The 82,321-nt window shown below is 55.4% G+C and carries 70 protein-coding genes; 36 read left to right on the top strand and 34 right to left on the bottom strand.

Annotation, left to right across the window (positions count from 1 at the left end):
• Nucleotides 1-199: 199 nt before the first annotated feature.
• The 7 genes from ACN0VM_RS09875 to ACN0VM_RS09845 all read left to right on the top strand — a co-directional run bounded on the left by ACN0VM_RS09875 (nt 200) and on the right by ACN0VM_RS09845 (nt 8,178).
• Nucleotides 200-1,879, top strand: coding sequence for an acyl-CoA dehydrogenase family protein (locus ACN0VM_RS09875; protein WP_417450712.1), 1,680 nt, complete (start codon nt 200-202; stop codon nt 1,877-1,879).
• Nucleotides 1,880-1,897: 18 nt separating this feature from the next.
• Nucleotides 1,898-2,377, top strand: coding sequence for a GNAT family N-acetyltransferase (locus ACN0VM_RS09870; protein WP_417450711.1), 480 nt, complete (start codon nt 1,898-1,900; stop codon nt 2,375-2,377).
• Between the two features lie 21 nt (nt 2,378-2,398).
• Complete coding sequence (locus ACN0VM_RS09865) at nt 2,399-3,142, top strand: 16S rRNA (uracil(1498)-N(3))-methyltransferase (RefSeq protein WP_417450710.1); 744 nt, start codon at nt 2,399-2,401, stop codon at nt 3,140-3,142.
• 208 nt (nt 3,143-3,350) lie between these two features.
• Entirely contained in the window at nt 3,351-3,890 is a 540-nt protein-coding gene (locus ACN0VM_RS09860; RefSeq protein ID WP_417450709.1) for a hypothetical protein, read from the top strand.
• A 121-nt stretch (nt 3,891-4,011) separates the two neighbouring features.
• Entirely contained in the window at nt 4,012-5,391 is a 1,380-nt protein-coding gene (locus tag ACN0VM_RS09855; RefSeq protein ID WP_417450708.1) for a glutamate--cysteine ligase, read from the top strand.
• A 115-nt stretch (nt 5,392-5,506) separates the two neighbouring features.
• On the top strand, nt 5,507-5,974 hold the full coding sequence (locus tag ACN0VM_RS09850) for a (2Fe-2S)-binding protein (protein WP_417450707.1): 468 nt from the start codon (nt 5,507-5,509) through the stop codon (nt 5,972-5,974).
• Between the two features lie 11 nt (nt 5,975-5,985).
• Nucleotides 5,986-8,178 (top strand): molybdopterin cofactor-binding domain-containing protein, encoded by a 2,193-nt coding sequence (locus ACN0VM_RS09845; protein WP_417450706.1) that lies wholly within the window; start codon nt 5,986-5,988, stop codon nt 8,176-8,178.
• Here the strand turns inward: ACN0VM_RS09845 and ACN0VM_RS09840 are convergent.
• From ACN0VM_RS09840 to ACN0VM_RS09830, 3 genes are read right to left on the bottom strand one after another with little or no spacing between them, the layout of a single operon-like run.
• A complete protein-coding gene (locus ACN0VM_RS09840; RefSeq protein ID WP_417450705.1) occupies nt 8,173-8,700 on the bottom strand; it encodes a hypothetical protein in 528 nt (175 codons plus the stop codon). The two genes, ACN0VM_RS09845 and ACN0VM_RS09840, sit on opposite strands and share 6 nt — an antisense overlap.
• Complete coding sequence (locus tag ACN0VM_RS09835; RefSeq protein ID WP_417450704.1) at nt 8,701-9,243, bottom strand: pyridoxamine 5'-phosphate oxidase family protein; 543 nt, start codon at nt 9,241-9,243, stop codon at nt 8,701-8,703.
• Nucleotides 9,243-9,671 (bottom strand): MAPEG family protein, encoded by a 429-nt coding sequence (locus ACN0VM_RS09830; RefSeq protein WP_417450703.1) that lies wholly within the window; start codon nt 9,669-9,671, stop codon nt 9,243-9,245. The genes ACN0VM_RS09835 and ACN0VM_RS09830 overlap by 1 nt, the downstream gene beginning before the upstream one ends.
• A gap of 140 nt (nt 9,672-9,811) precedes the next feature.
• Between ACN0VM_RS09830 and ACN0VM_RS09825 the strand changes: the two genes are divergently transcribed.
• The 3 genes from ACN0VM_RS09825 to ACN0VM_RS09815 all read left to right on the top strand — a co-directional run bounded on the left by ACN0VM_RS09825 (nt 9,812) and on the right by ACN0VM_RS09815 (nt 11,619).
• On the top strand, nt 9,812-10,108 hold the full coding sequence (locus ACN0VM_RS09825) for a hypothetical protein (RefSeq protein ID WP_417450702.1): 297 nt from the start codon (nt 9,812-9,814) through the stop codon (nt 10,106-10,108).
• Between the two features lie 86 nt (nt 10,109-10,194).
• Complete coding sequence (locus tag ACN0VM_RS09820; RefSeq protein WP_417450701.1) at nt 10,195-10,689, top strand: GNAT family N-acetyltransferase; 495 nt, start codon at nt 10,195-10,197, stop codon at nt 10,687-10,689.
• 138 nt (nt 10,690-10,827) lie between these two features.
• Nucleotides 10,828-11,619, top strand: a complete 792-nt coding sequence (locus ACN0VM_RS09815; RefSeq protein ID WP_417450700.1) for a hypothetical protein — start codon at nt 10,828-10,830, stop codon at nt 11,617-11,619.
• Here the strand turns inward: ACN0VM_RS09815 and ACN0VM_RS09810 are convergent.
• The 3 genes from ACN0VM_RS09810 to uvrB form a co-directional block, all read right to left on the bottom strand.
• Nucleotides 11,616-11,930, bottom strand: coding sequence for a cupin (locus ACN0VM_RS09810; RefSeq protein ID WP_417450699.1), 315 nt, complete (start codon nt 11,928-11,930; stop codon nt 11,616-11,618). The genes ACN0VM_RS09815 and ACN0VM_RS09810 overlap by 4 nt on opposite strands.
• A gap of 81 nt (nt 11,931-12,011) precedes the next feature.
• Nucleotides 12,012-12,395 (bottom strand): MmcQ/YjbR family DNA-binding protein, encoded by a 384-nt coding sequence (locus ACN0VM_RS09805; RefSeq protein WP_417450698.1) that lies wholly within the window; start codon nt 12,393-12,395, stop codon nt 12,012-12,014.
• An 8-nt stretch (nt 12,396-12,403) separates the two neighbouring features.
• A complete protein-coding gene (gene uvrB, locus ACN0VM_RS09800; RefSeq protein ID WP_417450697.1) occupies nt 12,404-14,548 on the bottom strand; it encodes an excinuclease ABC subunit UvrB in 2,145 nt (714 codons plus the stop codon).
• 304 nt (nt 14,549-14,852) lie between these two features.
• Between uvrB and ACN0VM_RS09795 the strand changes: the two genes are divergently transcribed.
• From ACN0VM_RS09795 to ACN0VM_RS09770, 6 genes are all read left to right on the top strand, one after another.
• Complete coding sequence (locus ACN0VM_RS09795; RefSeq protein WP_417450696.1) at nt 14,853-15,572, top strand: TorF family putative porin; 720 nt, start codon at nt 14,853-14,855, stop codon at nt 15,570-15,572.
• Between the two features lie 468 nt (nt 15,573-16,040).
• Nucleotides 16,041-17,243 (top strand): pyridoxal phosphate-dependent aminotransferase, encoded by a 1,203-nt coding sequence (locus ACN0VM_RS09790; RefSeq protein WP_417450695.1) that lies wholly within the window; start codon nt 16,041-16,043, stop codon nt 17,241-17,243.
• Nucleotides 17,244-17,273: 30 nt separating this feature from the next.
• A complete protein-coding gene (locus ACN0VM_RS09785; RefSeq protein WP_417450694.1) occupies nt 17,274-18,110 on the top strand; it encodes an EamA family transporter in 837 nt (278 codons plus the stop codon).
• Between the two features lie 72 nt (nt 18,111-18,182).
• Nucleotides 18,183-18,476 (top strand): autorepressor SdpR family transcription factor, encoded by a 294-nt coding sequence (locus ACN0VM_RS09780; protein WP_417450693.1) that lies wholly within the window; start codon nt 18,183-18,185, stop codon nt 18,474-18,476.
• Nucleotides 18,460-19,119, top strand: a complete 660-nt coding sequence (locus ACN0VM_RS09775; RefSeq protein ID WP_417450692.1) for an SdpI family protein — start codon at nt 18,460-18,462, stop codon at nt 19,117-19,119. Before ACN0VM_RS09780 ends, ACN0VM_RS09775 begins: the two co-directional genes overlap by 17 nt.
• A gap of 100 nt (nt 19,120-19,219) precedes the next feature.
• The gene (locus ACN0VM_RS09770) at nt 19,220-19,681 is read left to right on the top strand and encodes a Dps family protein (RefSeq protein ID WP_417450691.1); all 462 of its coding nucleotides are present in this window, start codon (nt 19,220-19,222) and stop codon (nt 19,679-19,681) included.
• Nucleotides 19,682-19,692: 11 nt separating this feature from the next.
• Here the strand turns inward: ACN0VM_RS09770 and ACN0VM_RS09765 are convergent, their stop codons facing one another.
• The gene (locus ACN0VM_RS09765) at nt 19,693-20,967 is read right to left on the bottom strand and encodes an NAD(P)/FAD-dependent oxidoreductase (RefSeq protein ID WP_417450690.1); all 1,275 of its coding nucleotides are present in this window, start codon (nt 20,965-20,967) and stop codon (nt 19,693-19,695) included.
• 179 nt (nt 20,968-21,146) lie between these two features.
• On the opposite strand from ACN0VM_RS09765, the gene ACN0VM_RS09760 reads away from it, so the two are divergent.
• From ACN0VM_RS09760 to ACN0VM_RS09735, 6 genes are all read left to right on the top strand, one after another.
• Entirely contained in the window at nt 21,147-21,419 is a 273-nt protein-coding gene (locus ACN0VM_RS09760) for a FeoA family protein (RefSeq protein WP_417450689.1), read from the top strand.
• Nucleotides 21,416-23,257: a ferrous iron transporter B gene (gene feoB / locus ACN0VM_RS09755; protein ID WP_417450688.1), complete on the top strand. Its 1,842-nt coding sequence runs from the start codon at nt 21,416-21,418 to the stop codon at nt 23,255-23,257. Before ACN0VM_RS09760 ends, feoB begins: the two co-directional genes overlap by 4 nt.
• Before the next feature lie 87 nt (nt 23,258-23,344).
• Nucleotides 23,345-24,565, top strand: a complete 1,221-nt coding sequence (locus ACN0VM_RS09750; protein ID WP_417450713.1) for a dipeptidase — start codon at nt 23,345-23,347, stop codon at nt 24,563-24,565.
• A gap of 121 nt (nt 24,566-24,686) precedes the next feature.
• Nucleotides 24,687-27,971 (top strand): S41 family peptidase, encoded by a 3,285-nt coding sequence (locus ACN0VM_RS09745; RefSeq protein ID WP_417450687.1) that lies wholly within the window; start codon nt 24,687-24,689, stop codon nt 27,969-27,971.
• 198 nt (nt 27,972-28,169) lie between these two features.
• Nucleotides 28,170-29,465, top strand: coding sequence for a spinster family MFS transporter (locus tag ACN0VM_RS09740; protein WP_417450686.1), 1,296 nt, complete (start codon nt 28,170-28,172; stop codon nt 29,463-29,465).
• Between the two features lie 78 nt (nt 29,466-29,543).
• Nucleotides 29,544-31,190, top strand: coding sequence for a sulfatase-like hydrolase/transferase (locus ACN0VM_RS09735; protein WP_417450685.1), 1,647 nt, complete (start codon nt 29,544-29,546; stop codon nt 31,188-31,190).
• On the opposite strand, the gene ACN0VM_RS09730 is transcribed toward ACN0VM_RS09735, so the two are convergent.
• The 10 genes from ACN0VM_RS09730 to ACN0VM_RS09685 form a co-directional block, all read right to left on the bottom strand.
• Entirely contained in the window at nt 31,187-31,843 is a 657-nt protein-coding gene (locus ACN0VM_RS09730; RefSeq protein WP_417450684.1) for a TetR/AcrR family transcriptional regulator, read from the bottom strand. The genes ACN0VM_RS09735 and ACN0VM_RS09730 overlap by 4 nt on opposite strands.
• Before the next feature lie 120 nt (nt 31,844-31,963).
• Nucleotides 31,964-35,128, bottom strand: a complete 3,165-nt coding sequence (locus ACN0VM_RS09725; protein ID WP_417450683.1) for a TonB-dependent receptor — start codon at nt 35,126-35,128, stop codon at nt 31,964-31,966.
• A gap of 415 nt (nt 35,129-35,543) precedes the next feature.
• Complete coding sequence (locus ACN0VM_RS09720; protein ID WP_417450682.1) at nt 35,544-36,332, bottom strand: S1/P1 nuclease; 789 nt, start codon at nt 36,330-36,332, stop codon at nt 35,544-35,546.
• Between the two features lie 22 nt (nt 36,333-36,354).
• Nucleotides 36,355-37,575 (bottom strand): phosphopentomutase, encoded by a 1,221-nt coding sequence (locus tag ACN0VM_RS09715; RefSeq protein ID WP_417450681.1) that lies wholly within the window; start codon nt 37,573-37,575, stop codon nt 36,355-36,357.
• 2 nt (nt 37,576-37,577) lie between these two features.
• Nucleotides 37,578-38,924 (bottom strand): thymidine phosphorylase, encoded by a 1,347-nt coding sequence (deoA, locus tag ACN0VM_RS09710; RefSeq protein ID WP_417450680.1) that lies wholly within the window; start codon nt 38,922-38,924, stop codon nt 37,578-37,580.
• 44 nt (nt 38,925-38,968) lie between these two features.
• Nucleotides 38,969-39,376 (bottom strand): cytidine deaminase, encoded by a 408-nt coding sequence (cdd, locus tag ACN0VM_RS09705; RefSeq protein WP_417450679.1) that lies wholly within the window; start codon nt 39,374-39,376, stop codon nt 38,969-38,971.
• Nucleotides 39,377-40,348 (bottom strand): ABC transporter permease, encoded by a 972-nt coding sequence (locus ACN0VM_RS09700; protein ID WP_417450678.1) that lies wholly within the window; start codon nt 40,346-40,348, stop codon nt 39,377-39,379.
• Nucleotides 40,348-41,457 (bottom strand): ABC transporter permease, encoded by a 1,110-nt coding sequence (locus tag ACN0VM_RS09695; RefSeq protein ID WP_417450677.1) that lies wholly within the window; start codon nt 41,455-41,457, stop codon nt 40,348-40,350. Before ACN0VM_RS09695 ends, ACN0VM_RS09700 begins: the two co-directional genes overlap by 1 nt.
• Complete coding sequence (locus tag ACN0VM_RS09690; protein WP_417450676.1) at nt 41,457-42,992, bottom strand: ABC transporter ATP-binding protein; 1,536 nt, start codon at nt 42,990-42,992, stop codon at nt 41,457-41,459. Before ACN0VM_RS09690 ends, ACN0VM_RS09695 begins: the two co-directional genes overlap by 1 nt.
• A 36-nt stretch (nt 42,993-43,028) precedes the next feature.
• Complete coding sequence (locus ACN0VM_RS09685) at nt 43,029-44,021, bottom strand: BMP family lipoprotein (RefSeq protein WP_417450675.1); 993 nt, start codon at nt 44,019-44,021, stop codon at nt 43,029-43,031.
• 224 nt (nt 44,022-44,245) lie between these two features.
• Here ACN0VM_RS09685 and upp point away from each other — a divergent pair, with 224 nt between their 5' ends.
• From upp to ACN0VM_RS09670, 3 genes are read left to right on the top strand one after another with little or no spacing between them, the layout of a single operon-like run.
• Nucleotides 44,246-44,884, top strand: a complete 639-nt coding sequence (upp, locus tag ACN0VM_RS09680) for a uracil phosphoribosyltransferase (protein ID WP_417450674.1) — start codon at nt 44,246-44,248, stop codon at nt 44,882-44,884.
• Between the two features lie 8 nt (nt 44,885-44,892).
• Entirely contained in the window at nt 44,893-45,447 is a 555-nt protein-coding gene (locus tag ACN0VM_RS09675) for a phosphoribosyltransferase (RefSeq protein WP_417450673.1), read from the top strand.
• A 14-nt stretch (nt 45,448-45,461) separates the two neighbouring features.
• Nucleotides 45,462-46,280, top strand: a complete 819-nt coding sequence (locus tag ACN0VM_RS09670) for a purine-nucleoside phosphorylase (protein ID WP_417450672.1) — start codon at nt 45,462-45,464, stop codon at nt 46,278-46,280.
• Nucleotides 46,281-46,415: 135 nt separating this feature from the next.
• On the opposite strand, the gene ACN0VM_RS09665 is transcribed toward ACN0VM_RS09670, so the two are convergent.
• On the bottom strand, nt 46,416-46,565 hold the full coding sequence (locus tag ACN0VM_RS09665; RefSeq protein ID WP_417450671.1) for a hypothetical protein: 150 nt from the start codon (nt 46,563-46,565) through the stop codon (nt 46,416-46,418).
• A 61-nt stretch (nt 46,566-46,626) separates the two neighbouring features.
• On the opposite strand from ACN0VM_RS09665, the gene ACN0VM_RS09660 reads away from it, so the two are divergent.
• Nucleotides 46,627-48,744: a TonB-dependent siderophore receptor gene (locus tag ACN0VM_RS09660; RefSeq protein ID WP_417450670.1), complete on the top strand. Its 2,118-nt coding sequence runs from the start codon at nt 46,627-46,629 to the stop codon at nt 48,742-48,744.
• Between the two features lie 34 nt (nt 48,745-48,778).
• Here the strand turns inward: ACN0VM_RS09660 and ACN0VM_RS09655 are convergent, their stop codons facing one another.
• The 4 genes from ACN0VM_RS09655 to ACN0VM_RS09640 form a co-directional block, all read right to left on the bottom strand.
• Nucleotides 48,779-51,187: an aldehyde dehydrogenase family protein gene (locus tag ACN0VM_RS09655; RefSeq protein WP_417450669.1), complete on the bottom strand. Its 2,409-nt coding sequence runs from the start codon at nt 51,185-51,187 to the stop codon at nt 48,779-48,781.
• An 11-nt stretch (nt 51,188-51,198) separates the two neighbouring features.
• Nucleotides 51,199-52,170, bottom strand: a complete 972-nt coding sequence (gene deoC / locus ACN0VM_RS09650) for a deoxyribose-phosphate aldolase (protein WP_417450668.1) — start codon at nt 52,168-52,170, stop codon at nt 51,199-51,201.
• A gap of 55 nt (nt 52,171-52,225) precedes the next feature.
• A complete protein-coding gene (locus tag ACN0VM_RS09645) occupies nt 52,226-53,845 on the bottom strand; it encodes a hypothetical protein (RefSeq protein ID WP_417450667.1) in 1,620 nt (539 codons plus the stop codon).
• 81 nt (nt 53,846-53,926) lie between these two features.
• Complete coding sequence (locus ACN0VM_RS09640) at nt 53,927-55,489, bottom strand: adenosine deaminase (RefSeq protein ID WP_417450666.1); 1,563 nt, start codon at nt 55,487-55,489, stop codon at nt 53,927-53,929.
• Nucleotides 55,490-55,588: 99 nt separating this feature from the next.
• On the opposite strand from ACN0VM_RS09640, the gene ACN0VM_RS09635 reads away from it, so the two are divergent.
• Nucleotides 55,589-56,197 carry a thymidine kinase gene (locus ACN0VM_RS09635; protein WP_417450665.1) on the top strand — a complete coding sequence of 203 codons (609 nt, stop codon included), beginning with the start codon at nt 55,589-55,591 and terminating at the stop codon, nt 56,195-56,197.
• Nucleotides 56,198-56,477: 280 nt separating this feature from the next.
• Here the strand turns inward: ACN0VM_RS09635 and ACN0VM_RS09630 are convergent, their stop codons facing one another.
• From ACN0VM_RS09630 to ACN0VM_RS09615, 4 genes are all read right to left on the bottom strand, one after another.
• Nucleotides 56,478-57,917 carry an aldehyde dehydrogenase family protein gene (locus ACN0VM_RS09630; protein WP_417450664.1) on the bottom strand — a complete coding sequence of 480 codons (1,440 nt, stop codon included), beginning with the start codon at nt 57,915-57,917 and terminating at the stop codon, nt 56,478-56,480.
• Nucleotides 57,918-58,093: 176 nt separating this feature from the next.
• Nucleotides 58,094-60,196, bottom strand: coding sequence for a catalase (locus tag ACN0VM_RS09625; protein ID WP_417450663.1), 2,103 nt, complete (start codon nt 60,194-60,196; stop codon nt 58,094-58,096).
• 126 nt (nt 60,197-60,322) lie between these two features.
• Complete coding sequence (locus ACN0VM_RS09620) at nt 60,323-61,153, bottom strand: SDR family NAD(P)-dependent oxidoreductase (protein WP_417450662.1); 831 nt, start codon at nt 61,151-61,153, stop codon at nt 60,323-60,325.
• 33 nt (nt 61,154-61,186) lie between these two features.
• On the bottom strand, nt 61,187-62,104 hold the full coding sequence (locus tag ACN0VM_RS09615) for an alpha/beta hydrolase (RefSeq protein ID WP_417450661.1): 918 nt from the start codon (nt 62,102-62,104) through the stop codon (nt 61,187-61,189).
• 383 nt (nt 62,105-62,487) lie between these two features.
• On the opposite strand from ACN0VM_RS09615, the gene ACN0VM_RS09610 reads away from it, so the two are divergent.
• Nucleotides 62,488-63,135 (top strand): TetR/AcrR family transcriptional regulator, encoded by a 648-nt coding sequence (locus tag ACN0VM_RS09610; protein WP_417450660.1) that lies wholly within the window; start codon nt 62,488-62,490, stop codon nt 63,133-63,135.
• A gap of 4 nt (nt 63,136-63,139) precedes the next feature.
• Here the strand turns inward: ACN0VM_RS09610 and ACN0VM_RS09605 are convergent, their stop codons facing one another.
• On the bottom strand, nt 63,140-64,717 hold the full coding sequence (locus ACN0VM_RS09605; RefSeq protein WP_417450659.1) for an EAL domain-containing protein: 1,578 nt from the start codon (nt 64,715-64,717) through the stop codon (nt 63,140-63,142).
• Nucleotides 64,718-65,152: 435 nt separating this feature from the next.
• On the opposite strand from ACN0VM_RS09605, the gene ACN0VM_RS09600 reads away from it, so the two are divergent.
• From ACN0VM_RS09600 to ACN0VM_RS09580, 5 genes are all read left to right on the top strand, one after another.
• Nucleotides 65,153-66,997: an alkaline phosphatase D family protein gene (locus ACN0VM_RS09600; RefSeq protein WP_417450658.1), complete on the top strand. Its 1,845-nt coding sequence runs from the start codon at nt 65,153-65,155 to the stop codon at nt 66,995-66,997.
• Nucleotides 66,998-67,299: 302 nt separating this feature from the next.
• The gene (locus ACN0VM_RS09595; protein WP_417450657.1) at nt 67,300-68,346 is read left to right on the top strand and encodes an efflux RND transporter periplasmic adaptor subunit; all 1,047 of its coding nucleotides are present in this window, start codon (nt 67,300-67,302) and stop codon (nt 68,344-68,346) included.
• A 50-nt stretch (nt 68,347-68,396) separates the two neighbouring features.
• Nucleotides 68,397-69,092, top strand: a complete 696-nt coding sequence (locus ACN0VM_RS09590; protein ID WP_417450656.1) for an ABC transporter ATP-binding protein — start codon at nt 68,397-68,399, stop codon at nt 69,090-69,092.
• Nucleotides 69,089-70,246, top strand: a complete 1,158-nt coding sequence (locus ACN0VM_RS09585) for an ABC transporter permease (RefSeq protein WP_417450655.1) — start codon at nt 69,089-69,091, stop codon at nt 70,244-70,246. The genes ACN0VM_RS09590 and ACN0VM_RS09585 overlap by 4 nt, the downstream gene beginning before the upstream one ends.
• A gap of 2 nt (nt 70,247-70,248) precedes the next feature.
• On the top strand, nt 70,249-71,436 hold the full coding sequence (locus ACN0VM_RS09580) for an ABC transporter permease (protein WP_417450654.1): 1,188 nt from the start codon (nt 70,249-70,251) through the stop codon (nt 71,434-71,436).
• 47 nt (nt 71,437-71,483) lie between these two features.
• Here ACN0VM_RS09580 and ACN0VM_RS09575 read toward each other — a convergent pair whose 3' ends face one another.
• The 3 genes from ACN0VM_RS09575 to ACN0VM_RS09565 form a co-directional block, all read right to left on the bottom strand.
• Nucleotides 71,484-72,263 (bottom strand): MauE/DoxX family redox-associated membrane protein, encoded by a 780-nt coding sequence (locus ACN0VM_RS09575; RefSeq protein WP_417450653.1) that lies wholly within the window; start codon nt 72,261-72,263, stop codon nt 71,484-71,486.
• A 72-nt stretch (nt 72,264-72,335) separates the two neighbouring features.
• Nucleotides 72,336-74,111 (bottom strand): sodium:solute symporter family protein, encoded by a 1,776-nt coding sequence (locus tag ACN0VM_RS09570; protein WP_417450652.1) that lies wholly within the window; start codon nt 74,109-74,111, stop codon nt 72,336-72,338.
• Between the two features lie 10 nt (nt 74,112-74,121).
• Nucleotides 74,122-74,409 carry a DUF4212 domain-containing protein gene (locus ACN0VM_RS09565; protein WP_417450651.1) on the bottom strand — a complete coding sequence of 96 codons (288 nt, stop codon included), beginning with the start codon at nt 74,407-74,409 and terminating at the stop codon, nt 74,122-74,124.
• A 114-nt stretch (nt 74,410-74,523) separates the two neighbouring features.
• Here ACN0VM_RS09565 and ACN0VM_RS09560 point away from each other — a divergent pair, with 114 nt between their 5' ends.
• The 3 genes from ACN0VM_RS09560 to ACN0VM_RS09550 all read left to right on the top strand — a co-directional run bounded on the left by ACN0VM_RS09560 (nt 74,524) and on the right by ACN0VM_RS09550 (nt 76,111).
• The gene (locus tag ACN0VM_RS09560) at nt 74,524-74,970 is read left to right on the top strand and encodes a YiiD C-terminal domain-containing protein (RefSeq protein WP_417450650.1); all 447 of its coding nucleotides are present in this window, start codon (nt 74,524-74,526) and stop codon (nt 74,968-74,970) included.
• A 62-nt stretch (nt 74,971-75,032) separates the two neighbouring features.
• A complete protein-coding gene (locus ACN0VM_RS09555) occupies nt 75,033-75,425 on the top strand; it encodes a nuclear transport factor 2 family protein (RefSeq protein ID WP_417450649.1) in 393 nt (130 codons plus the stop codon).
• Nucleotides 75,426-75,616: 191 nt separating this feature from the next.
• Nucleotides 75,617-76,111, top strand: coding sequence for a nuclear transport factor 2 family protein (locus ACN0VM_RS09550; RefSeq protein WP_417450648.1), 495 nt, complete (start codon nt 75,617-75,619; stop codon nt 76,109-76,111).
• Between the two features lie 471 nt (nt 76,112-76,582).
• Here ACN0VM_RS09550 and ACN0VM_RS09545 read toward each other — a convergent pair whose 3' ends face one another.
• The 4 genes from ACN0VM_RS09545 to ACN0VM_RS09530 all read right to left on the bottom strand — a co-directional run.
• A complete protein-coding gene (locus ACN0VM_RS09545) occupies nt 76,583-79,402 on the bottom strand; it encodes a TonB-dependent receptor plug domain-containing protein (RefSeq protein WP_417450647.1) in 2,820 nt (939 codons plus the stop codon).
• Between the two features lie 98 nt (nt 79,403-79,500).
• The gene (locus ACN0VM_RS09540; RefSeq protein WP_417450646.1) at nt 79,501-80,589 is read right to left on the bottom strand and encodes a FecR family protein; all 1,089 of its coding nucleotides are present in this window, start codon (nt 80,587-80,589) and stop codon (nt 79,501-79,503) included.
• 16 nt (nt 80,590-80,605) lie between these two features.
• On the bottom strand, nt 80,606-81,205 hold the full coding sequence (locus ACN0VM_RS09535; protein ID WP_417450645.1) for an RNA polymerase sigma factor: 600 nt from the start codon (nt 81,203-81,205) through the stop codon (nt 80,606-80,608).
• Between the two features lie 196 nt (nt 81,206-81,401).
• Nucleotides 81,402-82,321: hypothetical protein (locus tag ACN0VM_RS09530; protein WP_417450644.1), on the bottom strand; the 920-nt coding region annotated here is incomplete at its 5' end.

Genomic DNA, 82,321 nt, shown 5'->3' with positions numbered 1-82,321 from the left:
CCCTGGAAGCCAGCCTCAGCCTGGGCGCCGAGGTCGCCCGCGCGCTGGAGGCCAATGAAGACGATATCCACACTGTCATAAAGGCCCTGCGATCCGACGACTACCGCGCACTTGTGCCGGAAAAGTCAGAGCACTAATACTGGCAATTCAAGCCATGCGCCCTAGCTCAAGGGCTATATAATTTTCTCCGGGGGACGACATGAGTACCGCCTTTGAAACCCATCAGGTGTTTAACCAGCCGCCCGTCTATGACGGTATAGACCTATATACAAGCGACCTGCCGCTTGTAGCGGCCCTTCGTGCGGAAGGCGCTGACTGGGCAACGTCAGAGCTATCGGCATTCGGGAAAGCCCTGGGGACCGAGCAACAGTTCCATCAGGGCCATCTCGCGAACAAATTCTTGCCGGAACTGAACACATTCGACCAACAGGGCTTCCGCCGTGACGTGGTGGAGTTTCACCCCAGCTACCACCAGTTTATGGCGCTTTCGAAAGAAGCTGGCATCCACTGCGGCGCGTTTGATCGCCTCGCCACTGATGACCGCCGCAAGCATGACGGTGTTGGCCCCGTGCGGGCCGCCAAACATTATATGATGAGCCAGGTGGAAGCTGGCCACATCTGCCCCATCACCATGACCCACGCCGCCATCCCCGCGCTGATGAACCAGCCGAATCTGTTTGAAAGCCTCAAGGATAAACTACTATCGCGAACCTATGATCCACGCTTTATTCCCATCGCGGGGAAAACCGGCATCACCATCGGCATGGGCATGACCGAAAAACAGGGCGGCACCGACGTACGCGCCAACACCACCACGGCCAAACCGCAAAGCACAGGCGGCGCAGGCGAGCGCTACCTGATCACCGGGCACAAATGGTTCATGTCTGCGCCTATGTGTGACGCCTTCCTCTTGCTGGCGCAAACAGATGAGCGTTTGTCGGTATTTTTTGTGCCACGCTTCCGTGAGGATGGCAGCGTAAACGGGCTGAAATTCCAGCGGCTCAAGAATAAACTGGGCAACAAGTCGAACGCGTCGTCCGAGGTGGAATTCCATGAGGCCGAAGGCATCATGATTGGAGATGAAGGGCGAGGCATCGCGAATATTATGACCATGGCCAACTATACAAGGCTTGACTGCGCGCTAGGCAGCGCCGGGCTCATGCGGCAAGCTTTGAGCCGGGCGGTACACCATGCCCGCCACCGTACCGTGTTCCAGCGTAAGCTGATCGACCAGCCGATGATGACGGCGCTTCTGGCGGACATGAGCCTCGAGGTGACCGCTGCCACGCACCTGTCGCTGCGTCTTGCAGGCTCCTACGAACACGCGGACAAAAACGAGGCAGACAGTGCTTACGCCCGCCTGATGACCCCGGTCACAAAATACTGGGTTACCAAACGCGGGCCTACACTTGCCTATGAGGCAATGGAGATCCACGGCGGTAACGGCTATGTGGAAGATGGCGTATTGGCACGCATCTACCGCGAGCTACCTGTAAACAGTATCTGGGAAGGCTCAGGCAGCGTGATGTGCCTTGACCTGATGCGCGTTGCTGCGCGGGAGCGCGATGCGTTTGAGGCTGGCATCCGCTGGCTCGGCGGCGGTATGGGCCATGCACCCACCTTCGACACTGCCTACAAGGAGCTGGCAGGTCTTCTGTCTGGCGGCAGCTTCCCCGAAGCGCGAGGCCGCTGGCTGACAGAACGCATCGCCACCCTAGCCGCCGCACGCTTGCTGATGGAACGTGCACCTGAGCCTGTCGCGCGCGCGTACATCGCCACCCGGCTTGACGGCAACGGCCGCCACGGTGCCTATGGCTGCCTGCCCGACTTTGTTGACAGCCGCGAGATTATTGAGGAAACCGTGAACCTCGGGAACTGAGAACAGCAAGGGCATTGCATGACGGGACATATACAGCACATGACAGATATGGACCTGTCCGGCATTCTTGCGCTCAACAACGCGCATCAGAAGGAAACGTCTTTCCTTGAAATGGCAGACCTGAACTGGTTGGTCACCAATGCTTATTATGCGCGCGGTGTAGCACCGGCCAATGCTTTTCTCATCGGCTTTGACCAGGACGGCGACTATAAAAGCCCCAACTTCCTTTGGTTCAGGGAACGATATAAGCGGTTTGCCTATATTGACCGCGTTATCACGGCTAACGAAGCACGCGGTCAGGGCCTGGCCCGCGCGCTTTATGAAAATTTGTTCACCACCGCCAAGGCAGATGGTTACAGCATCGTCGGATGCGAGGTAAATCAGGACCCGCCCAACCCCGGGTCTGACGCCTTCCATGCCAAGCTGGGGTTTGAGCATGTCGGCACTGCAACACTTGCGAACGGCAAGACCGTGCGTTACCTGACAAAACTACTCTAGTCTTTACTGAAGGACCCGGTCATGGCCAAAAAAATCCAACACCGCCTGTTTATTGAGGACAGCCTGCCCGGCGGCGGCATCATTACCCTTGGCAATGAGCAAAGCCATTATCTGGCCAACGTGATGCGCGCCAATGTGGGCACTGCTGTCGCTCTTTTTAACGGGCAAGACGGGGAATGGGCCGCCGAGATCATTGACGTCAAAAAACGGGAAGTCACCCTCAAGATTGCTGAGAGGACCCGAGAGCAAACCGGCGAACCTAACCTTTGGCTGGCCTTTGCACCCATTAAAAAGGCGCGACTGGATTTTATGGCGCAAAAAGCGACCGAGCTGGGCGTCAATCATATGATCCCGGTCTATACCCGCCGCACCATAGTTGACCGGGTTAAGACCGACCGCTTGCGCGCCAACGCTACTGAGGCCGCCGAGCAGTGCGAGCGGCTCAATGTACCGACATCCGACGAGCCGATCAAACTGGAGAAACTGCTGGCAACCTGGCCGGATGACCGCATGATCATGTTCTGTGATGAGGATTTGTCAGGTGACAGCGCGTATACAGCACTCTCCAGGGCCGACAACAAGGAAAGCCCGAAACCATGGGCGATCATCATCGGACCCGAAGGCGGTTTTGACGATGACGAACGCCGGATGATCCGGGCGCATAAAAACACTGTAGTGGTGTCGCTTGGTCCCCGCGTTCTGCGCGCTGACACCGCCGCCATGGCCGCCATCAGCCTGTGGCAAGCCGCCATCGGTGACTGGTGAAGCAAAATTCCATGAAACAGCGAATTAACGCCACAGACAGTTCGCAATATAATTTCAGATAAGATTTTTGTACTATTTTTACTCATGTTATTGGAATCAAAATTCCAAAAACCCAACATTGAAAAGAAACTTCGCAAACAATTATCAGCAGTAAATTGGTATAGTGTTGCTCAAGTCGAACCAAACTTGGGGCAAGGAACCTACACCAATGGCAATGGATGGAACGCAGTTCTTCAACGGACCACAAAGCCTGTCACGCCTGATATGCGAGACAGACGTGATGACACGCAGCGTGGAAGCAGGCCTTTGTCGCACAGCTACCGAAAGCCTAATGCGGCTGGCCCTGCCCTATATCGACATTGAAACGCTGGTCGATGTCCCCGCCAATGAGCGTGGCTATGCGCGCAAGTTGTTGTACACCCACCCACAAGGACTGTTCAGCGTTCTGGGCTTGCGGTGGATGCCCGGCGCCTGCACACCCGTGCACGGCCACAATGCGTGGGGATGTGTCGGTGTAGTGGACGGCGAGATCGGGTGCGAGACTTTCAAGACTGATAGCTCGGGAGTGCATGTGGAGAGCACCGGGATTATCCGCGCTGGCAAGGGGGCGGTTGCGTCTGTGGACCCGAATCCAAGCGGCATCCATAGATTATTTAACCCGACAGAAAGAATTTCTCACACACTGCACATCTACGGCATGGATCTGGCTGAAAACCCTTGTGCCATCAACGTTCCGTACACCCACTAAGCCCGGCAACGCACACGGGAAATGTCTCACCATCGCGTGAAGGCGCTTTACTTATCTTGATTGCCCCTTATGTACGCCTTACTTGTTGTTCAGAAGGTTAAGGTTCAGGGACCCATCATATATGTCCAGCCCCAGCGCAGTATCGGACGTGTCGCTTGTTGAGAGCAAGGCACAACTCGTCGAATATCTAGAGTCAGGCAATAAGCCGGATCGCAGCACTTGGCGCATCGGGTCTGAGCATGAGAAATTCATCTTCCACCGCAATGGCTACGGCCCGCTATCCTACGAAGGCTGCTCAGGCAAAGCTGGTATTCGTGACGTTATTCAAGGTTTTGTCGATATTGGCTGGACCCCGGTAGAGGAAGACGGCCACCTGATTGCAGCAACCCGCAACGGCGCCTCAATCACACTAGAGCCCGGCGGACAGTTTGAGCTATCCGGCGCCATGCTGGAAAATATCCACCAGACCTGCGACGAAACATCCACACACCTGCGCGAAGCCCGCGACATCGGCGAAAAGCTGGATATTGGCTTTCTCGGCCTCGGTTTTCACCCCACCCTCAAACGGGAAGATGTGCCTGTCATGCCGAAGGCGCGCTATGACATCATGCGGTCCTATATGCCGAAACGCGGCAGCATGGGCCTTGATATGATGCTGCGCACCTGCACTGTGCAGGTCAATCTCGACTTCGCCAGCGAAGCCGACATGATCGAGAAATTTCGCGTTTCACTGGCTTTGCAGCCGCTCGCCACAGCGCTTTTTGCCAACTCCCCCCTGCGCGAAGGTCGTCCGAACGGCTTCAAGAGCCTTAGGAGCCATGTGTGGACCGATACAGACCCCGACCGCTGCGGCACCCTACCTTTTGTATTTGACAGCAGCATGGGTTTTGAGCGCTGGGTTGATCACGTCCTTGACGTACCCATGTATTTTGTTCGTCGCGACGGGCGTTACATCGACGCTTCCGGCCAAAGCTTCCGCGACTTCATGCATGGCCGTTTGCCTGCCCTGCCCGGCGAATTGCCAACGATGGAGGACTGGAAGGACCATATGACCACCCTGTTCCCTGAAGTGCGGCTAAAAACCTTCCTTGAGATGCGCGGCGCAGACGGCGGCCCGTGGTCACGCCTGTGCGCTCTACCGGCCCTTTGGGTAGGTCTTCTTTATGACGCCGAGGCGCAGGACGCGGCACGTGAGTTGACCAAAGGCTGGTCCCCTGAAGACGTTGCTCAAATGCGTGACGATGTGCCAAAGATGGGCCTGATGACCGAAATTCAGGGTCGCGACTTCTCCAGTCTTGCCAAAGAGGTGCTTGAAATTGCCGACAAGGGCCTGAAGAACCGCGCACGCTTATCTTCCAGCGGAGAGACCGAGCAAGGCTTCCTCAACTCCCTTTGGGAAAGCGCGGAAAGCGGCATGACGCCAGCGGATCAGATATTGCACAAACTGAATGGTGTATGGGGCGGGGATGCCACCCGCGTTTTCGACGCCCTAAGCTATTGATATAAAAAATGCGATAAGCTGACAACACACTGCGACGGGGTGCAGCGACAAGCGTTATATTATCACCTACACTTCCCTCCTATCAGCAGTGAACCTTATAGGCGGGGAGGAACCTGTGGCATCCATTTCATTTACCATTAACGGCCGCACGCATAGCTTTGAAGGCGATGCGGACATGCCCCTGTTGTGGCACCTGCGTGACGAAGCCGGCCTGAAGGGCACCAAATTTGGCTGCGGCATCGGCCAGTGCGGCGCGTGCACTGTGCACATAGACGGCATGGCAGTACGCAGTTGCTCGCTTCCCATGTCAGCCCTTGACGGGGTAAATGTCACTACTATCGAGGGCCTTTCAAATGACGGCGAAATGCATCCGGTCCAGGAAGCATGGCTTGAAGAGGATGTGCCGCAATGCGGTTATTGTCAGGCCGGGCAAATCATGGCTACAGTCGCCTTCCTCAAAGATTTCCCAGACCCAAGCGACGACGATATCAATAAGAGCGTAACCAATCTTTGCCGCTGCGGCACCTACTTCCGCATCCGCAAAGCCATCAAACGCGCAGCAGCCAAAATGCAAAATGCTTGAGGAGAAGTAGCATGACCACACATGTGTCCCGCAGGCGTTTCCTGCAAACTGCAGCTGGCGTTGTGGCCTTTTCACTGACCGTTTCCACCTCCCCGCGCCTACTCGCGGCTGACACACCGGTAACCGCAGCTATGCCCGCCATATTACGCTTTACGGCAGATGGCCGAGCGGTGCTGTGTGTTCCCATCCCCGACATGGGTCAAGGCATGGCCACAACCGCCGCACAGATGATCGCAGACGAACTTGATATGGCCCTTGAGCATGTCTCCATCGAATTGATGCCCTTTGCTGGCATTATTGACGAGGACGGGAAAGCCGACTGGGGCCACCTGCCACAAGGGGCCGGCGGCAGCCAGTCAACGATGAAGGCTTGGGTGCCGTTAAGGCAGACGGCAGCTTATGCCCGCACTCTTCTTGTTGAAGCCGCCGCCCGAGAAATGGGGGCGTCGCAATCAGACCTGACCACCAAAGGTGCCCGCGTTATCAACCGAAAGACCGGCACACAAATTACCTATGCAAGGCTGGCAGGAAAGGTCCGCGCTGACGCGGCGCCGGATTATGAAAGCATCCCGCTGAAAGCCAAGGCTGAACACAAGGTCATCGGCACCGACCAATACAACGTTGCGGGGTCTGAGATTGTCACTGGCAAGGCGATCTTTGGGATCGATCAGGAGGTGCCTGGCATGGTGCATGCTGCCATCCGGCGCTGCCCACACGTGCGCGGCGGTCTGGTTCGCCACAATGGAACGCAGGTTTCCGCAATGCCTGGTGTACTTGGCATAGTGGAAATGCCGCGCCTGCCCCAAGATCCCAGCGAGCGCCGCCTGACGGCTGCAGGCATCGCTGTTATCGCAAACAGTTACTGGGCTGCACGCAAAGCTGCCGATGCGCTTGAGATCGACTGGGACGGCAGTTACGGCAAGATGACGGACAGTGCCCATTTCATGAACATTGGCATGGAGGCGCTGGATAAAGCAGAGATGACAGAGACCGTGCGGGAAGGCGACGTGCGCACGGCCTTGAGGAATGCCGCTGACACGGTTGAGGCCACCTATAGCCACCCCAACTGGGCCCACACCTGCATGGAACCTCATAATTGCATTGCAAATGTGAAGAGCGACAGCGCCGAGATATGGGTTGGGCACCAGTTCATGGATGTGGCCGTCAACGCGGCTGCTGAAGCCACAGGTTTGGCCGCAACCAAAATCAAGGGACACTTCTTCCGCATGGGCACCGCCTTTGGGCGCAAGTATGAGAAGGATTTTGTGCAAGAAGCCTGCTACCTGTCGCAAAAGTTGGGAAAGCCAGTAAAGGTGACCTGGTCCCGCGAAGACGAAATGGAGCAGGATTTTTATAATCATATGGCCTTCTACCGGTTGCGCGGCGGTTTGGATGTCCACGGCAAGCTCCATGCCCTGCATATACGCGTTGCCGCCGACGGCAGCCTTTCCAGCGCAAGCCGGGAAATTCCTTGCGGGCTTGTGGATAATTATCTCGGAGAATGGACACGGCTACCTTCTGCCGTCTCGATAGGGGCATGGCGTGGGCCAGGCAGCAACGTGCGCGCCTGGGTTACGCTCAGCTTTCTCGATGAAATGGCCCGTGCCGCAGGTCAGGACCCGTTGGATTTCATGCTGGACCTCTTCCGCTCAAAACAAACGCTTGAGATGAAAAACTGGCCCAACCTGACGCTTGATCTTGCCCGCCATGTGTCAGCGCTGGAAAAAGTAGCCGAAGCTTCCGGCTACCGCACGCAGCTTCCTGAAGGACATGGGCGCGGCGTGGCAGTCTTTCAGACTCACCACAGTCTGTGCGCCCATGTGGTGGAAGTCGCGATGAAAGGTGATAATGATTTCCAGGTCATCAAGGTCACCAGCGCGATTGACTGTGGACTACCCGTCAACCCGCTGGGTATCAAAGCACAGGTGGAAAGCGGCATCATTGACGGCCTGTGCGCCGCCAAATACGGCAACATGGTTTTTGAAAGTGGGGTGCCGGTAACAAATAACTTCGACGCTTACCGCAAGCTGCGCATGGACGAAGCGCCAATGGATATCGACGTACATATCCTTGATTTTGGAGACGATACCCCCCGCGGTACCGGTGAAACTTCCTTACCCCCGTTTATTCCCGCGCTTACCAATGCGATTTATAATGCCTGCGGCAAACGCATTCGGCGGCTGCCTATAGCCGAGAGCCTATGACCACTGGAGCCAGTTGATCACCCAGATAATAAGAAGCGTGGCAATCGCCAATGTGCCACCCCACATCACGGCAATAGAGAGGCTGGTAAAACGCGGCCGTTTTTCAGTGTAATAATTGCCGCATTCGAGACAGTGATAAAAGGCATCTTCCGGCCTTGCTGTTTGGCGCAGGAACGGCATCAATGATGGCAGGCGCCCGGCATAGGGGTGAACCCGTGATGAGCCGCAGCGGTGGCAGGCGAGCTCCTCGCCGTCCGGGTCCTGCCGCACAGGAAAGGCCGAAGCGGGCAATGCCGTTACATTCGACAGGATGTTTTCCGCTTCTTCGCGGTCCCCGGCACGTACCATCAGGTTGGCAAACATGCCCTCGTTCATCCCCGCGACATTTTCCCCGCTTAAAAACGCATGAATACCGCGTGCATCAAGAAGCGACCGCATTAAGCGACCATCCGGTGCATTGAGATGGCTACGAATTACAACCAGCCTGTTTTCATCTTCCAAAACCTGAACCATTGTTGGCATTCAGTCCATCAAACCGGAGTCAAAACCGTCAATGGATTTGACATTATTTTTCTGCTGGTAGGCGTTGATACCATCATCGCCTTTGCCCGCCGCCCACTTTTTTAATGTCTGACGCTCGGCCTTCAACTCCATCTCCGGCACACCATAGCCGCAACTGGTTTGCACTGTCTCAACATCAATCAGGATAACCTGCCGCGCGCCCGGAAGTTCGGGGAACCTGGATACAAGCTCGCTGAACTCGGCATGGTGGGGGCGCACAACACGCCCCCTACCGTATAACCGCAGGATAAGCGCGTTTCGTGTGAAGCTGTTGAACATGACGGTGATGCGACCATCATTTTTGATATGGGCAGATGTCTCATTGCCACTTCCCGTCACATCCAGATAACCGCAAAGATTTGGCCCCAGAACGCGGAAACTGTCCATGCCTTTGGGGCTCAGGTTAATGCGCCCTTCAGCACAGGCGGTTGCGGTGAAAAACATCGGCTGCTCATCAATAAACGCCGCGTGTTTTTCGGTGATGTGGTCGGTAAAGTCAGCCATTAGCCCATCCAAAATCTCATGATTAACAACAACAGCATGGCGATGAGCGCGAAGACCCCCACCAGGAATGCAATAAAACGGTGTATGACCGTGTTATATGTGCAGTGTATCAGGCTATGCACAACCCTTGAGCCAACAAAAATCCAAGCCAACGTCACCATCATGGTGCCCCCAAGGCCAGTAATAAGCGCACAGAAACTCAGCACATAAAAAAGTACCGGTATCTCAAAAAGGTTCTGAAAATTCTGGGATGAATATTTTGCTGCGGCAGGCAACTCATCGAATGTCTTGGGGTCTTGCAACTGCTCCGGCGTCGTACCCCGTGCAGAGAGCGCGGGCAAACGGCGACATTCCATGTAAAAAAGTACAATCAGCGTCAGCGCCACCTGGGCCAGAATTGGCCCCATCATCGTCAAATTCACGTTCATACTTCCCTCCCCGGAGTGATAAAATCTGTGTGGATTTAGGCACAGGTTGCGCGAAAATACCACCTTAAAGCCACGTTTCACAATTTTGTGGCATTCATCGCTTACAAGCGACATCGTAACCTTCTGTAAGCGAGTTTGACATGAAGAAAAAACGGCTGAAGCTCCTGCTACGCTGGATAGCGTTGCCCATGAGTGTGCTCCTTCTGGCATTGGGCGCAGTAACCCTGCCGCTGCCGCTGCCTACCGGGATCATCCTGATTGGCCTTGGCCTCGCTGTCGCCGCCCTTAACCCACGCTTGCTTAAGTTTATCAAGCGCGCCCGAAGCCGGCATCCGCGCACCAACGCGCGCATCAGGGCAATTACACCGCGCCTGCCAGCGTTCCTTCGCCGCATCCTGACCCGAACAGATAACCACCAGGATGCAAGCCTGCCCTAGTAGCAAGCTGCTTGCTCATATGAGCATTGAATGGCATCGTTCCAGCTGGAAGATCACTACGAAGATCGCTACACAGGGCCATATACATGTTCAGCATCAGGAATTACAGGCCAACAGACTGGCCGGTTGTCGACGCGATATATCTGGAAGGTATTCGCACCGGGGTTGCTACGTTTGAAACGCAGCCAAAATCGGAAAAAAGTTGGTCGCAGACAAGCGTGCAGCGCAGCCAGCTTGTCGCTGCATCAAGAGACGACACGGTCTTGGGCTGGGCTGTATTGTGGCCAGTATCTGACCGGTGCGCCTATGCCGGTGTCGCCGAAGTCAGCGTTTATGTTGCAGCAACAGCACGGGGCAAAGGGGTCGGCAAAAGCCTTCTTGCTGCCTTAGTCACCCGGTCAGAGGAGTTGGGCATCTGGACCCTGCAGGCCGGGATTTTTGAAGAAAATGTCGCCTCCATACGGCTACATGAAACATGTGGCTTCCGTATTATCGGCGTGCGCGAACGGCTCGGCGCACTGCGCGGGATATGGAAAAACATCGTGTTAATGGAACGACGCAGTACCGTCGTTGGCACCTGATCTTTCAGCGAGCCACCTAGTGTCTTGAAGTCATAGTTTGTTCATGATATGTTCTTTTTTCCTTAGTTGCCTTTTGGGGGAAGACACATGCGCGCGACTATTCTAATGTTTCTAATTGCCTTGTTTTTAAGCGGCTGTATGGCTGAGAAGCCTGCACCTTGCTACAACAGCTATTGCGGCATGCAGCTGGACGCACTTGAGGCCATGGATCGTTCAGGCTTGAGCGCGGGCGATCGGCAGCAGTATGAGCAGGCGCTGAAATACCGCAAAAGCCTGGCAAAACACCAAAAGCAAAAAGATAAAAATATAGCTTTTTACTACAAGAAGGTCGACTTTGATTTCACCGGCCCCGACGGCAACTTCCGGGCCTTCAGCAGCAGCCCTTATGAAGTAACAGACCCCTTTTTCGCTAGCGGGGAAAACGCGTCTGAAACATATTTTTTTACCACGAGTGGCGACGCACAAGGTGCGCAACACAGTCTTTCTGCCACGGTAGATTATGATATAGACGCGACCAAGGGCCTCGGTGTTGTGGACAGTGCAACGCTTTGGAAAGGGTATGAGGCCGCGCGCTTCAAAGACGGCACAGCGGCTACCGTTCGGCAGGACAGCCGGTCAATCGACTATTGCCACAACAACAAGCGTTTCCATCAATACAGCACTGAATTCTATATTGTTTACCAGTGCACATTTTATGAGAGGCCTCGCATCACCATCCCGCATGAACGCATTGTACATGCGCTTGAGCATGAGCTTCCTATCGATATTTACCTGACAAGCCCGAAGGGGCCAACACAGCACTATATCCTGCCGCCATCGTTTCTTGCGGCCCATATACGCCATATTCATGACCAGACCGGGCTTTTCGCTGATAATGTCACCGCACTTCCAGCCTTGCAGCACGTCGGAAGCCTGATGGAAACGCATTAGACACTACCACGTTTCTCAATCACCAGCACGCGGGCGGCGCCTTTTGGATGGGCGACATGGGCGTCGCCTGCACCCGCATGAAAGATATCCCCCGGCGCCATAGCCTGCACTTGTTCTGCGCCGTCCACGTTCCGGTAGTGCATGTCAACCATGCCCGTCAGCACAACGAAAACCTCGTCACCATCATTGACATGCCACCTGTAGGGTGCGGCGGTCCAGTGCAGTCGCACGCTCGCGCCTTCTACGGACGCGATATCAAGTGCGTCCCAGGCATGTCCGCCAGTATATGATTTCGGTGTGATAAATTTCATAAGCCCTGCTCCCTGTCTGCCACAGGTTTCTAGCACAAGGCAGGCAACCCCGGCTGCCAAAGCATCAGCTCTGCCTGCCAATCAGGCGGCAAGCCCCAGATCGCGCTGCAGCTTTTTGGTCAGCTTCGCGGCAATAATGGCATGCGCATCAGCGATATAACTTTTGAGATCAACATGCGTGAGCGCACCGGCGCGTTGAAGCTGCACCCACTTTGCGCGGGCGAGATAAGGCGCTGGCTCGATGCCCTCAAGTTCACACAAAATCTGATAGCTCAGATCGCTGCATTTGAAGGAGATGCGCGACGCCGAATCTTGGGTGCCCGAGCGTTTATCATCCGGCCCCCAGTTGGAACAGATAGCAAATATCTTGCCGCCCACTTTCCACACCGACGCCCCACCCCACTGCACCACATGCGTGGTGGCTTTTAGAGTAGCGCAATAAGCGTCAAATTCATCGCGCGTCATAGCAATCCTCAATACATCTTCTTATGGGATTTGGATTTTTTGGTGCGGGTACCGGGGCGGCCGCCGGTGGCGCGGCCTTTGGGCTTGAGGCGCTTGTCCTCGATGCCCAACTCACCCGCCTCAAGCTTGCGAATTTCATCACGTACGCGAGCGGCTTCCTCAAACTCGAGGTTCTCGGCGGCTTCGCGCATCTTGCCTTGCAGCATCTCAAGGTGTTTCTTGAGGTTCGAGCCGACAAGGTGGGCCGCATCCTCACCGATATCGACGGTGACATAATCGCCCGCCGCCACATGGGCCATGAGGTCACCCACATTTTTCTTCACCGTGGTCGGGGTAATGCCGTGTTTCTCATTATAGGCAACCTGCTTTGCGCGCCGGCGGCTGGTCTCGCCAATCGCCCTCTCCATAGAGCCGGTGATACGGTCAGCATACAGGATCACCCGGCCTTCCGAGTTGCGCGCGGCGCGGCCAATGGTCTGAATGAGCGAACGCTCCGAGCGCAGGAAACCTTCTTTATCCGCATCCAGAATGGCAACAAGGCCGCACTCGGGGATATCAAGTCCCTCCCGCAGCAGGTTGATGCCCACCAGAACGTCAAAAGCCCCCAGTCGCAGGTCGCGGATGATCTCGATCCGCTCCAGCGTGTCGATGTCCGAATGCATGTAGCGTACCTTCACGCCGTTTTCGTGCAGATATTCGGTCAGGTCCTCCGCCATGCGTTTGGTCAGCGTTGTCACAAGCACCCGCATACCTTTTTCCGCCATCCGGCGCGCTTCGTGCATCAGGTCATCCACCTGCGTGTCCACGGGGCGAATTTCAATTTCAGGGTCGATAAGGCCGGTGGGCCGGATAACCTGTTCGGTAAACACGCCGCCTGTACGCTCCATCTCCCAATCGCCGGGCGTGGCGGAAACATACAGGGTTTGCGGACGCATCGCGTCCCATTCCTCAAATTTCAGGGGCCGGTTATCCATGCACGACGGCAAGCGGAAACCATGGTCCGCGAGCACGGATTTGCGCTTGGCATCCCCCCGGCTCATGCCACCGATCTGGCTTACGCTGACGTGGCTTTCGTCAACAAACAAAAGTGCGTTTTCAGGAATATATTCAAAAAGTGTCGGCGGCGGGTCACCGGGGTTGCGGCCAGTGAGATACCGGCTGTAGTTCTCAATTCCTGCACACGCGCCAGTGGCCTCCATCATTTCAAGATCAAACCGCGTGCGCTGTTCCAGCCGCTGGCTTTCCAGAACGCGCCCGCGGTCCTCATACCACTTCAGCCTTTGCTGCAGCTCAAGCTTGATGGACTTCACTGCCTGGTCCAGGGTCGGACGCGGTGTTACATAGTGGCTGTTGGCGTAAACCTTGACAAGATCAAGTGTCGCGGACTTTTCACCGGTCAGCGGATCGAACTCGACGATCTCCTCAATCTCGTCGCCAAACATCATCAGCCGCCAGGCGCGGTCCTCATAGTGGCTGGGGAAAATATCGATTACATCACCCCGCACCCGGAAAGTACCGCGCTGGAACGCAGCATCATTGCGGGTATATTGCATGGCGACAAGACGACGCAAAAGCTCGCGCTGATCAAGTTCCATACCCGCCTTGAGCGTAAAGGTCATCGCTGTATAGGTTTCCACGCTACCGATACCATAAATGCAGGAAACCGAGGCCACGATGATCACATCATCCCGCTCCAGCACCGCGCGGGTGGCAGAGTGGCGCATGCGGTCAATCTGTTCGTTAATCGTGGCTTCCTTCTCCACGAAGGTATCGGTGCGCGGCACGTAGGCCTCTGGCTGGTAATAGTCATAATATGAGACGAAATATTCGACCGCATTATTGGGGAAGAAGCTTTTGAACTCGCCATACAACTGAGCTGCCAGCGTTTTATTGGGCGCCAAAATCAGCGCCGGGCGCTGCGTGGCCTCAATCACCTTGGCCATGGTGAAGGTCTTTCCCGAGCCTGTGACGCCGAGAAGCACCTGATCCTGCTCATGGGCCTGCACACCTGCCACCAGTTCCTTGATCGCCGTCGGCTGGTCACCAGAAGGAGTGAAATCAGACACCAGTTCAAACGCAATACCCCCTTCCGACTTTTCCGGCCGGGCTGGCCTGTGCGGCACAAAGGGGACATCTGCGTCATTTGGAATCATGGCTGCACTCCTCGGCGATATTTCCGACCTACATTACATATAGAAGGTCGTACACATCAGAACCTGCCTCGTTCACGGTTTGTTTTCAAGCCCTGTTTCAATTCCAATTCAATATTGCACAAAAATTGAGTGCCTATTTTTTAACCCATGGTTATTTTTTAATCATTATCAACTAGATCAGATTCAACAAAAAATAATATTAATTAATAAAATCAAATACTTATGCTTATTTTCAAATCTGGCACACGGCTTGCTAGTTAGGGATCAACAACACAACAATAATTTTTCATCTGGAGGAAGACCCATGCCCGTTACTCTGTTCTCTAGTTCTAAGTTCAAGTCCGCCTGCGCCGCGTGCGCTTTGACACTTGGCGTTGTTGCACCAGCCATGTCCACCAGCGCTTCGGCGCAGGAAAGCACGAGCCCGTTCACGCTCTCCGCGAACGCGGCGATCGTCAGTGATTACCGTTTCCGCGGCCTTTCACTATCCGATCATGATGCAGCCATTCAGGGCGGCTTTGACGTGAGCCATGAGAGCGGCTTTTATGTCGGCACATGGGGCTCCTCAATCGAGAGTTATGCAGGCTCGGAACTCGAGCTTGACATCTATGGCGGCTACGCGACCGAGATCGGAGGGCTTGCCTTCGATGTCGGCCTCCTAGCCTACACCTACCCTGGCTCGAGCGATACCTACTATCTGGAAGTATACAGCTCGATCGGCGGCACAGCCGGCATCGTAGACTGGACCCTGGGCGCGGCCTATGTCTGGGACCAGGACAATGTTGGCGGTACCGACAATATCTATGTTTATGCCGATGCAAGCGTCCCTCTGGGGGACACCCCCTTCTCCCTTGCTGGCCACTTGGCCTATGAGGACGGCGCATTTGGTGATGGTAAATGGGATTGGAACGCAGGAGTTGCCTATGCCTTTGAACAATTCTCTCTCTCAGTAAGCTACGTGGACACCAATGTTTCCGGCATCGGCAAGGGGGCGGTAGTCGGCATGCTGTCCGCCAGCTTCTAACGAGAGAGAATCCGCGGCTCGCCTGACAGGATACCTTCCCATCCTAAGGGCATCATGAGCCGCCTTCCCCAGCACATAACAAATGCTGACCTTCATTTGTTATGTGCGGCGCCCGCCATACTCGCGGGCAAAAAGGGGGCAGACAAGCAACCTTCCCTGCTTCCTGCCCTGACGAGAGATGACACAGGCCTGATGCTGACCTTCATCACCCTGTGTCAGCCATGAAAGTGGCATTTGAGCGCGCACAAGCTACCTTCCCAGCTTAGCGCTCATCCCTCCCCTGGCATACCGGCCAGGCTATTGACGCAAGCCTGGCCGGTATGCCACTTCCTCTTCTGCGGTTTCGAAAATTTTTCTTGCCCACCCGGGCGCAAAAATTTGCACAGATTGCGCAACAAAGCGTTGAAGCGACAGCGCCCGGTGCTATTCTGCCGCCAATTCACACCCTTAGCCGTTCAGGACAGACCAATGTCATTTCTTTCAAGCGCACTTGATCGCATCAAGCCGTCACCCACCATTGCCGTTTCCACCAAAGCCCAAGAGCTCAAAGCGGCCGGCAAGGATGTCATTGGCCTTGGTGCCGGCGAACCTGATTTCGATACGCCGGACCACATCAAGGAAGCCGCGATCAAGGCGATCTGGGACGGCCAGACCAAATATACCGCAGTAGACGGCACACCGGCATGCAAGGCAGCGGTGGCAGAAAAATTCAAGCGCGAGAATGGCCTGTCGTTCGAGGCAAACCAGATTAGCGTCAACTCGGGCGGCAAACACACCATTTATAACGCCATGGTCGCAACGCTTAACCCTGGCGATGAAGTGGTGATTCCCACGCCCTATTGGGTCAGTTACCCTGACATCACCCTGCTCGCCGGCGGCGTACCCGTTTTTGTACCGACATCAATCACAACCAACTTCAAGATGACACCCGAAGCGCTCGACGCGGCGATCACGCCAAAAACCAAGTGGCTGATCTTCAACTCGCCCTCCAACCCATCCGGCGCCGCCTATAGCGAGGCCGAGATCAAAGCACTGGGCGAAGTGCTCAAACGTCATGAGCATGTCTGGGTGTTTGCGGACGATATTTATGAGCACATCACATATGAGGGTTTCTCCTTCAAGACCATTGCACAGGTTGTGCCCGAGATTGCACACCGCACACTGACCATGAATGGCGTCGCAAAAGCCTACGCCATGACCGGCTGGCGCATCGGATACGCAGGCGGCGACGCCAAGCTCATTAAGGCCATGGCCAAGGTACAAAGCCAGAGCACATCCAACCCTTGCTCCATAAGTCAGGCCGCGACAGTGGCCGCGTTACTGGGCCCGCAGGATTTTCTCAATGAGCGCACCACGGTGTTCCAGACCCGGCGTGACCTTGTGGTAGGCATGCTGAACGAGGCTGAAGGCATCACCTGCCCCGTGCCAGAAGGGGCGTTTTATGTTTACCCCTCCATCACTGGCTGCGTGGGCAAAAAAACACCGGGCGGCAAGCTGATCAGCACGGACGAGGATTTTGTAACATACATCCTTGAGGATTATGGTATCGCAGCCGTACACGGAGAAGCCTTTGGCCTGAGCCCGCATTTCCGCGTCTCCTACGCAACCTCAACCGAGGCTCTGACCAAGGCCTGCACACGCATTCAGGAAGCCTGCGCAAAGCTGAAATAAACCCAACAGACAGGAAGGCGGCAAAGTGCAATGGACCCAAACACCCTTGCCACCATTTTAATCCTGACCTCCGCCGCACTCCACGCCAGCTGGAATGCGGCGGTCAAACGATCGGATAACAAGCTTGCCATCATGGTGTTCATTTCCGTGTTTGGCGGTTTGCTGTTTATACCCTTTGCCCCGTTGGTGCCGCTGCCTGACGCTGAGCTCTGGTTTTTCATCGCCGCTTCCGTCGTTATCCACCTGATCTACCAACTGGCGCTCGCCCATGCGCTGGAGATTGGTGAACTGACCTTTATTTACCCCATAGCTCGCGGCCTTGGACCTCTTCTTGTCGCCATATTCAGTGTCATATTCCTGACCGGTGACCTGAGCACAGTCGAGTTCATATGCATCCTTGTGCTTGTGTTTGGAATTTTCATGACAATGAGCGGGCGCACGAGGGACAACAAAGGCCTTGGCGCCGCGTTGCTGACCGGTAGCATGATCGCCACTTATACGCTGGTGGACGGCTTTGCAGTTAAATACGCAGATAACCCGTTCACCTATATTATCTGGGGGGCAATTGCTTTTGTTCCGGTTTTTTTCATCTATATCTACGTGATGCAGGGGCGAGCCTTTTTAATAACAAGCCTGCGAACATGGCGATACGGCATCCCGGCGTCGGTGTTCGCACTTGGCGGCTATGGCCTTGCGCTCTATGCTCTCAGCCTCGGCACCATCGGTGAAGTCGCGGCGCTGCGCGAGACTAGCATTATCTTCGCCACGCTGATCGGCGTATTCTGGCTTAAAGAAAAAGTGCGCCACAGGCAGATCCTTGCCGTCGCCCTGATCGCCTTTGGCGCCGTTTGCCTGAAAATCACCTAAGCCGTCCTATTGACTTGCACTGCTTTCGTTATTATTTTGTTATTTAGCGAAATAACAAAGGAAGGATCCCAGATGGCAGATGTATTTCACGCTTTGTCGTCACCCGTCAGGCGACAGATCCTTAAAATGCTCAAGGCCCGGGACATGACAGCGGGTGAAATTTCCGATCGGCTTGCGGTCACCAAACCTACGCTCTCTGGACATTTTAATGTTCTAAAGGCCGCCGATCTTGTCGTCACATCACGGGACGGCACCACCATTACCTATAGCCTTAATACAAGTGTGGTTGAGGACGTATTGACCCTGATGGTCAGCCTCCTTGGCAACTCTGACGAGAAGGATATTTCTGATGCGGATAAAATTTAAAAGCGCCTGGATCATTACGGCTGCAACATTTACGGCTTGCCTGCTGGGGTACCTGAACATCGACGCAGGCACTCAGGTTCCAGTGCACTGGAACGTTCATGATCAGGTTGACCGCACAGCAACGCCGCTGGCGGCCCTGTTACCTATTCCTCTCGTCCAACTGGCTATACTCACTATCTTTGCCCTGCTTAACTACATAGAGCCACGCAAAGAAAACCTGAAAAAATCGGCCAAGGCCATCAGTGTCACAGCCACGGCAACGGTCGCTTTCCTTGCCCTTGTTGAACTGGTCATTATCTTTGAAGCACTGGGCTACAGCTTTATGAAGGGCCACTATATTCTGGTTGCCGTGGGCCTGCTTCTCGCTGTGCTTGGTAACTATATGTCAAAAATTCGCTCAGGTTTTTTTGTCGGAATCCGCACACCATGGACTCTTTCAAACGACAAGGTCTGGCAAAAGACCCATCGACTCGGCGGCCGCTTGTTTGTCGCCACAGGTATCCTGATGGCCCTGTTTGCGCTCACGCTTCCGAGCGTCATGGCACTGAAACTGACCTTGGCCACTGTACTGGTCACCGCACTTGTCCCCATCGCCTATTCCTGGTGGGCCTGGCGTACTGAGAAAACCACGGAAAACCAGTAGATAAATCGATTATATCGATAAGATAAGAAGGTTTAATCCATTGGCATCATAAGGTCGCACTTAGTATATTAAGGTCAACACGCCAAAGGAGGACAATATCATGGCTACTGAATTTAACACTGATGCCAAAAACAAAATCGCCGAAGCGCTGAAGCCCATTCTGGCTGAAAGCGTGCAACTGTATGTTCTCACGCTCAATGTGCACTGGAACGTAACCGGTCCCATGTTCCAAGGGGTGCACCTCCTGACAGAGGAACAATATCTGGAACTGGCCCCTGCGATCGACGAGATTGCGGAACGCATTCGCACCCTTGGCCAGAAAGCGCCAGCCAGTCTTGGAGCATTCGCCAAACTTGGCAGCATTCAGGATGGGGATGAAAACGCTGATGCGCAGGCTATGCTCAAATCCCTGATTGCCGCGCAAACGCAAATCACCGGCCGTATTCGCCCCGCCATCGCAACCGCAGCTGACGCTGGCGACGAAGTGACAGCAGGCCTGCTAACAGATCGCCTTACAGTGCATGAGAAAGCACAGTGGATGCTGCGCGCCATGCTCGGCTAGCGATAACCCTGCTACAGGCGGTCCTTGAGCCAATAATATACAATCGCACTCGAGACCGCCTGTCGTCCAAGACATCGCCCAATCGGCAGCCGCCGTTTGGGCATACCTGCAAAAAGCTCAAACCGGCCCATGTGCCCGGAGATTGCCTCACCAAGAATCTCGCCCATAAGATTACCCATGTTCACACCGTGGCCCGTATAGCCAAAACCGTACCAGATGTTCTCCCCCACACGCCCGGCCAGCGGCACCTCGCCCAGCGACACGCCAAGTTTGCCGCCCCACTCGTGCGTTATCTTCACGCCTTCCAGCTCTGGCCAGATGCGCAACAAGCGCGGAAGCAGTTTGTCCTTGATAGATTTGGGCCTACCGCCTGAATAATTTACACGCCCACCAAACAGCACCCGACCATCCGCAGACATGCGAAAATAGTCACATACCTTTTTCGTATCGCAGATCGCATAACGATGCGGGTTCAGTCGGTTGAGTAATTCTTCCTCTAGCGGCTCTGACGCGATCAGAAAGCTGCCAGCTGGAAAGGCAAGACCACCCAGCCTCCAAGGATATAGGTTGTGGTGCGCATTTGCCGCCAACACCACATGTTTGGCGCTGACCTGCCCCTTGTCGGTGAAGACACGCGCTGTATCACCTTCTTCGAGACGGGTGACCGGGCTGTGTTCGTAAAATTGCACGCCAAGGCCCTTACACGCTTTATACAGGCCAAGGCAAAGCTTGAGCGGGTGCAGATGCCCATCGGACATGCTGAGCAGACCACCTTGATAGGCATCACTTCCGATCATATCGGCGAGCTCACGCCCACCAACCATATGCCAACCGCGGTCAGGGAAGCTTGTCTCCATCTCATTATACTCATGGTATAATGCGGCCAACTGACGCGGCGTGGGCGCCACCTCAAGCCAGCCGGGTGTCAACTCACAGTCAATGCAATAGTCATCCAACCGGCGGCGGATCAAGTCGTGCCCGGCCCACGTCAACGCCTGCACATCCTTTGCACGCGACGCTCCCCAGTGTTTGGCCAGTCGCTCTTGCCCGACAAACCCGCGGATCAGTTGCCCCCCGTTGCGTCCCGATGCGCCCCAGCCCACACGCGCCGCCTCAAGCACCGTGACGGTACGCCCGGCCTCCGCCAGCTTGAGCGCCGCCGAGAGGCCGGTGAACCCTGCGCCGATCACACAGACATCACTGTCTGCCTGACCTTCGAGTGACAGCTCGGCCTCGCGTAGTGGCACCGTCGCTGCATACCAACTGTCCGGATACTGTTTGCGCATATAATTCCCCTGTTCAAACAGATTATACCGCGCCGCGGCACATGCCGAAAGCCATTCCTTCTTGCTTGCCCACCCTTGCCTTCCATGCTATTACCCGAGCAAGATTGAGAAGCATTCGCAAGTTATGCCCTCCCCAAAATCATATCGATAGTGACCGCGTAAAAACAGGCGAGCCAACAATGAACCACCCCACCCCCGTTGAGGGTGCTACCCTCGAAAGTCTTGGTACCATGCGCCCTGGCGCGCGTGGCCGCATAGCTCATTTTGAAGCTCCGGGGGGAGATGAAAGCTTTGCAGACCGGCTTCGCGAAGTTGGCTTTGCCGAAAATCTCGAGATTGAGATACTACACCAAAGCCCGTTTGGTCGCGACCCAATCGCCGTGAGAGTGGGTAAAATGACCATCGCGTTGCGTCGGAATGAAGCTAATATCGTTATGGTGCATGTAGCATGAGCGCGTCTACACTGGTCGCAGTTGTGGGCAACCCCAACTGCGGTAAATCCGCTCTCTTTAATGCGCTTACCGGCCTGCGGCAAAAAGTCGCTAACTATCCCGGTGCCACAGTTGAACGCCGTGCAGGCCCCCTGCTGGGGAATGCCGATATTGAACTGATCGATCTGCCTGGCACCTATAGCCTGACACCGCGCAGTCCCGACGAAGCGGTTACCCGCGATGTCATCTTTGGTCAATATAAAGCAGAAGCAAAACCCAAGGCATTGTTGTGCGTTGTCGACGCAACCAACCTGGAGCAGCATCTGCGTTTCATCATTGAGCTTCGGGCTGCCGGGGTGCCAATGGTTCTGGCACTCAACATGACCGACCTTGCAGCACGCGAAGAAATACGCATCGACGCAGCCGCCTTATCGGCAAAAATCGGCATCCCGGTTATTGAGACTGTCGCCGTGCGCCGCAAAGGCCTTGATGACCTCAAAGCCGCGCTTGATGAGGTGCTGGCGAACCCCGATCAGTCTGCGGTCTACTTCGGTGACAGCGTGAAGGATCATCAGCGGGCCGCACGCAAGATTGCTTCGGATGTCACATTGAGCGAAGGTATCGGCCACAAAACCACTCGCGTGCTCGACAGTTTCCTGCTGCATAGCGTGATGGGGCCAATCATTCTGTTTAGTATCCTGTTTTTCATGTTTCAGGCGGTCTTTGCATGGGCAGCAGCGCCGACGGGCTGGATCGAGGATGGCGTCGCCCTTCTGCAGGCCACATTCGAAAGCGTCCTTACCGAAGGCTGGCTTCTCAGCTTCCTGAACGATGGCATTCTGGCCGGTGTCGGTGCTGTTGTGGTGTTCCTGCCGCAAATCCTGATCCTGTTTGCGTTCATCCTTGTGCTGGAAAGCTCCGGCTATATGGCCCGGGCCGCCTTCCTGATGGACCGGCTAATGGCCTCAGTGGGACTGAACGGCCGTGCCTTTATCCCGCTGCTGTCGTCTTTTGCCTGTGCAATTCCCGGCATCATGGCGGCACGCACCATCTCGGACCCGAAGGACCGGCTGACAACCATCCTGATTGCGCCGCTGATGACCTGTTCGGCCCGCCTGCCGGTTTATGCCGTTATTATCGCCGCCTTCATCCCCAACACCCCTCTGTGGGGGCCTGTTGGCCTGCAGGGTCTTGTGATGTTTATCCTTTATCTTGCAGGTATTGTATTTGCCCTGATTGTCGCGGCCGTAATGAAACGCACCATCACCAAAGGCGAAGTGCAGACTTTCATGCTGGAGTTGCCCAAATATCAGCCGCCGCACTGGCGCTATGTACTTGTGGGGCTTTACGAGCGCGCACGCATCTTCATGCGCCGTGCGGGTACCATGATCCTGTCGGCAACCATCATCCTGTGGGTGCTTTCCACCTATCCCAACCCACCCGCAGGCGCGACAGAACCAGCAATAACATACAGCTTTGTTGGCGTTATTGGCGGCTGGCTTGAAGTCATCTTCGCCCCCATCGGTTTCAACTGGGAAATTTCGGCAGCGCTTGTTCCCGGCATGGCTGCACGGGAAGTTGCCGTCGCAGCCCTTGGCACTGTATACTCGCTTTCTGGCAACGAAGACATGATCGCAGAAGGCCTCGTCGCTACCCTCAACAACGCCTGGAGCCTGCCGACAGCGCTTTCATTCCTGGCCTGGTTTGTCTTTGCTCCGCAGTGCATTTCCACCATTGCGGTAGCCAAGCGCGAAACTGGCGGGTGGAAGTGGGCGATGTTCATGGTGGCCTACCTGTTTGCGCTGGCGTATCTGGCTTCCTTTGTCACGTACCGGGTTTCCCTTGCGCTCTTGGGCTAGGGGATAAGGCTGTCACGGGCCTTGCCGTTCCCGTCAATTTGGGTTAGCCAAAAAGACCATAACAACTGAACGATGCCGTTCAGCATAATGTCATACTCAGGGAGCTACACCGTGAAAGCCTTATTTGCAGCCGTATCGTTGCTTGCCCTCGCCGCCTGTTCAAGCGAGGAAGCCAGCGACAAGGCAGATGACGCACAGCGTATCGCCAGCGAGACAATTATTATCGATACCCATATCGACGTGCCTTACCGCCTCAATCATGAATGGGAAGACGTGTCTGCCGCGACTGAGAAGGGTGATTTTGATTATCCCCGCGCCGTGGCAGGTGGCCTGAACGCACCGTTTATGTCGGTCTATACTCCGGCGCAGTATGACGGCACGCCAAAAGCCAAAAGCCATGCCGAGGAAATGATCGCCATTGTCGAAAAAATGGCCGCTGACGCACCGGAGAAGTTCCGCGTCGCCACCTCGGTCGCCGACGTCGAGAAAGCCTTTACGGATGGTATCATCGCGCTGCCGATGGGGATGGAAAACGGCTCTCCGGTTTCAGGGGATCTTGCCAACCTTGATTATTTTTATGAGCGCGGCATCCGCTACATCACGCTTGCACACTCCAAATCCAACAGCATCTCGGATTCGTCCTACGACGTTACCCGCCAATGGAATGGCCTGTCCGACTTTGGGCACGAAGCCGTGAAACGTATGAACGAACTGGGTATCCTGGTAGATATCAGCCATGTGTCGGATGATGCATTCTGGCAGGTAATGGAAATTGCCGCTGTGCCACCCATTGCCTCGCATTCATCCGCCCGCCACTTCACACCTGGATTTGAGCGCAATATGTCTGATGAAATGATCAGGGCGCTTGCGGCCAAAGGTGGCGTAATCATGATTAACTATGGCTCGTCCTTCATCACGGAAGAGGCGAACAAATACGGCCCTGCACGCGACGAAGCCTATCTGAAATATATTGCAGAAAACGGCCTGACAGATTCTACAGACCTCAAGGAGCAGTTTGAGAAGGGCTATATGGAAGACAACCCATTCCCCTATGCTACTCTTGATGATGTGCTTGATCATATCGACCATGTGGTCAAGCTGACTGGCATCGACTATGTCGGGCTTGGATCTGACTATGACGGCGTTGGCGACAGTCTGCCTGTTGGCCTCAAGGACGTGTCTTCATACCCCAACCTGATCGAGGGGCTCATGAAGCGCGGTTATAGTGAGGAAGACATCAAAAAAATCCTCTCTGGCAACTTTCTTCGGGTTTGGCGTACCGCTGAGGCATACGCCGCCAGCCACTAGACAAAGCACCATCAAGGCCACGCCAACGAGCGTGGCCTTTTCCGTTGGGCGTGGACGCATGGGGCTGGACGCCGCTATAAAAATTGCTAAAGTTTACGCCTCAATCAATGAGGGGGATCTCATGAAAAAAACAGTAACGACAGCGATACTTGCTGGCCTTCTGGCTGGCGTCAGCACACAGGTTTATGCGGAAGCCAACAGTGACTGGTACGGCGAAGCAGCAATTTCACCCGACGCCAAAAGCATTCTCTTTACCTATAAAGGAGACATCTACAAAGTGTCGGCTCAGGGCGGTACAGCCGTGCCGCTCACAGTCAATGCGGCTTGGGAAGGCCACCCCGTATGGTCGCACGACGGTAAACAGATCGCCTTCGCGAGCGACCGCAACGGCAATCTTGATGTTTACGTAATGTCCGCAAACGGTGGCCTGGCGGAGCGCCTCACCTTTGATAGCGCGAATGACATTCCGTCGGATTTCACGGCGGATAACAAGGCTGTCAGTTTCGGCTCCACCCGTGCAGACGATGCACAAAGCAGCCTGTTCCCGCGCGGTGCGTTGTCAGAACTCTATAATGTGCGCATCACCGGCGGCACACCAGAGATGGTCCTGACAACGCCGGCCCCGCAAGCGCGTTGGAACGACAAGGGCGACAAGCTGGTATACCGCGAGGAAAAGGCACTGGAAAGCGACCTCCGGAAGCATGACACCTCAGCCTTCGCGCATGATATCTGGATGTATAATGTTAAAACCGGTGCACACACGCAGCTCACAGACTACGCTGGAGGCGACCAGAACCCGGTGTGGGGCCGCGAGGACACTGTGTTCTACCTGTCAGACAAAGGCGACAGCACGTTTAACGTCTGGCAACTTGACCCTAAAGACGGCCGCAATGAGCAACTGACGGATTTCAAACAACACCCTGTCCGCAGCCTGACACGGTCCGACAACGGCACATTGGCTTTTGTGCATCATGGCTCTGTCTATACCGCAAAGGGTAAAAACCGCTTCAAGAAGCTGGACATTAACATCGCAACCGACAGCCATGGCCGCGACGGCGAAACGATCAATGTCAGCAGCGATGTGAGCGAATTTGCTGTCTCGCCAAATGGCAAGGAAATCGCCTTTGTCGCACGCGGTGAGGTATTTGTGACATCGGTCGAGTTCAAAACAACAAAGCGCATCACCAATACACCTGCGCAGGAACGCAGTGTTGATTTTGCCCCTGATGGCAAAACGCTTGTTTACGCGGCTGAGCGGGATGGTAAATGGCGTCTCGTTGAGGCCAGCATCAAGGACGCGGAGGAGAAATATTTCTTTGCCAGCACGCTTGTTGAAGAAAAGGCCATATTCGACGCTGACCGCGAGGCATTCCAGCCAAAATATTCGCCAGATGGCAAAAAAGTCGCCTTCCTCTCAAACCGCGACACCCTCAAGGTACTGACCCTTGAAACCGGGAAAGTAGTTGAAGTGCTTGGTGACGCCTACAACTATTCCTATGCGGATGGTGATATCACTTTTGACTGGTCGCCAGACAGCAACTGGCTGACGGTCGACTTCATTTCCCGCAAGCGTATTTTCATTACCAATATTGCCGTTGTGCCTGCGGACGGGTCCGCTCCACCACGTGATATCAGTGTCTCTGGCTATCAGGATGGCGCCCCAAAATGGCACAGCAATGGTGCTGTGATCTGGGCCAGTTCACGCTTCGGCATGCGCGATCATGGTAGTTGGGGCACCCAGTTCGACGTGATGGCCGCTTTCCTCAACCAGGACGCGCTTGACCGCTTCTCCATGTCCAAAGAAGAATACGAGCTAATGAAAGAGCTTGAGGAGGACAAAAAGAAAGAAGAGAAAAAAGCAAAAAAGGATGCTGCGGACGAAACCGATAAAGCAGCAGATAGTGCGGGAAAAAAAGAAACCGACGAAGAAGTAGAGCCGATCAAAATCGATTGGGACGGCATGCAGGACCGTACCGTACGCCTGACAGCGCATTCGAGCGACATTTCGGACATGGTTTTGACCAAGGAAGCCGATAAACTTTATTACCTCTCCCGCTTTGAGGGCGGCTATGATCTTTGGGTGCAGGACTTTCGTGAAGACAGCACCAAACTGCTGCTGAAACTGGATGCCCGAAGTGCCTCCCTTGATCTTGCGGAAGATGAAAAATCAGCTTTTGTCCTTGCCGATGGCCGCATCTCAAAGCTGTCGCTGAACGGCGATAGCGCTTCACAGAAACCTGTCAGCCTGAACGCCTCGATGGAATTGGATGCAACTCAGGAACGCGCCTATTTCTTCGAGCACATCTGGCGTCAGGTGAAGGAAAAATTCTATAACCCGAACATGCACGGGGCAGACTGGGATGCCCTCAAGGGCGAGTACGCCGCCAAGCTGGACAGCATTGGCAATAACCGCGATTTCGCCCGCATGATGGAAGAAATGCTTGGTGAGCTTAATGCATCTCATACCGGCGCCTATTACCGCTTTCACATGGATGGGGCCGATGATACCGCCGCGCTTGGTGTGATCTTTGACCTGACGGATACTTCGGGCCCCCTGATTATCGCGGAAGTGCTGGACCGCAGCCCGCTCGCAAAAGAAAAAAGTACGGTCGAGGCAGGAATGAAGCTTGTGGCCGTTGATGGCGTTGAGCTTGGCAAAGGCACCAACCTATCAGACCTGCTCAACCACAAAGCGGGCCAACGGGTGCGCCTGACCGTGGCGCGCGAGGACGGCAGCACATTCGACGAAGTCACGAAACCCATCAGCCGCAGTGAACAGAACGAACTTCTATATAATCGTTGGGTTAAGGCCCGCCGCGCATATGTGGAGAAAATCTCGGATGGCAAAGTGGGTTATGTGCATGTTCGCGGCATGAACGACGCCAGCTACCGCGACGTTTATTCCGACCTTCTCGGCCGCAATTTCGACAAACAGGCCGTAGTTGTTGACACACGCTGGAACGGTGGCGGCTGGCTGCATAATGATCTTGCCAAACTGCTGGCCGGCAAGCAGTACCTGAACATGAAAGTGCGCGGAGAGCGCGTGTTTGCCGGCGACCCGCTTGACCAGTGGACCAAGCCGTCAGTGGTGGTGATGGGCGAAGGCAACTATTCGGATGCCCACGCCTTCCCTTATGTATACAAGACGCTCGGCATTGGGGAACTTGTCGGCATGCCTGTGCCGGGCACCATGACCGCCGTATGGTGGGAAACCTTGCACTCGGGCGATATCACCTTCGGCATCCCGCAGGTTGGGCAGATCGACGCCAATGGCGATTATCTTGAGAACCAGCAGCTGGAACCTGACTATAAGGTTAAGAAACTGCCGGAAGACAGCGCTAACGGCCGCGACCCGCAACTTGAGAAAGCCGTAGAAGTGATGCTGGACCAAACCAAGAGCCAATAAGCACTGCCGTTTTCTCATACTGAGAAGCATAAGAATGAAGGCGCTTGTATGTTTGTGAGCGCCTTTTTTCTGTCTCTGGCAACGGGCCGCTTGCCGTTACGGATATATGCCCTACCCTCATATGGCACGCTGGGGGAGGCGTGCGCTGCACGCTGGCCAAGTCAAGGACAGACAGCGGCATACACCGAGGGGAGATAGATGAATAATACCAAAGGAATACCGCTCGTCAGCGAGATGTCAAAGAGTGCAAAAACCTACACGCTTTTGGTTCTGACAATTGTTTACGCGTTCAACTTCATTGACCGGCAAATTCTGGTCATCCTTCAACCGCTTCTAAAAGCAGAACTTGGCCTGAGCGATACACAGCTCGGCTTGCTTTCCGGTTTTTCCTTCGCAATATTCTATACCGCACTTGGTATCCCCATTGCTCGACTGGCTGACCGCCACAATAGACGTAATATTATCGCCATCGCACTGACTGTCTGGAGCGGCATGACGGCCCTCTCAGGCATGACGCAAAACTTCTTCCAGCTATTGCTCGCCCGTATGGGGGTTGGGGTTGGGGAAGCGGGCGGCAGCCCGCCAGCGCACTCCATGATCTCTGACATGTATGAACCCCGGCGCCGCGCGACTGCGCTCGCAATCTATTCGGCAGGCCTTTATCTGGGCGTGATGATCGGCTATTCGTCGGGCGGCATCCTTGGCGAAATGTATGGCTGGCGCACGACCTTTTTCATTGTGGGGATCCCTGGCGTTATTCTAGCCCTTCTGTTGCGCTTCACCGTGAAGGAACCGCCGCGTGGACTTTATGATACCGGCCCTGACGTAGCGCCCCCTTCGGTGAAAGACACGCTCAAATATGTATGGCGGCTGAAATCCTTCCCCTATATCGCATTTGGCTGCGCCATGTCGGCCTTCGTCAGCTACGGCACCAGCAACTTTATGCCCGGCTTCATGATACGCTACCATGGTATATCGCTTGCGAATATTGGCGTTATCCTGGGTCTTCTTGCAGGCGGCGGCGGTATGATAGGCACCTTCCTTGGTGGTTTCCTTACGGACAAGCTCGGCGCCAAAGATCCTCGCTGGTATCTATGGCTGCCCGGCCTATCCGCTGTTTGCGCCATTCCGCTCGCGCTTGTGACCTACCACACCAGCAGCCGGGAAGTCATGCTCGTCACCTATTTTATAGTGGTGATCCTATCCACCTTCTATCTTGCCCCGGCAATTGCTGTCACACACCGGCTTGTCTCACCCCGCATGCGCGCTTTATCATCTGCAATCCTCTTTTTTGTGCTCAATCTTATTGGCATGGGTCTTGGCCCTGTCCTTGTCGGCGCTATCAGCGACTTTGAGCTCGCCCGTACCGGTGCAGATGGCTTGCGTACCGCGCTTACAATCGGGACATGCATCGCCATTGTGAAAGGCTATTTATTCTGGATGGGCGGCAAAAAACTGCCCGAGGATTTGTCGCATCAAAAAAGAACCGAATAGGCACTGGTAATACAGCCGCAAGTCTGCAAGCATAAGACCCTGTTTTAAAAGGTCTTATGCTTGATGTTTGGAACGCGAATGCGGCAAAGCTTTTTTGAAATCAGCATCATCGTAATGCTGATCTTTCTTGCTGTACTCCCTGCCGCCAAACTTGGCCTCAACCTAGCCATTGCCATACCTCTGGGCCATGCAGTGTTCTTGTGTGGCGTCTCTCTCTTCGCGCTGGAGTTGGCCCGCAGGGTCAACCGTCTTTTAGGGACGCTGTTATTCGGCATGATCGTTGCGCTTCTTGGCGCTGAAATTACGACCTTCGCGCTTACAGGCCTTCACGTGAACAGCTTCACCATCAGCTTATTGCTGGAGGGTAATGCCCGAGAGAATATCGGTATTGGTGTGGCCTTGCCAGCCTTCCTCATTGGCGTGGTTCTCATCAGCATATTGTTGGCGAGGCGACGCCCCAGAAAGCCGAAAAGACTGCAACTGAGAACCACTCTATTTGCGGCGGTTTGCGGCGCCTTATTCACACAACTGGCATACGCGCTGCTCTTTTTCTACGGCACCCCTGGCGTGGTCGAGGTACGGCGACAGTTGCCGTTCTTTCAGGCGTTGCATCCTTACTATATTGAGCGCGCACTCAGCCCGATTCTTGGCGTACGGCCGCAGAACCCCTTCGCCCTGCCGAACGAGACCGGCGGAACACCAAGCCGGCCGGAAAGCATACACATCCCCACACCACGCAGCGTACTGTTTGTCATCATGGATAGTGTTCGTGCAAAGGATATCATCGCAAACCCGGCAATAGCCCCTAATGTAACCATTCTTGGCAAAACGGGGCAGCAGTCCTTGAACCATTATAGCGCGTCAAATTGCACGCATTTCAGCATGTTTAGTATGTTCACCGGGACTTTACCTACTTCTTTCGGTCGCACGCGTCAGCAGGGCCGGCCATCCGGGCTTGTGCCCATATTGCAGGCCAACGGTTATCATGTTTCAACCGCAGAAGCCTTATCGCTTGACTGGTATGACCTGTCCCGCCTGCTCCTGTCAGGAGCCGACAGGCACGTCGCACAGGAAGGGACATCCAGAGAACGGGATAGTTTTGTTACCCAAAAAACGATTGAGATCCTGTCTCGTCAAACAGCCCAACCGTTTTTTCACCTCGCTTATTATAATGGTGCGCACTTTCCCTATGGCGATTCTGAGCCAATCAATGGCCTGACAGGAGGCACCATCAATAGCTATACAAACGCGATCTCGGCCGTGGACGCGCAAGTAGGGCGCATCACCGACCAACTGCAAGAACTGATCACAAGAGACAATCTGTTGGTCATCATCACCTCTGATCACGGTGAAAATATATTTGAGCACGGCATAGTCGGCCATGCCAGTGCCCTGACCGACGAACAAACTATCGTTCCCCTCATTGCGCTTAATACGGATAATGCGCCGTTACCACGCAGTCAGACGGACATCTTCGGCTACTTGCTTCGGCAGTTGGGCGCGGCGGTGCCGCATGCCGTCCAACAGCCGCAACCGATTATCCTGAGCAACTGCAGCTATGAGGTTCCCAGCGGCTTTGCTGTCATTGGTACTTTCGGCCGCGCAGATTTTATTTATGAGGATGGTTTCCTCAGCCCGGTCGCATCACCACTTGGTCATATGCCCCCCAAACAGGTCCAGCTTGAGGCGGCACGACAACTTGTCAATGTGATTGAAGCCAACTAAGCAGCCATGCGGCTCTCGCGCAGCCCGACACTCTTGAGAACCAGGTCAATGACCGTCTCCTTGGCCTCCACAAACTGGCTATCGTCAAGCGGGCGCCCCTCATTCATGACATCAATTTGCGCTGCAAAATCTGCATAATGCTGGGTCGCCGCCCAAATCATGTAAAAAAGATAGCGCGCTTTCACAGGCGCAAGCTTGCCTTCCCTGATCCAGCGCTCCAGGACGCGCTCGCGACTCTCCAGCCAAGGCTTGACAGTGCCAACAAGATATTCCTGCAGGAAGGGGGCTCCGGACGCCATCTCTATAGCCCAAAGACGTGAGCCATGGGGCCGAGATCGTGCTAGCTCCATCTTTGACGACACATAGGTCGTAAGCGCCTGCGCCGGGTCTTCGGTTTCATCAAACGTGTCGGCAGCATGCAGCCAGATGGAACACACACCTTCAATCACCCGGCGGTACAGGTCTTCCTTCGCGCCAAAGTAATAATATACATTTGGCTTTGGCACACCGGCCCGCTCGGCAATAAGGCCCACACTTGCGCCGTTAAAACCCTTCTCGGCGAAAACCGTTTCAGCTGCCGCCAGTATTTTGGTGACATTTTCACGGCGGATACCGGCTTTGTGTCCGGTTTCTTCTGGTTTATCGTTCGTCATATGTCCCCCTCGAGGCATTCCTTTAATCACACTTATCGCTAAAGGTCTATTGCCAATGGGCTCAAAAAAAGCGCCCGGGGAAGACCCCCGGGCGCCATAACTCGGGATCACAAATTCAGATTAGAATTTGTATTTCGCACCGATCTGCAGAACCCATACAGAGCTTGTGTCCTGAAAGCGGAAGAACGGGCTGCTATCAACACCGGTATAACCGATCTGGCCGGTATCAGCGTTGATGAGCGTATCCACAAGCGCCTGCTGACCAAACTCGGAGTCATAAGCCTTGCCCCAGCCGTTGTTGACGAAGTTCAGAACATTTTCCATGTTCATGAACAACTCAACCTTGCCAAAACCAACGCCAACTTCCTGTGCGATACGCAGATCGAGGTCGTTGATCCATGGGCCACGTTCGCTCTGGAGATCGACCGACTGACCGCGCTTCAAGCCGTAAGTCTCGACAAGTGCATTGAAGTCATCACGAACACCAGCGTCAGCGAAGACAACCTTCGCAGTCGCGGCAGCAGCCGTCCCTGCGATTGCGGCTTCACCAGCAGCGGGAACATACAGCAAGTGACCGTCACCGGACTCTACAGAACGGTTACCACCGAACTGCATATATTCATCCATAGTGATCGAGAACGGCTTACCACTGCGGCCGTTATAGAACACGCCAATCGTGGTGAAGTTATCGTCCCAGAAGGCTTTTTTGTAGGTCGCGCCAAGTTTAACCTGATGCTTCACTTCAAAGACAGACGTACCACGCTGACGGTCGCTACGGTCTAGGTGTGCAGCATAGTTGTAGTTGGAAGACGCTGTAGAGCTTGTGCCTTCGTTGGCAACTTCTGCATCCATATAGCTGTAGGAACCAAAGAGGCTCAGGCCATTATCCCAAGACTTGTCGAAGGAGATGGCATAGATATCTTGCTTCGCTTCTTCGCCGTTCGTGAGCAGAATGTCATAGCCCGATGGCTGGTTGTAGATCGCCGACCCATCAGAAGCCGTACCGATTTGCTCGCGACGAAGTTCTTTCCAGTCCGCAGCGTTCTGAGTGCGTGCCCAGATCGCTTCGAGAGTCACGTGCCAGTCATTGCCGAGCGCACCAAGGTCGAAGTAGCGGTCAACAGCAAGGTTAAACTTCCACGTCGACGGGATTTCAAAGTCGGGATCAATGGCAGCAACGTCACCACCTGCAGCAGCGCCGCCAAGACCGTCAAGCGCGGCCTGTGGAACTTGCGTGAAATCCGGGTTCCCGATTACATCCTGATCATCGGTATCATAAGTCAGGATCGTTACACCGTCGAGGGAGTATGCGTTTGAAACCCATACAAGCGGATCACCACCACCGAAGCGGCCGACACCACCACGAAGCGTGGTTTTATCGTCGATATCATAGCTGAAGGCAAAACGAGGTTGAACGATCTTTTTGCCATCAAGCGTTTCGTTGTTGGCAAAACCATTGCGGTCAACAAATGCCTGATTGAGCGCAGGGGCGTCACCGGTTTTCCAGAAGTCAACACGAACACCACCCGTAAGGGTCAGTTTATCGGAAACGTCCCAGCGGTCCTGCAGGTATGCAGTATGCGTGGTCAGCTTGAAGGAGGCAGCACCATCATCCGCATTGTTCGTGGCCGCGTTCTGGTACTGGAAGAAGGACGGTGCACCAGATTCGAAGTCATCAATGCTATCGAAGTACCAGATACCTTTTGAGCGCTGGATAAAGAGGTTGAACACATCGACCGAGTCATATTCGTAGCCAGCACTGATTGTGTGGTCGCCTACAACATAGTCCCCCTTGATTTTGGCTTGCCAGGTTTTGTTGTTCAGGGCGTTTGAATGACGGCTGTCATCGATACCGAGATATACGCTCGCGTCTTCGCCAGTATTCGGGTTCACAGTGTCGATCTGGATCTCGCCGATACCTTGCGGTACAGCCAAACCATTCTGACCAGTTACGTTTTTCTTGTAACCAAGCTTAACCTCGGTGGAGAAATTATCCGTCCAGTCAGAGAATACCTGAAAGTTATAAGCTTCAAGTTTCTCGGAACGGTCATACCAGTGAGACAGGAATGCAAAGCGGTTGCCGCCGTGGTCGGTTGGGCTAAGTGAATTGCCTTTTGTATATTGGTAAGAACCAAATGCACGATGGTTTTCGTTGATGTTCCAATCCAGCTTGAAGAAGATTTTTTCATCTTTTTCAGCAATGCTATCGGAGCCGCCATACATGTTGTCGATGCCATATTGGCTGGACGCGATCTGGTTGATGCGTTCGACTTGATCAACGGAAACGCCGTCAACTTGGTTTGTATAACTTGAGCCTTGTGCACCGGTTGTGTTTGGTGTGGTACCTTCAAATTTCTCGTAAGCACCAAAGAAGAATAGTTTGTCCTTGATGATCGGCCCACCGAGGGTTGCGCCCCAGAATTTATTCTCAAAATCGCCAAGATCCACATCCCGGTCGCTGCCATCAAGGTTTTGGCTCTTGTCGCCCGCGAGGCTGTCGTCACGATACTGATAGAAAGCCGTGCCGTGGAATTCGTTAGTACCGGATTTGGTCACCACGTTGATCTGGCCACCAGTGAACTTGCCGAATTCTACGTTGAATGGCGCCGGGGCCACACTTACCTGCTCAACAGTGTCGATCGAGATCGGCGAGCGCTGGGTCGGATACCCGTTACCGTTCAGGCCGAAATCATCATCCTGACGAATACCATCGACAGTCAGGCTGTTGAAACGGTTGTTGGAGCCACCGATCGAAAGGGCATTGCTGCTGCCACTGTCAATGGAAACGAACGGGTTGGCACGCATGGTGTCTTTGAGGTCACGGCCAACGGAGGGCATGCTGTCAATACGGTCGGCGCCGTATGACGTTGCGCCACCAACGCGGATTGCTGCAATGCGGCTCGCGACAACTTCGATCTCTTCAACGCTTGCGTTTGCGCCAACAAGCGGAATCGTCAGCGGAAGCGGCTCGGACACATTCAGCATCAGGCCCTCAAAGGACTGACCCTGATAGTTGCCAGCTGCAGCCACTTCTACGTTGTAGGGGCCACCTGGACGCAGGCCGCGTGCAAGGAAAGCACCCGAACTGTTAGTGGTATAGGTCGACCGCGATCCGGAAGGAACGTGTGTCACAACCACGGCAACACCGGAAAGCGGTGAACCGTTGGCATCAACAACACTACCACGGATAGACGATGTAATTTCCTGCGCAATAACAGGTACACTTACCGCCATTGCGGCTAATGCGACGCTACTGCAAAGAGCAGCTCTCATTTGGCGTTTCATTCCCTAAGCTCCATTGGTGTACCGGTGCCTTGGCAGAACAACACCCCAGACCCGATACTTTCACGACTAAATTCGCTGTTTAAAAAGTCTCACACAGAACATGCACTGGAAACCAACCAAATCCTGACTGAAAGGTCAAGACAGGGTAAGGGTCAGCACATTTGCTGTGTCGCAAGACTTTTATGCGCGGTTTTTTTCAGTTTTTTGACGGAAGTGTCAAGATTCGTTGGAGCAACAATAGTTCGTCGTCATTTTTAACGCCGGGAAGTGGCTAAAAGAGCACAGAACCGCGGGTTGCCTAGGCAAACGGCCCTTTCGCTTTCACCTGCAACTGTTGCCGAAAAACAACAAAAGGGGCGCCAAATTGGCACCCCTCGCGTGATCTATGCGAATCGTTTAGTTAACAGCCCGGTATTTATTTGGCTTCAGCGAACAGGTTGTTGAGATATCCTGCGAGACGGATGCCACCCTTCGAAAGTTGTGATTTCACCAATGGGGTATATTTGTAGACATAGTCGTAGCTGAAGATTGCATTGCCCACGTTATAAATGTCACCACGCAAAGCGATCAACTCCCGCACCCAGTCGGTGGGCTCAGCCTTTTGCCACTCAGCAATGTCATCACCGCTTATTTTAGGGTCGAGAAAACGCACCCACTCGGTGAAAGACAACAGTTTATAATTGATCAGGTCCTCGTCCCAAACCTTGTGCAGATTGCTCATTTCTTCAAACCACACCACATCGATACGGTTACCGCCCCAGTCTTCTGCCCGCCCGGCGTGCAGGGGTTGATGCAGGTCTCCCACAATGTGAATGATAAAACGCAGAGCCAACTGACGTTCTTCCAGCGTGAGGCTTTCATCCCGCACCCGGTTACTGAACAATTCAAGCGCCGTCAGGGCGTCACCTGCGGGATTTTTAGCGCTGTCTTCATAGCTCACACCGTCCGGCAGGTTGATATAATGGTAGGTCTGCGTTTCCTTGCGCCAGAAAGCGTCAGGGTTTGAGCGCATTTCATCCGGCCAGTTGGCCGCTTCGGCCATAAACTCATCGCCAAGCAGCTTCTTTATCGCCGCTTCTGCCTCAGGGGTGAGATGCTTTGACGCCAGTTCGGCAATCACACGGTGCCCCGTCGGTCCATACGCCGAGGCCGATATGGAAAGACCGGCAATCATCACCAGCCCACAAAAAAATCTACGCAACATCACCTGAAGCTCCCTCACTGGATTAGTTAAATGCGTTTTCGCCGTCATCAAGTGCGGCGATGCCAAGATGGCTTGCGACACTCTGACCGATATCTGCGAAGCTTTTGCGAACGCCGCGGCTGCCAGCTTTGAGCTTCGGTCCATAGGCGACAAACGGTACATGCTCCCGCGTGTGGTCACTACCCGGCCACGTCGGATCGCAGCCGTGGTCAGCGGTCAGGATGACAACATCACCGACCTTCATCTCGTCCAGAAACTCCGGCAGGCGCTTATCGAAATATTCAAGCGCGTTTGCGTAGCCCGCCACATTGCGGCGGTGCCCAAAAGACTGGTCAAAGTCGACAAAATTAACGAAGGTTAGCGAGCCATCCGGCGCCTCGCGCAGTTGCTCAAGCGATGCGGCAAACAGGCCATCAAGGCCATGTGCTTTTACTTTTTGTGTCAGGCCCCGGTGGGCAAAAATATCAGCGATCTTGCCAACCGATATGACCTCTCGGCCAGCCTCCTCCAGCTTTTCAAGCAGCGTGGCTTTATGGGGTGGTGTCGCCAGATCGCGGCGGTTGCTCGTGCGTTCAAACTTGCCATCTTCTCCGGTGAATGGCCGCGCTATCACCCGGCCAATGTTATACTCGTCCACCAACTCGCGCGCGACTGCGCACACCTCATAAAGCCTTTCCAGACCAAAGTGTTCCTCATGGGCTGCAATCTGAAGCACACTGTCTGCCGATGTGTAAACAATTGGCTTTCCGCTCCGAATATGCTCATCGCCCAGCTCTTCCAAAATCACAGTGCCGGACGCTGCCTTGTTACCCAGCAAACCTGAAAGATCGCACCGGTCGATCAATTCACTGAGAAGTGCCGACGGGAAGCTAGGGTACTCTGGCGGGAAATAGCCCCAGTCAAATTCGACCGGAGCGCCTGCCATCTCCCAGTGACCCGAGGGCGTATCCTTGCCAAAGGAACGCTGGGCACAGGCAGCATAAAGCCCCGTGATCTCGCCTTCATATTCCATACCCGCTGGTTCACGCCCGGTGGCAAGCTCAGCTGCTTTGCCAAGGCCCAGCTTTGTCATGTTCGGCAGCTTGAGCGGTCCCGCGTTTGGGCGGTCACCAGCTGTATTGCCGTCAGCGCACCACTGGGCGATATGGCCAAGTGTATCTGCGCCTACGTCACCAAATTTCGCAGCGTCAGGCGCCGCACCAATGCCAAAACTGTCGAGCACAAGAATATAAGCACGTGCCATTTTTATTCTCCGATTGTGAGCGCGACGATTGGCGGACATTTTGGTGCCACTGGCGCCAAACTGGTGGCTGCACGCACCGCTTTGATAGCGGCCTCAGCCGCCGCGTCGTCCTGAGCATACACCATAGCAAGCGCTGCGTCGGCTTCGACCCGGTCACCAAGCTGACAAATCTGCGTGAGGCCGACGCTATGGTCGACCTTGGCGGCAGGATCGGTACGCCCGCCCCCCAGTGCTACCACGGCCATGCCAATCGCACGTGTATCCATAGCGGAGACAAAGCCGGCCTTGCCCGCAAGCACAGGCTTAACAACAGGTGCAAGCCTCAGGTAATCATGTTTTTTCTCATAAAGGTCAGCCGGCCCACCTTGTGCGATCACCATTTTGGCGAAAATTTCAGCCGCATCACCTTTCATCAAGGCCACTGCGGCCTTGTCGCGCGCCACATCAAAGTTTGGCTGCGCACCCGACAGCGCCAACATGTGCGCAGCCAGGTCCAACGTCACAGCAACGAGGCGCTTATCGGCGCTCTTTGGCTCCAGCAGGAAGTCGATGGTCTCGAAAATCTCAACTGCATTACCCGCCGTACTGCCCAGTACCTGATTCATGTCGGTAAGAAGCGCCGTGGTGGGCACGCCGGCGGCATTCGCGACCCGCACGATATTGCGCGCCAGCTCTTCCGCTTTCTCGGCACTGTCCATAAAAGCGCCATTGCCAAACTTTACGTCCATGACAAGCGCACCAAGCCCCGCGGAAAGCTTCTTCGACAGAATAGACGCGGTGATCAGCGGCACGCTTTCGACCGTCGCGGTCACATCGCGGATACTGTAAAAACGCTTGTCCGCTGGCGCGAGGTCGCCGGTCTGGCCAATGATGGAACAGCCAACGGTTTTCACGATCTCGGCAAAGCGGTCAATGCTCGGGTAAGGGTTGTAGCCCGGTATGGCTTCCAGCTTGTCAAGCGTACCGCCGGTATGCCCAAGCCCACGCCCTGATATCATCGGCACATAGCCACCGCAAGCCGCCACAATGGGCGCCAGCATCAGGCTAACCTTATCGCCCACGCCGCCTGTGGAATGTTTGTCCACAATCGGGGCGTCTGCGGCAAAGCCGTATTTACCCCAATCCATAACATCGCCGCTATCGCGCATGGCCAGCGTGAGCGCAGCGCCCTCTTCCGGCGTCATACCGTTAAAGAAAATCGCCATGGCAAGCGCTGCCACCTGCCCGTCTGTCACGCTGCCATCTGTAATGCCCGCCACGAATTTCTGAATGTCAGCCGTCTCAATTGTACCGCCATCCCGTTTAGTACGGATCATTTCTTGTGGCAAAAATACGCCTGCGTCACTCATCACAATTCCTTTTGAAGCTCGATTTCAGGGCAAGTTCCATTATTTCAGGACAGGTTCTCTGGGCCAAACGAGTGCGGCAACAGAGCCGCGCTTGTGGTCTCCAGCAGTACGGTACCTTCACGGTCCACAATCGTGACCGGTGCACCCGCCTTGCCTGCAAATTCCCTGATCTGTTGGCGGCACCCACCACACGGTGTGCACAGATGCTCACCCGGGCCCGCAATAACGATATGCCTTATCACCTTACCCTGTCCCATCACCATGGAGCCAATAGCGTTGGCCTCGGCACAGAAGCCCAGCGGATAAGCCGCGTTTTCCACGTTACAGCCTGCATAAATATTGCCATCATCCGCGAGGACCGCCGCCCCCACCGGGTGGTTTGAATATTTTGCATAGGCACGCCCGCGCGCCGCCAGCGCCGCATCAATCAGCTGTTTCAACTCAACCGCCATCTAATGATCTTTCTCGTAAGGAATACCGCTTGCCTTCGGCGCATCCATCTTGCCTGCAAAGCCTGCGAGGATGATCACCGTCAGCACATAGGGCAACATAATGGTGAACTGCACCGGTATCTCGCCAATAAGCGGCAGGTCTTCACCTTGCAAGCGCCCCTGAAGCGCATCGACAAAACCGAACAACAGACACGCAAACAATGTCGGCACGGGTTTCCAGCGACCGAAGATCATCGCGGCCAACGCCAGATAGCCCTTGCCTGCTGACATATCGCGAATGAAAGCCGCGCCCATGCCCGTTGATAGCACAACACCAGAGAGTCCACATAGGAAGCCGCCAATCAGCACTGCTTGGTACCTGAGCTTGGTCACGGAAATACCGGCAGTGTCCACCGCTTCAGGGTTTTCGCCCACCGCACGCAGGCGCAGGCCAAAACTGGTACGGTACAGCATCCAGGCCACAGCCGGGATAAGCAGTACCGTCAAATAGGTAATAAAATTGTGCCCCGATATAATCTCGCTGTACAGCTGGCCAACGATTGGCACGGTGCTGAGGCTCTCGGCAAATGGCAGGTTGATAGCACTGAAACGCGCCTCATCCCCCAAAAGGGGCGTCTGGCCACCCTGACGAAACCAGAAGTTGGCCAGTGTCGGCGCGAGGCCCGCCACCGCAATATTGATCGCCATGCCCGAGACAATCTGGTTGCCGCGCTGCGCAATGGAGACATAACCATGGACAAGCGCGAGAAACATGGACGCGAGCACACCTGCGACCATACCCACCCAAGGATTACCTGTTACCGCCGCAGCGGCAGCCGCAGCAAACGCCGCAGCCAGCATCTTGCCCTCAAGGCCAATGTCAACAATGCCAGAGCGTTCCGCCACCAATCCCGCAAGGCCTGCCAGCACCAGCGGTGTCGCGGTGCGGAAGGTGGAATCAACCAGCAAGGTGAGGTCAGAGAAAAACTCCATCACACGGCCTCCCGCGATTGAAAGCGCATGAAGAGGCGCTCAATCGGGTCACGGAACAGATGTTCCATCGCACCAGCAAACAGGATGACAAGACCCTGAATCATCACGATCAGATCACGAGTGATGGACGGCATCTCAAACGCCAGTTCCGCCCCGCCCTGATACAGCGCACCAAAAAGAATGGCCGCCAGCATAATGCCGATCGGATGGTTGCGGCCCATAAAGGCAACCGCAATACCCACGAAGCCGTAGCCCAAAGTAAAGTTACCGATGAGACGCAGTTGTTCACCCAGAATTTCGTTCAGGCCCATCATGCCCGCCAAAGCGCCAGACAGCATCATCGCAACAATGGTCATGCGCGCCACCGGGATACCGGCAAAGCGCGCAGCCGCGTGGTTTTTGCCCGCCACCCGTAATTCATAGCCGAAGCGCGTGCGCGTGAGCATGAACCAAACTGCGAAGGCGCACACAAGTGCGATCAGCGCCGACACATTCAAGGGGCTTTGTTCAAATTCAAATCCCACCGCTGCAAACAGGTCATGCGCGTGCATCAGGCCAACACCGTCAGGGAAGTCAGCACTTTCCGGCATCTGGCCACCAGGCCGCTGTAGTGGACCCACCAGAAGGTAGGCCAGCAAGGCCGAGGCGATGAAATTGAACATGATGGTGGTGATGACGATATGGCTGCCGCGCCTGGCCTGTAGCCAGGCCGGAATAAATGCCCACGCTGCACCAAAAGCCGCCGCGCCAATAATTGCACACAGCACAGCCAACAGGGGAGAGGTGTCGCCCACTAAAAACACAGCCAAAGTCAAGCCAAGGCCGCCCAGCATCGCCTGCCCTTCGCCCCCGATATTGAAAAGCCCGGCGTGATAGGCGACAGAGACCGCAAGCCCTGTAAACACAAAGTTCGTCGCATAATAAAAGGTGTAACCAATCGCTTCTTGAAAGCCGAAGGCGCCATCGATTAACAGCGAAAGCGCAAGGAATGGATCTTCGCCCAAACCCCATATCACAAGGCCGGACACCAGAAATGCAGCCAACAGGTTAAGCGCTGGCAATAGTCCCGCTTCAGCCCAGAGGGGCAGTTTTTTATGTGCGCCCACCATCAGCCCGCTTTCCTTTTTTCGCCTGCCATCATGAGGCCCAGTGTCTGTTCATCTGCCTCCTCAACATTGAGCGTGCCGACAATCTCCCCCTCGCACATCACGGCGATACGGTCAGAAATCGCCAGCAGTTCATCAAGGTCGGCGGAAATCACAAGGATCGCCTTGCCTGCGTTCCTGAGTTCGGTGATCTGGTCGTGGATTTTCGTCACGGCGCCGATATCCACACCGCGTGTGGGCTGGCCAATGACCATCAGTTGCGGTGCACGGGCGATCTCGCGCGCAATGACCAGCTTCTGCTGGTTACCACCAGAAAACGCTACAATGGGCAGGCTTGGATTGCGCGGCCGCACATCCTGGCTTTCAAAATAACCCGCAGCGCGCCGGGCAATTTCCTTCAGTTTCAGCAAACCGAGCGAAGAAAACTCTGGCTCCCGCTGGTAGCCAAGGATAGCGTTCTCCCGCGCCGACATGCTTTCAACTACACCGGTCTTGAGCCGGTCTTCCGCTACATGGGCCACGCCCATCCGGCGCAGTGAAATAGGGTCGGTGACGGTTTTCTCGTCAGCGATGACAACACCATCATACCGGACAACACCGCTTGTGACAGGGCGCAGCCCCGTGATCACTTCCAGAAGTTCGGTTTGGCCGTTGCCCGCGACGCCTGCGACGCCAAGCACCTCACCATCACATACCTCAAGCATGATATTCTTGAGAGCAGCGCGGCCCCGGTCGCCCCCGGCATGTACACCAGCAAGTGAAAGACGCACCTTACGTTCGCCTGTTTCCTGCCGCGCGGCCTCGCGGGAGACCTTGGCCCCCACCATCAGCTCCGCAAGCTCGGCAGCCGATGTCTCATTTGTCTTGCGCACGGCCACCACCTTACCAGCGCGCATCACCGTCACATCGTCGGTGATGGCCATGATCTCATTCAGCTTATGGGTAACAAACAGCACAGTCTTGCCTTGCGCTTTCAGCTGCCGGACAAGACCAAACAACTGTTCTGTTTCCTGCGGGGTCAGAACAGCCGTCGGCTCGTCCAGAATGAGGGTATCTGCACCGCGGTACAGTGCCTTGAGGATCTCTGCACGCTGGCGCACGCCAACCGACAAGCGCTCCACCGGCTCATCGAACGGCAGGTCAAAGCCAAACTTTTCCTCCAACTCGCGCAACTCTTCGCGTGCTTTCGCCTTCGCTGCGTTCAGGTCAGCGCCGCCTTCTGCACCTAAAATGATATTTTCAAGGATTGTGAAAGGTTCCACCAGCATGAAGTGCTGATGCACCATGCCTATCCCCTTAGCCATGGCATCCATCGGGTTATGAAACTGGATGGTTGTACCATCCACCCGTATCTCGCCGCCATCAGGCCGGTAGAATCCGAACAACATTTTAAGAAGCGTGGACTTGCCTGCCCCGTTTTCACCGACAATACCGTGAACGGTACCCTTGGGAATGATCAGTGACAGGGCATCATTGGCGCGCACATCACCAAAATGCTTGGAAAGAGCCCGGGTCTCAATCGCAAATTGCTGATCCATGGACGTGCCTGTACCTGCTTGCTGTCTATCTGGTTTCTAGTGGCCTGAGTTGCTGCCAGCCACGTCGCCGACCACAATCTCACCACTAATAATTTTCTGACGCGCCTCTTCAAGCGCTGCCTTCATGGCGTCGGTGAGCATATTTTTATTATGCTCATCCATTGCATAATCAACGCCGCCTTCCTCAAGCCCCATTACCCGGTGCCCGGCCTGCCATGAGCCGTCGCTTGCCTCTTTCATCGCCATGTATACCGCGAGGTCCACCCGCTTGAGCATGCTGGTAAGCACAAAGCCCGGCGCGACATGGTTCTGGTTGCTGTCAACGCCGATCGACAGATTGCCCGTATCCTTGGCTGCCTGAATGACCCCCAGACCCGATGGGCCCGCAGCAGAGAAAATGATATCCACACCACGTGCATATTGGCTGCGCGCCATCTCAGACGCTTTAATCGGGTCGTTCCAAGCGCTGGGCGTGGTGCCGACATAGTTTTCAATCAGCTTGATGTCATCCCGCACATAATTAATGCCCTGCTGATAGCCATGTTCAAACCGGCGGATGAGCGGAATATCCATGCCGCCAATAAAACCAACCGTGCTCGATTCGGTTTTCATCGCCGCAATCATGCCCACAAGGAACGACCCTTCGTTTTCCCTGAAGGTTATAGATTGCACATTAGGCAGATCGATGATCGCATCAATCACTGTGAACTTCACGTCCGGGAACTGGCTTGCCACATTACGCACAGCCACAGAATATCCGACGCCAACCGCAACGATCACATCGGCTTTCCGACGAGCAAAACGCTTGAGCGCCTGCTCGTACTGGGTCTCGCTCGACGGCTCAAAATCGCGGTAAGTCACCCCGGTTTCTGCGGAAAACCTCTCGGCCCCCACGTGCGCCGCTTCGTTGAAGGACTTATCGAACTTGCCGCCAATATCATAGAGTAGCACAGGCTTGATATCGGCAGCAAAACTCATGGTCGCACCAAAGGCGGCCGCTATCACAGCCAGAGCCAGTTTCTTGAGCACAGATGTCCCCCGCAAGATAGTCATTCTATTGTCACTCCAGAGCAGCATAAAGTTCAGACGAAAATTGCGTCTGTATATATGCCTCGATATTGTGGACGCGCGCAAGGGAACCAGAGCGCACGGGGCGGGTCAACCATTTTTGACGATTTGGTCAAGATTCGGTCGACATTTGCGCGGGAGCGCCCTATGAAATGGACATTTCTCCAAGCTGACGGAGTCACGAAATGACCCAGAATGTAACCGTGGTGGACCACCCGCTGGTACAGCACAAGCTGACGTTGATGCGCCGCAAGGAAGCGAGCACGGCAGAGTTCAGAAAGCTTTTGCGCGAAATCGGCCTGTTTTTGGGCTATGAGGCGCTACGCGACCTGCCCCTTGGCAAAATCCAGATCGAAACACCGGTGTGCCCGATGGAAGCCCCCGTGCTGGCGGGTAAAAAACTGACGTTTATCTCGGTCCTGCGCGCTGGCGACGGTTTGCTTGGGCCCATGCTGGACCTCGTGCCGTCGGCTCGGGTTGGACAGATAGGCCTGGCACGGGATGAAGAAACACTTCAACCAACCAAATATTTCTTTAAAGTACCTGCAGACCTGCATGACCGGCTGAATGTCGTGCTTGACCCGATGCTTGCCACCGGCCATTCCGCCGTCCGTGCTGTACAGGAAATCAAGGATGCTGGTGCGACCGATGTGCGTTTTGTTTGCCTGCTGGCGGCACCTGAGGGTATCAAGACCTTCACCGAGGCGCATCCGGACGTGCCGGTAGTCACTGGCGCCATTGACGAGAGGCTGAATGAAAAAGCCTATATCGTGCCGGGGCTAGGTGACGCGGGTGACCGGCTGTTTGGAACCAAAGGGGCCTAGAGGATATTATGAGCGTTACGAAAAAATATGTGACTGCACAGGAACTGCTCGACGATTCGTTTGACCTCGGCATCAAGGTGCTGCAAAGCGGATTCCGGCCTAAATTTATCGTCGGCGTCTGGCGCGGCGGCACGCCAACCGGTATCGCCGTTCAGGAAATTCTGGACTACTACGGCGTCCATACGGACCATATCGCCATCCGCACCTCATCCTACATCGGCATGCAGCAGCAAAAAGAGGTCAAAGTTCACGGCCTTGAATATATCATCAACAATATCAACGCTGAAGACAGCCTGTTGATTGTTGATGATGTGTTCGACAGCGGCCGCTCGATCGACGCTATCGTCAACCACCTGCGCGCCAAATGCCGCCGCAACACACCTGAGATCATCAAGATCGCCACGTGTTTCTATAAGCCGAAACGCAACGTGACCCAGCTCGAGCCTGATTTTTACTGCCACGAAACAGACGACTGGCTGGTGTTCCCGCATGAGCTGTCGGACATGTCACGTGAAGAGATCAAGACCCACAAGGGCCTCGACCTTCCCGAAATCGAAATCTAAGCAGGAAACAAACCATGAGCTTTGAAAAGGTTCAGGAGTGCGCAGCCTTCATTCGCGAGCGCACAAAGGGCGAGATACCCAAGCTGGCCATGGTGCTAGGCAGCGGGCTGAACAGCCTCGCCGACGCGCTGGATGACGCCACTGTCTACTCCTACACAGACCTGCCCGGCTTCCCAGAGCCAACGGTTGAGGGCCACGCAGGCCGTATGCTCATCGGCAAACTCTCCGGCAAACCTGTCATCTGCATGCAGGGCCGTGCACACGCCTATGAAGGGCATGCGGAAGAGAAACTGGCATTTTCTACCCGCGTGCTGTGGGCGCTGGGCGTGCAAACACTACTGCTTACGAACGCAGCAGGCAGCCTGCGCGCTGATGTTGGCCCCGGCAGCCTGATGGCCATTACCGATCATATCAACTTCTCGGGCATCAACCCGCTGGTCGGCGTTAACGATGACCGCTTCGGTGTGCGCTTCCCTGATGTGACCGAAGCGTGGGATAAGAAGCTGACCAGAAAGCTGCACAAGTGCGCCAAAAGCCTGAATATCGACCTGCACGACGGCGTCTATCTGATGGCCAAAGGGCCGAACTTCGAAACACCCGCTGAAATCCGCGCCTTTAAAGTGTGGGGGGCCGATGCCGTCGGCATGTCCACCGTGCCGGAATGCCTTGTGGCCAAACACTGTGGTATGAAGGTGATCGGCATCAGCTCCATCACCAATCTGGCCGCCGGCATGCAGGCTGAACTGACACACCACGAAACCATGGAATACGGCGCCATCGCAGCCGTGAACCTCGAGAAACTCCTCCGCGCCTTTGTGGAAGAAGTGCTTTAAACCGCCGGACACAAGCACCGAGCCGGACTTTCTTGAACACCCGCCTTTTCCAAGGCAGGTGCCAATTACAGCTATTAATAAAACAAAGCCTGGCTCGTCTGCCGGGCTTTGTCATCACGCGCTCGCCTCATCGCTTCATGGCGTGCGCCCACATCCTGTCATAACCGCCAGCGTGCCGGTCGGCACCGGCTGGCCGTCCTGAAATTTCAGCCGATCCTCCCCGACTGCAAAGTCACCAGCATATCCCTGCCCTTCATCAAGCGGGTTGCCATGACCAGGTTTCACTGCTATCTGATTTGCGATTGATTATCATTATTAATATATTCAGCTGTATGTGAGATTCGTCATGCCCATTTCATCAACCATCAACACTCCTACAACGCTATTAGCCAGAGCAAAAGCGCTGCTCTTGTTATCATCCGCAATGATCGCGGTCACCCCGGCCTATGCGGCACACGGCGAGGACACAACCGCAGCGGACCAAAAAACCATTGAAACCATCACTGTCACCGCAGACCGCGAAGAAAGCCTGAGCGCCGACTATATTCAGGCGGGCACGTTTCAGGATTCATCGCAGCGTGATACACCGCTGACCATCGCCGTCATGACGAAGGAATTACTGGACGCGCAGCAAGCCCGCTCGGTCATCGACGCGGTCAGAAACACACCGGGTGTCACGCAGGCCCAGATCACAAGTGTCATCTATAGCAACCTCGCCATCCGCGGCATACCGGTGGACAATGTCACCAACTACCGCTGGAACGGTGTCTTGCCGATTATCAACTTTATTGACCAGCCGATCGAAAGCAAAGACCGTGTAGAAGTACTGAAGGGCGCCGCCGGGCTGTATTATGGTTTTGCAACACCGTCGGGCGTGGTCAATCTGGTCTCGGAACGCGCAAGCAAAAAACAATCCACGACGATTGAGCTGCACGGCACCGCCCACGGCAGTTATGGCGTCAACCTTGATACAAGCCAGCGCTTTGCTTCGCTGGGTGTTCGGCTAAACGCGGGCACAACATCGCTTGAAAACGGGGTCGACCGCACGAGCGGGAAGCGTCACTATGTATCCGGTGCGCTGGACTGGCAACCGACAGACAGCTTCACCCTGCTTCTGGACGGCGAATATATCTATAAAACCATCACAGAACCGACTGAATATTATGTACTGGTGGGCGGCCTTTCCATTCCCGACCTGCAAGACCCATCGAAGAACCTCGGTGCGGAATGGCTGCAAGGCAAGGGCCACCAAAGCAACCTGCTCGCACGGGCTGAGTATGTCATCTCAAACCATCTGAAGGCCTCCTTCGCCGCCGGGCAATCCTACCTTGAGCGCGAGAGACGATATTCTTCTTTTTATGGGTACGACCTTGAGACCGGCGACGGCACGCTAAGCCTTGCAATGACAAGCGGCAACGATTACCGCAACACCGTCTATAAATCCGACCTGTCAGCCAGCTTCAGCACAGGGCTGATCGATCACGAAATTCTGGTCGGCGCTTCCTATACGGAACGCAATGCCAATATTCCGGCTGCAACCCGCTATGCCTTCAGCCAGAACCTGTATGACCCCATCACCGTCGCACCGCTGCCGACGCCCGACCGCATAATTGCCAGCACCTCGCGGGTAAAAGACAAGGGCCTTTATATTTTCGAGAAGGCCAGTATTGGCGACTGGCTGCAAGCGACCATCGGCTACCGCAAGGCCGACTACCGTGAAAGCGGATCATCAGAGAACTATAAACTCACCCCTGATACCTGGTCCTATGGCCTTATGGTCAAGCCCAAGGACTGGCTGAACATCTATGCCAACTATATCGAAGGCATTGAAGCTGGCGGTATCGCGCAGCAAATCACCAACAACGCCGGTGAGGTGCTGCCGGCGGCGCTCAGCAAGCAGAAAGAAATCGGCATCAAGGTAGAGCCCATGCCAGGTTTCCTGGTAACAGCAGCCTATTTCCATATCACCCGCCCATCGTCCTACATCAACAGCGACAACTATTATGTGCAGGATGGCGACGCGGTTTATAAAGGGATGGAATTCAGCGCCACGGGTGAAATGACACCGAACCTCTCAGTCGCTGTTACTGCTTCCGTGCTGGAGGCGGAACAAAGCTCTGGTGACCCGGCAGTTGTCGGCAAACAGATCGAAAACACGGCTAAATTCTCCGGTAGCGCCTTTATTAAATACCGCACGCCGTGGATTGACGGCCTCAGTATATCAGCCGGCATTTTCCGAATGGGCGAACGAGCGATCAATGCCCTCAATCAGGCATTCGTACCGGGCTACACCACATTTGATCTGGGTGCCAGCTACGCGGTTGAGCTCTGGGGTCGGCAGCATGTGCTCAACATATACGGCCAGAACATCACAGGTAAACGGTACTGGGCCGCTGCGGGCTCCAGCCTTCTGCAGCAAGCAGCCCCAAGCCAGATCAGCTTCTCCATCTCAACAACCTTCTAACCCCCAAGGGGTGTGCAAAAGCTGCTGGCCGATATCAGTAGCTTTTGCCGCCCTCGTTAGCGTCGCCATATGGCACCCAGATGTTCTTGACCTCTGACGCGCGGTCCATCAGGCCGCGCGCGGACATTTGCTCGCCGCTCGTGAAGTCATAGGCCTTGCCGTAGTTCAACCACACGCGCTTCATGTTATCCGCCGACGCTTCCTCGATGGCTTTTGAGCCCTCGCGGGAGCCGAAGTACCACAGACCGTCCACGCCGTAGTGTTTAGCCAGCGGCATTGCCATTTCGTCCCTGCTGCCAGTCACGATATTCACTACACCGCCCGGCATATCTGATGTTTCCAGTATCTGGTAGAAATCCGTCGCCAGAAGCGGGTAGCGCTCTGATGGGATGATGACCGAGGTATTGCCCGCGGCAACGGCAAAAGCCGTCAGGGTCACAAATGCCAGCAGCGGCGCTTCATCCGGGCATACGATGCCCAGCGTGCCAACAGCTTCGTTCATCGCAAGTGCCACTCCACGCATTGGTGGGCTATGCACCGCACCGTCGTGTTTGTCCGCCATCGCGGCCGCTGTAAACAAGCGTTTGACTGACAGGTCCACCTCTGCCATTGCGGCTTTCTCGGTTGCACCCGTCAGATCCATCAGGCGTTCGGTGAACTCGTCCGCACGGTAGCTGAGGTTCTCTGCAATATAGTAAAGGATCTGCGCCCGCAAATGGGTGCTTGTTCCCGCCCAGCCTGCCGCCTTGTTTGCTGCTTCAACCGCGTTGCGGATATCCTTATAATTGCCCGCACCGACGAGCCCCTTGAAGTTGCCCTTTTTGTCTGCAACCGCTGTACTGTCACCGCCATCAGGCCGCGCCTGTTTACCGCCGATATACATTTTGGCGGTGCGGTCAAGGCCCGGCATACCGGAGCCGGCCTTCGGGATGGTCACATTTTCGGGTTTCGCTAGCGGTGCCCAGTCCTTGAGCGCAGCTTCGTATTTGGGCCGCATATAGGCCAGCATGCCTTCGCGCCCGCCCTCGCGGCCGAAGCCGCTTTCTCGGTAGCCGCCAAAGCCAACAGCCGCATCAAGCATATTGGTGCCGTTGATCCAAACCACCCCAGCCTTGAGTGCCGGTGCCACCTCAAGCGCGCGCGAAAGACTTTCCGACCAGATGGTCGCGGCAAGGCCGTAGCGTGTGTTGTTGGCGAGGCCCACCGCCTCCGCCTGCGTGCGGAAGGTGATGGCGGTCAACACCGGGCCAAAGACTTCTTCTCTATAGAGAATATTGTCAGTGCCCACGCCGGTCACGAGCGTTGGCGGATAAAAGACGCCTTCCTCCGGCATCTGGCATTCTGCCTGCCAGATGACCGCGCCGTCGCTTTCGCCCTGCTTGATCAAGGCTTCGATCCGGTCCTTCTGCTCCTTGTCGACAAGCGCACCAATATCGATGCATTTATCCAGACTATGGCCAATCCTCAGGTGTGACATGCGGCGCTTCAATTTTTCCATGAAGCGGTCAGCCATACCTTCCTGCACCAGAAGGCGAGAGCCCGCACAGCAGACCTGTCCCTGGTTAAACCAGATGGCGTCCACTAGCCCTTCTACTGCGCTATCGATATCGGCATCTTCAAACACGATGAAGGGCGACTTGCCGCCAAGCTCCAGCGTCAACTTTTTCCCCGAACCCGCGATAGAACGCCGGATGATCTTGCCAACCTCGGTAGAGCCGGTGAAAGCAACCTTGTCCACATCCGCGTTCACTACCATCGCGCCGGTGTCGCCCTCACCCGTGACAATGTTTACCACACCCTTGGGCAGGCCTGCCTCCACACACAGTTCCGCGAATTTGAGTGCGGTAAGCGAGGTAAACTCGGCAGGTTTCATCACAACAGTATTGCCTGCGGCAAGCGCCGGCGCCACTTTCCATGCCAGCATGAGAAGCGGGAAATTCCAAGGGATCACCTGCCCCGCTACACCCAGCGGCTCATGGTGCGGGAACTCTTCATCCATGAGCTGTGCCCAACCCGCGTGATGATAAAAATGCCGCGCCACAAGCGGGATATCAATATCTCGGCTTTCCCGGATCGGCTTGCCGTTATCAAGGCTTTCCAGCACCGCCAGAACACGGCTGTGTTTCTGCACAAGACGTGCAAGCGCATAGAGATAACGCGCACGGCCATGCCCCCCCAGCAGCGCCCAGCGGCCTTGCGCCTTACGCGCGGCGGCGACCGCGGCATCAACCTCGTCCTGCCCTGCGGCTGTGATATCTGCCAGCTTTTCGCCCGTCGCCGGGCTATATGTTGCAAATGTTTTTGCACCCTTTGGCTTCACCCACTCGCCATCAATGAACAGGCCAAAGCTGGCATCGTTAGCCTTGAGCCATTCATCGACATTTTTGCGGCTTTCGGCGGCTGGGACATAGTCCATGCTTTCAAAACTTTCTTTCACAGTCATCCTTGCCTCCCTTAGCCCATTGGATGGCGGTAACCCGCCGAGTAGCCGCCAAAGGCGTGATATTCAAGCTGGCGCTCTAGGTCACCGAGAAGGCTTGACGCACCAAAGCGAAACAGCTTCGGGTCGAGCCAGTCACGGCCAACTTCTTCTTTCACCAGTGTGAGGTAGGTCACCGCATCTTTTGCCGTTTTGATCCCGCCTGCGGGCTTATAACCAACCTTGATGCCGGTGCGGTCCTGATAATCACGGATCTGACGCAGCATCACAAGGCTGACCGGCAGCGTGGCGTTCACGCCTTCCATGCCGGTCGAGGTTTTGATGAAGTCGGAGCCTGCCATCATTGCCACCATGGACGCCTTGGCTACCTGGGTGAGGTTACCGTGTTCGCCGGTTGCCAGAATGGTTTTCATCAGCGCCGGGCCACACGCGGCCTTGAACGCTTTCACTTCCGCGTAGAGCGCTTCCCAGTTGCCGGTAAGCACGTTAGCGCGGGTGATGACGATATCAATCTCGCGCGCACCAGCCTCAACCGAGCGTCGGATTTCATCAAGCCGGGTTTCCATGGGCGCGAGGCCGGCCGGGAAGCCGGTGGAGACAGCAGCAATCGGCACGCCCGAGTTGCCCAGCACCCTGGCAGCATCCTCAACCATGGCATGATACACACACACGGCACCTGTGGTCAGGCCCATATCGCCCATACCAAAGGCGTCGAGAATATCGCGCCGCACCGGGCTCATTGCTTTCTGGCACAGCCGACGCACCCTGCCCGGCGTATCGTCACCTGCGAGGGTGGTGAGGTCGATACAGCTTACCGCTTTCAGCATATAGGCAATTTGCGCGTCTTTCTTGACGGCGCGGCGGCCACCCAATGTGCCGGTGCGACGCTCAACAGCGCTTTTATTGACACGGATACCATCCAGCCAGTCAGCCTGAAAGCCCGTGCCTTTATTGATGCCCGCTTCGGGCGTGTTCACAGAAGTCATGTTCCGTCCCGGTATTGATAAACTCGTGCCTAAAAGCCAGTTCCTGACCCAAAGGTCAAGAACTGGTTACCGCTGGTTTCTCATTTTTGATGAAACCGGCAGCATATAACAACAGCCCGGCGATCAGATAGCCTGCAGCCAAGCGGTGCGCCAATATCTCGGCGCCGCCAAGGCTTGGGATCGCCCACGGCAGATACATCTCCGAGGTCGGCATTACCGAATGGATTATACCAAATTCGGTGCAAACTGCGGCGGCAAAAGCCGCCAGCGCCGCCCGAACCATCTTGCGATCAATGATCCAGACCACCATGGCGCCCCAGATCAGGCTGGTCAGAATATAACCCCGTGCCATTGCACCCAGAAGCATATAACCCGCCATCCAGTCCACACCAAGAACACCATCGGTCAGGTGGGCGACCTTACCGTACAAGTCTGACACTTTTGTGTGCGCATAATTCAGGATAGCCGGCACAGTTGCGAACAGCAGCGCCGGGGCATGGCGCGCGTCACCGCCTGTGAACGCCAGACGAAGGATATCGCTCGCCACAACGACCAGAATAGGCTTCAACACCCCTTCGGGGATCAATTGCGCTGCGACCTCGATTATACCCAGAAAGCCAATCACTGTAACCACGGCTGTCGCGCCTAGCGCATAGCCTGTGCGTGCGCCCATGCGTTTGTATGTGGCATGGCCAAAATACGGCGTGGTTTGCACCACACCGCCAAAGAGAGCGCTCACGGCCGTGGCAGCCGCGTCAAGCCGGACCACCTTGCCTGCATCAAAATTGTCCCCTGTGATGCGGGCGCCCGCCACCACATTGACCGCGCTTGCGGCAATGAGTAATGCGAACGGAAGAATGATGCCCAGATAATTGGTAACATCACCCAATACATTGCTATAACCAGCCAGGGTCGGCAGCGGCAACACAGGGCGGAAATCAACTGCCACATTCACCACATAGTCTTCACCGGCACCTGCAAAAGCCAGGATGTAATAAAGAACCGTCCCCGCAACAATCGCAAGAATTGAACCTGGCATATTAAACGGCAGGCGGTGTCCCGCGATCAGCGCAAAAGCCATGATCACGAGTGAGACGATGCCCACTTCCGGCAGCGCAAAAATGCCGTAAATGGCCTCAGCCCCCAACCAGACAGTCGCGACACCGGCCATGGCACCCACAAGCGCCATCTGCGGTAACTGCTGTTGCATTGCACGGCCAAAATACGACAGACCAAACTTGATGGCCGCCATCCAGATTGTTGCGGCCATGCCCAGAATCCATGCCTTGTCAGCTGCGGCTTCAACACCAAGCGCCTCAACATTGCCTGCGTAGGTTGGGCCAATAATAAAGAAGCACATGCCAAAGAGCGTCGGCAAATCCATGCCCAACGGAATACTGGTCAGCGCCGGGTTGCCGGTTTCTTTCACCGTTTTTTTTGTCAGCCACGAAAAGACAAGGTTACCGAAGATAATACCGACAATCGCGCCGGGGATAATGCGGCCAAAAATATGTTCTGCCGGGAAGTTAAATGCCCCCATCAGTACGCTGGCGAGTACGAACATATTGACGGTAACGTCCAGAAAGAACGCCACCCCGGCATTCAGATCTGCCGAAAATTGCGACGATGGTGCAGCGACGCCGCCAAGCGCGCCCGTGTTGTTATTATCAGCCATACTGTCCCCTAATTTCCCATATTCTCGCCAGCGCAGCTCCCCTTGGTGGATTGCGGCGTGGTTTGGCTTGCTCCCACAAGCTTATTTAAACGAAGTGCGTTTGCGCACCGGTATTTTCAGATTGTCTTCAAAGGTCCGGAAGCGCTCTTCAAGCTTCCATTGCAGGCGTGCTTTTTCGCTTCCCTTCAGGAAGTCCTGACAAGCTTGCCCCGCTGCGCGCCCTTCTTCAGCATCATTGGCACACCCGGCATTGTCCCAAAGGCTGCCGCCAGGTAAAAAGCTATAGCTAAGCGAGTTGCGCGAGGCGTGCCTGAGTTCAAAATAAGGCACGTCATAGTCCTGATAAAAGCGCATATACTCATGCGTGAGATCAATACGTGAAACACCCTCGTCATCGGTTGAAAGCGCATAAGGTACGAGCATATCGCGGTACAGCACAATGGGATGATCAGGGCCGGAAACACCAAGGATCGTCTCGTTACTGGTGAGGTTGATCTCGACCATGATGTCGTCGCGTATCATGCGTTCAATCAGGCTTTCCATATTGTCTTCATATACAATGTCAATGCCGTGGCCAATACGCTTGGCGTGGCCGATCTCGATAGCTTCCCGAATGTGAAATTCTAGCTGGCGCGGACGCACGAGGCCGATTGTGAGTTCACCGGCGTGCAGCGATATGTTGCGCGGACCAAGGTTTTGGTAAAGATGGTCAATCATGCGCATATGCAATGTATAATCACGCAGCGCAATATAACCGTCCTCCGGCGCGACAAGGTTGGCGCCCACCACCCGTGGATCATCCGCCATCATCTGCCAGCCAAGGATAAACTGAGCATAGACAAGGGCGGGTTCAAACTCGCGCACCACCTGATGCAAGAGGCGAATTTCCACATCACAACCCGGATCTGCCTGCGCAGTCCCGCAGCCAAGAATTTTGTCTTTCTTCTCAAACGCCGTTTTGACCTGCCTGCGGGCACTGGCCACAAGGTCAGGCATGGCAGCGCCAAATGCGCCACCCATCAGGGCCTTGTAATCCTTGTCCAGATCGCCGGAAAACTTCACATCACTCACCAGCGGAAACAGTTCACCCAGAATGGTGGTTTCCATGAGTTCAAGGTAAAGGATATTCTGCTGCCCTGCCCGGCGCGCCACCATCGCAAGCTCGTCACCAAAACGTTTGGGTGACGCTGCCTTACGGTCAAAGGTGACAAAGAAGTCGTCATGACCGGACCAGTTGAGCGTCGGCACATATGACCGGTTCGACAATGAATTGATTATCTCGCGGCGGTGATCCTTGTTGTCGCGGGCTTCCCGCGCTGTGATCCAGCCGCTTGCGGCGCATGTATCACCTTTGAGGGCACGAATGGCGGGCACGCTCATATCGGCGCACAGGCCGTCCTCGGCCGCCCAGTCCAGCCATGTTTCGGCATAAATCGCGCCTGAGAGGTGATTGTGAATATCTCCGCCCTTGGGAAAACTTTCCATTACTGGCCGCAGGCGACCATTTTTTGCTGACCAAGCAAGCGCATCACCGGCCGTACGTGCCTTGAGGGCGCGCTGCGCATCAGCAGAGGCCTCAGGCGTGGGCACCAGCGTTACACACAACGTCAGCAAGCATGAAATTGCGAAAGTAAGGCCGCGCATTTTTTCCTCCCTCAAATGCTTGCCCATGATGGCGTTACTGCCTAATCTCGCGCAAAGCTTATCCCATCGTTCGGGCAATTAACATAAGACAGATACCCAATGGCCAAACTGTATTTTTATTATTCCGCGATGAATGCGGGCAAAACCACCACGCTCCTGCAATCCAGTTTCAACTATCAGGAGCGTGGCATGAACACAATGTTGTTCACCGCCTCGATTGACGACCGCTTTGGAGAGTCCGTCATCGCCTCCCGCATTGGCCTCAAGGCAGGCGCTTATGTATTCGACGCGAATATTGACCTTTTTGTCAAGATTGCTGATGCACTCAAATCCCGCCCCATTCACTGCATCCTTGTTGATGAAGCACAATTCCTCACCAAAGAACATGTTTTTCAGCTGGCATCCGTGGCCGATTCGCTTAAAATTCCAGTACTGTGTTATGGCTTGAGGACTGATTTTCAGGCCAACCTTTTTGTGGGCAGCAAGTGGCTTCTGGCATTGGCAGACGAGATACTTGAGCTAAAGACGATCTGCAAATGCGGCTCAAAGGCGACCATGAACCTGCGCATCGACGGCGAGGGCCGCGCGGTGAAGGAAGGCGCATCCATCGAGATTGGCGGCAATGACCGCTACATCGCGCTATGCCGTAAGCATTTCATGGAAAAATTGAACGGGCCGGAACACCTGCCCATGCCTGAAACGCGCTAGACCGACATTAACACGCTAGGCAAACAGCCTCTTCTTGCCGGGCTTCGGCTTGAGACCAAAGTCACGTCGGCGGCAGCGGAAATACAGCAACCCGAAACCTGACACCCCAATCAAAAGCGCAATCTATTTGTGAATTTTACTGACCAGCTTGTGTGCTCGCACCCTTGCTACCCTCAACTGAACCCCGATTGCTGGGCCGACCACAGCCTTCGACCGTTACAAAAGAAAAAGCGCCCCAGGGGACGCTTTCTCTATAGGTTTTCTTTGGTCGCGCCAGCGCTTAACCGATGCCCTGATTGTGGCCAAGGATGGACTTGACTTCGAGGAAATCTGCAAAGGCATGGTCGCCCCATTCACGCCCGTTGCCGGATTGTTTGTAACCACCAAATGGTGCCGACAGGTCCCCCGCCGCCCCGTTGATATAGACCATGCCGGTCCGCATCCGTGCCGCAATCCTTTGCGCCCGCGCGTGGTCCTTCGACTGTACCGCGCCAGAGAGGCCAAACACACTGTCATTGGCAATACGCACAGCATCGTCTTCGTCCTCATACCCAATGATCGACAGTACCGGACCAAAAATTTCCTCCCGTGCGATCGCCATCTCGGGTTTCACGTCAGCAAAAACCGTTGGTTTGACATAATAACCGCCTTCCGGGCAGCCGTCAGGGAAGCCCGCGCCGCCCGCGACAACCCGTGCGCCTTCGCCGATACCCGTCTGGATCATCTCACCGACTTTCTTGAACTGCTCACCATGCGCAATCGGCCCCATGGTGGTCTCATCCTTGGTGGGGTCCCCCGGCACCACGGTCGACGCCGCTTGTGCTGCAATCGCTGCGGCCTCGTCCATGCGGGAATGCGGCACCAGCATACGGGTCAGCGCGGTACAGGTCTGACCTGTGTTGCGCATCACCGCGACGGTGTCGCGGGAGACCACCTCTTCAAGGTTGGCGTCGTCGAGCACGATATTGGCGGACTTTCCGCCCAATTCCTGCACAACACGCTTGATCGTCTTGGCACCGTTCGCCTGAACAGCGGCACCCATCCGCACAGAACCGGTCACCGACATCATATCAATATTCTCATGCCCGGAAAGTGCTTCACCCACAACCTGACCTTCACCGTACACAAGGTTATAGATACCTGCAGGCACGCCGGCCGCATGCATGATTTCGGTGAAGATCTGCGCGCTATAGGGCGCAACTTCGCTGGGCTTGAGCACCATGGTGCAGCCCGTCGCAATCGCAGGCGCAACCTTGCAGGAAATCTGGTTGATAGGCCAGTTCCACGGCGTGATCATGCCTACCACCCCGATAGGTTCCTTTACGATATGGGTTGGGCCGCGATCTTCAAAAAACTCATAAGATTTCAAAGCCTTAATCGCCTCTGACAGGTGCCCGATGCCCGCTGGCACATGGGCCTTCTGCGCGAGGGATTTAGGCGCGCCCATTTCCAGCGTAACGGCTTCTGCCAGATCGTCCAATCGCTTCTTGTATTCAGTGAGGATATTCTCGAGCATTTCAAGACGATCTTCCCGGCTGGAAAACTGAAATGTCTCAAACGCCTTGGCAGCAGCAGCCACCGCACGGTCAACATCGGCTTCGGTGCCCAGAACCATTTCACCTGACTTCTGCCCGGTCGCCGGGTTAGTGACGTCATGCAGCTTGAAGGCGCTCGCCTCCACCCATTCACCGCCAATATAGTGTTTGTGAAGTGTACGCATTATCGTCTCCCGATACATGTTCTTCATCGCACCCTAGGGCGCAACATTTAAAAATCTGCTCCAAAGATGGGGAACCCCAGAAAGGTTACAAGGCGTAAAATTGTCTCAGTGTGGTGCAGGTGCAGCACCACCCCGGTGCTGCACCACTGCTTACCTTCGTCCACCAACGCATACGGTTATGGTAGTTTTTTCTCGCGCGCCCAAAAGCGAAGTTTGGCGCAAGATTTCACAAAACCTTTAGCGTCTTTGTCGCTACTCAGCTTGACGAAGCCCTCATCCTTGTCGTTGGCGACACCGGCTTTCTCAAAAAGCGGCTTACTAGCTTCCGTAAAGCCGATAAATTTGCAATGGGCAAAGGCGTCGGCGACAAAATCCCGCGCGGCAGGATGTTTGGCCAGTTTTGCTGCGCCTTCATCCGACAACACCACAGCCACGGCATCAAACAACACTGAAGGCCCGCCATCCACTTTGAAGTCCGCCGTAATACTACCGCCGTCAAGCGCGACCTCGCCGGGGACCGGCGCAATAACCGCGAAATTGGCACCTGCGTCTTCCACCTGTTTCTTCAGCGTCTCCACAAGGGTTGCAGGCGCACCTTCCGCAACAAGAACACCAAGCTTACGACCCTTGAAGCTGTCCGGCGCATTTTTTAGCAGGCCAAGCGCAGGGGATGGCTTCAGATCTGTCCTTGTCGGTTTGGCGGCGTCGGCGGCTTTCGGTATCTTCTTGATGCCAAGACCGCCAGCCACGTCTTTGGCGAGGCCTTCATCAATGTTTAGAAGATGCGAGACAACACGCACTCGGATGTCTTGCCGTTTCACCATACTCAGCTCAAAGACAATTGCATCTGCGATATGGCCTTGTTCCGTCTCGGTTTGGCTGATGTAGAACTGACGCGCCTGCGAATAATGATCTGCAAAACTTTCGGACCGCTCGCGCACCTTGGGTGCATTCAGTTCTTCACGGTAACTTTTAAAGCCCTTATCTGTCTCGCGCGGGCCGGCATCGTCGCCCCACGAGTTTGGCTCATAATTCACCCGTCCCTTAGGGTTGTGCATGGCCATGTGACCATCCTGCTGAAAATGTGCAAACGGGCACTTGGGTGCATTGATCGGAATATGGGTGAAATTCGGGCTGCCCAACCGCTTGATCTGCGTATCAAGGTAGGAAAAATTCCGGCCCTGCAGCAAAGGATCATTGCTGAAATCGACGCCGGGCACGATATTTTGGGTACAGAAGGCGACCTGTTCCGTTTCGGCAAAGAAATTGTCCACATTGCGGTCCAGGACCAGCCTGCCTACCGGGCGAACCGGCACCTCCTCCTCGGGGATCAACTTGGTAGCGTCGAGCACATCAAAATCGAATTTTTCGGCGAACTCTTCGTCGAACACCTGCAGGCCAAGCTCCCATTCTGGATAGTCACCTGCCTCGATGCTTTCCCATAGGTCCTTGCGGTGAAAGTCAGGGTCGGCACCATTAATCTTCACCGCCTCGTTCCACACCACTGACTGTAACCCCTGTTTCGGCTTCCAGTGAAATTTCACGAAAGTCGACTTTCCGTCCGCATTCACCAGGCGGAAAGTATGGACACCAAAACCCTCCATAAAGCGGAAAGAGCGCGGAATGGCACGATCAGACATTGCCCACATGACCATGTGCATGCTTTCCGGCATCAGCGAGATAAAGTCCCAGAAATTGTCATGCGCGGACTGCGCCTGTGGGAAACCCCGGTCAGGCTCGGGTTTAACCGAATGAATGAGGTCGGGGAACTTCATCGCATCCTGAATGAAAAAAACCGGGATGTTGTTGCCAACGATATCCCAGTTGCCTTCCTTGGTGTAGAGCTTGACCGCAAAACCGCGTACGTCGCGTGCAAGGTCCACCGAGCCTTTGCTACCCGCTACGGTCGAAAATCGTACAAACGCCGGCGTCTTCTCGCCCTTGCGCTGAAAAATGTCTGCGCATGTCAGGTCTGACAGATTCTCGTAGGTTTCAAAATAGCCGTGAGCGCCGTAGCCGCGCGCATGAACAACCCGCTCGGGGATACGTTCATGGTCGAAATGAAAAATCTTTTCACGCATGACAATATCTTCCATCAGGGTTGGCCCGCGCGAGCCCGCCTTGAGTGAATTTTGATCGTCGCTGACAGGCACACCCTGCTGCGTGGTCATGATATTGCTGTCTTCTGAAGCCTTCTGGTGCGTCTCGCCGCCTGATGTCTGCGGGACGCTCTCGTCGTGGAATTTTTTCGTGCTGGTTTTGGGGGATGCGGGTGCCATGATAAACTCCTCTCAAGCAGTGGTTCGAGAGGGTCGCCTGTCAGCCATAAATATTCGATAAGGGATTTCGGAGGACGCATAATTTTTGCGTGAAAATTCCGCCCTGCCTCGTGGTCCATACGCTGGTCAGAAGGGGCTTTTGCCCCGCCTGTCCGCCATGGCCTTTGAAAACAACTGGCGCCACCTGTTGGGCATCCAGCGCTGCAGGCGGTCTATGCGACGGGCGTCAGTGCCAACCAAAATGCGGTACTGACCCTTCCTCACACCATCCAGAATGGTTTTCGCCGCCCCTTCGGCCGAGGTTTTTATCATGTCTTTGAAGCCGTCTTGCGCCTTATCGGCACTGGTATCACCGTCCACATTATGAAGGTGTTTGCCGTTCGCGACGATATTGGTATCCACACCGCCCGGATGTACGCTGTGTACCTGAACGCCCGTGCCCTCAAGCTCATAGTAAAGTGACTCGTTAAAGCCTTTCACGGCGTGCTTGGCTGCACAGTAAGCCGACTGACTGCCAACGCCGATAAGTCCAAACAAGCTGGAGACATTGACGATATGCCCACGCCCGCGCGCCAGCATATCCGGCAGGAAGGCTTTGGTGCCATATACAACGCCGTAGAAGTTGATGTTCATCAGCCACTCAAGGTCGGCATAGCCCATCTGGCTCACCGTATCAGACATCGACACCCCGGCATTGTTGAACACGGCATCCATGGGACCAAGCTTGGCGACAGCATCGCCTGCCGCCGCTTCCACGGCGGCCCGGTCTGCGACATCAAGAACCTGCAGATGGACATTGGCCTGATGCTTCCTGACCTCCGCACCGGTTTCGGCCAGAGCGTCAGCATCAATGTCGGTCAGGTAAAGTGCAGTACCCTTCTCCGCCAAAGCAAGAGCAAGCGCACGACCAATGCCCGACGCAGCACCGGTAATAAAGGCGGTTTCGAGTTGTTTCACGATATCTCCGTCCCTTCTGAGGCCCGTTTACTTTCAGTTGCCAAAGTGCCGTTGCATGAATGCCGCGAGGTCTGCAATCGCCTTGCGGCCTTCCGGCACCATCATCGCAGAGAAATGCCAGACATGGTGCATTTTGGGCCAGACATTCAGGGTAACCTGCACCCCTTCCGCGCGGGCGCGCGCATCAAACCGCACACTGTCATCCAGCAAGATTTCCTCTGATCCGACCTGCACCAACACAGGCGGCAACCCAGCCTGGCCACCAAAAAGCGGGGAGCAGCGTGGATCATCCGCAGCAAGCGCCCCGCGATAGGCATTGGCGGCATACTGGATACCATCCGGGTCAAGCATCACCTCAGTTTCTGCGTTCGACCGAATGCTGTCACCACTGCCCGTCAAATCAAGCCATGGCGAAATCAGGCCGAGCGCCTTTGGCATATTGCGCCCGGTATCGCGAATAGCCTGCGCCGCAGCAAGCGTGAGCCCGCCACCGGCGCTGTCACCCGCCATTACGATGGGTTGGCCCCGGTTATTTTCGACAATCCAGTCATAGGCCCGAAGCGCATCCTCAATGGGTGCCGGGCATGTATGCTCTGGTGCAAGGCGATAATCCAGCAGAAACACCCGGGCATTACAGGCTCTCGACAAGCGCCAGCCCAACTCACGGTAGGGGCGCGGAGCGCCCCAAGTATACCCCCCACCATGGGCATAAAGAACGACACGGTCTTCGCGTGCACCTCTGGCAGTGATCCATTCCCCCTGCACCCCAGATGCCAGACTGACCTTGTCGATTTTATACTGGCCTCGCGGCGGCCCCGGCAGCTTACCTTCCATCGCTTTGAGCGCAGTACTAAAGTTCCTCAAACGTACGTCGTCAGGCGTATCCGGCGCCATTTCAGGCCTAAAAACCGAACGAATTTTTCGGCGTACCAGCCATGCTCGAATTGACATTTATTTCCCCAAAAGACCGCCGCCCTCGTTCCGCTGGCAGCTTGACAAGCAATCCCGCTGCCATCTTAATGACGATCATTATATAGTCAATGCACCCTGAAAAATAGCAGCGCACCGCCGGACTATACAGCGCTTTTGGGCCAGAATGCCAGTATGGGACACGCTTTGATTGCGCTTTCAAGCGCGAACATCATGCTTGCGGCCAGTAAACTGGACGTGTTCAGCTTTTTGGCTCCTTCGACCTTGCTCCCACGGCTATCCCACTGGTGGTGCGTCAGGCCGCGTGAAACATCCTCACTTGCGCGTGAAACATATATGTTGCATTCATTAATGCTGAACATTAAATGTTTCGCAGGGTTCCAATGTTTCTGCAGGAGTACAGTGTGGCCAAAAGCGCTATATCAATGCCGATTGACGGCAAGGCCAAGCGGGCGGATGCAACCCGCGCCGCACTCATTGAAGCGGCAGAGCGTTTAATTGCTCAAAAGGGTATCGCCCACGTGTCCACCCGGGAAATACTTCAAGAAGCGGGCCAGCGCAACCAGTCTGCGTTGCAGTACCACTTTGGCTCCAAGAACGGGCTGGTTCGCGCTACCATCAGTGAACGCACTCACGAGATAGACGACCGACGCCTTGAACTGATGGAAGATTGGAAAGGCGAACCTACGCTTGGCCAGATCATCAAAGTTCTGGCCCTACCCCTGGCCGAGCGCGCCAAAGATGACGAACGCGGCCGGTATTACCTCATCTTCCTTGGCCAGGCCATCACACAACCGGACTGGGATTTGCGCCGCGCGATCAAGGATTTTGAAATCATCGGGCTGGAGCGTGCCTACAAACACTATGATGCACTCCTCTCGCACCTCAGTGACGACCAACGCATCATGCGACAGGAAATCTCCTATGATGTCGCCATCCTAACGTTAAAGCGCTGGTGTCTGCGTGGCTGCGAACAAAGCGTGGCAGAAGTGATGGATACAGTCATAAAATCGAGCGTTGCCATTCTGGAAATAACCGCAGACAAGAGCTGAGGAACTACCCTTCAGTGTGCGTTGGTGCGACAAGGAAGTTAGGGCTGGGTTTACCAAAGAAATAGCCCTGCCCATAGTCCACGCCTATCTCGCGCAACAATGTCGCATGTTCTTGCGTTTCGACCCACTCCCCCACGGTGACAATCCCCAGCTCCTGACACAGGCTGACCATGGATCGCAGGAAAGCCCGATCTTCCTTGTTGGTCAGCGCGTCACGAATATAAGCGCCGTCAATCTTGACCGCATCCACCTTCAGCGTCTTAAGATATTGGAAACCGGCAGCGCCAGCACCAAAATCGTCAAGATAAACCCGAAAACCAATGGCGCGCATTTCAACAAGCACCTCACTGAGCATATCAAGGTCGTGAATTTTTGCCGATTCAGTGATTTCCAGCGACAAATACTGAGTAAGGTCCGTATTGCCGCGCAACAACGACATAAGTTCGGAAATAAAGCCCACGTTTGAAAGCGACCGCCCGGAGAGATTAACGGCAATGCCCGGCGACCCGCCCTTTTTCAACTTTTCGCGAATCTTGTAGATAGCGAGGGTGACAACAGCATAATCAAATTCGTCGATCAACCCGATGTCTTCGGCAAAGCGGATCATTTCCCACTGACTTTTGATCATGGGAGGCAATTCAAAACGGGTGAGAGCTTCAAAGTGATGGGTCGTGCCCCGGCTCAGGCTCACGATGGGCTGGAACACGAGCGTGAACCGCCCCTCATCCAGCACCTCCCGGAAGGCCTTCACCCTCTTCGTCGTCTCACTGATCAGGGTGGCACAATTCTTACGGATATCCTCGACCGCAAAGCCTTCGTTTTCCGACGCAAAGTTTTGCAAACTGAAAATCAGCGCCCGCAGATTGTCCGTTTCGCTTAAATGGGCTTCAGACGCATCAATTGTGGCGCTGGTCAGCGACACACCGGTCACCCGTTTCAGTTCTGCGGCAAAGTCCGTCTGCTGCGCTTTTGCATCAGTCTTGTCATGCACCACCGCAAACTTGTCATCCCCGACCATGGCCGCATGTGCGCCGCCAACGGAAAAGGATTGCAGGTAACGTTCGATATCACGCTGAGTATTATCATCGATATCCTGCCCCGCCCCCGCCTCAAGGATCGTAACCAGCATATTTTGTGCCGCTTCTGCATTCCCTTCGAACAGACCTTCAAGATGGTCGAAGAATTCGGCTTTTTTTTCTTCTGTCTTTTTGTCGGGTGAGCGCTTGGTGTCGGTTTTGCCAAGCCGGTAGGGGCGCGATAGCACCATATAGATTCTGTCGGCAGCCGTCGGCAGCTTGGCAAGAAATACAGCAAATTCCTGCCGCGCGGTCCCTTCGCTTCCAATGGCAACAGTGAACGGACCAAGCCGGTTGGCGCCGGTCAACATCTTGGCCGAGCTTTCGATCATCCCCCGCCCGCGCGACGTCAGGAAATCAAGAAAACAGGTACCTATACCTATGGACCCGAGAGTGTTTTTAACAGCGCCATCCGCGCTGACAATGGTGAAAGCAAGGTCGAGTTCAAGCAATACATCCCCTACGCAGAATGCATACCCCAGAAACCTATCCGGAACTTTGCTCATTTTCGCCCTAAACTTCCCGGACTCCGGCACACCACGTACGAAGCCCGACCCCCTTCACTCTTTTTGGCACACAAACAGTTATCAAATCGTAAAATAAATTCGGTCAGACCGGCTCTGCACTAAAGAAGTTAATCATAGCGAGAATTACGGCTAACCCACTCGTATTAAATAATAAATATAAAATATACGCTGAAGCTTGAATTCTGCTCACCAATAGAACGCCGGTCGGAACAAAAAGCAACGTCATGGGTTTGATCACCCCATATCCATCCTGGGAAAATCGTCGACCACAGGCTTTCACTAATGTGTAAGAAAATAGCTTTAAGCATACAGCAATGCTGCGCCTGCTGCTTGCAAATTACCCCTTGGGGTGGCAGGCTCAGACAAAATTATTGATTATATTGTCACTAAGGCATCAGCGGAGAGGCCAATCATATGTTTCATGCGACCACCACGACAAGTCGTCGTACGTTTCTGGGTGTTATGGGCGCGAGCCTGGGCGCTGTTGCCCTCAGAGGGGCCGAGGTTGGCGCATGCGCACCCGCCCACTTCACCCACGGCGTTGCCAGTGGTGATCCGCTTGTCGACAGGGTCGTTCTTTGGTCTCGTGTCATTCCAGGCAGCGGCAAGCCAAAAAACCTGCGCGTAACATGGCAGGTCGCCACAGATGACATGTTTACCAACCTCGTGTCACAGGGTGCCACTTTTGCTCAAGTGAAACGCGACCATATCGTCAAGGTCGACGCCACTGGCCTCATGCCTGGCAAAAGCTATTTCTACCGCTTCATCTGCGAGGGCGTCACCAGCCCCGCCGGCCGCACCCGCACCCTGCCCGCACACGGTGCGCAGCGCGTGCGGCTGGCCGTCGTCTCCTGCTCAAACTACCCACAAGGGTATTTTAATGTCTACAAGGAGCTGGCTGGCCGCGATGTTGAAGCCGTGCTGCACCTTGGCGACTATATTTACGAGTATGCAGCAGGTGTCTATTCAAACGACGCAGCTGTCGCCAAGGGCCGCATAGTCAAACCGAAAAACGAATGTGTGGTGCTTGAGGACTACCGCGAACGGTACGGCCTTTACCGCAGCGACGCAGACCTGCAGGCCGCTCATGCCGCCCACCCCTTCATTTGTGTTTGGGACGATCACGAGATCGCCAATAACAGCTGGAAAGATGGCGCCGAGAACCATAACGAAGGTGAAGGCTCCTACGCGGCGCGCAAAAAAGCGGCAATCCGCGCTTACCATGAATGGCTGCCGATCCGCGAAACAGCCTTGGAGCCCACAACTATCCACCGCAGCTTCAATTATGGCGGTCTTGCCTCGCTGATCATGCTGGACACGCGCATTGAAGGCCGTGACGAGCAACTGTCTTATGAGACCGACTTGCCATTCCGCACCCTGCCCTTTGACATGCGCGACGCCGACAACCCCAAAGCCATCCTGAGCGCAGACGCCATGCAGGATGTGCCAAAAAGCGCCATCAAACACATCCCCGTACCATTCGACCTGCGCGGCGAAAAGCCGGTGCCGATGACCGACTTTGGCGAAATCAGCAAACTTGACCCCAAGGAGTTGCCCGCAGGCTTCAGCTACCTGCCTGACGGTGAGAAATTCCGCAGCGATGTGTTAGGCGACGAAGACCGCACCATCCTTGGCGCCGCACAGGAAGCCTGGATCGAAGACGAACTGCAGGCCTCCTCAGAGGCAGGTATCCCGTGGCAGATATTCGGCCAACAACTCCTGATCGGCAAAGTCACCATGCCTTACCTTCGGGATGAGGACCTGAACTTCGATAAGTCATCCTATATCAGCAAGGAGCGATTCAAGGCCGCGCAGATGCTGGCACAAATGAAGCTGCCCTTTAACCTCGATTTCTGGGATGGCTACCCCGCCTGCCGCGAACGGGTATTTAACGGCATCAAGGCATACGCCAACAATCCTATTTTCCTCGCGGGTGACACCCACAATGCGTGGGCCTTTGACCTTAAAGACGAGGACGGCAACCCCGTCGCCGTCGAATTTGGCACACCCAGCGTCAGCTCTCCGGGGCTGGAAACCTATATCCCGGCCGAGGCCGCAACCATCACCACCGCGCTCAAACAGTCCAGCCCGGAACTGAAGTATCTGGACAGCGAACATCGCGGCTGGCTTGAGCTTGACCTGACGCCCGAGCGCGCGACATCCACATGGTATTATGTCTCCACCGTGCTGGATCGCACCTATAGTGTCACAGAAGGCCCGACAATGGGAACTGTAGCAGGTAGCCACCGGCTTTCCTGAGGCCTGCCCTAAAGTTTAAGCACGGCGTCAGACAAACCATGGTGATCAGTGTTTTCGCTGGTCACAACACTACGCCCGTACGTTCAGCGACAGGGAAGCGTATAAAAAACGACCCGCGCAAGCAAATTGCGCTCAAAAAGCCTCTTGAACTTTTCCGATCCATAGTTACTTTGTAATTCAAAGTACTTTAACAAAAATACCCAATCTACAGGCCAAGCATGCTTGTAAGAAAGAACATGTTAGCCATATGGAAAAAGGGGCTTGTGCGATAAGGTTGTCGCGACAAAGCGGGGGAAATATTGATGAATGATAAAAGTGAACTGCTCGGCCAGCTCAAGATTGATCGCAGCCAGCCACAGGCAAATAAAAGCAAATCTCCGGCGGTTTATATGCTCGGCGGTGGGGTGATCGTCGCGCTTCTGCTGGGCGGCGCCTATTTTGTCTTTGGTCCGGGCGGCATGGGCGCGGCGCCAGATGCACCACCCGCGCCAACGACAGAAGTCGTCAGCACACAGCAAAACACCGCAACCACAAAAAACCAGCCTACCACGCAGGCATCGGTGCCAGTATCAAATTCAGTGCTCAATGCCTCCGGCTATATTACCGCACGGCGCATGGCCACTGTTTCCGCGGAGGTGATCGGCCTGATCACCGATGTGACGGTCGAGGAAGGCATGAGCGTCAAGCAGGGCCAGGTACTGGCAAAGCTGGACCCCACCTTGCCGCAGGTTGACCTTGACCTCGCCGAAGCACAGGTCAAGGTCCTGGAAGCGCGGCTGGAAAGCACGGAAGCCAATCTAGCCGAAGCCAAACGTGTGCTGAAACGCGCGACCGAACTCAAAAGCAATGATTTTTCAACCGAAGCTACCGTCTCTCGCGCGCAAGCAGATGTGGAGAGCCTGACCGCCTCGCTCGCCAGCGCACGCGCCGACATTGCGGTCGCGACACTGAGCGTCAAGCGCCAGCGCGAGCGGCTGGATGATCACACTATCCGCGCACCCTTTGACGGCGTGGTCACTGTCAAAGCCGCGCAACCGGGCGAGATTGTCTCGCCCAGCTCCGCCGGTGGCGGTTTCACCCGCACAGGCATTTGCACCATTGTGGACATGACCTCGCTCGAGATTGAGGTGGACGTGAACGAAAGCTTCATCGGCCGGGTATTTGAGGGGCAGGAGGTCAGCGCTAACCTGGATGCCTACCCGAGTTGGGATATTCCGGCGTCCGTGATCGCCATCATCCCGACAGCCGACCGCGCCAAGGCCACCGTGCGCGTGCGTATCGGCATCAAGATTTCAGACCCGCGTATTTTGCCTGATATGGGGGTCAAAGTAGCGTTCATGAAGGCATAACAAAATACCGGAATGCTCATACAGGTCTCAATAGACAGGGGGATAAAACCATGAGTGACGACATCCTATTCGACCTCAAGTCGGTCAACAAAAGCTTCACCCGCGGCAAAGAAACCATTCAGATTTTTGATGGCCTTGACCTGCAAATCAAGAAGGGCGATTTTGTCGCCATTATGGGGCCGTCGGGTTCGGGTAAAACCACGCTCCTCAACATGCTGGGTGGTGTCGATCAACCGACATCGGGCGAGGTGCTGTTTGATGGCGCCCGCGTTGATACCCTCTCGGAAGGCCAGCTTTCCAAATGGCGTGCCAACAATATCGGCTTTATCTTCCAGTTTTATAACCTGATGCCCATGCTCAGTGCGGCCCGCAACGTGGAACTACCGCTTCTGCTCACCAACCTCAGCAAGAAGGACCGCAAGGCCAGCGTAAAGACAGCGCTTCAACTGGTTGATCTGGCAGAGCGGGCGTCACACCTGCCGAAGGAACTTTCAGGCGGCCAGCAACAGCGTGTCGCCATTGCCCGCGCCATTGTTTCGGACCCGAAACTTCTTCTATGTGATGAGCCAACAGGTGACCTTGACCGCCACACCGCCGACGAAATCCTCGAGATGCTGCAGCTCCTCAATGAGAAATTCGGCAAAACCATCGTCATGGTTACGCACGATCCGTCGGCTGCCAAATATGCCAAGCGCACCTTGCATCTGGATAAAGGGGAATTCGTTGAGAAGGACCTCGCGGCATGAGCGACCTTTACCTGATTTTCAAAAATCTGACGCGCAAGCCGCTCAGGCTGTTCCTGACCTGCTTCGCCATCATGGTGGCTTTCCTCATTTTCGGGGTTGTCACATCCCTCAAGGACGCACTGAATTCGGGCGTTGAACTTTCGGCCGACAACCGGCTGGTGGTTGTCAACAGCATCAACTTCACCCAGCCACTGCCGTTTTCCTATGTCAACAAGGTCAAGGCGATCGAAGGTGTGAAGGACGTGGTACACATGAACTGGTTTGGTGGTTATTATCAGGAACCGGCGAACCAGCTTGTCACCATGGCCGTGGACCCTGAAAACTACCTCAAGGTTTATGAGGAAGTCGTACTAAGCGACGCCGAACGCGAAAGCTGGTTCCGTAACCAGCGCGGTATGCTCATTGGCCGGGCCATCGCCGACGCTTACGGCTGGCAAGTCGGCGATATGATCCCGATGTCGTCCAATATCTTCTCCAACCGGGAAGGTGGTCATACGTGGGAGATGGAAGTCTCCGGTATTTTTGACGGGCGGGATGAACAGTTCGGCACCAACTTCGCGGTATTCCACTATAAATACTTCATGGAAACGCAAACATTTGGCGGCGACTGGGTCGGTTGGCTGACCCTGACCACATCGGACGCGAGCCTGAATGAGCAAGTTGCCAAGACCATTGACGAAGAATTCGCCAACTCGGAAGCGCAGACAGACACCAGTACCGAAAAAGCCTTCAACAAGGCATTCATCGAGCAGATCGGCAACATCGGCCTGATGATTTTCGGCATCGTCTTTACCGCCTTCTTCACCATCCTTCTCGTGGTGGGCAACACCATGATCCTCGCAGTGCGCGAACGCACGGGCGAGATTGCAACGCTCAAGACCCTAGGCTTCACCGCCAAGCGCATCTTCACCATGATCCTCGCGGAATCCATGCTGCTGGCGTTTATTGGCGGCATGGCAGGGCTTGGCCTTGCCTACATGATCGTCGGCGGCGCAAAGGCTTTCCTCGCGCAGTTCCTGCCGGGGCTTATGGTCTCGGATGCTGTTGCCCTGCAGGCCGTTGGCTTCATGGTGCTTCTGGGCCTTGTTACCGGGCTCGTACCCGCCATCAATGCCTATAAGCTTAACATCGTAACTGCATTCAGCCGGAGGTAATCATGGGATCGATCTTCTCTCAAATATCGGCTGTTGTTGCGATGAATATTCGCAGCCTGCCACAACGTTTCTGGATGTCGCTTGCCATGGTGATTGCCAGCGCGGTTGTTGTCGCCATCCTGCTGGCCTTCCTTGCGATGGCTAAGGGGTTTTCCGCTACGCTTGAAAGTGCCGGCTCTGAAAATGTTGCCATTTTCACCCGCGAAGGCTCAGCGGCCGAACTTAACAGTGTGCTCAGCCGCGATCAGGTCAATATCATCGAGACCGCACCGGGTGTGGTCAAAGATGAAAACGGCCCTGTTGTCTCGCCGGAACTGTACGTCATCGTGGACGGCATAAAAAAATCAAGCCAGACGGAAGCCAATATCCCACTGCGTGGGCTGGACGACCGCGGCTTTGCCATGCGCAAAAATGTGCAGATCACCGCGGGCCGCATGTTCACCCCCGGCACCAACGAAATGATCGTGGGCGCCGGTGTGCTGCGCACTTTTGACGGCTTTGCCCTGGGTGAAGAAGTGCGCTTCGGCAAGGTGGTCTGGCAAGTGGTGGGGGTTTTCTCCACCGGCGGCAACGTGTTTGAAAGCGAACTGTGGGCTGACGTTAAGGTGCTGCAAAGCCTCTATAACCGTGGCAGCAGTTACCAGACAGCCCGTGCGCTGATGAGCAGCCCCAACGACCTTGAGGCCATCCGCGCCTTTGTTGCCGCAGACCCGCGCCTCAACCTCGATGTCGAGACCGAAAGCGCCTATTTCAAGGCGCAGGGCAAGTCGCTCAGCTACATGGCTTATTTCGGCTGGGTCATCAGCTCCATCATGGCGCTGGGTGCACTCGCGGGTGCCCTCAATACCATGTATACCTCTGTCGCGGAACGCGCCAAGGAGATCGCCACCTTGCGCGCCATCGGCTTTTCCAGCCTGTCAGCCTTTGTGGGTACCATTGTTGAAGCTCTAGTGCTTGCAGCCATCGGCGGGGCCGTTGGCTCCATTGTCGCCTTCCTGCTGTTCGACGGGCTCAATGCCTCCACCCTTGGCGGCAGTTTCACCCAGGTGGTGTTCGCGTTTGAGATGACGACGGACCTCTTTATCCAGGGCGGCATTATCGCGCTTATCATCGGTTTCCTCAGCGGGTTTTTCCCCGCTTTCCGGGCCGCACGCCTGCCGGTGATTGTTGCATTCAGAAACGCGGCCTAGACGACGCGGAGAGATAATAAAGGGCGGGGTTTCCTCCGCCCTTTTCCTTACATCAGGCAAGCCTTCAGCGGCATCCAAAGCCCCATAAACAGCATCATCATGCTTTCGGTGAAAGACACAAAGCCAAGCGGCACGTTTGAGCCGCCGCCCACACAGGCGCACTTGAGCTCACGCTTCTCGATCCAGACTGCCTTGACGATACTGACAGCCCCCACAAGCCCGATAAAAAAGGCCACCGGCGCCGATAGCCACACCAGGGCACCTGCCGTCATGAGCACACCAGCTGTCGCCTCAAGAAAGGGGTATATCCGCCCATACGGCACCCAGCGGCGGGCCAGCAAGTCATAGTTGAGAAACATGGTGGAAAAGCTTTCCACATCCTGCAGTTTCTGAATGGCAAGAATGCTCATGGATAATGAGATAAACCATTCAAACGCCCGGAGGGTCAGCATGTCACCATACTGGTGCCATGAAAGCCCCAACGCCAGCAGCGCGGCCACCGCAAAGATGGCTATCACAGGCTGATAGCTTGTATCGCTCTGCTCCTCGGGCGGTGGCTCCAACCTGAAGAAAACGCGAAGGTCCTCATAGCCGCCGATGCGCCTGTCATCAATGAAGGTTTGCGGCGTGGTCTCCACGTCGTGTGCCGCCATGAAGGCGTCGGTCTGCTGCCGGGTCTCAAGATGATGATCCTCAACCTCATAGCCTTGCCGCTCAAGAAGGTCTTTTGACTTCAGGCCGTAAGGGCACAAATGATCAGGCATGACCATGCGGTACAGCTTGGCTTTTTTCCCGCTTTGCGCATCTGGAGTGGGGGTGTCAGGCATGGTTAGGCTCCTTTCACAAAGGAACCTAACCAAACCAACATAAAGATTCCGTTGGAACCTTGACCTACCGCCCTAGTGGTGATGCGCGTCGCCGCCGCCCATGGGCACGCGGATATCCTCCACCAGAACCTGCACGCTTTCAGGCGGTGCGGGGGTGAAGCGATCCACAATGAAGGCCACGGCGAAATTGACAAACATGCCAACCATGCCAATACCTTCTGGCGAAATACCAAACAGCCAGTTCTCCGCCACGTTCAGCTCAGGCGCGACAAATTTGAAGTAAGCGATGTAGCCAAAGGTGAACAACAGACCCGACAGCATGCCAGCAATGGCCCCTTCCTTGTTCATACGCTTGGAGAAAATACCCATCAATATGGCAGGGAACAGGCTAGCGGCGGCCAGCCCGAATGCGAAGGCGACAACCTGCGCTACAAAGCCCGGCGGATTGATGCCCATATAGCCTGCCACCACGATGGCCAGCGCGGCGGCAATGCGTGCCGCTCGAAGCTCCTGCGCGTCGGAGATATCTTTCATCCACGTTTTTTTCAGCAAATCATGGCTGACCGCAGTTGAGATCACCAGCAAAAGCCCTGCGGCTGTCGACAGCGCAGCGGCAAGCCCGCCTGCCGCCACAAGGGCGATGACCCAGCCGGGCAGCTTGGCGATCTCCGGGTTGGCCAGCACCATAATATCGCGGTCGACATATACTTCGTTGCCGCCTATGGTGACGCCGTTGTTGATAACACGCTCGCCGTGTGTACCGCGGGCCTCGCCCTCAAAAGCTGGCTTGCCGTCAAAGGGTTCGCCCGCCCGGTACTGGATAATGCCGTCATCATTTTTATCGCGCCATGCGATCAGGCCCAGCGTTTCCCAGTTTTTGAACCAGTCTGGTGTTTCCGTATAAGCGGTTTCATTTACCTCATCGATGAAATTGAGCCGTGCGAAGGCCCCTACCGCCGGGGCTGTTGTGTACAGAATGGCGATAAACACCAGCGCCCAGCCCGCGGAAATGCGCGCGTCAGACGCCTTGGGCACCGTGAAAAAGCGCACGATCACATGCGGCAGGCCCGCCGTGCCCACCATCAGCGCTGCCGTGATGGCAAAAACATCGATCGTCGATTTTGTGCCGTTTGTATAGGCGGTAAAACCAAGCTCAATGAGCGCGCTATCCAGCTTCTCAAGCACCGTCAGGCCCGAGCCATCGGCAACTTCCGCACCAAGGCCAAGCTGGGGCACCGGGTTGCCTGTGACCAGAAGCGAGATGAAAATCGCAGGCACAGTGTAGGCAAAAATCATCACGCAATACTGTGCAACCTGTGTGTAGGTGATGCCCTTCATGCCGCCCAGCACCGCATACATGAACACAATCGCCATGCCGATCAGCACACCAAGGTTGATGTCAACCTCCAGAAAACGCGAAAAGACGATGCCGACACCCCGCATCTGCCCCGCCACATAAGTGAAGCTGATAAAAATGAGGCACAGCACCGCGACAAGACGCGCCGCGTCTGAATAATAACGGTCGCCAATAAACTCTGGCACGGTAAACTTGCCGTATTTGCGCAAGTAGGGCGCCAGCAGCAAAGCCAGCAGCACATAGCCCCCGGTCCAGCCCATGAGGTAGACCGAGCCGTCATAACCAAGGAAAGCAATAAGCCCGGCCATGGAAATGAATGACGCCGCGCTCATCCAGTCAGCGGCGGTCGCCATGCCGTTCAGCACCGGATGCACCCCGGTACCCGCCACATAAAATTCCTTGGTGCTACCAACCCGCGACCAGATGGCAATGCCGATATAAAGCGCGAAGGAAAGCCCGACAAACAGATACGTAAGGTTTTGTGCGTCCATGATATGCCCCTCAGTCCTCAACGCCGAAGGCGCGGTCGAGTTTTTTCATGCGCCACGCATAAATGAAAATCAGCACAACAAAAGTGAAGATAGAGCCCTGCTGCGCAAACCAGAAACCCAGCTTGAAACCCAGCACTGTGAACTGGTTGAGCCAGTCCTCCAGCAAAATGCCCGCCCCGAACGAGACGACGAACCACACCACCAAAAGCTTGGCCAAAAGTAACAGATTCGCCCGCCAATAGGCCTCGCGGCTGAGTGTATCATCGCGCACGGGTGCGCTGCCTTCTTCGGATTGCATAAGACCTGTTCCTCCCCTAGTCTTCCCGAACTTCCTGAACTTTCGGGATCTCCCCGGGGGCCAGAGTGGAAGAAAGCGCGCAAGGCGTCAATTCATTGTTGTAAAGAGGCGACCATGACCAGCACGATCGAGGTTGAAGACTATCTGCACAGCCATATTCCGATTTCGGCCCCCATGGGCGTGACAGCCATCGTCGCCAGCCGCGACCGCGTAGTGCTGCGCGCGCCCCTTGCCGCCAACATCAACCACAAACACACAGCCTTCGGCGGCAGCCTGCAGGCGCTGGCAACGCTGAGTTGCTGGACCTTGCTACATCTCAATTTGCGCCACAGCGCGAAGGCTGGCGAAATTGTCATCAGCAGCAGCAATATCAATTATATCCGCCCTGTTACTCAGGACTTTGAGGCCGAGGCCAGCTTGCCCGAAGGCAACCGCTGGGGCCTGTTCCTGAAAACGTTCGAACGTCACGGCAAAGCGCGCATCCAGCTAACCGCCAGCGTGGTAGAAAACGATGAACTGGCGATCGATTACACCGGCAGCTTCGTGGCGCTTAAAAGCTGATATTGACTGGACGGACAGGCTGATAACGCTATCTAACAGGCATAAGCCATCAGGAGAGCAGCATGAGCAAAACCGACACCTTTCTCAAACAGTGGCACGAAGCGGTCAGGACATCGGACATGGGCCTGTTGTCCGCCATCGTGGCAGAGGATGCCTCGTTACTCTCGCCAGCCTTTTGGAAACCGCGTCAAGGCAAGGACAAAGTCCTCATGGTCTTAAGCGCGGTAACCGATACATTTGAAGGGCTGACCTACACAAAGGAATGGGTGGACGGGGATGAACTGATCCTTGAATTTACCACCAGTGTGGGCGGCAAACAGCTCAAGGGCATCGACCGGATCACATTGGATGCAGACGGCAAGCTCAAGGAAATCGAAGTGCTGATCCGGCCAATGAACGGACTGATGGCGCTTGCCGCTGCCCTGAATGACAAGCTGACCGGCGTTGTCGACTGAGGCACCAAGGCCGGCCGACGGGAACCTTTTGAGGTTCCCAAATTCCCTCAAGTATGTTCATAATGCACTGGGGAGATCACGGATTGAGCTTGACGGATGAGCAAGCGTAGATCCGGATCGGGACTAGGTAACATGATAGTCTGCGGCCAATCGCGGCAGGCTCAATTGCGTTATCATAGGAACAATACGATATGAACAACCATACTCCCCGCATCATAAAGATGAGCCTCTCTGGCTGTGTTGCACTGGTATTGAGCGGTGCCTCTCTCGCGACAATGAGCGACGCTGACATTCTGGCGCAAGAAGCTTTGGAACAAGAGAACCTCGAGAAGGCCGTGCGATGCATGGAAATTCTTGAGGTAGAATTGAACGTTGACCAGTTTGGCGAGCAATGTGTCGCTGAAGGGCATATTGAACATTCCCCCCGCGTACCGGACGGGAAGGAAGGCCTGCTTCGGTATTTCGCCGCACAACTTGAGCGCTTTCCCGAAATGCACGCAGACATAAAACGCGCGGGCGCAGACGGTGATCTGGTTTGGATGCATATTCACTTCAAGGCGAAACCTGACGCCAAGGGCAATGCCGGCATGCACATTTTCCGGATGGAAAATGGCAAATTTGCCGAACATTGGGGTGTGGGTCAGCCGGTCGTTGAATCAACACTGCACGACAATTCGATGTTTTAGGCGGCCTGCCCACTTCCCGGCGCAAACCATATCAATCCCGTGGCTTGGCTTATCCAAAGCTAAACGCACATCTGAGGCCCATCGTGCCTGATCTGGAGAATGCGAACAATGGTTTGGGAGCGTGAGGTTTGACACGCCAGAAAAAGCTGGGGCGGCGGCTGCAAACAGCCACCGCCCAGACGAGCACAAAAGATGGGTTGGAAGGCTGGCAGAAGGCAACAGGGTAGCCTTTGTGCCAGCGACGCGCCCGAAGGTTTGTCTCCCCGCCTCACCTCAAGGAGGCGCCCACCAACTGATCGGTGAGGTTAACCGGAGCTTCGCTTCCATGCTCTTGATACCTGAACCACCACCAATAATGGTCAGGCATCCACGCAACGAGCGAACGTTATCCATTCCTGACTTTTTGGTCAAGTTTGAAAACGCAAAAAATATGTTGGCCCTGTCCAGACGCAACACGGGCTCGGCCGTGCCCTAAAACTGCACGGTCATGCGTGCATAATAATAGCCACCATTGATGCCCCACGGCATGGCCACCCAAGGATAGACAAAGTTACCGAAGGCCCCCGGCTTGCGGCCTTCAGATATCCAGCGCGCCAGCGCATTATCCGGCAATTTGTCCGGGTAGGTGTTGAAGATATTGTTCGCGCCCACAGCAAAAAGCACATTTTCAGTGATGTCGTATGAAATTTCCATGTCCACAATCAGCGCTTCACCCGCACTTGTGGTTGCCGCGCGATCAAGACCATAGACATCATAGGCAAGATGCGGCGGGATACCGTTCCCGACAGCGGTGTAATAGGCGGATTCCGTATTGCCGTAGAAATTGGCCCGCACCACAGCGCCAAACCGCCCCTTCTGGAAGTCTGCCGCAGCATTGGCGCGCAACCGTGGCTGCCCTTTCTCCACATTCATGCGCTCAGCAAGCGGGAAAAAGATATGTGCCGGGATATTGGCCGGGGCGTTGATATCCTTGATCTTGGTGCTGTTCCAACTGAGGCTTGTGGTAAAGTCCAGTGCACCACCGGCAAAACGGGTTTTGAGGTAAGCGACAAGGTCTACGCCAAAAGTTTCCGTATCCACCGCATTGGAGAAAAACGACCCTGCCTCAATGGCGCCAAAGCTGACCCCGGGCGGTAAATCAAGCGTGGGACCAAGCACAATACGGTCAGCAATTTTGATGCGGTAGGCATCAAGGGTTACCAACATGCCTTCACCTACTTCCCATACGGCGCCGAGCGAGAAGTTGATGCTGGTTTCATGGTCCAGCTTGTCCACACCGTAGGCGCGGGCCAACGGATGCCCCTCAGGCGCGATCAGGGTTTGCAGCAACCCATCCGAGGTGGTGTTGGTAATGACGCTTGAGAAAGCCCGCTGTGCCAGCGCTGGCGCACGAAATCCGGTTGAGGCCGCAGCGCGAAGGGCAAGGGCTGGCGTCAGTTGTCGGCGCGCCGACAGTTTGCCCGTCAGCTTATCCCCGGTGCCGCCGAAGCGTTCATAGCGTACTGCGGCTGTCATCCACAGGTCATCCGAAGGTTCCAATTCGCCCTCCGCATACAGCGCAAAACTTCCGCGCCCCTTGTTGCCCGCCACAGCGTCACTGTAGCCCGGGAAGCCCTGAAAACCGCAAAATGCCACCTGCTCGGGGTCCTCTATAGAGGGGGCAAACTCACCGTCCACCATACCGCAAATATAGGATGCCGGGTCTCCGGCCTCGATTGTGTAGTCTTCGTCCCGATATTCGATACCGTATGCCAGATGCGACAGTACGCCCGACGTGAAATTACCACCGGAGGCATCGAAGTTCACCGTCAACTGCTCAAACTTGAGCGAGCCGGAAAAACCGCTGGTTGGGCTCGCGGTCACCGGATCACCGCCGTTATAGTATGCTGCAGACGCAAGCGACACATTCACCGTATTGGCGGCACCAAATGCAAAGCGGGTGGTGCCGTATGTGGCACTGAAATCATATTTCCAGCCGTCGTCACCGCTATAGCGAATGCCCATTGCCTGCGAGAAGTCGGTAACATCTGTGCTTTGAAGCGGAAGGAAGCCCTGGGGATAAAGTTGCGGTACCGTGCGGCTGGGCACAAACGGGTGGCGATAAAAGCCGCCTGAGAGACCATCACGGTCACTGAAACCGCCAAAAAAATAAAATTCCGCCGCGCCATCACCGGGCAAGGCCCCGTTCCACATCATTGAGCTTGCCTGCACGTCGGTATCACCAATGCGCATCAATACTTCCCCGGTGGTCGAGCTTGGGCCGGCACGGTTGGTCGCCGCCTTGTCGCGGTATTCGGCTGTAAGATTGATGAACCCTGTATTCGCAAGCGGCAGTCCCGCATTGGCAGCAATATAGTATGTGTCGCCATCCCCCTCATAGGTCTGTCCCCAACTGGCGGTTGCCATGCCGCCTTCGTCATGGTCATTGAGCACGACGTTAATCACCCCTGCAATCGCGTCCGAGCCATATTGTGCCGATGCGCCGTCCCGCAGGATCTCAATACGTTTGATTGCGGCCACCGGAATGGTGTTCATGTCCGTGCCGACTGAGCCCTTGCCCACAGTATTCTGCACATTCACCCACGCCTGGCTGTGGCGGCGTTTTCCGTTGACGAGAATAAGCACCTGATCAGGCCCAAGCCCCCTGAGCGTAGCGGGCCGCACGATATCTGTGCCATCCGAGATGGTGGTTTCGGTGTAATTGAAACTGGGTGCCAGGGTTTGCAGCAAGCGTCCGGTTTCCACATGGCCGCTATGGCGCAATGTGCCGGTGTCGATGAGATCGATCGGCACATCGGTTTCACCCACCGTACGGCTGCGGTTACGCGTGCCTACCGTGATCAGTTCCTCGAGAAAAACCTCATTGGCCTCATAAGCAGGGCGGTGTTTGCGTGCGTCGCGCGCCGCCGGCGCGGGTTCAATGCTGCGTAACGCAGGCGCCACCTCGACATAATCGGCACGCGCCCTCACAATCACCGTATTGGGGCCGGTGAAGCGGTACTCCAGCCGCGTCCCGCTTATAAGGCTTTCCAGCGCCTTTGTAACCGACCTCTCGCCGATCAACGCTTTCCTCAGCGCGAGGTCCTTTGCTTCGTCGGTCAGGATAAGTTGCACACCCGCCTGCTCGGAAAAAACAAGAAGCGCCTGACGAAGGGACTGCGGTTTGATATTGAACTGAACAGTACGGTGATCGGCCTGAATGGCAGCCGCAAAAATGGGAGCCGACACCACAATTGTGGTGACAACCGCGCCGGCAAGCCTTCTTTTCCAGGCCCGTGCGGATAGCTCCATCGTCTATTTTCCTCCCGGCGCAACACTCTTAAGCATTGCAAAAGCACCCTTATAGAGAGCACTTGAGTGTAACCGATTGCCGCTTCTAAATGAACGACTTATCTGATTACGGTATCGGAACTATCACTTGCCATCATCAAAATTGTACTATTGCCAAGATGTACAACATCAATTGGATAGCCCTGTTCAAGCCCTTCAAGCCACGCCTGAACTTGGTCCGGGTATACCGTTCCGGTAAAGCGTAACTGCCCCACAGCTTCATCACCGATGGTTATTTCGCTCGCAAGATAGCGGTTCAACCTGTTGATCACATCTGAAATGGGCAAATCGACCATGGTCAAAACACCCGTTCTCCAGCCCAGGTCCGTTATATTGTTTGCCACAACGGGTGCCAGCGTGCCCCCCATGGAATAACTGGTCTGCCGCCCCGCGGTCACCAGCGCGACAGAGGAAGCCGTTTCGCTGCCCCGTGTGGCATCCGCATCCGCGCGTGGGCGCACGGCAACTGTGCCCTCAAGAACCTGCACTTCAACATCACCGCCCGTTTTACGAACGTTGAAAACCGTTCCAACAGCCGTGACGCTACCGAACCCCGCACGCACCACGAAGGGTCGCTTGGGATTTTTGGCAACGGTGAAGATTGCCTGGCCACGCTCCAGCGTGATGCGACGCTCGGCCTCCGTATAGGCCACGGCAATAGCGCTGCCTGCGTTCAGCTCAATGATCGACCCATCAGCCAGATCCACCGCACGACGCTCGCTATGCGCTGTTTCATAAGTCTGTACAAGGGGGGCCTCTGGTGCCTCACTGCCGGACAAAACCACATAAACCGCAATAAGTGCGGCGGCTACGCTGGCGGCCATCGCCCCCATCCAGCCCACGTTGAAACGTGGCGTGGCGCGGGTGCGGCTGGCATTTGGCGCCACCATCGACAGGACCGAGCCCCCCGGCGTATGGCTTTCGGCCAAATCTGGCGCGGGAAGCGCGGCGATATCCTCCGCCGTCGCGGTTTCAAGCACGCCCCAAAGCGTCTCAAGGCGGGAGAAGGCACGGCGGTGTTCTTCCTCCGCCAACAGCCATTCCTGCCACGCGTGAAGCTCCGCCCCCGAGATGGTGCCATCCTGCAGGCCGAGATAATAATCGGCGGCTTGCTCCAGCACTGCCTCACTGATTTTTTTGTCACTCACTGGCATATCCCAGACCTTACTGAATGGACCACGTGTCCAGTTCATCACTCAGTTTTTCCGAGCAATGAACCAGCGCACGCAGCACATATTTTCGCACCATGGAAGACGTCAGCCCCATGTCTTCCGCTATGTCGTCATAGCTACGGTGCTTGAATTTATACTCAATGAATGCATGGCGGCATTTGGGTGGTAACGACCCAATGCAGTCCAGCACTCTCTCAAGCGACTGTTTTGCAGCAAGTGACCGCTCCGGCGTAAAACCGAACATCTCATTCACTTGTTGCTCCGGCGTGGCTTCATCCAGATATGCCTGCGCCAAACCCCGACGCCGCACCCGGTCGATGGCGATATTGCCCGCCGTCCGGAAAAGAAAAGCCCGCAGAAACCCGATGGTGCTGCTGTCGTCAAGCCGAAGCAGGCGGACATAAGCCTCCTGCGCCACCTCGACGGCTTCCTCATGCGACTTGAGCCGACTGGTGAGATAACGCACCAGCTCGTCGTTATGGTTCTGGAACAACGCTTTGATATCGTCTTTGCACAAGGGGGTATCGACCGCTGCGTCTTCCCGCGCCGGGGTCCCATCCTCATCCAAATGCGGCTCACGCGCGCGTTCCATAGTCCTCTCCTTGCCATCAAGGACGAACAACATACTGAAGCTGGGAATAAAATTGTGAAAAAATTTCACCCGAAACCGTTTTAATCGCGCAATGAGAGAATAATGCGGATTTATAGGCGAAAAAAGGAGGGCGGAAGGCACATAGCCTGTCCGCCCCCAGTTTTGGGTAACGCGAGGAATACCCAAAATTCAGTTACTAAAAATACCGTGTGAGCCGCAGCGTGACCTGACTGTCTTTCCTGAATCCGTACAGGATATTGCTGTTGTCCACGCCGGTGAAAAAACGGCTTTCCAGCTCCATCACCCAATAATCACCGAAACGGCGGGAGGCCTCGACGAGACCAGAGACCGAGCCATCGGCCATATCCACAATCACACCGCCAAGTATGCTGGTGTCGGACATATCGTTCATGGCGAAGCGCAGACCGGTAAACAGGTCGTTGTCTGATGGACTGAGCGGTGCAATCGCCGGGTTTTCCGACCGGCCGTCGTATTGGTATTCCACCAGCACACCAAGGTCTGCGCCCGCGTCCGTCACACCGTAGAAGGTATATTCCACCCCGCCCACAGCCGCCGCGAAGGTCTCAAACGGCGTGTCTCGAACGATGCCTTCAAACTTCCACAGCCATGCCTCGTGCGTATACTGGATATCGGCGCCCACCTGGGTGATATCGTCATAATAGGGGGCAAGCACACCGCGCCCGGCGTCCAGAATCAGCCTCGGGTCTCGGTCGGCACCGCGGAAGAAAGACAGGCCCACATCCCAGTCACCAAAATAGTGGCTGTAGCGCAGCGCTAAATCCACATCCGCGTCGTCGTCCCGGCCCTGATCAAAGCGCGCGAGATCGTTATCAACGAGGTAAGGCGCGCGAAAGCGGCCCTCCTCGCCCACAAAAGTGCGCTTGCGGAAGGCGGGCAGGACATAGGCCGTTATCTGGCCCCAGTCCTGAAGCTTGGAAACCTCCAGCATCGGCTGGCCCAGCTTGTCTTCGTTGTCGATATCCTCAACGGTGTCAAACTGGTTGATGATATCCACGAGGTGGCGGCTTTCGGCCACGCCCCAGAAGACCTTGGCCAGTCCCGCGCGCACTGTCCAGCTATCACCGTTCCAGCGCA

It is taken from the genome of Kordiimonas sp., assembly GCF_048260245.1.
Classification (GTDB): domain Bacteria; phylum Pseudomonadota; class Alphaproteobacteria; order Sphingomonadales; family Kordiimonadaceae; genus Kordiimonas.
The sequence above is the reverse complement of the archived record's forward strand: the minus strand, read 5'-3'. Positions and strand labels throughout refer to the sequence as shown.

Coding starts and splice junctions, on each gene's coding strand:
- ACN0VM_RS09760 (WP_417450689.1), top strand. CDS start 21,147: ATGAACCACCCCACCCCCGTTGAGGGTGCTACCCTCGAAAGTCTTGGT.
- ACN0VM_RS09765 (WP_417450690.1), bottom strand. CDS start 20,967: ATGCGCAAACAGTATCCGGACAGTTGGTATGCAGCGACGGTGCCACTA.
- ACN0VM_RS09690 (WP_417450676.1), bottom strand. CDS start 42,992: ATGGATCAGCAATTTGCGATTGAGACCCGGGCTCTTTCCAAGCATTTT.
- ACN0VM_RS09565 (WP_417450651.1), bottom strand. CDS start 74,409: ATGCAATCCGAAGAAGGCAGCGCACCCGTGCGCGATGATACACTCAGC.
- ACN0VM_RS09815 (WP_417450700.1), top strand. CDS start 10,828: ATGGCTGAGAAGCCTGCACCTTGCTACAACAGCTATTGCGGCATGCAG.
- ACN0VM_RS09600 (WP_417450658.1), top strand. CDS start 65,153: ATGTTTCATGCGACCACCACGACAAGTCGTCGTACGTTTCTGGGTGTT.
- ACN0VM_RS09625 (WP_417450663.1), bottom strand. CDS start 60,196: ATGGCACCCGCATCCCCCAAAACCAGCACGAAAAAATTCCACGACGAG.
- ACN0VM_RS09780 (WP_417450693.1), top strand. CDS start 18,183: ATGGCAGATGTATTTCACGCTTTGTCGTCACCCGTCAGGCGACAGATC.
- ACN0VM_RS09830 (WP_417450703.1), bottom strand. CDS start 9,671: ATGAACGTGAATTTGACGATGATGGGGCCAATTCTGGCCCAGGTGGCG.
- ACN0VM_RS09535 (WP_417450645.1), bottom strand. CDS start 81,205: ATGGAACGCGCGCGTGAGCCGCATTTGGATGAGGATGGGACCCCGGCG.
- deoC (WP_417450668.1), bottom strand. CDS start 52,170: ATGACTTCTGTGAACACGCCCGAAGCGGGCATCAATAAAGGCACGGGC.
- ACN0VM_RS09645 (WP_417450667.1), bottom strand. CDS start 53,845: ATGGCTGATAATAACAACACGGGCGCGCTTGGCGGCGTCGCTGCACCA.
- ACN0VM_RS09570 (WP_417450652.1), bottom strand. CDS start 74,111: ATGGACGCACAAAACCTTACGTATCTGTTTGTCGGGCTTTCCTTCGCG.
- ACN0VM_RS09605 (WP_417450659.1), bottom strand. CDS start 64,717: ATGAGCAAAGTTCCGGATAGGTTTCTGGGGTATGCATTCTGCGTAGGG.
- deoA (WP_417450680.1), bottom strand. CDS start 38,924: ATGAGTGACGCAGGCGTATTTTTGCCACAAGAAATGATCCGTACTAAA.
- ACN0VM_RS09805 (WP_417450698.1), bottom strand. CDS start 12,395: ATGACGCGCGATGAATTTGACGCTTATTGCGCTACTCTAAAAGCCACC.
- feoB (WP_417450688.1), top strand. CDS start 21,416: ATGAGCGCGTCTACACTGGTCGCAGTTGTGGGCAACCCCAACTGCGGT.
- ACN0VM_RS09585 (WP_417450655.1), top strand. CDS start 69,089: ATGAGCGACCTTTACCTGATTTTCAAAAATCTGACGCGCAAGCCGCTC.
- ACN0VM_RS09870 (WP_417450711.1), top strand. CDS start 1,898: ATGACGGGACATATACAGCACATGACAGATATGGACCTGTCCGGCATT.
- ACN0VM_RS09545 (WP_417450647.1), bottom strand. CDS start 79,402: ATGGAGCTATCCGCACGGGCCTGGAAAAGAAGGCTTGCCGGCGCGGTT.
- ACN0VM_RS09775 (WP_417450692.1), top strand. CDS start 18,460: ATGCGGATAAAATTTAAAAGCGCCTGGATCATTACGGCTGCAACATTT.
- uvrB (WP_417450697.1), bottom strand. CDS start 14,548: ATGATTCCAAATGACGCAGATGTCCCCTTTGTGCCGCACAGGCCAGCC.
- ACN0VM_RS09740 (WP_417450686.1), top strand. CDS start 28,170: ATGAATAATACCAAAGGAATACCGCTCGTCAGCGAGATGTCAAAGAGT.
- ACN0VM_RS09875 (WP_417450712.1), top strand. CDS start 200: ATGAGTACCGCCTTTGAAACCCATCAGGTGTTTAACCAGCCGCCCGTC.
- ACN0VM_RS09590 (WP_417450656.1), top strand. CDS start 68,397: ATGAGTGACGACATCCTATTCGACCTCAAGTCGGTCAACAAAAGCTTC.
- ACN0VM_RS09840 (WP_417450705.1), bottom strand. CDS start 8,700: ATGCCAACAATGGTTCAGGTTTTGGAAGATGAAAACAGGCTGGTTGTA.
- ACN0VM_RS09630 (WP_417450664.1), bottom strand. CDS start 57,917: ATGCGTACACTTCACAAACACTATATTGGCGGTGAATGGGTGGAGGCG.
- ACN0VM_RS09855 (WP_417450708.1), top strand. CDS start 4,012: ATGTCCAGCCCCAGCGCAGTATCGGACGTGTCGCTTGTTGAGAGCAAG.
- ACN0VM_RS09615 (WP_417450661.1), bottom strand. CDS start 62,104: ATGTCAATTCGAGCATGGCTGGTACGCCGAAAAATTCGTTCGGTTTTT.
- ACN0VM_RS09700 (WP_417450678.1), bottom strand. CDS start 40,348: ATGGAGTTTTTCTCTGACCTCACCTTGCTGGTTGATTCCACCTTCCGC.
- ACN0VM_RS09795 (WP_417450696.1), top strand. CDS start 14,853: ATGCCCGTTACTCTGTTCTCTAGTTCTAAGTTCAAGTCCGCCTGCGCC.
- ACN0VM_RS09825 (WP_417450702.1), top strand. CDS start 9,812: ATGAAGAAAAAACGGCTGAAGCTCCTGCTACGCTGGATAGCGTTGCCC.
- ACN0VM_RS09735 (WP_417450685.1), top strand. CDS start 29,544: ATGCGGCAAAGCTTTTTTGAAATCAGCATCATCGTAATGCTGATCTTT.
- ACN0VM_RS09560 (WP_417450650.1), top strand. CDS start 74,524: ATGACCAGCACGATCGAGGTTGAAGACTATCTGCACAGCCATATTCCG.
- ACN0VM_RS09655 (WP_417450669.1), bottom strand. CDS start 51,187: ATGACTGTGAAAGAAAGTTTTGAAAGCATGGACTATGTCCCAGCCGCC.
- ACN0VM_RS09555 (WP_417450649.1), top strand. CDS start 75,033: ATGAGCAAAACCGACACCTTTCTCAAACAGTGGCACGAAGCGGTCAGG.
- ACN0VM_RS09720 (WP_417450682.1), bottom strand. CDS start 36,332: ATGTTGCGTAGATTTTTTTGTGGGCTGGTGATGATTGCCGGTCTTTCC.
- ACN0VM_RS09865 (WP_417450710.1), top strand. CDS start 2,399: ATGGCCAAAAAAATCCAACACCGCCTGTTTATTGAGGACAGCCTGCCC.
- ACN0VM_RS09640 (WP_417450666.1), bottom strand. CDS start 55,489: ATGCGCGGCCTTACTTTCGCAATTTCATGCTTGCTGACGTTGTGTGTA.
- ACN0VM_RS09725 (WP_417450683.1), bottom strand. CDS start 35,128: ATGAAACGCCAAATGAGAGCTGCTCTTTGCAGTAGCGTCGCATTAGCC.
- ACN0VM_RS09675 (WP_417450673.1), top strand. CDS start 44,893: ATGAGCGTTACGAAAAAATATGTGACTGCACAGGAACTGCTCGACGAT.
- ACN0VM_RS09820 (WP_417450701.1), top strand. CDS start 10,195: ATGTTCAGCATCAGGAATTACAGGCCAACAGACTGGCCGGTTGTCGAC.
- ACN0VM_RS09580 (WP_417450654.1), top strand. CDS start 70,249: ATGGGATCGATCTTCTCTCAAATATCGGCTGTTGTTGCGATGAATATT.
- ACN0VM_RS09745 (WP_417450687.1), top strand. CDS start 24,687: ATGAAAAAAACAGTAACGACAGCGATACTTGCTGGCCTTCTGGCTGGC.
- ACN0VM_RS09750 (WP_417450713.1), top strand. CDS start 23,345: ATGTCATACTCAGGGAGCTACACCGTGAAAGCCTTATTTGCAGCCGTA.
- ACN0VM_RS09790 (WP_417450695.1), top strand. CDS start 16,041: ATGTCATTTCTTTCAAGCGCACTTGATCGCATCAAGCCGTCACCCACC.
- ACN0VM_RS09810 (WP_417450699.1), bottom strand. CDS start 11,930: ATGAAATTTATCACACCGAAATCATATACTGGCGGACATGCCTGGGAC.
- ACN0VM_RS09860 (WP_417450709.1), top strand. CDS start 3,351: ATGGCAATGGATGGAACGCAGTTCTTCAACGGACCACAAAGCCTGTCA.
- ACN0VM_RS09715 (WP_417450681.1), bottom strand. CDS start 37,575: ATGGCACGTGCTTATATTCTTGTGCTCGACAGTTTTGGCATTGGTGCG.
- ACN0VM_RS09595 (WP_417450657.1), top strand. CDS start 67,300: ATGAATGATAAAAGTGAACTGCTCGGCCAGCTCAAGATTGATCGCAGC.
- ACN0VM_RS09845 (WP_417450706.1), top strand. CDS start 5,986: ATGACCACACATGTGTCCCGCAGGCGTTTCCTGCAAACTGCAGCTGGC.
- ACN0VM_RS09660 (WP_417450670.1), top strand. CDS start 46,627: ATGCCCATTTCATCAACCATCAACACTCCTACAACGCTATTAGCCAGA.
- ACN0VM_RS09635 (WP_417450665.1), top strand. CDS start 55,589: ATGGCCAAACTGTATTTTTATTATTCCGCGATGAATGCGGGCAAAACC.
- upp (WP_417450674.1), top strand. CDS start 44,246: ATGACCCAGAATGTAACCGTGGTGGACCACCCGCTGGTACAGCACAAG.
- ACN0VM_RS09730 (WP_417450684.1), bottom strand. CDS start 31,843: ATGACGAACGATAAACCAGAAGAAACCGGACACAAAGCCGGTATCCGC.
- ACN0VM_RS09785 (WP_417450694.1), top strand. CDS start 17,274: ATGGACCCAAACACCCTTGCCACCATTTTAATCCTGACCTCCGCCGCA.
- cdd (WP_417450679.1), bottom strand. CDS start 39,376: ATGGCGGTTGAGTTGAAACAGCTGATTGATGCGGCGCTGGCGGCGCGC.
- ACN0VM_RS09550 (WP_417450648.1), top strand. CDS start 75,617: ATGAACAACCATACTCCCCGCATCATAAAGATGAGCCTCTCTGGCTGT.
- ACN0VM_RS09695 (WP_417450677.1), bottom strand. CDS start 41,457: ATGGTGGGCGCACATAAAAAACTGCCCCTCTGGGCTGAAGCGGGACTA.
- ACN0VM_RS09670 (WP_417450672.1), top strand. CDS start 45,462: ATGAGCTTTGAAAAGGTTCAGGAGTGCGCAGCCTTCATTCGCGAGCGC.
- ACN0VM_RS09835 (WP_417450704.1), bottom strand. CDS start 9,243: ATGGCTGACTTTACCGACCACATCACCGAAAAACACGCGGCGTTTATT.
- ACN0VM_RS09575 (WP_417450653.1), bottom strand. CDS start 72,263: ATGCCTGACACCCCCACTCCAGATGCGCAAAGCGGGAAAAAAGCCAAG.
- ACN0VM_RS09770 (WP_417450691.1), top strand. CDS start 19,220: ATGGCTACTGAATTTAACACTGATGCCAAAAACAAAATCGCCGAAGCG.